The organism is Curtobacterium sp. ODYSSEY 48 V2, assembly GCF_023712625.1.
In the GTDB taxonomy this organism is placed as follows: Bacteria; Actinomycetota; Actinomycetes; order Actinomycetales; family Microbacteriaceae; genus Curtobacterium.
This window is the reverse complement of the sequence record NZ_JAMAXX010000009.1, coordinates 57,316-148,346: the sequence shown is the minus strand read 5'-3', so window position 1 is coordinate 148,346 and position 91,031 is coordinate 57,316. Positions and strand designations below refer to the sequence as shown.

Genomic DNA, 91,031 nt, shown 5'->3' with positions numbered 1-91,031 from the left:
TACTCACGTGTTACTCACCCGTTCGCCACTAATCACAGGAGCAAGCTCCTGATCATCGTTCGACTTGCATGTGTTAAGCACGCCGCCAGCGTTCGTCCTGAGCCAGGATCAAACTCTCCGTAAAAAATTACAGATCCGACACCCGAAAGCGCCGAACCGAGTTGATTCTGACTGTTGACTGTCTACTGACAATCTTCAATCCAAAAGGAATTGTCTCCGACGACCACAACCAAAGCTGCGATCGCACGGGGTCAAAATAATTGGCATTGACAATGTGCACGCTGTTGAGTTCTCAAGGACCAGACGCACCCCCCACTCAGCACCACCACAGTGGAACCTCATCAGAGGGGCTGGAAGTTCGTTGCCGGGGAAGAACCGTGGCGGACAAGATCCCCAGGTGAACCCGGTGACCGTCTCGGCCGTTCCGTTCTCCGCCTCAGCGGCAACGAGTGATTACTCTACGCACGGCCCGACCACACCACCAACACCACCCACATCCCGGGCGTGTCGCACGGTCGGCACCTCGTGGCCCCGGCACGGCGAACGGCCCGCTCCCCTGCGGGAACGGGCCGTTCGGGTGTCGCGAGCGCTCAGTGGCGAGCGATGACCGGGTTCTTCAGCGAGCCGATCCCCTCGATGAGGACCTCCACCACCTCGCCGTCGCGGATGGCCCCGACCCCGGCCGGGGTACCCGTGAGGATGACGTCGCCGGGCAGGAGGGTCCAGATCGACGACACGAACTCGACCAGGGACGGGATGTCGTGCACCATCTCGCTGGTCGACGCCGCCTGGCGCAGCTCGCCGTCCACGCGGGTCTCGAGTCGGATGTCCGACGGGTCGATCTCGGTCTCGATGACCGGACCGAGCGGACAGAAGGTGTCGAAGCCCTTGGCTCGCGTCCACTGTCCGTCGCGGGCCTGCAGGTCGCGCGCAGTCACGTCGTTCGCGATCGTGTACCCGAGCACGACGCTCGCGAAGTCCTCGCGCCGGACGTTCTTGGCGAGCGAGCCGATCACGATGGCGAGCTCGCCCTCGTGGTCGACACGGCCGACCTCGGCCGGCAGACGGATGGGGTCGTCCGGACCGATGACCGCGGTGTTCGGCTTGAGGAAGACCACGGGGTCGTCCCCCGAACGCTCGTCCATCTCCGACGCGTGCTCGGCGTAGTTCAGGCCGACGCCGATCACCTTCGACCGAGGGATCACCGGTGCGAGGAGCTTGGCGTCGGCGAGCGGCACCCGCTCCCCCGTCGTCTCGAACCCCTGGTACATCGGGTCCCCCGCAAGGACGACCAGGTCACGCTCGTCGAGGATGCCGTACCGCGGGTCTTCACCCGTGCTGCTGAACCGTGCGATCTTCACTGTTCGACCCTACCGATCCGCGGCTCAGGCCGGGTCCGTCAGGCGCGTCATCCACCCGTGGGGGTCGGGACGACGGCCGTACTGGATGTCGGTCAGCTCCTGGCGGAGCGACATCGTCAGCTCGCCGGCACCGACGGTGGGCGACCCGATCGTGAAGCCCTCGCCGCGGAGCTCTGCGATCGGCGTGACCACCGCGGCCGTCCCGCAGGCGAACGCCTCGGTGATCGAGCCGTCGGCCACCCCGTCCCGCCACTCGTCGAGCGTCACCCGACGACGCTCCACCCGGAGCCCGCGGTCCTCGGCGAGCTGCAGGATCGAGTCGCGGGTGATGCCCTCGAGGATCGACTCCGAGTCCGGCGTGACGAGCGTGCCGTCCGACCGCACGAGCACGACGTTCATGCCGCCGAGCTCCTCGAGGTACCGGCCCTCCTCGGAGTCGAGGAACATCACCTGCTGGCAGCCCTGCTCGTAGGCCTCCTGCTGCGGGAGCAGGGACGCGGCGTAGTTCCCGCCGGTCTTCGCAGCCCCGGTCCCGCCACGTGCGGCACGGGCGTACTTCGTCGACAGCCAGATGCTCACGGGCTTCGGTCCGGACGTGAAGTACGCCCCGGCCGGGCTGGCGATGCAGTGGTACGCGACCTCCTGCGCGGCACGGACCCCGAGGAAGGACTCGGTCGCGATCATGAACGGACGCAGGTACAGGCTGGTCTCCGGCGCCGACGGCACCCAGTCCACGTCGGCGCGGACGAGCTGCCGGACCGACTCGACGAAGACCTCGAGCGGCAGCTCCGGGAGCGCGAGCCGACGGGCCGAGCGCTGGAAGCGGCGCGCGTTCGCGTCCGGCCGGAAGGACCACACCGACCCGTCCGCGTGGCGGTAGGCCTTCATGCCCTCGAAGATCTCCTGCGCGTAGTGGAACACGCTGGCGCTGGGGTCGAGGGTCAGCGGTCCGTACGGGTGGATCGATGCGCTGTGCCAGCCGGCTTCGAGCGACCACGCGACGGTGGCCATGTGGTCGGTGAAGTACTTGCCGAAGCCCGGGTCGGCGAGGATCTCCTCGCGCTCGGCCGCGGCCCGACGCTCGGGCGACGGCGTGTTCGCGAACTCGAGGGCGAAGTCGCCGTCGGTCTCGGTGTCGGTGCTGCTCATCGGGGTGACTCCTGTCAGGCGGTGGTGGTGCGTGCTGCGACCGCGGCGGCGATGGCGTCGCCGACCTCGGCCGTGCTGCGCGGCGTGGTGCCCCGGCTCGCGAGGTCGGCCTCGACCGCCTGTGTCACGGCCGCCGCCAGGTCTGCACGACCGAGGTGGTCGAGCAGCAGGGCGACGGACAGGACGGCGGCGGTCGGGTCGGCGACCTGCTGGCCTGCGATGTCCGGCGCGGAACCGTGGACCGGCTCGAACATGCTGGGGAAGGTGCCGTCCGGGTTGATGTTCCCCGAGGCCGCCAGACCGATGCCGCCGCTGATCGCGCCGGCCAGGTCGGTGATGATGTCCCCGAACAGGTTGTCGGTGACGATGACGTCGAACCGCCCGGGCTCGCGGACCATGTGGATCGTCACCGCGTCGACGTGCTGGTAGTCGACGGTCACGTCCGGGTGCTCCTCGGCGACCGCCGCGACCGTCCGCTGCCAGAGGGAACCCGCGTGCACGAGCACGTTGCTCTTGTGCACGAGGGTCAGGTGCTTCCGCGGGCGGCGGGAGGCGAGGTCGAAGGCGTACCGGACGACGCGCTCGACACCGTGTGCCGTGTTGAGGGACACCTCGGTGGCGATCTCGTGCGGCGTGCCGACGCGGATCGCGCCGCCGTTGCCGACGTACGGGCCCTCGGTGCCCTCGCGCACGACGACGAAGTCGACCGCGCCCGGGTCGGCGAGCGGGCTCGCGACCGAGGAGTACACCGTCGTGGGGCGGAGGTTGACGTAGTGGTCGAACGCGAAGCGCAGCTTCAGCAGGAGTCCACGCTCGATGATCCCGCCCGCGAGTCGCGGGTCGCGCGGGTCACCGCCGACGGCGCCGAGCAGGATCGCGTCGTGCTCGGCGATGGCGGACATGTCGTCCTCGGTGAGGATGTCGCCCGTCTCGAGGTACCGGGCGGCACCGAGCGAGAAGGCGGTCTCCTGCACGTCGAGGTCGTCCGGCACCACCGCGTGCAGGACCTTCAGCGCTTCGTCCACCACCTCGGGCCCGATGCCGTCGCCGCGGACGACCGCCAGCTTGAGCGTCTGTGCCATGTCCCGGACCCCTACAGCGTGATGTCGATCTCGCGGAGCGAGGTCGCGTCGATGGTGGAGCGCACGTGCTCGAGGATCTCCGCGGGCACCGGCGAGTCGACCGTCAGGACGCTCAGCGCCTGCCCGCCGGCGGCCTCGCGCGAGATCTGCATCGCGGCGATGTTGATGCCGGCGTCGCCGAACTCCTTGCCGTAGACCGCGACGATGCCGGGGCGGTCGGTGTAGACCATCACGACGTGGTGCGCGTCGAGGGCGACCTCGACGTCGTGGCCGTTGATCTCCACGAGCTTCTCGACCTGCTTGGCACCGGTCAGCGTGCCGGACACGCTGATCGCGGGCCCGTCGGACTGGGCACCGCGGATCGTGAGGACGTTGCGGTACTCCGGGCTGTCGGCGTCGGTGATGAGCCGGACGCTCACGCCGCGCTGCTCCGCGATGAGCGGGGCGTTGACGTACGAGACCTGGTCGCTGACGACGTCGGTGAAGACGCCCTTGAGGGCTGCGAGCTTCAGCACGCTGACGTCGTACTGCGCGAGCTCGCCGTGCACCTCGACGTCGATGCTCGTCACCGGCGAGGTGGCCAGGCCGGTGAAGACCTGACCGAGCTTCTCCATGAGCGGGATCCCCGGGCGGACGTACGGGTCGATGACGCCGCCGGCGACGTTGACCGCGTCCGGCACGAGTTCGCCGCCGAGCGCGAGGCGCACGGACTTCGCGACGGAGACGCCGGCCTTCTCCTGGGCCTCGTCCGTCGAGGCGCCGAGGTGCGGCGTGACGACGACGTTCGGCAGCGCGAGCAGCGGCGAGTCCTTCGGCGGCTCGGACACGAAGACGTCGAGGCCGGCACCGGCGATCTCCCCGGACGTGAGCGCCCGGTGCAGGGCGTCCTCGTCGATCAGGCCGCCGCGGGCGACGTTCACGACGAACGCGGTCGGCTTCATGAGCGCGAACTGCTCGTCCGAGATCATGCCCACCGTCTCCGGCGTCTTCGGCATGTGGATCGTGGTGAAGTCCGCACGACGGAGGAGGTCCTCGAGCGACACCAGCTCGACCCCGAGCTGCTGGGCCCTGGCCGTCGTGACGTAGGGGTCGTACGCGATGACCGAGACGCCGAACGCCTGCAGGCGCTGCGTGATGAGCGCGCCGATGCGGCCGAGGCCGATGATGCCGACGGTCTTCTCGTAGAGCTCGACGCCCGTGTACGACGAACGCTTCCACGCGCCGGCGGCGAGCGACGCGTGGGCCGCGGGGATGTGGCGCGCGAGCGACAGGATGTGGCCGACCGTGAGCTCGGCGGCCGAGATGATGTTCGACGTCGGCGCGTTGACGACCATCACGCCGGCGGTGGTCGCCGCCTTGATGTCGACGTTGTCCAGGCCGACGCCCGCGCGGGCGACCACCTTGAGCTGCGGCGCCGCGGCGATGGCCTCGGCGTCGATCTTCGTGGCGGACCGCACCAGCACGGCGTGCGCGTCGGCGAGGGAGGACAGGAGCGCGGCACGGTCGGTACCGTCCACGTTCCGGATCTCGAAGTCGGGCCCGAGGGCGTCGACGGTGGCGGGCGAGAGTTCTTCGGCGATCAGGACGACCGGCTTCGGCACAGCTGCAGTTCCTCACACGAGACGGGCGGTATCCCACCATCGTATCGACGCGGGGACCCGGTTACGACCGCACCGTCGGTCCCCGACGGAACCACGCGCCGGTCCGGAGGCGCGGAGCCAGCGGGCACCGTGCCTCCCGTCCGTGGGACGGTCGCGACGTGCGTCAGAAGTCGAGCAGGCGCGGCACGAACAGCTGGAGGTCGAGCCAGAGCGCGCCCGCCGCCGCGAACGCGACGACGAAGACTCCGACCGTCACCGACAGCCGAGCCCGGCGCGTCGTCCAGAGGGCGACCAGGAACGCGACGGGCGCGATCGCGATGTCGAGGACGAGCCAGCCCCAGGGGGTGCTGCGCTGCAGCGACGAACCACCGGAGGTCGTCTCGAGGAACGTGTTGAACGCGCGAACCGACTGCGAGACGGTGACGAGGTTCCCGACACTCTGGACGGTCATGTAGGCGAACAGCGCGCCGAAGACCACCCAGACGACGATGCGGCCGACGAGCGGGGACGAGGTCCGGCGGGCTGCCGGTGTCGTGGCGGTCACCCGAAGCTCCTGGTCATGAGGAACGGCCAGGGGAAGAGCACGGCGGCTCCGAGCAGCATCCACAGCAGCCGCGTGCGGGTCCGACGACCACGACCGGCCCAGAGCACCACGGTGAACCACAGCGCGGGCGCGACGATCGACAGGAAGCGGAGGACCTCGACGAAGACGGTCAGCAGCGTGTCGACGTTCGCGACGTACGCGGTCGAGGCGGTGAGCAGCCACGCCACCGTGTAGAGCAGGTAGAGCCCGCCGAAGACCCCGAAGCCGACCAGGGCGCCGGAGGTCTCCGGGCGCTCCGGGTCGCGTCCGCCGTGGCCCTTCACCGTGACCGGGTTGTGGGCCGCGTCGACGTGGGTCGCGTCGTCCGCGTCGCCCCAGCTGAGGGCGTCGTCGTCGTCGTGGTCGACCGAGCCGTCGGGCGGGGATGCTGCCGTGGTCATGGGGACGATTCTACGAGGGACCCGCGACGGCGGACACCACGAGGGACCGCTCAGACGTCGGCGGGCTGGGTCGCGAGGACCCCGGCGACGACGTCGCGCACCGCGGGGAACAGCGGGTGGCTCTCCACGAGCCCGGTCAGGATCTCGGTGAGTGCGTGCGCCGTCGCGCCGGAGCGGAGCAGGGCGTGCAGCTCGATCGACTCGGGGTCGTTCTCGTCGTCGAACGCCAGGGCGACCCGGACCGCTCCGAGCAGGTGCTCGACCGGGAGCCCGCGTTCGGCCAGCTGCGACGCCGGGCCGATGAAGCGCTCACGCCGTCCGAGCTTCCGCAGCGGGTTGCGCCCCACACGCGCCGTGGTGTCCGGCAGGAGCGGGTTCGCGATGCGGGTGAGGTTCGCAGCGACGTAGCGGGCGTGCTCGGCCGGGTCGAACCCGTGCTTGGCGACCAGCAGCGCGGTCGTCTCGGCGAGGACCCCGTCGACCTCGGCGCGGACCTCGCGGTCCTCGAGGGCCTCGCGGATGAGTCGGATCCCGCGGACGAAGCCGTGGTACGCCGCGGTCGCGTGGGCGGTGTTCACCGTGTAGAGCTTCCGCTCGACGAACGGCTGCAGGTCGTCGACCCAGGTGACCCCGTCGATCTGCGGCGGCTCGGCGTCGGACGGAGCGAAGGGGGTGCGCTCGATGACCCACTCGTAGAACGGCTCGAGCACGACGTCGAGACCACCGGACTGTCCGAGCACCCCGGACTGGTCCGGGACGATGCGGTCGATCGCGCAGTTCGCGAAGACCGCCGCGACGTGACGGTCCTCGAGGATCGGGGCGCGTCGGATGCTGGCGTGCAGCGAGTCCGTCGCGTTGAAGGCGTTCTCGCAGGCCACGACCGTGACGTCGCCGCGCTCGGGCGCCCGTGCCGCGAGGCCCTCGGCGATGACGGGGGCGACGAGCGGCAGCGTGCGTGCACCGACGGCGGTCGTGACGACGTCGGCCTCGGCGATCGCCTGGACGACGCGCTCACGGTCGGTCTTGCTGCTGAGTGCACGGAAGCCGTACACGAGGTGTTCGACGGGCTGCTCGCCGACCTCGTGGACCACGAAGCGGCCGGCGTCGTTGAGCGCGGAGACCACGCGGTCGTCCACGTCGACGAAGGTGAGCTCGTAACCGCTCGCGACCAGGAACTGACCCACGAACCCGCGCCCGATCTTGCCGGCGCCGATGTGGACCGCTCGCTTCGTCACCGCCATCCGATGATCCTCCCACGTCGGAGGACCCGGTCGTGACCACTCCTCGCGACGCCGCGGAGCGGCATCGGCAGCACTGCAGGACGGGTCACGGAAGCGGAGCGCCCGGGTACGGGGACGCCACGGGGGCGCCAGGTGCTGGCGCTGGAGCTGGAGGGGTACAGGTGCATGTCGTTCGGGTCACGTCGCGAGGCGGCGGTGCGAACGCACCGCCGCCTCGGGAGTCGGGTGGTCGACCGCAGACTACCGCGCGGCCGAGCCGTCCACGTAGTCGGCGTCGTTCGACTTCCACGCGAACAGCGCGCGGAGCTCGCGGCCGGTGGCCTCGATCGGGTGGCCCTCGCCCTTCGCGCGGAGCTCCTTGAACTCCGGCGCGCCGGCGTCCTGGTCCTCGATGAAGCGCTTGGCGAAGGTGCCGTCCTGGATGTCGGAGAGCACGGCCTTCATGTTCTCCTTGACCTCGGGCGAGATCACGCGGGGGCCGGAGACGTAGTCACCGAACTCGGCGGTGTCGGAGATCGACCAGCGCTGCTTGGTGAGGCCGCCCTCCCAGATGAGGTCGACGATGAGCTTGAGCTCGTGCAGGACCTCGAAGTAGGCGATCTGCGGCTGGTAGCCCGCCTCGACCAGGGTCTCGAAGCCGTACTGGATGAGCTGCGACGTGCCACCGCAGAGGACGGCCTGCTCACCGAACAGGTCGGTCTCGGTCTCCTCGGTGAAGGTCGTCTTGATGCCGCCGGAACGCAGGCCGCCGATGGCCTTGGCGTACGACCAGGCGAGGTCCCAGGCGCTGCCGGAGGCGTCGACCTCGACCGCGACGATCACGGGCACGCCGCGGCCCGCCTCGTACTCGCGACGGACGGTGTGCCCCGGGCCCTTCGGCGCGACGAGCGCGACGTCGACGCCCTCGGGGGCCTCGATGTAGCCGTAGCGGATGTTGAAGCCGTGGCCGAAGACGAGCGTCGCGCCGTCCTTCAGGTTCGGCTCGATGTCCTCGGCGTAGACGATGCGCTGCACCTGGTCCGGCGCGAGGATCACGACGACGTCGGCGTTCTTCGTCGCCTCGGCCGGGGTGAGGACCTCGAAGCCCGCCTCGGTCGCCTTGTCGCGGCTCTTCGAGCCCTCCTGGAGGCCGATGACGACCTCGACGCCGGAGTCACGGAGGTTGAGCGCGTGGGCGTGGCCCTGCGAGCCGTAGCCGATGACGGCGACCTTCTTGCCCTGGATGAGCGTCAGGTCGGCGTCGGCGTCGTACACGATGTCAGTCACGAGGGTGTGTCTCCTTGGTTCTGGTGGCTTGTGGTGTGCGGACGGGAGGCGCGTGGCGGGACCGCCCCGCGCCTCCCGCCCGGAAGCGGGGTGTGCTCAGCGCACGCGGTCGGTGATGCTCTTCGGCCCACGGCCCATGCCGAGCAGACCGGCGCGGGCGAGTTCCTTGACGCCGTAGGGCTCGAGGACGCGGAGGATCGCCTGGATCTTGCCCGGGTCGCCGGTCACCTCGACGATGAGCGAGTCGGTCGCCACGTCGACGACCTGCGCGCGGAAGAGGTTCACGGCCTCGAGCACGGCCGAGCGGGTCTGGTTGTCGACGCGGACCTTCACGAGCATGTGCTCGCGCTGCACCGACTGGGAGAAGTCGAGCTCGACGATCTTGATGACGTTGACGAGCTTGTTGAGCTGCTTCGTCACCTGCTCCAGCGGCAGGTCCTCGACGTCGACGACGACCGTGATCCGGGACAGGCCCTCGACCTCGGTGCCGCCCACGGCGAGCGACTCGATGTTGAAGCCGCGCCGGGCGAACAGCCCCGCGACGCGCGTCAGCAGACCCGGCTTGTCCTCGACGAGGAGGGAGAGGACGTGGCTCATGCGGTTTCTCCCGTCATGTCGGCGTCCTCGTCGTCCCAGGTCGGGGCGAGGGCCTGGGCGTACTCGATGGACGAGTTGCTGACCCCCTGCGGGACCATGGGCCAGACCATCGAGTCGCGGCTGACCACGAAGTCGATCACCACGGGGCGGTCGTTCGTCTCGAGGGCGAGCTGGATGGCGGCGTCGACCTCGTCCGCCTTCTCGACGCGGATGCCGAGGGCACCGTAGGCGTCGGCGAGCTTCACGAAGTCCGGGACGCGGCGAGTGCCGTGACCGGTCTGCAGGTCGGTGAAGGAGTGTCGGCCGTCGTAGAACAGCGTCTGCCACTGCCGCACCATGCCGAGCGAGGAGTTGTTGATGACCGCGACCTTGATCGGGATGTCGTTGATGACGCAGGTCGCGAGCTCCTGGTTCGTCATCTGGAAGCAACCGTCGCCGTCGATCGCCCAGACCACGCGGTCCGGCTGGGCGACCTTCGCGCCCATCGCCGCGGGGACCGAGTAGCCCATGGTGCCGGCGCCACCCGAGTTCAGCCAGGCGTTCGGCCGCTCGTACCGGATGAACTGCGCGGACCACATCTGGTGCTGCCCGACCCCGGAGGCGAACACGCCCTCGGGACCGGTGAGCTCACCGATGCGCTTGATGATCGCCTGCGGCGCGAGCAGCCCGTCGGTCGGCTCCGCGTACCCGAGCGGGAAGTCCTGCCGGAGCTGGTCGAGCTTCGCCCACCAGGCGCTCGTGTCCGCCCGGTCGGCGGAGACGTCGTCCCAGGCGTCGAGGAGGTCGACGAGGACCTCGCGGGCGTCGCCGACGATCGGCACGTCGGCGAAGCGGATCTTCGAGATCTCCGCGGGGTCGATGTCGACGTGCACGACCTTGGCGTGCGGCGCGAACTCGTCAGCCTTGCCCGTCACACGGTCGTCGAAGCGCGCACCGAGGGCGACGATGAGGTCGCTCTCCTGCAGGCCGAGCACCGCGGGCACCGTGCCGTGCATGCCCGGCATGCCGAGGTGCTGCTGGTGCGAGTCCGGGAAGGCGCCACGGGCCATGAGGGTCGTGACGACCGGCGCACCGGTGGCCTCGGCGAAGCGCAGGAGCTCGGCCGACGCACCGGAGCGGACGACGCCGCCGCCGACGTACAGCACCGGACGCTCGGCCTCGGCCAGCAGCTGGGCCGCGGCCGTGATCTGCTTGCCGTGCGCCTTCGTGACCGGACGGTAGCCGGGCAGGTCGATCTTCGGCGGCCAGACGTACGGCGCCGACTTCTGCTGGGCGTCCTTCGTGATGTCGACGAGCACCGGGCCCGGGCGACCCGTCGTGGCGATCTGGTGGGCCGCGGCCAGCGTCGCCGGCACGTCGGCCGGGTCGGTCACGAGGAACGAGTGCTTCGTGATCGGCATCGTGATGCCGACGATGTCGGCCTCCTGGAAGGCGTCGGTGCCCATCAGGGTCGAGAACACCTGCCCGGTGATCGCGATGAACGGCACCGAGTCCATGTAGGCGTCGGCGATCGCCGTGACGAGGTTCGTCGCACCGGGACCGGACGTCGCGATGGCGACACCGACCTTGCCGGACGAGGAGGCGTACCCCTCGGCGGCGTGGCCGGCACCCTGCTCGTGGCGCACGAGGACGTGGCGGATGGTCGTCGACGCCATGAGCTCGTCGTAGAACGGGATGATCGCGCCGCCGGGCAGGCCGAAGACGTCGGTGATCCCGAGGTGCTCGAGCGTCCGCAGGACGGCTCCCGAGCCGGTCAGGATCTCGGGCGACCGCCGCGTACCGGCGGCCGCGGACAGCGGAGTGGCTTCCGTGGGCATGAGGTGGTCCTTGCCTGGAGGGATGGCGGTTCGAACGTGTCGACGCTAGCCCGTGACCGCGCCCTTGGCGGCGGACTGGACGAGCTTCGCGAACTTCGCGAGGACTCCGCGGGTGTAGCGCGGGGGCAGCGGGGCCCAGCCTTCTCGGCGGGCCTCCAGCTCGGCGTCGTCGACCAGTAGGTCGAGCGAGCGAGCCGCGATGTCGACACGGATGCGGTCGCCATCGCGCACGAATGCCACTGGACCTGCGTCCACGGCTTCCGGTGCGATGTGGCCGATGCACAGGCCGGTTGTGCCGCCTGAGAATCGTCCGTCCGTCAACAGTAGTACATCCTTGCCCAGGCCCGCGCCCTTGATGGCAGCGGTGATGGCGAGCATCTCGCGCATGCCGGGGCCGCCCTTCGGGCCCTCGTAGCGGATGACCACCACGTCGCCCTTCTGGATCCGTCCCTCGGTCAGGGCGTCCATGGCGGCGCGCTCGCGGTCGAACACCCGCGCCGGGCCCTCGAACACGGCGGCGTCGAAGCCGGCGGTCTTCACGACGGCACCCTCGGGCGCGAACGAGCCCTTGAGGATCGTCAGGCCACCGGTGGTGTGGATCGGGTTGTCGAGCTTCCGGAAGACCTCGCCGTCGAGCTCCGGCGGGTCGATCTCGGCCAGGTTCTCGGCGAGGGTCTTGCCGGTGACGGTCATGACGTCGCCGTGCAGCAGACCGGCCTCGAGCAGCGCCTTCATGATCACCGGGATGCCGCCGTTGCGGTCGACGTCGACCATGACGTACTTGCCGAACGGCTTCATGTCCGCCAGGTGCGGCACCTTCGAGCCGATGCGGTTGAAGTCGTCGAGGCTCAGCTCGACCTCGGCCTCGTGCGCGATCGCGAGCAGGTGCAGCACGACGTTGGTCGAGCCTCCCAGCGCCATCGCGACGGCGATGGCGTTCTCGAACGCCTCCTTCGTCAGGATCTGGCGGGCGGTGAGCCCGAGGCGCAGCATGTTGACGACCGCCTCGCCGGAGCGATGGGCGTAGTAGTCACGGCGACGGTCGGCGCTCGGCGGGGCCGCGGACCCGGGCAGCGACATGCCGAGGGCCTCGGCCACGCTCGCCATCGTGTTCGCGGTGTACATCCCGCCGCAGGCGCCCTCGCCCGGGACGATCGCGCACTCGATCTCCTTGAGCTCGGCCTCGGTCATGGTGCCGGCCTTGCACGCACCGACGCCCTCGAAGGAGTCGATGATCGTGACCTCCTTGAAGGAGCCGTCGGCCTGCTTCACGTAGCCCGGCATGACCGAACCCGCGTAGAGGAAGACGCTCGCGAGGTCCAGACGCGCGGCGGCCATGAGCATGCCGGGGAGCGACTTGTCGCAGCCGGCGAGCAGCACGGTGCCGTCGAGGCGCTCGGCGTTGACGACCGTCTCGACGCTGTCGGCGATGACCTCGCGTGAGACGAGCGAGAAGTGCATGCCCTCGTGGCCCATCGAGATGCCGTCGGAGACGGAGATGGTGCCGAACTGCAGCGGGTACCCGCCGCCGGAGTGCACGCCCTCCTTCGCGCCCTGGGCGAGGCGGTCGAGCGAGAGGTTGCAGGGGGTGATCTCGTTCCAGGACGAGGCGATCCCGATCTGCGGCTTGTCCCAGTCGGCGTCGCCCATGCCGACGGCGCGGAGCATGCCACGCGAGGTGGTCGCTTCGATCCCGTCGGTGACGACCCGGCTGCGCGGCTTCACGTCGATGTCAGGCATGGAGGCAGTCTAGGACCAGTTGGGATACCACCCGGACACCGTTGCGCGGACGGGAGGCGCGGGGCCGGGTCGTCAGCGCGTCGCGCGCAGGCGTCCGAGCTGCTTCAGGACGTCGGTGAGCGCCGCAGGGTCGGCCACGCGGTGGGCGGCGAGCGTGTCGCCCTCCCCCACCTTCACGCCGACGTCGCCGTCGCGGAGCACCCGGAAGGCGTCCTCGTCGGTGACGTCGTCGCCGGCGAAGAACACCGCGTCGGCGCCGCGGAGCCCGCGCAGTCGATCGATCGCGTCGCCCTTCGTGACGTGCCGGACGGCGAACTCGACGATGTCCTTGCCGCCGCGCTCCAGCACGTCCGGGTCTGCTGCGTGCGCCGCCTCGTGCGCCGCCGCGTTCGCCGCGGCCGCGTCCTCGACGCTCGCCCGCCGGGTGTGCACGCCGTGGCCTGCCGGCTTGTGCTCGATCACGACGTCGGGGAACCGTGCACCGACCTCGTCGAGGGCAGCGCCGACCCGTTCGACCCGCGCGAGCTCGTCGTCGCTCAGCGCGGCCTCGTCGTGGCCGTCCACGCGCCACTCGACACCGTGCGACCCGACGAGCGCCATGCCGTCGGGTGCGTGCGACACCCGGGCGAGCCCCTCGAGCGGACGCCCGGAGACGAGCACGACCTCGGTGTCGCGGGCGCGCTGCAGGGTGAGCACCGCGGCCCAGGAGCCGGGGAGCGCCCCGACCCGTGCGGGGTCGTCGGCGAAGGGTGCGAGCGTGCCGTCGAAGTCGAGGGCGACGAGCAGTCGCGGCGCAGCCGCGAGCGTCTCGAGGGCCGCCGCCAGGACGGCCGGGTCGGTGGAGACCTCAGGCACCCCGTGCCTCCCGGGTGTCCTCGGCGGCACGCGCCTTCTGCGCGTCCTGGTCGAAGATCGACATCCCGTCGTCCTCCGCCTCGCGGTGCCGCTCGCCGCCGTCGTCGGACGGGTCGATCCGCGACCCGCGCGGGGCGTGCCGGTCGAGCGCCTCGAGGAACGAGCGGGACCACCGGGCCACGTCGTTGTCGCGGACGCGCTTGCGGAGCGCGCGCATGCGCGTGGAGCGCTCGCGGCGGGGCATCTCGATGGCGCGCTGGATCGAGTCCTTCAGCGCGCCGATGTCGTGCGGGTTGACGATGACGGCCTGCTTGAGCTCGTCGGCGGCACCCGCGAACTCGGACAGGATGAGCACGCCGTCGTTGTCGAACCGGGCGGCCACGTACTCCTTCGCGACCAGGTTCATGCCGTCGCGCAGGGCCGTGACGAGCATGATGTCGGCGGCCAGGTAGAGCGCCACCATCTCCTCGCGCGGGTACCCGTGGTGCAGGTACGCGATCGGCTGGTGGCCGATGACCCCGAGGTCGCCGTTGATGCGGCCGACGGTGAGCTCGATCTCGTCACGCAGCGTCGCGTAGGTGTCGACCCGCTCGCGGCTCGGGCTCGCGACCTGCACGAGGGTGGCGTCCTCGACCGCGATCCGGCCGTCCTCGACGAGCTCGCCGAACGCCTTGATCCGGTGCCGGATGCCCTTCGTGTAGTCGAGCCGGTCGACGCCGAGCAGCACGGTCTTCGGGTTGCCGAGGCTCTCGCGGATCTCCCGCGCGCGCTCCTGCACCTCGGGCCGGTGGGCGATCTCCTCGAAGCTCTCGGCATCGATGGAGATCGGGAAGTGCCGTGCCTCGACGTGCCGCACGGTGATGCCCTTGCGGCTCCGCGGGGCCGCCGGGTCGTCCACGGGGACGTCGATGGTCGACCCCTTGGTGGTGTAGCCCTTGATGTGCCGGACCGCGCGGAGGAAGTCGCTCGCGTCGTCCTGGCGCTGGAAGCCGATCACGTCGGCACCGAGCAGCCCGTCGAGGATCTGCGCGCGCCAGGGCAGCTGCGCGTAGATGCCGACCGGCGGGAACGGGATGTGGTTGAAGAAGCCGATCGTCAGGTCGGGGCGGCGCTCCCGCAGCAGCGCCGGCAGGAGCTGCAGCTGGTAGTCCTGCACCCACACGATGCCGTCCTGCTCGACGATCTCGGCGATCTGGTCGGCGAAGCGCTCGTTGACGCGTCGGTACGCGATCCACCAGTCGCGGTGGTAGCTCGGGTGCTCGATGACGTCGTGGTAGAGCGGCCACAGCGTGTCGTTGCTGAACCCCTCGTAGTACTCCTCGACGTCGGCGGCGCTGAGCGGCACCGGCACGATGTGGATGCCCTCGTTGTCGAACGGTGCGACCTCGACGTCCGGCTGGCCGACCCACCCGACCCAGGCGCCGTCGTTGGCGCGCATGACCGGTTCGAGCGCCGTCACCAGCCCGCCGGGCGAGTGCCGCCACCCCTCGTTGCCGTCCTCGTCGACGACGCGGTCCACCGGGAGGCGGTTCGAGGCGACGACGAAGGCGTAGCGGTCCGGGTCGGTGTCTGCTGCCATGGGGTGCTGGTGTCTCCGTTCCCTCCGGCCGGTGCGCCGGGATCGAGGCCGACGGTACCAGCGGAGGGGCGGCCGGCTCTCGGTGCGCCGTCACTAGGCTCGTCGCCATGGTCATGACACGGGCGTGGCGGGACGGCACCGCGGTGGAGCGGGACTTCCCCGTCGAACGGGTGTCGGACCTGCTGGAGCGCGACGACGGCACCTTCGTGTGGGTGGACCACGTCGACCCGGACCCCGGTGACCTGGACCAGCTCGAGGACGAGCTCGGGGTGCACGCGCTCGCGGTCGAGGACGCCCTCGAGCACGGGCAGCGGCCGAAGCTCGACCGCTACCGGGACAGCCTGTTCCTGGTCGTCTACGACGTCGACGGCCTCGACGCCGAGGGCGAGCTCGTCACGCACGAGGTGAAGGCCTTCGTCACGCACCGGGCGCTCGTGACCATCCACGGCCCCGACGTCGACCTCGGCGCCGTCGAACGGCGGCTGGAGGCGAACGCCGACCTGGCCGACCGCGGGGTGCCCTGGCTCGTCTGGGGACTCCTCGACGCCGTCGTCGACCACGCCACGAAGGCCGTCGAGGACATCGAGGCACGCATCGACGACCTCGAGGACGACCTGTTCGAGCACGGGGACCCGCGCGAGCAGCAGGTCCAGCGCCGGTCCTTCCGGCTGCGGAAGGCGCTCGGCGTGCTCCGGCGGCAGGTCGTGCCCACGCGCGACAGCGTCGGGTCCCTGCTGCACGGCGACGCCGAGACGATCGCCGACGGCATCCGCCCGTACCTCCGTGACGTCGAGGACCACCTCGTGACGATCGCGGACTCGGTCGAGCAGCTCCGCGACGCGGTGTCGAGCGTCCTCGACACGAACCTGAACCTGGCGTCGAACCGGCAGAACACCGTGATGAAGAAGGTGACGAGCTGGGCGGCGATCATCGCGATCCCGACCGCCATCACCGGGTTCTTCGGGCAGAACGTGACGTTCCCCGGGGAGGGGCACTGGAGCGGGTTGGCCGCGTCGGTGTCGCTGATCGTCGCGACGTCGCTCGTGCTCTACCGCGTGTTCAAGAGCAAGGACTGGCTGTAGCCGGCCGCCTCAGAGCTGCAGCGCGAGCACACCGGCGACGACGGTGAGCGGCGCGACAACGCACCCCAGCGCCATGTAGCGTCCCCACGACAGGTGCACGCCCTCGGCCGACAGCCGTGCGTGCCACAGCAGCGTCGCGAGCGAGGCCCACGGCGTGATGAGGCACCCCGCGTTCACGCCGACCAGGAGCGCCGCGTAGCGCAGCGCCTCGTGTCCGGCGGCCGGCTCGAGCACCAGGTACGCGGGCAGGTTGTCGATGGCGTTCGCCGCGACCCCGCCGGCACCGCCGAGCAGCAGGAGCGACCCGGTGTCGGTGCCGCCGGACAGCGCCTGCACGATCGGGTCGGTGAGCCCCGTGGCGTGCAGGGTCTCGACGACGACGAACAGCCCGGCCGCGAAGACGAGCGTCGCCCAGGGGACGCGGGACGGCCGGAGCTCGGACGGTGCGCGGAACGCGGCGACGACGACGAGCAGCGCCGCCGCGACGAGCGCCGCGACCCAGACCGTCACGCCGGCGGTCAGCGCGACCACGAGCAGGACGAGCACCACCGAGGCCGCCCAGAAGAACAGCGGGTCGCGCGGCCGTCGCACGTCGACCGGCGTGTACCGGCCGAAGAGCTTCCCGCGGAACACCACGAGGAGCACCGCGCACGGCACGACGACCCCGGCGAGCGCCGCCCACACCATGAGGCCGGCGAACGGGATCGGGCCGTCGAGGCCGATCCCGTCGACGGCGAGCAGGTTCGTCAGGTTCGACACCGGCAGCAGGAGCGACGCCGTGTTGGCGAGCCACACGGTCGTGAGCGCGAAGGGCATCGGCGGCAGCCCGACGCGACGCGCGAGCGTGATGACGATCGGGGTGAGGAGCACCGCCGTGGTGTCGATGCTCAGGAAGACCGTGCAGACCACCGCGAGCACGACGACGGCCGCCCAGAGGCCGATCGTGCGCCCTCCGCCGACCCGGGCCGCCAGGTCGGCGAGCCGGTCGAAGACACCGGCGTCGGCCGCGAGCTCCGACACGATCGTCAGCCCGAGCACGAACGCGAGCACCGGGACGACCCGGTCGGCCAGCGCGCCGAGGTCCGAGAGGGGCAGCAGCCCGAGTGCGACGCAGACGGCGCCCACGACGAGCAGCACTCCCCCGATGACGGCCTGGCGCACGGTGTCTCCTCGCTCTGCGGACCGGCAGGGCGACCGGCGGCGCTCCAATGTAGCGGCCGGTAGCGTGGCGGGGACGACCAGGAGGAGGAACCCGTGCGGAAGTTCATGTTCAGCGGTGCGGTGTGGAGTTCGATCATCAGCGGCTACAGCGTCGTGCAGACCACCCGGCAGGGGCCGCGCGACTGGCGCCTGGCCCTCACGTGGATCGCGTGGCTCGCGACGACGATCGTCGCGCTCGGCACGGTCGTCGAGGACGACCGAGCCGTCAAGGCGCGCCAGCGCTAGGACGCACGTCGTGGTCACGACGGTGACCGGACGACGGACGGGAGGCGCGGTACCCACCGGTACCGCGCCTCCCGTCCGTCGTCCCGTGGCGTCGCGACCTGCGGGCGCCCGTGCGGTCAGCGCAGGCTGTCAGCGCGTGCGGTCAGCGCTCGGGCGGGACCTCGTCCGGGCGGATGTCGGACGTCTGGATCGGACCGGTGAACAGCGCGGTGCGCTCGTCGCCCTCACGGAAGAGCGCAGCGTCCTGCTCCTCGGTGCGGGCGCGGCGCTCGCCGACGCGCTCGGTTCCCTGCGTGACCTGCACCCGCTGACGGGGCAGGGCGTCGGGGTGCTCGCGCTGCACCCACTCGACCATCTCCTCGCGGACGTAGCAGCGCAGGTCGAACAGGCCGCCGGCGTCCGGAGCGGACACCAGGATGCGGACCCGCACGAGCCCGCTCACCGCGTCGGTGACCTGGAGCACCTTGGTCCGACCGTCCCAGATCGTCGAGGTCGACAGGATGCGGTCGAGCTCCCCGCGCATCTCGGTCGGACTGATCCGCCAGTCGAGGTCGAACTCGACCGCGCCCAGCAGCTCGCTGCCGGTGCGGGTCCAGTTCTCGAACGGCGTGGACGTGAAGTAGGTCGACGGGAGCACGAACCGGCGGTCGTCCCACAGGTGCACGACGACGTAGGTCAGGGTGATCTCCTCGATGCGCCCCCACTGCTGCTCGACCACGACGACGTCGTCGACGCGGATCGACCCGGAGAACGCGAGCTGCATGCCGGCGAACACGTTGCCGAGGGTGGACTGCGCCGCGAGACCCGCGACGACGGAGATGAGTCCGGCCGAGGCCAGGACGCTCGCGCCCGCGGCCTCGACCCCGGGGAAGGTCAGCAGGATCGCGCCGACCGCGATGATGACGAGCACGGCGACCGTGAGTCGGCGGATGATGAGGACCTGGGTGCGGATGCGCCGTGCCACCCGGTTGTCGGGGACGTCGACGCGGTAGCGGTGCAGGCCGAGGTCCTCGAGGAAGATGGCGATCTGGCACGCCAGCCAGCAGCCGACGGCGATGGTGGCGATGAGGAAGGCGTGCGAGACCTCGTCGCGCCACGGGTAGGTGTCCTCGTCGTGCGGGATGCTCGTCGTGAAGGCCGTCCAGAGCAGCGCGATGAGCAGGATCGACCGCGCGGGGTGCTTGGTGCGCCGGGACAGGACCGCGGCCCAGCGTTCCCGGCGGGCGATGGTCCGGAGCACGAGGTGCAGGACGAGCGCTGCGGCGGCCGTCACGAGCAGGGCGATCCCGATCGCGACGAGGAGTCGGAGGAGGGTGTCCATCCGTCCATGCTGTCGGACCGGCGTCGGTGGGCGTTCAGCGTCGGCACACCTGTGGTGTCGTTCAGGGTGGGCTCCCGTTCCACCCCGGGCCGTCCACGCATGTAGGTTGGCGCGCATGACAGCGCAGAACGACACGGGTGTTGCGAAGCCCGCGAACGACTTCTCGCACGAGCAGGAGGGCTACCAGCACGGTCTGAAGCCCCGGCAACTGCAGATGATCGCGATCGGCGGGGCCATCGGCACCGGGCTCTTCCTCGGCGCGGGTGGACGCCTGAACACCGCCGGCCCCGCGCTGGCGGTGACCTACCTGATCGCCGGCGTCTTCGCGTTCTTCATCCTGCGCGCGCTCGGCGAGCTCGTCCTGCACCGCCCGTCCTCCGGGTCGTTCATCTCCTACGCCCGCGAGTTCTACGGCGAGAAGTTCGCCTACGCAGCCGGGTGGATGTACTTCCTGAACTGGGCGATGACCTCGATCGTGGACACGACCGCCGTCGCGCTGTACCTCCACTACTGGAGTGCGTTCACCGCGGCACCGCAGTGGCTCCTCGCGCTCATCGCCCTCGTCGTCGTGCTCGCCGCCAACATGGTCGCCGTCAAGGTGTTCGGCGAGCTCGAGTTCTGGTTCGCGCTCATCAAGGTCGCCGCGCTCGTCGCGTTCCTCGTGATCGCCCTCGTCTGGCTGATCTTCGCCTTCCCGGTGGAGACCGGCGGCGAGGCGGTCCGCACGGGCTTCTCGATCTGGGCCGACAACGGCGGACTCATCCCGAACGGCGTGCTGCCGGCGGTGCTCGTCGTCCAGGGCGTCGTGTTCGCCTACGCCGCCATCGAGCTCGTCGGCACCGCGTCCGGTGAGACACAGGACACCGAGAAGGTCATCCCCCGCGCCATCAACTCCGTCGTCTTCCGCATCGCGGTCTTCTACGTCGGGTCGGTCGTCCTGCTCTCCCTCCTCCTGCCGTACACGTCGTACAAGGACGGGCAGAGCCCCTTCGTGACGTTCTTCTCGTCGCTCGGCAACCCGCAGGTCGGCGTCGTCGCCGGGTCGATCATGAACTTCGTGGTGCTCACCGCAGCGCTCTCGTCGCTGAACGCGGGGCTGTACTCCACCGGCCGCGCGCTGCACTCGATGGGCATGAACGGCTCCGCGCCGAAGTGGACCACGAAGATGTCGAAGGGCGGTGTGCCGTACGCCGGCATCCTGCTCACCGCGGCGTTCACCGTCGCGGGCGTCGCCCTCAACTACTTCGTGCCGGCGCAGGCGTTCGAGATCGCGCTGAACGTCGCGAGCCTCGGCATCATCACCGCGTGGGGCACGATCATCCTCTGCCAGATGAAGCTGCGGCAGTGGGCGAAGCAGGGGCTCGCGAAGGAGCCGTCGTTCAAGCTGCCCGGCGCCCCGGTCACCTCGTGGTTGACGCTCGCGTTCCTGGCGTCGGTGGTCGTGCTCATGGCGATCGACTACCCCGTCGGCACGTACACGATCGCCTCGCTCGTGGTCATCATCCCGCTGCTGATCGTCGGCTGGTTCCTGCAGCGCGACCGCATCCTCCGCATCGCCGCGCTCCGCGAGGGTGTGACCGGGCCGTTCCCGATCGGTGTCCGCGACCCCGCGAACCAGGTCCGCCGCGACGGACAGGACGGGTCGGGCAGCTCCCGCGGCTGATCGCGCCTCCCGGACAGGGTCCGGTGCGCGCCGGTACGATCGGCGCGTGCCGGACCCTTCTGTCTCCCCCACGCTCGACCTCCAGCTCACCTGGCGCGGCACCTTCGGGCGGATCCGGGTCTACGACGACACCGTCCGCGCGGAGACGAGCTTCGAGCGCGACGCACTGACGCAGGTGCCGACTGACCAGGTCACCGGGTGGCGCATCGAGCCGTGCGACTTCGACGCGGTGTGCGTGGAGTTCGTGTGCGAGGACGAGACGTTCCGCGTGCTGCTCGACACCGGCGACGAGCGGGTGGCGCGGCTCGGGCTCGAGCGGGCGCTCGGGGCGCCGCTGCCGCCGGCTTCCTGAGCCGTCCGGGTCGCTCGCCGCGCGCGAGACGCCGGCGTCGGCGCGAGACGCCGGCATCAGTGCGAGACGCCGGCATCAGCGCGAGACGCCTGCATCAGTTCGAGACGCCTGCGTTCGTGCGAGACACCGCAGGCGCCGCGAGACGCCGCCGGATACAGCGGCGTCTCGCCGGCACGGCGGCGTCTCGCCGGCACAGCGGCGGCTCGCCGGCACAGCGGCGGCTCGACGGCACAGCGGCGGCTCGACGGGACGGCGGCGGCTCACGAGCGCATGGTGACCACGGACGGACGGGAGGCGCGGTACCAGCCGGCACCGCGCCTCCCGTCCGTCAGGTGGCCACTCGGACCGCGTCAGACCAGCAGCAGGATTCCCGCGACCACGGCGGCGAGGGCGATCGCGAAGGCGATGAGCAGCAGCACCAGGTGCACCGTGTAGAACGTCGTCGGCTTGCCGGCCGCGTCGCGCGCCCGGCTGTCCTTCGCGACCCGCTGGAAGAAGCGCGGCCAGGTCACGAGGTTGAACACGGCGGCGAGGAACAGGACGATGGCGGCGAAGACGGTCACCCGACGAGTCTAGACAGCGACGCGACCCCGGCTCGTGACCGGAGCGTGAGCCCGGGGGTGCTCGGCCGCCCCCAACGCGGCCGAGACCTCCCCGGCGTGCCGACGACGAGGGACCCCGTCGTGTAGCACGTGCTACAGACCCTACACGGAAGCACGCCGCAACGTCGAGCGCTGCTCGGGAACGTGATCCGACCGATGCAGACGAGCAGGACTCAGACGGAGTCGCGAGCAGGCGCGAGCGCTTCGTCGAGCGCAGACTCCGCCTCGGCGAGCACGATGCGCTCGTCGGCGTCCAGCGGTCGGCGCGAGCGGCGGGCACCGTCGTTGATCTCCACGATGGTCCGGCTGAGCCGCGTCGCGGTGTCCTCGGTCGCCGGGTAGGCGTTGTCGGTACCGATGCGGGCGTGCAGCGGCTCGAGGGCGGCCAGGGCGGCGTCCAGGCGGCGCGCACGGCGTCGACGGGAGAGCTGGTGGCCGATGACCAGCAGCAGCATCCCCGAGGCCATGCAGAGCACCGCGCCGGGCGTCGTGACGTCGTACGGCGGGGTGAGCGCGCGGGTGACGTCGAGGCGACCGACCACGTGTGCGACGTCCATCACGGCGACGACGACCATCCGCACGACACCGAGGACCCCGCCGAGCACGATCACCCACAGCCCGACCAGGTCCGCCGCCGTCCGGGCCTCCCGCAGGCGCATGATGCAGATCACACCGGTGGCGCCGACCGCGGTGCCGAGGTAGGTCGTCTGCGCGATCGAGTAGACGGCCGCGGCGGGCTGGTGCCCCGCGACGAGCATGAACGTCGTCGTGGTCGGCGGCTGGTCGAGCGCGAGGAACGCCGCCACGACCACCACCACGACGACCACGAACGTGACGATGATGGCGGTCCGCAGCCACCGCCACGCTGCGCCGACGGCCTTCGCGACGCCCCAGAGGAGCGTGCTCGTCCCGGCGATCATCAGGCAGTCGCTGACGACCGTGACGACGTTGCGGCCACCGACGAGCGGGTCGAGCCAGCGGTACAGCGGATCGACGTTCGTGACGATCGTCGCGGTGAACAGCAGGAACGTCACCGCGAGCGTCCGGTCCTGCCCCCGCTGCAGTCGGAACAGCACCACCGTCCCGACGACGAGGACCACCGCCATCGTGACGGAGACGATCACCCGAAGACCCCGCGGAAGGCGCTCGGACGACCTCGGTTCGACCGGATGAGGGCGGCGAGGCGGTCGGCGAAGAGCTCGGCCTCGTGCTCGTAGGTGTTCGAGAACAGCCCGCGCGCGAGTGCTCGCTCCACCTTGTACTCGGGGACGTCCGGGATCACGTCGCGCACGTAGGCCGACTGTGCCGCGTGCTCCGAGTGCCGGTGCAGCACGTGCCCGAGCTCGTGACCGATGACGAACGACCGGAACGTCGCCGAGTTCGTCGGGGAGATCATCACGAGGTGCTGGTGCTCGAGCGTCGCCACGAACCCGCAGACCGGCTCGGCGCTGAGGAACGACTCCTCGCGCACGACGACCGGCTTGCCGACGTGGTCGGCGGCAGCGGCGACGGCCTGGTCGATGTCCGACCAACCCTCGGCTGCCCCGCGGGCCCAGAAGGCCTCGACCGAGGGGTCCGTCACGCCACACCCCCTCGTGCCGACTCCTCCTCGAGCACCTGGGCGATGCGCCGCAGGGCCTCGGGTGAGAGCTCCCCCGGGAACGTCCGCGCGGCGAAGCCGCTCACCCGTGCCGACCGCAGCGCACGGACGAGCGCGATCTGGGCGCCGATCCGTTCGGGCACGGCACTGTCCTCGAGCAGGAAGCGTTCGTCGACCTCGAAGAACCCGGCGAGCAGGCGCAGGAGGTCGGTGTCCCGGTTGCGTCGGCCGTCGCCGGAGAGCATGTACGTCCACTTGGCGCGGGAGAGCGAACCGCCCTGCGCCGCGACGTACTCCTCGATCGCCGCGAAGGGCACGGGAGCGCCGCGCTGCGACTCCTCGAAGTCGAGCAACAGGTTGAGTCGACGAGCGAGCTCGGCAGCGTCGAGCGCGCCGCCCCTGGGATCCACGGTCGTCATGTCGATCGGACTCCTCCCCAGTCGTCGGCTGTGCACGCCATGGTAGCGCGGGCCGCCGACGGCGCGCGGCTACCCTCGAGCACGTGCCCCGCCACTTCCCGTCGACCATCGCCGGCACCGTCGAGCACGAGATCGTCGTCACGAGGTCGCGGTTCGTCACCACGGTCGTCCCCGTCAGCGGGGTCGAGGACGCGGAGCGCGCCGTCGCCGAGGTCCGCCGCCGGTACTGGGACGCCCGGCACAACTGCTCCGCGATGGTCACGGGGGTGCTCGGCGACCAGGCACGGTCCTCCGACGACGGGGAGCCGTCCGGGACCGCCGGGGTCCCCATGCTCGAGGTCCTGCGTCGCCGCGACCTGACCGACGTGGTCGCCGTCGTGACCCGGTACTTCGGTGGGGTGAAGCTCGGTGCGGGCGGACTCGTCCGCGCGTACTCGACCTCGGTGTCCGAGACGCTGGACCGCGCCACGACGCTGCAGCGCGTCGAGCTGACCCGCGTCGACGTCACCGCGCCCCACGCGGACGCCGGCCGCATCGACAACGTGCTGCGGCAGTGGGTGCAGCAGCACGGAGCGACCTTCGACCCACCGACCTACGGCAGCACCGTCGGGTTCACGCTCTGGGTCCCCGAGGACGCGCTCGACGTCCTGGGTGCCGAGCTCGCGGCGGCGACGGGCGGTGCCCTCGCACCCCTCGTCGGCGGGACGCGCGTGGTCGACCTCCCGACCACCTGAGGCCGCCCCGGAGCGGACTCGAGAGCACGTCCGAGATCCTGGTCGCGGATCTGCGCCCCGACTGCAGTCCGCGCGTGTCGCCCTCCGGGGCCACCGACCGGACCGTCCCGGGGAACGAAGAAGGCCCGGTCGGAGTGATCCGACCGGGCCTTGCGGTGCGCCCCCTCGGACTTGAACCGAGAACCCACTGATTAAGAGTCAGTTGCTCTGCCAATTGAGCTAGAGGCGCATGGTGTTCAGTTGTCTGTCGCTCTCGCACTTCCGTGCTGCAACGGGAAACAACATTAGCATGACTTTCGCGTGCCCACGACCACTCGGGCGCCGCGACCGAACAGGAGCACCATGACCGACCGTCTCGCAGCCGGCGACACCGCCCCCGACTTCACCCTCCCGGACCAGGACGGCGCGCAGCACAGCCTCGCGGACCTGCGGGGTCGCAAGGTGATCGTGTACTTCTACCCGGCGGCGTCGACCCCCGGGTGCACGACCGAGGCCTGCGACTTCCGCGACAACATGTCGTCGCTCCAGGCAGCCGGCTACGAGGTCCTGGGCATCTCGAAGGACGAGCCCGCGAAGCTCAAGACCTTCCAGCACGAGCAGGCGCTGACCTTCCCGCTCCTCAGCGACCCGGACCTGGCGGTGCACCGGGCGTACGCCGCGTGGGGCGAGAAGAACAACTACGGGAAGATCGTCACCGGCACGATCCGGTCGACGATCGTCGTCGGCGAGGACGGCGTCGTGCAGCTGCCGCTCTACAACGTGAAGGCGACCGGGCACGTGGCGAGCCTGCGGAAGAAGCTCGGCCTGGTCTGAGACCCGGCGGCGTCACGGACGGGAGGCGCGCTGCCAGCTGGCAGCGCGCCTCCCGTGCGTCGGCACGTCCCGTTGAGCGGGGCGCGCTCTCGTCCGTCCCGGGGTCGCGGCTACTCGTCGTGAGCGTCGCGTGGGACGAGCCACCCCGTCACGGCACGCGAGAGCACCAGGGTGAGCCCGAGCAGCGCGGGGATCAGGAGGGCCCAGCCGACCCAGGCGACCCGGAACACGCCCTGGAACGCACCGATGGCCAGGGCGCCCTGCATCACCTGCCACACGAGGATGCCGGCGCGGACCCACGCCCGACGGTTGCGCAGCCCGACGACCAGCGAGACCAGCCACAGCGCGGCGACCGCGCAGAGCAGGGTGAGCGCGACGGCCGAGGCGATGCTCGACGACGGGGCGACGATCGACTCCACGAGCAGCACGACGGTCGTGACGACGAGCGCGAGGGCCTCGAGCCCCACCACGACGAGCAGGGTCGTGACGGCCGGCGGGCGGCCCGAGACGTGGTCCGGAGCGGTCGGGGTGGTGTCGGGCACAGCAAGCCTCCAGCATCGGGACCCTTGATTTGGTCATCCCAGTATGGAACGATATTCGAGGTCGTTTGGACGGCACGATGTGGTGTGCGTCTCCCGCGGTTCGACGCTTCTCCCCCGAGCGTCCAGCGGGCGTCAGACTCGCTCCCAGCGGAAGCCTCCCCCACAGGTTCCCCTCGTGCCCTGTGCATGCCAGCGTTCCGATCCCCGAGCCGCGGCCCCGGCCTGCCGTTCGAGCATCGACATCAAGGAGCACCACACATGGACTGGCGTGACCAGGCAGCCTGCCTCACCGCGGACCCCGAGCTCTTCTTCCCCGTTGGGAACACCGGACCGGCCGTCGACCAGATCGAGAAGGCGAAGTCGGTGTGCGCGCGGTGCACCGTGACCGAGATGTGCCTGCAGTACGCCCTCGAGAACAACCAGGACTCCGGTGTCTGGGGCGGCCTGAGCGAGGACGAGCGTCGTGCGCTGAAGCGCCGCGCTGCCCGCGCCCGCCGCGCCTCCTGACGCAGCGCTCCTGACACGACGACGCCCGTCGCTCCCCCGGGAGCGACGGGCGTCGTCGTGCGCGCGGGCGTCGCAGGCGTGCGGTGCCGCCCGCGATCGCCCGCAGGACGACCGCCGTCGCCCGCCGTTGCCGTGGGACGGCCGCACAACCGGAAGCACCTCGCACCACGGATACCCGCGGCGCGAGGTGCTTCCGGTTGTGCACGGGCAACGGACGCCACACGAACACGCCCGCGACGCGTCGGCCTAGGCGGCGCCGGCGGCCGTCAGCCAGCGGAACGGGATCGTGATCGTGACCTCGGTCCCGCTGCCGGTGAGCGTGTGCCAGTCGATCGTGCCGCCGAGCTCGCCCTGGATGAGCGTGCGGACGATCTGCGTGCCGAGACCCGAGCCGACCTTGCCCTCGGGCAGGCCCACACCGTTGTCACGGACCTCGATGTCGAGGTGGTCGTCGGCGCGGTTCGCGACGATCTCGACCTCGCCGTCGCGCCCGTCGAGCCCGTGCTCCACGGCGTTCGTGACGAGCTCGGTGAGCCCGAGCGCGAGAGGCGTCGCGGCTTCGGAGGGCAGCACGCCGAACTCGCCGGTCTTCTTCGGGCGGACGGTGGTGTTGTGCGACGCGGCGACCTCGGTCACGAGCTTGAGCACCGAGTCGAACACCTCGTCGAAGTCGACGTTCTGGCTGAGACCGGTCGACAGGGTGTCGTGCACGACGGCGATCGCGGCGACACGGCGCATCGCGTTCTGCAGTGACGTGCGGGCCTCGTCGGAGTGGGTCCGTCGGGCCTGGATCCGCAGCAGCGACGCGACCGTCTGCAGGTTGTTCTTCACCCGGTGGTGAATCTCGCGGATCGTCGCGTCCTTGGTGATGAGCTCACGCTCCTGGTGCCGCAGCTCGGTGACGTCGCGGCAGAGCACGATGGCGCCGATGCGCTCCCCGTGGTCACGCAGCGGGATCGACCGGAGTGACACCGTCACGCCCTTCGCCTCGACGTCGGCGCGCCACGGCGCACGACCGGTCACGACGAGCGGGAGGGACTCGTCCACGTCGAGCTTCGAGCCGATGAGCTCGGTGGTCACCTCGGCGAGGGACTTCCGCTCGAGCTCCCCCTCGAAGCCCATGCGGTTGAAGGCACTGAGGCCGTTCGGGCTCGCGAAGGTCACGGTGCCGTTCGTGTCGAGGCGGAGCAGACCGTCGCTCGCGCGGGGCGCACCGCGGCGCGGACCAGCCGGCGCCCCGAGGTCCGGGAAGTCACCGGTCGCGATCATGCCGAACAGGTCGTTCGCGCTCGCGGTGAAGTTCAGCTCCTGGCGGCTCGGCGTCCGCATCTCGTCCTGGTTCGAGTGCCGGGTGACCACGGCGATCGGACGGTCGGTCGTCTCGGTGCTGTTCGTGGTCAGCCGGCGGAGCACGGGGATCGCACGGACCCGGGTCGGCGTGTCCTCGTACCAGTCCGGCTCGGCCGAGTCGACGACCGTCGCACTCGCGAAGCACTGGGTGACCTGGTCGCGCCACTCCTCACGCATCTCCTGCCCGACGATGTCGCGGTAGAACAGGGTCGCCGCCGAGCTCGGACGCGCGTGCGCCACGGCCATGAACGAGCCGTCCACGGCCGTCGGCACCCACAGCACCATGTCCGCGAAGGAGAGGTCGGCGAGGAGCTGCCAGTCCCCCACGAGCAGGTGGAGCCACTCCACGTCCGCTTCCGAGGACCGGCCTTGCGCGAGGACGAGATCACTGAGGGTCGACACCCGGCAAGTCTAGGTGCGCCCGTCTGTGGAGAACGACGCCCGTCCACAAGCACGATGACGTCGGTATTTCACATGCGCCATTCGTCCGTACGCTCGGGACCGGAGGGGACATGGCGGCAGGAGAAGCGCGTCCGATCACGGCGGACGACCAGAGCGGACCGGTACCGCGGACGCTCGCCCCGGTGACCGGGACGACACCGAGGAGCGAGTCCGAGCACCGGGAGCTCGTGGCGGCGGGCACGGGTCACCCCGACGTCGCGGACGGCGCCGAGGCCGGGACGTCGTCCGGGACCACGACCACGACGGCGACACCGGACGTCGCCGACACGGCGCGGGCACTCGGGCTGTGCGTCGTCGAGGTCCTGACCGGTGGGCGCGAGGTCGACAGCATCGCGCGCTGGATCACCGAGGACGTGCAGCGGCACCTGCTGCAGCGTGCCGCCCTCGGCGCTCGAGCGCGGTCGATCGGGAGACGGTCCCGCGCCCGCCCGACCCTCCAGGTCGGGAGCGTCCGGGTCTGCGAGCCGGCGCCCGGCGTCGCTGAGGCAGCCGTGGTGGTGCACACGCGCAGCCACGCGCGTGCCGTCGCGCTCCGGCTCGAGCTGCGGCAGGGGCGTTGGCGAGCGACCGCGATCGGGGTGCTCTGATCCCGCACCGGGGACACGACGGACGGGAGGCGCGGTGCCGTCCGGCACCGCGCCTCCCGTCCGTCGTCGTGGGGCGTCAGCCCTTCTTGGCGGCCTGACGACGCTCCGCGCGGTTCCCCGCGGCGGCCTGACCGGAAGCGGTCGCCGCGTTGCCGAACGCCGACCCCTGCTCCGGGCCGGCGGCCTCTGCCTCGGCCTCGGCCTGCGCGCGCTGCGCGCGAGCGGTGGCGGCCTGCTCCAGGCGTCCGCGCTCGTCGCGCACCTCGACCTCGCCGTCGATCGACGGCGCCGAGTACTCGAGCCCGGTGGCCTCGGACTCCCCGAGCCCCTTCGCCTCGATGACCGCGTTGTCGCCGTCCGACTGCACCTGGACCTCGAGGTTGAACAGGTACCCGACCGACTCCTCGCGGATCTGGCCCATCATGCTCTGGAAGAGCGCGTAGCCCTCGCGCTGGTACTCGACCAGCGGGTCGCGCTGTGCCATCGCGCGGAGGCCGATGCCGTCCTTGAGGTAGTCCATCTCGTACAGGTGGTCACGCCAACGACGGTCGATCACCGAGAGGACGACGCGGCGCTCGAGCTCGCGCATGGCCTCGTCACCGAGGAGCTCCTCACGCTGCTGGTACGCGAGCTTGGCGTCGGACAGGATCTCGCGTGCCAGGAACTCGCGCGTCGCCTTGCCCTTCGAACCGGCCTCGGTGATGACCTCGTCGATGGAGATCGAGATCGGGTACAGCGTGCCGAGCTCGGTCCACATCGCGTCGAGGTCCCAGTCGTCCGGGGAGCCCTCGCCGGTGTGCGTGTCGATGACGTCGTCGATCACGGCCTTGAGGAACGACTGCGCACGGTCGTTGATGTCGTCACCCTCGAGGATGTGACGACGGTCGCTGTAGATCGCCTCGCGCTGGCGGTTCAGGACGTCGTCGTACTTCAGGACGTTCTTGCGGATCTCCGCGTTGCGGCCCTCGACCTGCGCCTGGGCGGACCGGATCGCCCGGCTGACCAGCTTGTTCTCGATCGCCATGTCGTCCGGCACGTTCGAGCGGCCCATCAGGCTCTCGGCCGCACCGGAGTTGAACAGGCGCATCAGGTCGTCGGTCAGCGACAGGTAGAAGCGGCTCTCGCCCGGGTCGCCCTGACGACCGGAACGCCCCCGGAGCTGGTTGTCGATGCGGCGCGACTCGTGGCGCTCCGTACCGAGGACGTACAGCCCGCCGGCGTCGCGGACCTTGTCGGCCTCTTCCTTGATCTCGGCCTTGACGCGGGCGAAGACGTCGTCCCAGGCGGCCTCGTACTCCTCCGGCGTCTCCGTCGGGGACAGGCCCTTGGCGTGCATCTCCTGCACGGCCAGGAACTCGGAGTTGCCGCCGAGCATGATGTCGGTACCGCGGCCGGCCATGTTCGTGGCGACCGTGACGGCTCCGAGTCGACCGGCCTGCGCGACGATCGCGGCCTCGCGGGCGTGGTTCTTCGCGTTGAGGACCTCGTGCTTGACGCCCTTCTTCGCGAGGAGCTTCGACAGGTACTCGGACTTCTCGACGCTCGTGGTGCCCACGAGGACCGGCTGGCCCTTCTCGTGGCGCTCGGCGATGTCGACGGCGACCTGCTCGAACTTCGCCTTCTCGTTCTTGTAGACGAGGTCGGTCTGGTCGATGCGCTGCATCGGCTTGTTCGTCGGGATGGGGACCACGCCGAGCTTGTAGGTCGACATGAACTCGGCCGCCTCGGTCTCGGCGGTACCGGTCATGCCGGAGAGCTTCTGGTACAGGCGGAAGTAGTTCTGCAGCGTGACGGTCGCGAGGGTCTGGTTCTCGGCCTTGACCTCGACGCCCTCCTTCGCCTCGATCGCCTGGTGGATGCCCTCGTTGTAGCGCCGGCCCATGAGGATGCGACCGGTGTGCTCGTCGACGATGAGCACCTCGCCGTTCATCACGACGTAGTCCTTGTCCTTCTTGAACAGGGCCACGGCCTTGATCGAGTTGTTCAGGAAGGAGATGAGCGGGGTGTTCGCCGACTCGTAGAGGTTGTCGATGCCGAGGTAGTCCTCGACCTTCTCGATGCCGGGCTCGAGCACGCCGACCGTGCGCTTCTTCTCGTCGACCTCGTAGTCCTCGCCCGGGATCAGGCGGGTGGCGATCGACGCGAACTCGGTGAACCAGCGGTTCGCCTCGCCCGAGGACGGCCCCGAGATGATGAGCGGCGTGCGGGCCTCGTCGATGAGGATCGAGTCGACCTCGTCCACGATCGCGAAGTAGTGGCCGCGCTGCACCATGTCGGAGGCCTGCCACGCCATGTTGTCGCGCAGGTAGTCGAAGCCGAACTCGTTGTTCGTGCCGTAGGTGATGTCGGCCGCGTACTGCTCGCGGCGCTCGGCCGGCGACTGGTTCGCGATGATGCAGCCGGTGGTCATGCCGAGCGCACGGAAGACGCGCCCCATGATCTCGGACTGGTACGACGCGAGGAAGTCGTTGACCGTGATGACGTGCACGCCGCGCGACGGGATCGCGTTGAGGTAGGCGGCGGTCGTCGCGACGAGGGTCTTGCCCTCACCGGTCTTCATCTCGGCGATGTTGCCGAGGTGCAGGGCCGCGCCGCCCATGAGCTGCACGTCGAAGTGCCGCATGCCGAGGGTGCGCTTGGCTGCCTCGCGCACGGCGGCGAACGCCTCCGGCAGGAGGTCGTCGAGGGACTCCCCGTTGGCGTACCGCTCGCGGAGCTCCTTCGTCTCGTCCTGGAGCTCCTCGTCGGTGAGGCTCGCGAAGTCGTCCTCGAGGTCGTTGATGGCCGAGGCGTACGCCTTCAGCCGTCGGAGGGTCCGTCCTTCGCCGATGCGGAGGACCTTCTCCAGCACGTTTGCCACGTGAGCTCCTTACGGGGTCGTCGCGCGCGACCTGCGCGATCCGAACAGCCAGTCATGCTAGCAACCCGCCGGAGCGCTGCGCTGGGAGACGGGCGGTGCACCGAGGAGGGACGGCCGACGAGGGCAGCGGGTGCGCACGGTCCGACGAGGACCGCACGCACCCGCTGGACGGCGACGGTACGCTACGCGACGGCCGCTGACCCGGCGGCGTCCGCGTCGGCGGTGCTGCCGTCCGCGCTCCCGTCGTCGATGCCGATCACGCCGTAGTCCCAGCCCTTGCGGCGGTAGACGACGCTCGGACGCCGGGTCTCGGCGTCGACGAAGAGGTAGAAGTCGTGCCCGACCAGCTCCATGCGGTAGAGCGCGTCGTCGACGGTCATCGGGGCCTCGGTGAAGACCTTCTGCCGGATGACCACGGGCGAGTACGGCTCGACGTCCTCGTCGTGCGACTCCTCGACCACGGGGACGGCACCGGTCGCGACGGTCTCGATGAGCCGCCCGTCGGCCGGCGTGACATCCATGTGCTCGAACCCGGTGCCGGCGGCCTCGGCCACGGAGGTCGGGCGGTGGCGACCGCGGTGCACCTTGCGGCGGTCACGTGCCCGACGCAGGCGCTCGGTGATGCGGGCGAAGGCGAGGTCGAACGCCGCGTACTTGTCCGAGGCGGCGGACTCGGCCCGCACGAGGGGCCCGGGGCCGATCAGGGTGAGTTCGACGCGGTCCTCGCCCTGGGCGCCGCCGGCCTTCTCGTTGTGGCGGCTGAGGCGCACCTCGAAGGCGAGGGCGCGGTCGGCGAGCACGTCGATCTTCTCGGACTTCTGTTCCACGTAGGTGCGGAATCGATCGGTGACCCCGACGTTCCGGCCCGTGATCGTCACGTCCATGTGGCGGCTCCCATCCGTACTTCGGCGCGTCGCCTCCATCCGGCGATCCCGAACGCCTTGCCGCGAGGCTAGACCCCCGGCCCGAGCGGCGTCACCACCCGCCGGCGGGTCGCGCCGGACACCAACCGGACGCTCAGGCGTCGCCGGGCGGCTACCCGGCGTCCACCCGGCCGACCAGCCGCCGCACCCGCGGGGCCGGCGTACGACCCGTCCTGGTGCGGCCCGAGCGGTCACTCCTCGACCTCGGCGAGCGCGACGCACCGCACCACGCGACCCCCGGCCGCACGGACCGCGCGGACCGCCTCGGCCATGGTGACGCCGGTCGTGACCACGTCGTCGACCACCACGACGTCCCGACCCGCGACGTGCGCCGCACGGAGCGTGCCCACCGTCGCCTCGACCCGTTCGAGTGCCGTCCGCTCCTTCTGGCCGTGCGCGACGCGCTTCGTGGCCCGGGAGCCGGGACGGTCCGCGGGGACCCGCCCCCGGACTCGCCGGAGTGCCCGGCGCGGCGCGCGACGGGCCCGCCCACGCGCAGCACCCGCGCGGCGGAGCAGCAGGACGACCGGGTCGAACCCCCGTCGCCGCGCCCCGGCAGGCGACGGCGGCACGCGGACGAGCAGCGCTCCCGGGACGTCGGCCAGTGCCCGGTCGACGAGCGCGCCGAACCGTGGCGCGAGCACCGGCACGAGGTCCGTCCGGCCACGGAGCTTCAGCTCGAGGACGAGGGCCCGCACGGTGTCCCGGTAGGCGAAGGCCGCGTCGAGTCGGACACCCGCGACCAGCCGGCGTCGCTGCGGCTCGGCGTCGAGTACGTCACGGCAGGGCCGGCAGACCGCGCGGTCCGGCGCACCGCACCCGACGCAGGCCACGGGGAGCACGAGTCCGAGCACCGCGGCGACGGCGTCCGACCAGGCAGACGGTGCGGTGGCAGGGGCGGTGGGAGGGGCGCCGGCAGCGCGGGTGCGGCGGCGCGGGTCGGTCCGGGACACGGGTCGATCGTGGCGCCGGCACACCGCCGAGGTGGGCCGTCGCGGCGGACGGTGGACGGGCCTCCAGGCCGCGCCGCGTGTGCAGGAACGGCCGCGCCGCGTGTGCAGGGACGGTCGCGCCGCGCGTGCAGGAACGGCCGTGCCGCGCGTGCAGGGACGACCCTGCTACCCGCGCAGGGGCGGCCGCGCCGCAGGAGCGGCGCGTGCCGCGTCAGCGCTGGGTACCGAGGACGTCCGCGGTGACCCCCGTGGTGTCCCAGCGGCCGCCGGTGGACTGCAGGACCGTGCCGTCCGCCATGCGCAGCAGGACCGATCCGCCGCTGCCGCCCGCCACCGAGGACGCCGTCCCGTCCGGCTTCGGCAACGTCGTCGACTGGCCGCCGACCGTCGACCGGACGACCTCGGGGCCGGCCTCCGTCTGCCCGACCGACACGACGTCGCTGTCGTTCACCCAGGCCGCACCGACGGCGTCACCCGTGGTCGCCTGCACGCGCACCGGCGAGCCGAGGCCCGTTGGCGTGCGGTCGCTGCCGCGGACGATCGCCATCACGTACAGGGCGGGCCCGTCGCCCGTCTCGATGAGGGCGAGCGCACGTGTGGAGTCGCGGGAGACCTGGAACGAGACGAGCCGACCGCGTGGCAGCGTCGTGGCGACCTCGTGCGGGTCGCCACCCAGCCCGTACGCCGTCACCCGGCTCGTGTCGTCACCGCTGCCGACCCAGACGAAGCCGAGGTCGTCGAGCGTCGGCGGGACCAGTCCGTCGGTCGCGTCGATGCGGAGCGCGTCCCGACCGCGGACCACGACCACGCCGCTGGCGTTGCCCACCGCGGCGACCGTGCCGGACGTGGAGAGCGAGAACGACTCCGGGTCGAGGGAGGCGATCGTCGTGCTCGCGTCGCCGCCGAGGGCCGCGACCCGACCGTTGCCCGTCGCGTACCCGACCTCGTCGTCGCGGTCGACGAGCGGTCGCGGGTCGACGTCGGGGTTGAGACGCGCCGTCGCGTCCTGCTGCTCCGGCTCGGCGAAGGTCGCCCCCTCGATGGTGATCGAGACGGACGACACCGAGGCGACCGACGCGAGCGAGCGGGTCAGCTGCTCGCGCATGCGCGCCTTGTCCTCGCCGCTCGAACCGAGGGCGTCGCGCGACAGGTCGACGAGCGCGGAGCCGTTCTCGATCGTGACCGCGTTGAGCGAGAGCTGCGTCCCCTCCGGGAAGGCCGACACGACGGCGCCCTTGAGCCAGTCGGACGGCCCGGCCAGCAGCGCACTGGCGATGCGGGTGCTCGTGGACGACCGGGCGAGGAACCACCGTTCGTCGGGCACCAGGTAGCGGTACGTCGGGTCGAAGAAGTAGAGCGCGTGCTGCTGGAACTGCGACTCGAAGCTCACCGGCGTGAGGATGATCCCGTCCGGGGCGTAGGCAATCCGCCACTCCCCGTCCTCGCGGACGAACTGGAACGTCAGGGTCGACGTCGTCGGCCGGACCGCCTGGGTGTACTCGCCGTCGGCGTCGACGGTCGCACTGGCGGTCAGCGTGTAGGTGAGCTCGCGGTCGGCGACCCGCTCGATCGCGCCGCTGCCCTGCAGGACGGTGACGCCGCGGCGCGGGTTCCACTTCTCGGCGAACCCCGTGGCGAGGAACTCGCGGGCGGTGCCGTAGTCGTCCTGCGCGCCGGTGCCGGCGGCGACGAAGCCGCGCAGGATCGCGGTCTGGTCCATGCCGGCGACCGGTCGGTCCGGGCGGAGCTCGAAGCCGGAGATCGCCTCGTCCTTCACCGACTGCCCGGTACGCACGCCGCCACCCGTCGGGATCGCCGCGCACGCCGAGAGGGCGACCACGGAGAGCGCCGCGAGCGTCACCACCACCAGGGTCCGGAGTCGTGCGCGCATCAGTCCTCCCCCCGGACGGCGCGGGGGCCGTCGTAGGTCTCGTCGAGTTCGGGCAGCGGGATGGCGGAGGTCGCGGTGCCGAGCGACTCGCCACGCGGCAGGGTCAGCACGAACGTCGAGCCCTCGCCGGGGCGCGACCACACGTCGATCCGACCGCCGTGCAGGTTCGCGTCCCCGAGGGAGATCGCGAGACCGAGGCCGGTGCCGCCGATGGTGCGCTTGCGGCTCGGGTCGGCGCGCCAGAAGCGGTCGAACACCCGCGCTGCGTCCTCCGGTGGCATCCCGACGCCCTGGTCACGGACCGCGATCGCCACGGACCGGGAGTCGCTGTCGACGACGACCTGGACGGGCTTCGCGTCACCGTGCTCGACCGCGTTGCCGACCAGGTTCCGCAGGATCCGCCGGATGCGCTTCGCGTCGAGCTGCATCGTGGTGTGGCCGCCGGGGGTGACGAGCTGCAGGTCGACGCCGGCACGGTCGGCGAGCGGGCGGAACTCCTCGACGATGTCGGCGGCGAGCGCGGCGGGCACGACGGGTTCGGTGTCGAGCTGCACCGCCTGGGCGTCGTAGCGGGAGATCTCGAGCAGGTCGGCCAGCAGCAGCTCGAAGCGCTCGACCTGTGCGTGCAGGAGCTCGGCGGACCGGCTCACCGACGGCTCGAAGGCGTGCCGCGAGTCGTAGAGCATGTCGCCCGCGAGCCGGATCGTGGTCAACGGCGTGCGGAGCTCGTGGGAGACGTCGGACACGAAGCGCTGCTGCACGCGGGAGAGCTCGGCGAGCTGGGTGATCTGCCGGCTGACCGCGTCGGCCATGTCGTTGAAGCTGCGCGCGAGGATCGCGATGTCGTCGTGACCCCGGACCGGGATGCGCTCGTCGAGCCGGCCGGCGGCGATCTTGCGACTCGTCTCGGCGGCACCGCGGATCGGCACGACGACGAGCCGCACCACGAGCGAGGTGACGAGCGCGATGAGGACGATGAGTGCGACGCCGCCGACCGACAGCGTCTGTGACACGAAGTCGAGGGTCTGCTGCGCGTCGGACAGGTCGTACACGATGTAGAGCTCGTACTGTCCGGCGCTCGGGACCTGCAGGACGGACCCGACGGCCAGGCCCGGCTCGCGGCGGCCGCCGTCGTCGAGCTGCACGGGCTGCAGGCTCAGTCGCCCGGTGTCCTTCCCGACCTCGCGGCGCAGGGCGTCGGTGATCACGGCGTCCGGGAAGCCCTGGCTCGCGAGGTTCTGCAGCGTCTGGGGCGTCGACTGGCCGGGCGTCCGCTCGATGGCGATGCTCGTGCCGCCCGGGCTCGTCGTGTTCGAGAGGATCGCCTGCTGCGCCTCGCTCTGCAGGGTCTCCAGCTCGGTCTGGTTGTTGTCCTCGGCCGCGGTCGCCGCGTCGAAGATGCCCTGCGCGACGATCGTCGCCCGGGCCGACTCGGACTCGATCTGGTCGCGGCGCTGCGCGTAGACGTTGTTCGAGATGCTGATCATGACCGCGGTACCGATGACGGCGACCGCGAGGCCGGTCGTCGCGACGGTGATCGCGACGCTGCGCACCATGAGCGACCGGCGCCACAGCCAGGCGACCGCGTACCACCCGCGACGGAGCCAGCGGCGGAGCCGACGCCGCACACGGGCGGCGCGACCGGGGAACCCGCGGCCGGCCCGCGGTGCGCCCCCGCCCGCCGCGGTACCGGACGACGCCGACGGCACGGTGCTCAGGCTCCTCCGGCCCGGTAGCCGACACCGCGGACGGTGGTGACGATCTTCGGGTTGTCCGGGTCGTGCTCGATCTTCGCGCGGAGCCGCTGCACGTGGACGTTCACGAGCCGGGTGTCCGCCTTGTAGTGGTAGCCCCAGACCTGGTCGAGGAGCATCTCGCGGGTGAAGACCTGGTTCGGCTTCTCGGCGAGCGCGCGGAGCAGGTCGAACTCGAGCGGGGTGAGCGCGATCACCGTGTCGCCGCGACGGACCTCGTGCGCGGCGACGTCGACGGTCAGGTCGCCCGCGTGCAGCACCGACGCGTCCCCCGCCGTCGGCCGCAGCCGCGTCTTGATGCGCGCGACGAGCTCCTTCGGGTTGAACGGCTTGACGACGTAGTCGTCGGCACCGTTCTCGAGGCCGGCGACGACGTCGGCGGTGTCGCCCTTCGCCGTCAGCATGATGATCGGGGTGCCGCTGTCCGCGCGGATCCGCTTGCAGACCTCGATGCCGTCGATCCCCGGCAGCATGACGTCGAGCAGCACGAGGTCGGGCTTCGTGCTGTGGAACGTCTCGACGGCGTCGTTGCCGTCGGCGCTGAACTCCGGGTCGTACCCCTCGGAACGGAGGACGATGCCGATCATCTCGGCGAGGGCCTGGTCGTCGTCGACGACGAGGATGCGCGGTGTCATGTGCATGGACTCCGTGGGACGGGCGGCGGTGCCGAGAGCCGGCACCCACAGTCACGATAGCCGAGCACCCGTCGCACCGGGATCTTGCGACAGTATGGGTGCACGGTCGCGCGTTCCGCTGCGCGACACGAGCACGACGAGGGGGCGGCGATGGCCGACTGGCAGGTTCCGGGATCCGGTGGGGGCGAGGACCGGACGGGAGGCCCGTCCCACCCCGCAGGGCAGCCGTCGTCCGCCGGGTGGTCGGGGCAGCAGCCGTGGCCGGCCCAGCAGGGCTGGCAGCAGCACGCCGGCCCCGGGCGTCCCGGTCCCGGTCCGCAGCGACCGCCGGCGCAGCGCCCGGTCGTCCCGCTCCGTCCGCTCGGCCTGGGCGACGTGCTCGCGGGGGCGTTCACGGTGTTCCGGCGGAACCCGCGCGTCCTGCTCCTCTGGAGCCTGCTGCTCAGCGGTGTGCTCGGGCTCCTCGCGACGCTGGCGAGCACCTTCGGGCAGCAGTCGCTGCAGGCGCGCATGTCGTCGGCGGTCGAGGCCGGCGGGAGCGGCGCGGGGGACGTCGTCGCCGGGTCCGTGACCCTCTTCCTCGTGCTCTCGGTCGGGCTGCCCTTCCTGGCCTACCTGGGCCGGGCCTTCCTCGTCGCGCCGGTCGCGGCGGACACCGGGCAGCGCGTGCTCGGGCGCCGCGCGAGCTTCCGCGGCCTCTGGGCGCTCCTCGCCGGTCGGCGGTGGCCGGTCCTCGCGTGGATCCTGCTGCAGCTCGCCGCGGGCCTGGTCCTCGGCGCGGTGTTCGGCGGACTCGTGGTCGGCATCGCGGCCGGTCTGGTCGCGGGTCGCTCCGGCATCGGCGGCTTCATCGGCGCGTTCTTCCTGCTCGCCCTCGGCGCACTCGTCGTGGTCGCCTGGCTGGCGACGAGGTTCGCGTTCACCGTCCCCACGATCGCCCTCGAGGGCCGGGGCGTCTTCTCGGCAGCGGCGCAGTCGTGGCGACTCACCCGCGGGGCGTTCTGGCGCACCTTCGGCATCGTCCTGCTCGTCCAGGTCACATTCGGGATCGCGGGGTCGATCGCGTCGATCCCGCTCACGTTCGGCACGGTCCTGGCCATCGGCGCCTTCGACCCGCTCGGTCAGACGGGCGCGGCCGCCGGTGTGGGCGTCGGGGCCGTCGTGGCGATCGTGCTCGGTGCGCTGCTGTCCATCGCCGTGCAGTGCGTCACCGACGTGCTCAGCGCCTCGGTCCTGACCTTCCTCGCCCTCGACCGCCGCATCCGCACCGAGGCGCTCGACCAGCGGATCGCCGCGCACCTGGACACCGGGGAGCCGTCGGACCCGTTCGCACCGGCGCCCGCCGTCGCCCGCCCGCCGTGGCCCGGTCAGCAGGGGCCCGGACAGCAGGGCCCCGGACAGCCCTGGCCGGGTCAGCCGTCGACGCAGCAGTGGCCCGGCCCGCAGCAGCCCACGCAGCAGTGGCCCGGCCCACAGCAGCCGTCGCAGCAGTGGCCGGGGCAACCGTGGCCGGGCGGCTCGTGACGCTCGGTCCGGACGAGGCACGTCGACTGCTCGAACGCGAGCTCGAGCGAGCCGACTACGACGGTGCGCGCGCGACCTGGTGGGACCGGGCCTCGCGCCACGTGCTCGAGTGGCTCGGGTCCTTCCGCCCGGGCGGCGGGCTGGACTCCCCCGTCCTCGGGCAGTCCGTGCTCTGGATCGCGGTCGTCGTGCTCGTGGCGGTCGTCGTGCTCGTGGTCGTCGCCCGCGGTCTCCCCCGTCGCCGGGCCCGCACCGCGCGGTCCGACGACGGGAGCGTCTTCGACGCCGACGACGTCCGGTCCGCCCGCGAGCTCGGCGACGCCGCCCGCTCCGCCCTGCGCGCGGGCGACTGGTCCGCCGCGGTCCTCGACGGGTACCGCGCCGTCGCGCGCGGACTCGCCGAACGCGACCTCGTGCGCGAGGTCCCCGGCGCCACGGCGCGGGCCGTCGCCGGCCGCGCGGCACCGTGGTTCCCCGACCACGCGGACCGGATCGACCGGGCAGCGCGCGCCTTCGACGACGTCCGGTACCTCGGCACCGAGGCCGACGAGGCCACGGCACGCTCGGTCATCGACACCGAGGCGACGGTCCGCGGTGCCCGACCCGCGGTCGCACCGGCGGTGTCGACGTGAGCGCCGCCGCGACCGCGATCCGCGTCGTCCGCGCCCCGGGCAGGCTCGGTCGTGTCGCCTTCTGGGTCGTCATCGTGCTCGTCGGTCTGCTGCTCGCCGGGCTCACCGCGGCCGTGCAGTCCTCCACCGACCCGTCCCGCGAGCCGCTCGACCCGGCCTCGACGACGGCGAGCGGTGCCCGGGCGCTCGTCCGGGTGCTCGAGCAGCAGGGCACCCGGGTCGACGTGGTCGACCGCGTGGACGGCCTCGACGGCGACGCACTCCGCGGTGCGACGATCCTGGTCGACGACTCCGCCGGCGCCCTCGACGCCGGGGTCGCCCGCCGACTCGGTCGCTCGGCCGAGCACGTCGTCCTGGTCACCACGGACCAGGCTGCACTCGACGCCCTGGGCCTCGACGTGGTCGCCGCCGGCCCCGTGCTCGGGGACGACACCGTCGCGACCACCGGGTGCGCCGTCCCGGCCGTCGCCGCCGCCGAGCGCATCACCACGAGCGGCCAGGGCTATCGCCCGCCGTCGGACGGCCCCGTCCCGTCCGGCACCGACCTCTGCGCCACGACCGGCAGCGGGGACGACCGCGTCGCCGGCATCGTCCGGACCGCCACGCCCGGCGGCGACGTCACCCTGGTCGGCACGACGGGGGCGCTGCGGAACGACACGATCACGACCGCGGGCAACGCCGCCTTCGCACTCGACCTGCTCGGTTCCGGTGACCGGCTCGTCTGGTACACGCCGACCCGGACGTCGGCCGACGCCGCGCCGACGATCGGCTCGCTCGCACCGTCGTGGGTGCCCGGCGCCCTGCTGCTGCTCGGCCTCGTCGCGGTCGCGGCCGGTGTCTGGCGCGGTCGCCGGCTCGGGCCGCTCGTCGTGGAACGGATGCCCGTGGTCGTCCGCGCCTCCGAGACCACCGAGGGGCGCGCACGCCTCTACGCCAGGACCCGGGACCGCACGCACGCGCTGGACACCCTGCGGCTCGCAGCGCTCCGACGGGTCGGGCACCGCCTCGGGCTCCCCCGCGGTGCGCACGTCGACGAGGTCGTCCGTGCCGCGGCCCGCGCGACCGGTCGTCCCGACCCCGCCGTCGGCGCCGTCCTGGTGGGCGGCCCGACGACCGACGACCGTGCGCTCCGCGACGGCGCAGCGGCCCTCGACGAGCTCGAGCGTGCCGTCCGCGCGGCGACCGGCGCCCCCGTCCCGCAGACCTCCATCCCCCGAACGCCCCACCGCAACCGACGAGGAGCACGACCGTGACCGATCCGTCACCCGCCCAGGAACCGAACGGCACGACCCGGACCGACGCTGCGTCCACCACCAGGACGCGGCCCGCCACGGAACCGGACGCCACGGCACGCCCGACCGGCGGCACCGACGCGCTCCGGGACGCCTTCGGCCGGCTCCGCGCCGAGGTGGGCAAGGCCGTCGTCGGCCAGGAGGGCGCCGTGTCCGGGATGATCGTCGGCATCCTCGCGCAGGGCCACGTCCTGCTCGAGGGCGTCCCCGGCGTCGCGAAGACGCTGCTGGTGCGCAGCCTCGCAGCGGCCATGTCGCTCGACACGAAGCGCATCCAGTTCACCCCGGACCTGATGCCCGGCGACGTCACGGGCTCGCTCGTGTTCGACGCGTCGACCGGCACCTTCCCGTTCCGCGAGGGCCCGGTCTTCACGAACGTGCTGCTCGCCGACGAGGTGAACCGCACGCCGCCGAAGACGCAGTCCGCACTGCTCGAGGCGATGGAGGAACGCCAGGTCAGCGTGGACGGCGCCGCGCGGCCGCTGCCCGACCCGTTCTTCGTCGCCGCGACGATGAACCCCATCGAGTTCGAGGGGACCTACACGCTGCCGGAGGCGCAGCTCGACCGCTTCCTGATGAAGCTCACGCTCGACGTGCCGCCCCGGGACGTCGAGTGGCAGGTGCTCCGTCGGCACGCGGACGGCTTCGTCCCGCGGGACGTCCGGTCGGCCGGGGTCCGGCCGGTCCTCGGCGTCGACGAGGTCCTCGCGGCGCAGCGGGCCGTCCGTGCGGTGGGGGCGCGCGACGACGTCCTGGCGTACGTGGTCGACCTCGCCCGCGCCACCCGGCAGGCGCCGTCCGTCCGCATCGGCGTGAGCCCCCGCGGTGCGACGGCGCTCCTCGCCGCCGCGAAGGCGTGGGCGTGGCTCACCGGCTACGACGCGATCACGCCGGACCACGTGCAGGCGATGCTCCTGCCGGTCTGGCGGCACCGGCTGCGCGTGGCCGCGGACGCCGAGCTCGAGGGCGTCGGGGCGGACGGGGTGCTGCAGCAGGTCGTCGAGCAGGTCCGGGTGCCCTTCTAGTGGCCGTCTCCGGTCGCTTCGTCGCGCTCCTGGCGGTCGCGATCGTCCCCACGGTGCTGCTCGGCAGTGCCTGGGGCGGCGTGGCGTGGGCGGCCGTCGTGGTGCTCGCCGCCGGGCTCGACGTCCTGCTCGCCGCCGATCCGGGCTCGGTCCGCGTCGAGCGACGGATGCCGCAGCTGGTCCGACGCGGCAGCACCGCCGACGGCACGCTCGTCCTGGCGAACGACGGACGTCGGCCGCTGCGCGCGGTCGTCCGGGACATGTGGGAGCCCTCCGCCGGCCACGCGCCGCACCGGATCCGCTCGACGGTGCCCGCCGGGGAACGCCGGACCGCCCGGGTGCGCTTCACGCCCTTCCGTCGCGGCCGTCGCACCAGCGCCGGGGTCGCCGTCCGGTCCTTCGGCCCGCTCGGCCTCGCCGCCCGGCAGGCCGTCCTGGACGCGCCCGGTTCGCTGGTGGTCACGCCGCCCTTCCGATCGCGTCGGCACCTGCCCTCCCGGCTCGCCCGGCTCCGCGAACTCGACGGTGAGACCACCCTGCAACTGCGGGGTCACGGGACGGAGTTCGACTCCCTGCGCGACTACGTGCGCGGCGACGACGTGCGGTCGATCGACTGGCGCGCGACCGCCCGGCGGCAGGACCTGGTCGTCCGGACGTGGCGACCGGAGCGTGACCGCCGCGTCGTCATCGTCGTCGATGCCGGTCGTGCCGGCGCCGGACGCGTCGACGACGAGCCGCGGCTCGACACGTTCATCGAGTCCGCGCTGCTGCTCGGCGCGCTCGCGACGGCTGCCGGCGACCGGGTCGAGCTGGTCGTGCTCGACGACACCGTCCGCGACCGGGTCCACGGTGCGACGCGGACCGACGTGGTGCGACGCTTCGGCGAACGGCTCGCACTCGCCGAGCCGGGCCTCGCGGCGACGGCCTGGTCGGCGGTCCCGGCAGCCGTCGACGCCGTGACGACCTCACGGTCGTTCGTCGTGCTCCTGTCGAGCCTGGACTCCGTCGGCGCCTCGGCCGACCTGCTCGCGGTGCTCCCCCGGCTCACGCGACGGCACGCCGTCGTCGTCACGAGCATCGCGGACCCGGCCGTCGAGCGGATGGCGAGCGGGGTCGCCGAAGCCGGTCACGGGACACCGGAGCAGCGGGACGGACGGATGTCGCGCCTCCTGGCCGGGTCCGGTGCCGAGCGCGACGTCTACCGACGAGCGGCCGCGGAACGGACCCTGCTCGACGCGGACGGCGTCGGGGACGTCGCACGCCGGGCCGGCGCCGAGGTCGTGCGCGGTGGGCCCGGGGCCGTGCCACCGGCCGTCGCCGACGCGTACATCCGCGCGAAGGCGGCCGGCCGGCTCTGAGCTGCGGCCGGCGGGCGGCGGGCGCACGACCGACGGTTCAGCCCACGGCTCAGCCCGCGGTGAGCGCCGTCGCGCCACGCTCGAACTCCTCGACGTCACCGCGCTCACCCGCGCGGAACGCACGGCCGCCGAGCACCCACTGGTACCAGAGCACCGCGGCCAGTGCGACCGTGCCGATGCCGATCTTCACCGGCCACGGCCAGTCCTGGCGGGTCACCACGCCCTCGACCAGCCCGGAGAGGAGCAGGGTGAGCGCGAGACCGACCGCGACCGTGAGGAGGGCTCGACCGTCCTCCGCCAGGGCCTGCGCCCGCGTGCGCGCACCGGGGGCGATCCACGACCAGCAGATCATCAGGCCGGCGGCACCGGCGAGGAAGACCGAGTACAGCTCGAGCTGACCGTGCGGAGCGATCCAGAGGAAGAAGTCGCCGAGCCGCCCCTGCGAGTGCATGATCGCCGCGGAGACGCCGAGGGTCACCGCGTTCTGCACGATCGACACCGGGACGTAGAGCCCCGTGATGCCGAAGGCCACCATGCGTGCCGCGATGAAGGCGTTGTTCGACCACACCTGCGCGGTGAACGCCCCCAGGCCGTGGTCGGAGTAGTACGCCTGGAAGTCCTCCGTCGCGTACTGCCGCAGGGCCTCCGGCGTGCCGAACGTCGTCACCGCTCCCGGGGTCGACGCGATCCACACGGCCACGATCGCCGTGATCGCGATGGTCGCCGCCGCGACCCAGACCGTGACCCAGCGGATGCGGTACAGCGCCGCCGGGAGGTGCCGCGCGAAGAACGTCGTGACGGCGGTCAGGGGGTCGACCGGCGTGCCCGTGAAGCGCAGTCGTGCGCGGAACACGGTGCGGGACAGGCGGTCCCCCACCGCGGAGCCGGGCGCGACGCCGCGGACCCGCGCGAGGTCGGTCGCGACCTCCTGGTAGCCGCTGACCAGCCGGTCCGCGTCCGCGCCGGACCCGTGTCGGGCGCGGGCGAGCCGGTCGACCTCGTCCCAGCGGTCGCCGTGCACCGCGCTGTAGGCCTCCAGGTCCACGTGCCTCCCCCGATCGCACACACCGGGCCCCCGAGGGGACCCGCTCACGACAGAATGATCCCATGGGGAAGACGCGCGTGCCACGCGACCTGTCCGACGCCCGCTTCGGCGGGACGCTCGACGAGGCCGCCGACGAGCTCGTCGTCGGCGAGGCCGTCGCGCTCGACGTGCAGCCGGCCGGCATCGTGCTGCGACTCGCGGCGGCGCTGCTCGACGGGGTCTGCCTCGTGGCGCTGCTCGCCATGCTGCTGTTCGGGCTCGCGAGGGTGTGGCCGCCCGGCGCCGACACCGTGTGGCTGTTCCCCCTCGGCATCGGGGCCGCGGTGACGGTGCTCGTGCTCGTCCCGGCCGGGGTCGAGACCGTCACGCGGGGCAAGAGCGTCGGACGGTACGCCGCCGGGACCCGGGTGGTGCGGGTCGACGGAGGCGCGATCGGGTTCCGGCACGCCTTCACCCGCGCACTGGTCGGGCTGCTCGAGCTCTGGTCCACCCTGGGCTCCGTCGCGTTCGTCGTGGCGCTGTTCGGCTCGCGCCCCAGACGCCTCGGCGACCTGCTCGCCGGCACCTTCGTGCAGCACGAACGCGGCGCACGTCGGCGCGACGTGGAGGTCCTGCTGCCGGTCGAACTCGTGCCGTGGGCAGCGGTGGCGGACGTGTCGGCGCTGCCGCAGCGGCTCGAGGACCGCCTCGGGGCCTTCTTCCGGTCGGCGGCCGACCTGCGGCCGGAAGCGCGCGAGACCGCCGCGCGGATGCTCGCGGCGGCGGTCTCGGAGCACGCCTCCCCGGTGCCGGACGTCCACCCCGAGGTGTTCCTCGCGGGCGTCGTCGCCGTGCGGCGGGAGCGCGACGTGCGGGCGCTGCGGGCGCGGGCAGCACTGCTCGACGGTGCGGCGGCCGTCGCCGGGGCGCGGCCGCCGGGCTTCCCGCGCTGAGGCGCTGGCGCCGCCCCGCGCGGCGACGGGAGCCGCGCAGCAGCGCGGCGCCGGCGCGGTCAGTACCGGTAGTGGTCCGGCTTGTAGGGGCCCTCGACGGGCACACCGATGTAGGCGGCCTGCTCCGGCCGGAGCTCGGTGAGCCGGACCCCGAGGGCGTCCAGGTGCAGGCGCGCGACCTTCTCGTCCAGGTGCTTCGGCAGCACGGAGACCCCCGTCGGGTACTCCTCGCGCCTCGTGTGCAGTTCGATCTGCGCCAGGACCTGGTTCGTGAACGAGTTGCTCATCACGAACGAGGGGTGCCCCGTCGCGTTGCCGAGGTTCATCAGCCGTCCCTCGCTCAGCACCAGGACCGAGCGGCCGTTCGGCAGCCGCCACTCGTGCACCTGCGGCTTGATCTCGACCTTCTCGACCCCCGGCAGCGCCTCGAGCCCCGCCATGTCGATCTCGTTGTCGAAGTGTCCGACGTTCGCGACGACCGCCAGGTGCTTCAGCGCGAGCACCTCGTCGACCCCGACGACGCCGAGGTTGCCGGTGCAGGTCACCACGATGTCGACCTCGCCGGCGACGTCCGCCAGCCGGGCGACCTGGTAGCCGTCCATCGCCGCCTGCAGTGCGCAGATCGGGTCGACCTCGGACACGACGACCCGGGCGCCCTGGCCGCGGAGCGCCTCGGCGGCGCCCTTGCCGACGTCTCCGTAGCCCACGACGAAGGCGACCTTGCCGCCGATGAGCACGTCGGTGGCTCGGTTGAGCCCGTCGGGCAGCGAGTGCCGGATGCCGTACTTGTTGTCGAACTTGGACTTCGTCACCGAGTCGTTGACGTTGATCGCCGGGAAGCGCAGCTCGCCCTTCCGAGCGAGCTCGTACAACCGGTGCACGCCCGTGGTGGTCTCCTCGGTGACGCCCTGCACCTCGGCCGCGATGCGGGTCCAGCGGTCGGTGGAGCGCTCGAGCGACGCGGCGACGGTCGCGAGCACGATCCGCCACTCGGCGCTCGCGTCGGCCCCCGGCTCCGGAGCACGTCCGGCGGCCTCGGCGTCCGCACCGGTGTGCAGGAGCATCGTCGCGTCCCCGCCGTCGTCGAGGATGAGGTTCGGCCCCGTCCACGACTCCCCCGCGGCAGCGGCCTCGACGCTCCAGTCGAAGATGCGGTCGGTGCACCACCAGTACTCGTCGAGCGTCTCGCCCTTCCACGCGAACACCGGGACGCCCGCGGGTGACGCCGGGGTCCCCGTCGGCCCCACAGCGACCGCCGCGGCGGCCTCGTCCTGCGTGGAGAAGATGTTGCAGCTCGCCCAACGGACCTGCGCGCCGAGGGCCACGAGGGTCTCGATGAGGACCGCGGTCTGCACGGTCATGTGCAGGGACCCGGCGATCCGCGCACCGGCGAGCGGCTGCGACGGCCCGAACTCCTGACGCAGGGCCATCAGGCCCGGCATCTCGTTCTCGGCCAGGCGGATCTGGTGGCGACCCGCCTCGGCGAGGGCGAGGTCGGCGACGCGGAACGGGGCGGCGGTGCGGGTCTCGGTCGACATGGCGTCAGTCTGGCACGCCGGGAGGCGCGGACCGTCAGACGACGTCACGGACGTCGGGCGGGCCTCCAGGCCGCACCGGGAGACGCTGGACGGACCGGCTCACCTCCGGTGGGCGGGCCACCGGAACCGACGCACGCGGCGGCCGTCGGTCGGCGGCGTGGGCCATCGGGACCGCGGTGCGCGGCCTCAGTCGGCGGGCGCTGCGTCCCGCCGGATCGGTTCGCGCCGCACGACGTCCCAGCCGCGGGGCACGCGCAGGCGGGCCGCGTGGCGGGCGCAGAGGTCGTACCCGTGCGGCTCGACACGGGTGGAGAGGGGCCCGACGACGACCATGGAGTCGCCGTAGTCGTACGTCAGGGTCGCCGAGGCGCTCGCGCCACAGGCGACCTTGCTGCAGATCCGTACGTCCATACCGGCACCGACCCTACCGGGCGGACCACCGCGACGGCCTGCCGAGGGCCGTCGCCGGGGTCGGCCACGCCCTCGCCGCGTACGATGGCGGGATGCGTCGGAAGCACCCCACCGTCACCCCCGTCGACCGCGCCCGTGGTCGGTCACGGCACGGACGCGGTGGCCGGTCGAGTGTCACCGGACCGGAGCTCGCGCCTGTCATCACGCGCGCCGAGACGTTCGACCGCATCGTCGGCGACACCGCCCACTACCTGGTGGGGCTCTGGCCGGACGAGCTCGCCGGGGTGGTGTTCCAGGTGGCCGACATGCCGACCGACCAGACGCTGCCGGACCGCCTCCCCCGCTGGCGGGTCGACCGCGGCGACCGGCGCGTGACGCTGTTCCGGATCCCCGTCGAGCGGGTCACCCGGAGTCCGGAGAAGGACGACACGGACCGCCGCGTGATCATCGAGACCGCGGTGTTCCGTGCGGTCGGCGAGCTCATCGACAAGGACCCGTGGGACCTGGCGCCCGACCGGTACCGCCACTGGTGACCGACAGGGAACAGCACCCACGGCCGGACCCGGCACCCGAACGGTACCGCCACCGGTGACCGACACGGAACAGCACCCACGGCCGGACCCGGCACCCGAACGGTACCGCCACCGGTGACCGACACGGACCAGCACCCACGGCCGGACCCGGCACCCGACCGGTACCGCCACCGGTGACCGACACGGACCAGCACCCACGGCCGGACCCGGCACCCGACCGGTACCGCCACCGGTGACCGACACGGACGACGCGCCGGACGGGCACCGCCACCGCTGACCGACGGGCCCCGGCGTCAGGGGTAGACGCGCACCGGGGTCGAGACCTCCGTCGCCGGCCGAACCGGGAAGCCGGCGATGCCGTCGTCCGCGTCGTAGCTGACGCCCGCGACGAGCCCCTCGGCGCCGGTGAGCTCGAGCTGCGTCGACACGGGGACCTGCACGGTGGCCGTGCTGCCCGAGGCGACGTCCACCTCCTGCTCACGGTCCCCCGAGGTGATCGTCACCGTCGCGTCCGACCGCGTCGGGTTGACGAGGTTCATCCGCGACCCGCCGCCGGGCGCGACCGCGGTCACGACACGGTCGCCGAGGGGCTCCGCGGACGCGAACCAGCCGAGGTCGGTCCGACCGTCGTCGGTCGGCTTCGTGGTGCGGGCCCCCGCGACGAGCGGCTCCGTCGACGTCACCGTGAGCGAGTACCGCCCGTCCGGGAAGTCGTCGAGGGCGACGTCGGTGACGACCCCGGGCTCAGCGGTCGCGTTCACCGTCGAACCGCCGCCGTCCGCCGTCGTGATGCCGACGGTCACGCGTGCAGCGCGGTCGCCGGGGACGAACAGGCGGAGCACCGGGGTGGCGTCCTCGGTGTCGTCCCCGCGCTGCGCCTCCTCGGCGCCGCTCAGCACGACCGCGGGGATCACCTGCGTCCGCGCCGGTGCGGCGCCGCCGGAGACGACGTCGTAGCCGCCCGGGGTCAGCGTCCGCACGATGCTCTCCTGCATGTGCGCGACGATCTGCCCGCCGGACGAGGTCACGTGCACGACCGTCGACCCCTGGTCGGCGACGAAACCGGACAGCGGCACGACCTTCTGCGTGTTCGGTGCGACCACGATGCCGGTGGTCCCGGGCGCCTGCACGGTACCGGAGGCGTCGAACACGTCGAGGTCCACGGTGGCGTTGACGTCCGTCGGGTTCGACAGCGTGATGAGGCTGGTCCGGCCGGTCTCGGTGGAGCCGCCGACCAGCCAGGTCGACTGGCCGGGGTCGTCGCAGGACGCCGCGCCGAAGCCGACGAGGTCCCCCGACGACACGCTCTGCGAGGTGCTGCCGGCGACCTGCGGCGTGCTGTCACCGGCGGGCGCGGTGAGGAGCTGGGGGTCGCTGCCGCCGGTGGTCGACGAGCCGAGGGTCGACCGGTCGACGGTGCTGCCGGTGGTGCCGGTCGCGACCTCCGACGACCCGACGGTGCTGGCCGTCGTCGCGTCGTTCCCGGACTCGTCCGAGAGCCGCAGCGCGCTGCCGGCGCACACACGCTCGGCGTCGGCGGGCACCGGTGTGACGAGTCGACCGGCCGGGCGGAGCGCGGTGCTCTCGGTGCCGATCGCGTGCGCGGCCGTCACGGCGCCGGCGGCGACGACCACGGCGACCGCGGTCGCGGTGCCGCGGACGACCCACCGTCGGACGGACCGGTGCTCGGTGCTCATTCGTCGCGCTCCTCGTCGAAGGTGGTGGCTGGTTCCTCGGCCTCGATGACGTTCGAGGTGGCACGGCGGCGACGCGGTGCGGTCGGGACGGCGAGCAGGGCCGCTGCGCCGAAGACCACGCCGAGCACGATCAGGTACAGCACGTGCGTCGCCTGGGTCGCGGCCGAACCGGTGGACACCCGGTCGACGTCGCCCTCGTAGTGGAAGAGCCGGCCGGAGGTGGTCTCGCCGATGCTCGTGAACCGGGCGTCCTGGCCGATCGCTCCGGCCGCACGGTCGTGCACCTGCTGCGCCGCGTCGGCGTCCGGTGCGTCGTCGAGCAGCACGAACGAGATGCCGAGCTCGCGGAGCGCGGGTTCGGGGTCGTACCCGCTGCGGCTGGCGAGGTTCCCGGCGAGTGTGGCCAGCTGCGCGCCCGACCTGCTGAGGCGGAGCGCGGTGGAGTCGAGCGTCGTCTGGTCGTCGAGCGTCGAGCCCTGGCCGCGTTCGAGCGACACCGCGAGGGAGCCGTCGGTCTGCGGGTCGACCACGAGCGTGCCGACGTCCGGGTTGGCCTGGGCCTCGGCGTTCACGTAGGCGCTCAGGACCCGTCCGGTGGTCGGCTGCAGGAGCGTGTCACCGAGGGTGGACGCGGCGAAGGCGGGGGTGACCGCGACCCCGGCGAACACCGCCGCGACGAGTGCGGTGACCGGAGCGGTCCGCGGCAGCACGTCGATGCCGATCGACGCCGCGAGCACGATGCCGAGCGCCGTCACGGACAGGGCGCTGCCGGGCCAGACGATCGTCGTGGTCGAACCGACCCCGGTGACGGTGAGGTGGGTCGCACCGAAGGCCGTCGCGTAGCCGAGGAGCGCCAGGACGAGCGCTGCACCGGCGACGGCCCAGCGGTGTCCGAGGAGCGCCCCGACCGCGAGCATGACGACCGGCAGCGCGAGGACGGCCATCGCGACGGGCAGGACCGACGCCGCGAGCCCGAGGGGCGTCGTCGCGGGGAGCCACCCGCTCCAGTCCGGCAGCGGCTGCCCGACCGCGAGCTGGAGCGCCGAGGGGGCGCGCGTGGCGGAGGGGACGCCCGGGTCCGCGAACACGGCGAGCGGGTTGCCGCGGGCGACCTGCGCCAGGACGAGCGGCAGGAAGAGCACGGCGGCGGGGACCGGGATGAAGACCCGACGGTGCGCACGCCGCCAGCCGACGACGAGGGACACGACCCACCCGACCAGCAGGACCGGCAGCAGCGACGGCGCCGAGGCCGCGACGACCGCGAAGAGCAGCGACGCGCCGGACGCCCATGCCCACGAGCGGTGCGCCTCGAGCACCGCCAGCAGCAGCCACGGGAGCAGCACGTGCGCGATGACGGCCCCGAGGTGTCCGGTCGTGACGGCGCCGACGAGCGTCGGGGTGATCGTGTACAGCGCGGCACCGACGACGGGCACCCAGGTGCGGGTGGTGACCTTGCGGACCACGAACCAGGCGCCGAGCGCGGCGAGCGGGAACGAGAGCAGGAGCACGACCACGACCGAGGTCGACGGCGACCAGGCGGTGATCGAGCCGAGCACGGCGAGCACGGCGGCGAACGGGTCGCTCGGGCCGGTGGAGCCGGTCCCGACCGAGTGCCAGCCGTAGCCGACGTTCTGCCACAGCCGCCCGACCGAGGTGCTGAGCGGCAGGAGTCCGCCGCCCGTGACCGCGGGGGTGCCGAGCAGCGGGTACAGCGTCACCACGCTGAGCGCGGCCGCCGCGAGCACGACCCAAACGCCGCCGTCGCTGAGGAACGATGCCCGCGCGATCGGGGCGTCCTCGACCCGGGCGAGTTCGACGTCGCGCGAGGTGGTCCGTCGCTCGTGCACCCGGCGCCAGCTTACACGGAGGGGCTCGATGGCAGCCCACCCGACCCGACGGGTCCGCGCGGCGTTCGCCCGCGCCCGTCGGACGCCGCCACCGAAGGCCACGGCGAGGGCGGCGGCGAGTTCGCCGGAGACCGCGGCGGGGTGCTTCGCGACGAGGTGGCCGACGGCCCGGACGAGCGCGGTCGGCACGAGCAGCAGCCAGTGCAACCAGAGCAGCCCGGCGGGGGCGTACGTCAGTCGGCGGTGCAGTTGCGCCTGGCGGTGCAGGCGCACGCGCCGCCCCTCGGAGACGCGCTTGCGGCCGAACTCCTCGATCGGTCCGGCACTCGTCACGCGGGCCTCGGGCACCACGGCGACGCGGTGTCCGGCGAGGCGCGCACGGATGCAGAGGTCGAGCGCGGCGTCGACGTCCGGCAGCGCCGGGTCGAAGCCGCGGAGTTCGCGCCAGACCGAGCGGCGCACGAGCATGCCGGCGGCGGACACGCCCATCACGTCGGTGTGCCGGTCGTGCTGGCCCTGGTCGAGCTCGTCCTGCACGAGGGCCAGCGATCGGCCGGCGCGCGTCGTGCTCTCCCCGAACGCACGGATCCGTGCGGGGTCGTCCGTGTCGACGAGCTTCGGCCCGGCGACCACGACGGACGGCGCGATCTCGACCGCGGAGAGCATCTCGGCGAGTGCGGTCGGTGCCGGAGCGTTGTCGTGTCCGAGCAGCCACAGCCACTCGTCGGGCGCTGCGTCGGTCCCGACGTCGCCGTCCGCGGTCGGCGCTTCGCGCTCCCCCGCCGCGACGGCCTCGCCGAAGGGGCGACCGGCGGGCAGGCGCACGAGCCCGGCGGACCCGCCCAGGGCGAGCTCGGCCGTCGACCCGTCGGTGGAACCGACGTCGACGACGACCAGGTTGTCGGGGTGCCGGGTCTGGGCGACGAGGGCGTCCAGGGTCCGGTCGAGGTGCTCGCCGCCGTTCGCGGTCACGAGGACCGCGGTGACGCGGGGCTGGGCGGACCGGGGCTGCGCGGGACTGGGCTGCATGACGCGCGTCACTCTACGGTCTGGAGGCGCGGGACCGGTCTGCGGGAACGGCGCGCCGTCAACCTGTGCGCACCATCAACGGACGGTGGGTGGCGGAGGCGGGAGGCGCCTCCAGGCCGACCGACGCCCGTCGCGCTGCGCGCGGTGGGTGCGTCAGGCGCGGCGGCGGAGCTTCCGGCGCTCGCGTTCGGAGAGGCCGCCCCAGATGCCGAAGCGCTCGTCGTTCTCGAGCGCGTACTCGAGGCACTGCGACCGGACCTCGCACGACCCGCAGATCTTCTTCGCCTCGCGGGTGGAGCCGCCCTTCTCGGGGAAGAACGCCTCGGGGTCGGTCTGGGCGCAGAGCGAGTCGACCTGCCACGACAGCGGGTTCTCCTCGTCGCCCTCGGCACGGCGGACACCGGGGACACCGAGCGACACCGGGTCGACGTGCCAGTCCTCCGGCACGCCGGCGTGGAAGTCGGAACCGTTCACCCTGATCACCCCTGACATGTCGACGACGGCCTGCAACGACCGAAGCCGCTGCCTGTAATTACAGCGGTGTGATTCCGTTCCGTCAAGTCGCGGATCATAGAAGGTGCTGACCGCTGCGGCGTGTCATGTCCCCCGTACGGGCGTGTCGCAGGCCGTCTGTCCGGCGATCGGGGGACACACTGCGCACTCCGACCGCCGTGCCCGGACCTCAGCCGACGCGGCGACGGGCCTCCCAGGCGCTGGACACCATCTCGTCGAGCGAGTGCCGCATCGCCCAGTCGAGGTCGCGCGCGGCGGCCTCGCCGGTCGCGACGATCCGGGCGGGGTCACCCGGACGCCGGGGCGCGACCTCGGGCTCGAACGCGATCCCGGTGCCCGACGCCATGGCGTCCATGATCTGCCGGACGCTCACGCCGTCCCCGCTGCCGAGGTTGTAGGCGCGCTCGAGCTGCTCGCCCGCCTCGAGCTTCTGCGCCGCGACGGCGTGCGAGTGCGCGAGGTCGGCGACGTGGATGTAGTCGCGGACGCAGGTGCCGTCCGGGGTGTCGTAGTCGTCGCCGTTGATGCGCGGCACCCGGCCGGCGAGCAGCGCCTCGAACACGAGCGGGAACAGGTTGTGGGGGCTGGCGTCGTACAGGTCCGGCTCCCCCGACCCGACGACGTTGAAGTAGCGGAGCGAGGTGGTGGCGAACCCGGCGGCGACCTCCATGTCCCGGAGCAGCCACTCGCCGATGAGCTTGGACTCGCCGTACGGCGACTCCGGTGCCTTCGGGGTGTCCTCGACGACGACGTCGACGTCGGGTGTGCCGTAGACCGCGGCGCTCGACGAGAACACGGCCTTGGTGACGCCGTTCTCCGCCATCGCCCGGAGCAGGGTCGCGGTACCGGTGACGTTCTGCTCGTAGGTGTGCAGCGGCCGCTCGACCGAGACGCCGGCGTACTTGAAGCCGGCGACGTGCACGACGCCGGTCACCGCGTGCGCACGGAGGGTGCTGGCCAGCAGGTCGCCGTCGAGGATCGTCCCCTCGACGAACGGCACGTCCTCCGGCACGAAGGCACGGAACCCGCTCGACAGGTCGTCGAACGCGACGGTGTCGATCCCTGCGGCGCGCAGCGCGCGGACGACGTGGGACCCGATGTACCCGGCACCGCCGGTGACCAGCCAACTCATGCTCGTCACGCTAGCGGACGGCACCGTCCCCTCGGGCCGCAGGCCGCTGCGTGTTCACGCACCGGTCGCGATGAAGACCGTGGACGTCAGACCGGTCGCGGCGTCGGCCTCGACCGTCACGTCGCCCTCGTCCGGCGTGACGTAGCAGGACTCCCCCTGGCGGAGCAGGGTCGCGGACCGCGCGCCGACGAGGGTCACGGCGCCCGTGGTGCAGACCGCGATGCTCGGGCCGGAGAGCGGTGCCACACCGCCGGTGCCGAGGCCGACCGGACGACCGTCGCCGGTGACGCGGACCAGCGCGAACCCGACCCCGTCCGGAGCGAACCGGTCGACGCCCTGGTCGAGGCGTTCCGGGGTCAGCACCGGTGCCGGGTACGCGGTGAAGTCGAGCACCCGCAGGAGTTCCGGGACGTCGACGTGCTTCGCCGTCAGGCCACCACGGAGCACGTTGTCCGACGGCGCCATGAGCTCGATGCCGAGCCCGTCGAGGTAGGCGTGCACGTTGCCCGCGGGCAGGTACATCGCCTCGCCGGTCCGGAGCGTGACGCGGTGCATGAGCATCGACACGACCACGCCGGGATCGCCCGGGTACGCGGCGGCCAGGTCGACCACCGTCTGCACGTTCGGGGTGCGGTCGTCCTCCGGCAGGGCGGTGGCGAGGTCGGACGCCGCCTGCACCACGGCGAGCGCCGACGCATCGGCGGTCTCGAGCCAGCGCACGGTGTCCTCGAGCCCCTGCGCGAGGTGCGCGAGCAGCGGTCCGAGCCGTCCGCTCCCGCCGTCGAGCGACTCGACCTCGGCCACGGAGTCACCGACCGGGCGGAAGCCGCTGAGCGCCTCGAACCGGTCACTGAGGGCGACGACGAGCTCGGGCTTGGGGAACGGGTCCTTGTAGTTGCGCGCCGGGTCGTCCAGCGGGATCCCCGCCGCCTCCTCGCGCGCGAAGCCCTCGCGGGCCTGCTCGGGCGTGGGGTGCGCCTGGAGCGACAGGGGTGCCGCCGCCGCGAGGAGCTTCAGCAGGAACGGCAGGCCGCTGCGGTCCGGGCCGAGCGCGGCCTCGGGCTCGGCGTCGATCCAGTCGGGCAGGGTGTCGGCACCGCCCACCATCGCCGGGTTCACGACGACGCTGGGGCTCCCCGCGTGCGCGCCGAGCCAGAGCTCCGCCTGCGGTGCACCGGTGACGGTGCGGCCGAGGAGTTCGGGGATCGCGCTGGTGGAACCCCAGGCGTAGTCGCGTGGCGTGTTGGTGATGCCGAGGAACATGCCGCGAGCGTACCGGGCGGGGACCGGCGTCCGCTCGGCGCCGCCCGTGGTGCCGGAGCCGACCGGGGCATCGACGATCCGCTCTCGCATAAACTCCCCGCGATGTCCGAGCCGCGCCGCCCCGAGTCGACCCGATGGGACGTGCAGGCCCTGCGCGCCTTCGCCGTGCTGGCCGTCGTGCTGTACCACCTGTGGCCGAACCGGCTGCCCGGCGGCTTCGTCGGGGTCGACGTCTTCTTCGTCGTCTCCGGCTTCCTCATCACCGGCCACCTCGTGCGCGAACAGGCCGCGACGGGGCGCATCCGCCTCGGCGCCTTCTGGGCGCGACGTGCCGGGCGGTTGCTGCCCGGCGCGTTCCTGACGCTCCTGGCCACGGGCGCCGCGGTGCTGCTGCTCGTCCCGAGCTCGCTGTGGGGGCAGTACGGGCGCGAGCTGATCGCGTCGACGGTGTACCTGCAGAACTGGCAGCTCGCCTCCGACGCGGTCGACTACCTGGCGAGCGACAACCGGCCGTCGCCGTTCCAGCACTTCTGGTCGCTCTCGGTCGAGGAGCAGTTCTACATCGCACTCCCGGTGCTCCTCGTGCTGCTCGGCGCCGTGCTCGCCCGCGCGCGGCGTCGGGACCCCGTCCTCACGGCACGCCTCCTGCTCGGCACGGTCGCGGTCCTCTCCCTCGCGTGGTCGATAGTGCAGACGCAGACCGCGCCCGGCATCGCCTACTTCTCGACCGCCACGCGCGCGTGGGAGTTCGCGCTCGGCGGGTTGGTCGCGACGGTCCCGCTCGCCGTCGCCCGTTCGCGTCGGTCGCGTGCGGTCCGGACGGGAGGCACGTGGCTGGGCGTCGCGGGCCTGGTCGCGTCGGTCCTCGTGATCACGCCGACGACCCCCTACCCCGGCACCGCGGCGCTCCTGCCCGTCGTGTCGGCCGCGCTCGTGGTCGCCCTCGGTGCCCGCAGCGGCCTCGACGTCGTCGGCCGGACCCCGCCGGTCGCGTTCGTCGGCCGGACGTCGTACGCGGTCTACCTGTGGCACTGGCCCGCCGTCGTCCTGCTGCCGATCGTGCTCGGCCACCCGCTCGGCACCACGAGCAAGGTGGCGGTCCTGGTCGGGGCACTGGTCCTCGCCGCGGCGTCCACGCTGCTCGTCGAGGAGCCGCTGCGCGCTCGGGTCCGTTCCGCACGTGTCCGTCCGCGACGCGTCGCCGTGCTCGGCGTGGTCGCGTCGGTGGCGGTCGTCGCGCTCGGCGTCGGCACGCTGGCCGCGGTGCAGGTCCAGCAGGTGCAGGCGGCCGCGTTCGCCGAGCGCCTGACGCGCGGGGACGTCGACTGCTTCGGCGCGGCCGCGCGCATCGGCTCGGACGACCCGTGCGTCAACCCGCGCCTCGCCGACGTCCGGGTGCCCGCCCCGGCCGCCGCCCAGCACGACGACGCGAACTCGGGCGACTGCTGGTCGAACACGACGGCCGACTTCAACGTCTGCGCGCTGGGACCGAGGACCGGGTACCGGAAGCACCTGCTCGCCGTCGGTGACTCGCACAACAACGCCCTGATGACGGCCTACCGCGCGATCGCCGAGCGGGAACACTGGCGCATCGACGTCGCCGGGCACATCGGCTGCTACTTCACGACGGCCGTGCAGCAGGCCCCCACGCAGGGCTACACCGACAGCTGCCAGGGCTGGAAGCAGAACGCCGTGGACTGGGTCCGGCAGCACGACGAGGAGCTCGACGCCGTCGTGGTGACGCACGCGGCGACCAAGAGCCCGGTCATCGTCCCCGACGGCAGCAGCAACGACGCGACCGTGGTCGACGGTCTCGTCGGCGCGTGGCGGGCGGCGACGGACGCGGGCGTCCCGGTGATCGCGATCCGCGACAACCCGACCGCGCGCGACGACGTCATCGCGTGCCTCGCGCAGATGCAGGGCCCGACCACCGGGGCCTGCGACCTCCCGCGCGACCAGGCGCTGGCGGCCTTCGACGGCAGCGAGCAGGCCGTCGCGGCGGTCGGGGACCGTGCCCGGTACGTCGACATGACGGACTGGTACTGCGACCGGACCACGTGCCCCGCGGTGATCGGCGGGGTCGTGACGCACCGCGACCCGACGCACCTGACGGCGACGTTCGCGACGACGCTCGCCCCGGCACTCGGCGACCGGCTCAGCTCGGCGCTCGCGTCGCTCGAGCGCTGAACCGGGGGCGCTAGCCTGTCTCCCGTGACGAACACCTGGCCGATCGCCCGCGGAACCGTGTCCGAGCGTGAGGCGTTCGCCCTCGCCGTGACCGTCCTGCTGACGATGTTCGCCGGGGACGCGGTCCCGAACACGACGACGTGGTACGGCGCCGCGACGATCTGGGCGATCGAGGCCGCCTGGGGCATCAGCGTCGTGGTGCGTGCGCGACCGCCGCTGACCCGGACGCCCCGCGCGCTCTGGTTCTTCCTCGCCTGGTGCCTGGTGTCGGTCGCGTGGTCGCACTGGCGACCGGCGACGCTCGCGAGCATCGTGGCGCAGGTGGTCTGCGCGCTGGTCGCCTTCGCGATCGCGTCGACGCTCTCCTGGCGCCGGATCCTCGACGCCGCGAGCACCGCGTTCCGCTGGGTCGTCGGCCTCTCCCTGGTCTTCGAGGCCGTGGTGGCCGTCGTCGTGCGGCACCCCATCGCGCCGATCTGGACCGACTACGGCGACCGGGACATCCCGGACGCCTTCTACTTCTCGCGCGCCGAGCTGTTCACCGGCGGACGCATCCAGGGTCTGCCGGGCAACGCCAACCTGCTGGCGATGGTCGCCCTGCTCGCGGCGATCGCCGTCGCGGTGCAGCTCGTCGACGGCCGGATGCGCCGGGGCCGGGCGGTCGCGTGGCTGGTCGTGGCGGCCGCCACCCTGCTGCTCACCCGGTCCTCGACGGTGTTCCTGGCCGTGGTCGCGGTGGTCGTTGCCCTCCTGGTCGCCCTGTGGATCCGACGCGTCCCGAGCGGGCGCCGGGGACCGCGTGTGCTCGCGGTGGTCGCCGGCCTGGTCGTCCTGGTCGCCGCCGCCGTCGCCGCGCGCGCTCCGTTGCTGGCGCTGCTCGGCCGTTCGTCCGACCTGACGGGCCGGGGCACGATCTGGACCGCGGTCGTGGGTCTGGCGGAGCAGCACCCGGTGCTCGGCTGGGGGTGGATCGGCTACTGGTGGCCGGACATCCCGATGCTCGCCGAACTCGCGCCGCGGAACGGCGTCCAGTACCTCCAGGCGCACGATGCGGCGCTCGACGTGTGGATGCAGACCGGCCTGGTCGGTCTGGCGCTCTTCCTCGTGTACGTCCTGACCACCTTCGGCAGGTCGTGGTCGGGGGCCGTGCGGGAGTCCTACGGTCCCGGGCTCGTGCAGCGGCCGTTCGATCCGGTCTCGCTCTTCCCGCTGCTCGTCGTGGTCGCACTGCTCGTGCAGGCGCTCGCGGAGTCGCGCCTGCTCTACCAGGGGAACTGGGTGCTGTTCGCCCTCGTCGCGATCAAGACGCGGATCGTGCTCGTGAACGAGGAACCGCCGTCGACCGGGGACGGGCCGCGCACTCCCCTCGCGCAACGCGCCTTCCGCGCCACGTCGGGCTGAGGGGCGGCGTCACCGCCCGGTGCCACCGGTGCCGAGCACCAGCACACAGGGCACCCGTGCCTCCCACGGCAGCGCACCGATCATCACCGTCCCGGCAGGGTCCTGTCGGCACCGTGCCTCGGCGGCGACCACCTGCGGGTACCACTCCGGCCCCGTCGCGCGCTGCGCCGTACCGGGGAAGGCGGCGACCCAGGTGGCCACGAGGACCGCGACGACCGTCCACCCGAGGACGCGGCGGACCACCCGGACCGACCGGTGCCCACCGACGACGGTCGCGTCCGTGCCCGTGCCCGTGCCCGCGTCCGTGCCCGTGGCGTGCAGGGCGCCCGACCGCAGCACGTGTCCGACGAGCACCGACGCCGACACCACCAGCGCTGCGCTCAGCAGCATGCCGGCCGCGGCCGCGTAGCGCGAGGGTGTCGCGTCGAGCAGCGCGCCGGGGTCGGACCGGGACCACCGTCCGTTCGCCGAGGCGTTGGCCAGCAGTGCCGCCGACCACACCACGACCGACCCCACGGCGAGGGCAGACGCCAGCAGCACCGCACGACGGCGTCGCTCCCGCAGCCCGACGACGACCGCCGTGACGACGATCGCGACGAGCACCGCAGCGGGGACCCCGACCACCCACCAGCCCGAGGCCACGACCGCGCGGCCGACCGCTGCCAGGTCCGCTCGCCACAGGCCGCCGACGGTCTGCAGCAGGTACCCCGAGGCGACGTCGCGGACCGAGGGGTCGCCCCGCGGCGAGTCCCGGTCGGTGGTGAGGGCCGTCACGACCTGCGCGGCCCCAGCGCCGAGGGCCGCGACGGTGACGGGCAGCGCGCGGAGGACGCGCGCACGGCGGGAGGGCACCGCGGACGATGCGGGGGGCACCGCAGCGGACGCCGCGTCGGCGCGTCCGGCGGACGCTCCGGTCGCCCGGGCTCGGTCGCGTCCCGGCACCCAGGCGAGCAGGAGCAGCGGCAGGAAGAGCAGCGCCTGGACCTCGGTGGTGAGGACGAGCACGGCGACCAGGGCGAGCGTCACCGCCCCGGTCCGGGTCCGGGCACGCTGCGCGAACACCCACGGCGCGAGCAGGAGGGCGGTGGTGTGCAGGTTCGCAGCGTTGCCCAGCACCTCCCACGGTGCCGTGGGCAGCAGGACCGGCACCGCGGCCAGCACGACGCGGAGCACCGGCGACGGCACGGCGTCCGCGGCGAGGACGAAGACGCCGGCGCACGCAGCTCCGGTCAGGACGCAGCAGAGCGTCGTCACCGTGAGGGCGTACCAGGCGATCGGCAGCGCGAACCCGACGTCGACGACGAGTCGCGGGACGACGTGCAGGTACCCCGCGTACGGCTCGACGACGCTCGCGGCTGCTCCGAGGGCGAGGTGCTCGCGGAAGAAGAGCCCGGCGTCCTCGGCCCAGGCGGTCCCGCGCGCGACGGGTCCGAGTCGGACCCACGCCGCGAGCGCCGCCAGCAGCCCCACCCCGACGGCCGCGCCCGAGCGTCGGAGCCGGTCCCTCGTCGATGTCATCGGGGTCCGACGCTAGCGAGCGATCGACGATCCGCGATATCGACGCTCCGGTACGGCGCAGGTCCCGTGCGGCCGAGTACGTCAGACTGGACGGATGACGGACGGCAGGACGACGCGACGCATCCGCGCGCGCCGGTACCTGTCCGCCTGGATCGGATTCTCCGCCGGCGGTCGGTTCAGCCAGGCACTCGCGACGACCATCGTGCTCTTCGCGTTCGGCGAGCCGACCGTCCGCGTCCTGGTGGGTCCTGCCGGCACCTGGTCGGTGCTCGTGACCCTCGCCGTGCTCGCCGGGCTCAGCCTGCTCGGGCAGCGCTACCGGATCGAGTGGCACGGCGTCCTGCCGCTGTCACTGCTCGTCTTCGTCGGGTACTGCGCGCTGAGCGTGCTGTGGAGCGAGTACTCCTGGGTCGCCCTGCGCGGGCTCACCGCCACCGTCGGGTTCGTCGGACTCGGACTGTACCTCGCGCTCGGTCGCGACCTCGTCCAGGTCATCCGGGCGTGCGGCGACGCCTTCCGCATCCTGCTGGTCGTGTCGCTCGGGCTCGAGGTGCTGTCGGGGCTCGTGCTCGACCTGCCGATCCCGGCGTTGGGCATCCGCGGTGACATCGCCTTCGGCGGTCCGATCCAGGGCATCGGCGGGACGCGCAACTTCATGGGCTTCATCGCGGTGACCGCCCTGGTGACGTTCGTCGTGGAGTTCCTCACCCGCTCGGTGGCCCGGTGGCGTGCCGTCGCGTCCATGAGCGGCGCGGTCGTGACGCTCATGCTCGTGCAGTCGCCGATCACCGGGCTCGCGACGATCGCCCTCGCCGGGACCGCGCTCGCCCTCTGGACCCTGCGGCACGCACGGCCCTCGGTCCGGCCGCTGCTCGACGGCGTCCTCGCCACCCTGGTCGTGGCGGCGGGAGTGGTGCTCGTCGTGACCCGCGCACGGGTGCTCCCCCGCATCGGAGCTGCCGGTGGGACGACGACCCGGCTCGAGCTCTGGGATCAGATCCGCACGTTCATCGAGCAGAAGCCGATCCAGGGCTGGGGCTGGGTGGGGACCTGGCCGAGCGAGCCCGTCGTCCCGTTCGTCACGTTCATCGATCCGTCCGGCGCCCGGTTCACGTCCGGGTTGGACGCGGCCGTCGACGCCTGGCTGCAGGTCGGCCTCGCGGGCATGCTGCTGCTCCTCGGAGCGGGACTCCTCGCCTTCGCCCGGTCGTGGGTGACGGCGACGACCTTCCCCGGCGTGGCCTACGTCTGGCCCGCGGCGGTCCTCGTGCTCCTGGGCGTGACGAGCCTGGCCGAGAGCTACCTGCTGCACGGCGCGGGCCTGATGCTCTTCGTCACGGTGCTCGTGGTCGCCGCGCGCCGACGCTCGTGGCGCGTGCGGCTCCCCCGGCTCGAGGAACGCCCGCACCCCTGAGCGTGCGCGGCTGCCGACCGCGTTGCCGTCGCAGGCGACCGCGTTGCCCTCGCAGGCGAGCCCGCGGCTGGTGGCCGGTGGCCGGCGCTGGCCGTGGCCGTGGCCGTGGCCGAGGTCCCTAGCGTCGGGAACGCGGTCGGAACCGGCGCTGGAGCCCCCACTGCGTCGTCCGCACCATCGCCTCGACGATGATGTCCTTGCTCATCTTGGAGACACCGTGGATGCGGTCACGGAACCGGATCGGCACCTCGACGATCCGCCCGCCGAGGTCGTGGGTCCGGATGGTCATGTCGATCTGGAAGCAGTAGCCCTTCGAGTCGATCGACCCGAGGTCCATGCGCGCGATCGCGTCCGCCCGGTAGACGCGGAACCCGGCGGTGATGTCGTGCACGTCGATGCCGAGCATGATGCGCGCGTAGGTGTTGGCCCCACGGCTCAGGAACTCGCGGCGCTTGGGCCAGTCCACGACCGAGCCACCGCGCATCCAACGCGAACCGATGGCGAGCAGGACGTCGTCCGACGGGTCCGCGTCGGCGACCGCGGCGATGAGCGCCGGCAGGCGGTCGGCCGGGTGCGAGCCGTCGGCGTCCATCTCGACGAGCAGGTCGTAGCCGTGCTCGAGCCCCCAGCGGAACCCGGCGACGTAGGCCGTCCCGAGGCCGAGCTTGCCGGAGCGACGGAGCAGGTGGACCCGCTCGTCGGTCCGGGCCATCGCCTCGACGAGGTCGCCGGTGCCGTCCGGGCTGCCGTCGTCCACCACGAGGAGCCCTGCCGAGGGCACGGTCTCGAGGATCCGTGCCGCGATGTCCTTGATGTTCTCGGCCTCGTTGTAGGTCGGCACGATCACGAGGGGCTTGGCTTCGGTGTTGCGGGTCATGTCCTGCTCACGGTCGGGGTGGTCCGGCGCGGTCAGCGCTCGGCGTCCTGGTCGATGACGGCGCACGGCACCGTCACGGCCCACTGCGGGCCGGGGGCGATCTGCAGTGCTGCGTCGCGGTCCGGGTCGAGCTCGCACTCGGTCTCCGAGGTCTGGACCTGCTGGTCCCAGAACGGGCCGCCCTGCCGGCTCGACGCGTGCATCTCGAAGTTCGCGACGAAGGAGCTGACGACGGCCAGCACGAGGAGCGCACCAGCGGTCGTCGCGAGCCACGCGAGGGTACGCCGGGGCGCATCCTGCGGGTGCGGGTGCACGACGCCGGGCACGCGGACGCCACGGCTCAGCGCCACGTCCGCGATGACGGCGAACGCAGCGATGACGTACATCGATCCGGCCGCCGAGTACCGGAAGGTCCAGTTGCCCAGCCACTGCGCCGTGTCGAAGTGCGCGAAGGCGAGCATCGCGTTCGGGTTCAGCGCGACGGCACCGAACCAGACGGCGGCCGAGCCCCAGAGCATCGAACCGAGCGCCCAGCGCTGCGCGGATCCCCCGGCCCAGAACGCGAGCGCGGCGAGGAGCGCGGCGAACACGAGCGGGGCGACGACGATCCAGGTGCCGTGGTGCGCGATGACCTCACCGACACGCGACATGCTCCACGTCGCAGAGCCCGCGAAGGGCTGCACCGCGTACCCGAGCAGCATGTCCCCGACGGAGTTGTGCTCGACGTTCGGGGCTGCGCGCGGGTGGGCGAGGGTGGTCGCGACCTGCGCGAGACCGCCGACGAGCGTGCCGGCGATCACCGGCCAACGACGGCGGTTGCGGATGCCCAGGAAGAAGAGCGGGAAGAAGACGACGACCTGGATCTCGGTGAGCCCGGCGAGCAGCGTCGCCACGCCGAGGACGATGCCCCGCGTCCACGAGCGCACCGGGGCGAGCAGGGCGAAGGGCACGAGGTACATGAGGAACCAGTGCAGGTTCGCGGCGTTCGCCTGGATCTCGACCGGCCCGAGCGGCACGAGCACCGGGACGAGGGCGAGCAGGAGCCGGGCGACGACGGACCGGAGCACGCCCGCGGTCAGGACCCAGACCGCGGCACCGACCGCTGCCGTGACGGCGACGCAGAGCGCGGAGACGGTCACCGCGAACCGGTCGATCGGGGCGATCTCGCTGGCGATCGCGATCACGATCCGCGGGACGACGTGGAGGTAGCCCGCGTAGTCGTGGAACAGTGCTCCGGGGAAGCCGAGTCGGTACTGCTCCTGGAGGAAGACCTTGCCGTCCTCGGCCCACAGCGTGTTCCGGGCCTCGGGTGTCAGGCGCAGCCAGCCGAGGGCTGCGATGACCAGGAAGAGGACGACCGGCACCACCGCGGCACCCACGGACCGGCGGCGGGTGGCCGGCGCTGCTGGCGCATCGTTCGAGGTGCGTCCTCCGACTGAGCTGGTTCCGACCACCGGACGATCCTCTCACAGCGGTCGCGCCGCGCGGACACGGCGCGACGACCGATCGTCCGACGGGACGCAGGACGCCGCCGCCCGGGGTCGGGCGGCGGCGTCCTGCGGTCGACGTGCTGTGTCCGGGTGGGTCAGGGCACGGTCACGGTCCGGCAGCCGTACTCGGTGTTGCCCTGGCCCGCCGTGTCGAGGCCGTAGGCGCAGATCGTGTGCCGTCCGGCAGCGGCGGTCAACGTCACCGACCACCCGTGCGCCGCGCCCGCCTCCGGGTAGGCCCTGGCGACGTCCGGCCGGCTGTTCGAGGCCGTCGTGCGGACGCCCTTCGACCCGTCGTAGACGTCGACGGAGATCGTCGCGGCGGCGTCGTCGGGGTCGAACGCCCATCCGCCGACCCGGATGCCGCCCTTCACCGCGGTGACCTCGTCGAGGCTGCCGACGGGTGCCTGGCTGGTGACCGTGACCGTCCTGCACCCGAGGACCGGGTCCTTCTTGCCCGACTTCACGTGCAGCGCCCGGACGCACACCTCGTGGGTGCCCTTCGTCGCTGCGACGGTGGCCGAGAACCCGTGGGCGGAACCGTAGGAGGGGTACACCCGCTCCACGTCGGTCCGTGTGCGGTCCGCGACGAACTCCTGACGGTCACCGTCGACGTAGACGCGGACCTTGATCGAGTCCTTCGTGTCGCCGTCGAGCGCCCATCCCCCGACGGAGACCGACGACGCACCGACGGTGACGGAGTCGAGGGAGCCGATCGGGACGGACCCCGGCACGTTCACGGTCGTGCACGACCCCACCGTCGCGTTCGACCCCGCGCCGACGTTGAGTCCCGTCGCGCAGATGCGGTGGTTGCCGGCACCGACGGGCACCGTCGCGGCGAAGCCGTGCGCGGATCCGTACCCCGGGTACGCGCGACCGACGTCGGTCCGCTCCTTCGCGCCGGACAGCTGCTTCACGGTCTTGCCGTCGGCCTGGATCGTGACGCCGATGGACGACTTCGTCTCCGGGTCGATCGCCCACCCCGCCACGGAGACCCCGCCGGGCGCCGCCGACGCCCGGTCGAGCGAGCCGAACGGGGAACCGTCGGCGACGGTCACCGTCTTGCACCCGAGCGAGGCACGAGCCCGGGTGTCGGCGTTGACCGCCCAGACGCAGACCTGCTGCGAGCCCGGGGGCGCCGCGGTCGTGTGCTTGAACCCGTGGTTCGGCCCCTGCTTCGGGTACGCGGCACCGACGTCGTTGCGGACGCGGTTCGCGGTGGTCGACGTCTCGGTGCCGCCCACGGTGACGTCGACCCGGGTGCTCGCGCTGGTGTTCCGGTCGAGCGCCCAGCCCTCGACGGTCACCGAGTTGTAGCCGGCCGTGAGGACGTCGAAGCTGCCGAGCGCGGTGACCGGGGGCGCCGCGTTGCCGGTCGGGCTGCCGAACCAGTCGCTGTACATGCGCCAGAAGTTGCGGTTGCCGTAGGCCGAGCAGCCGTCGCCGGTGCCGTACAGGTTGTTCAGCGCGGCCGTGTTCGGGGTGTACGGCGTGTAGTAGTACAGCGCGGCCGTGGCCTTGTTCTGCACGTTCACGGGCTTGGTGCCGCAGGAGACCGGCACGTTGTACTGGATGTTGCGGGTGGCACCCGGGTTGAACCAGGTGAAGTAGTTGCTCGTCCCCGGCGGGTTGCTGTACCGCTTCCACTGCCAGGCGGACCAGTACATCTGGTTGCCGACACCGGCGTACGCGGGATCGCATCGGCCGCCGACGTTGTCGGGGCAGGCGTAGCCCATGGCCCGCTCGAGGACCGCGGCGGAGGGACCGCGGTTCGTGACCAGGCTCTGCTCCTTCTGCAGCGTGACGAGGAGCACCTTCGGGCTGATCCCGCACGCCGCGCTGACGCGGGTGACGATCTGCGCGGTGGAGAGGGACGAACCGCCGGTGACGGCCGAGCACATGGCGTCCCCACCGCGGCTGTTCATCGAGAACCGGCCGTTGCGCAGGCAGTTGCTGTTCGTGCAGGACGACACCTGGCTGTTCAGGAAGGCCTGCACCTGGTCGGCGGTCATCGCCGTGCCGTCGTAGAAGTTGGCGTCGGAGATGATGTTGCCGGCCTGGAACGACGACCCGCTGAGCGCCGAGGCGGGCTCCTGCGATGCGGTCGGACCGGAGACCTGCAGACCGACGAGCACGCTGGCGACCGCCAGCACGCTCGCAGCCATGGCGAGGAGCTTCTTCACGTCGGGGGCCTTCCTGAGGGGCGGACGACGGGTGCGAGCGAGCACGTGCTCCGGGAGCGGTCCGGAACGACCCTGTCCACGGTCCAGACCACACGTGTCACGAAACTGTACCTCCGTCACAGTGATCACACAGCCCCCGCGTCGGCCCCCGTCCGGGAGGCGCGCCACACCGCCGCCGGTCGCCCGCCGCTCCGGCGGGTGACCGGCTCCACCCCGGCCGGTCCCGTTCCTGGGACGACCCTCAGGTGCCGGTGTCGAGCAGCGACTCGACGGCACGACGTGCCGCAGCGCCCGTGCCGTCCGCGCGGCGGGCGCGACGGGCGTGCGCGACGAGACCCGGTGCCTCCCGGCCGAGTCGCGCCCACTGCGCCGGCGTGAGCTGCCCACCCGCGGGGCGGAGGAGGTCCCGGGCGGCGCGCGCGAGCGTCCGCAGCACGACCCGGCGCACCATCGGCGGCGAGCCGTTCCGCAGGACGACCGCCAGGCGGTTCCGCATGCTCTGGTACCGGACCAGGGGCGAGTCGCTGCCGGAGCTCGCCGCGTGCCGGTGCGTGACGACCGCGTCCGGAGCGTGGCGGACCTCGTACCCGGCGAGCCGGAGCCGCCACGACACGTCGAGGTCCTCGTAGTACATGAAGAGGGACTCGTCGAAGCCCCCGACGTCGGCGAGGGCGTCCCTGCGGAGGAACACCGCCCCGCCGGAGAAGCCGAAGAGCGGTGCGGTCTCCGGTGCGTCCTGCAGCGGCCGCAGCCAGTCACGGTCGCGGCCGTTGCCGGAGCGGTCGAGCACGACCCCCGTCCCGTTGACGAGCGTGCGGCCGTCGGCGTCGCGACGCCACCGTCGGCCGTCCACACCCACCAGGTCGTCCGGCCCCGGGGCGGCGCCGACGGGGACGGGGACGAACCCGCCCTCGAGCACGACCGTCGCGGCGACCGCGGCCACGCGGTCCCCACCGGCGGCCAGGGCCGCGAGACCGCGGGCGAGGAAGCCGTGGTCCGCGACGGCGTCGTTGTTGAGGAGCGCGACGACGGGCGCCGAGGCGGCCGCGATCCCCCGCGCGACCCCGCCGGCGAAGCCCGCGTTCGTCGGCTCGGCGACGAGGACGACCGCGGGCAGGTCGGCGCGGTAGTCGGCGACGGTGCGGTCGTCGGCCTCGTTGACGACGAGCACCACCTCGACCTCGGCGTCGACCCGCTGCGACCGCACGGAGTCGATCGCGCGCCGGGTGAGCTCGGGCTGGTGCCAGTCGACGATGACCACGGAGACGTCCACGTGTCCAGTCTCGCAGCCCGTGCGGCCCCGGTCCGCCGACGGTGCCCGGGTATAGTGGTGCCGCTTTCCGGGCACCGCCCGCGAGCCACCACTGCAAGCCGACGTACGGAGCCCTCCCATGTCCACCTTCGCGCCCCGCGTGTCCGTCGTCGTCATCAACTTCCGCGGGACGGACGACACGCTCGAGTGCATCGCGCGGCTCAGCGAGGTGGACTGGCCGGCCGACCGGCTCGAGATCGTCGTGGTCGAGAACGGCTCCGGCGACGACAGCGAGGCCCGCCTCCGCGCCGAGCTCGGCGACCGGGCGAACGTCCGCATCATCGTCTCCCCCGAGAACCTCGGCTTCACCGGCGGCAGCAACCTCGGCGCGCGCGAGGCGACCGGCGACGTGGTCGCGTTCCTCAACAACGACGCGAAGCCGCACCCGGCCTGGGTGAAGGAGGGCATCGCCGGCTTCGCCCCGAGCCCGCGCGTCGCCGCCGTGGCGAGCAAGGTCCTCGACTGGGAGGGCCGCACCATCGACTTCGTCGAGTCCGGCCTCAGCTGGTTCGGGATGGGCTACAAGGCGCACATCGCCGAGCTCGACGACGGCCGCTTCGACGAGCCGCGTGACCTGCTCTTCGGCACCGGGTCGGCGCTGTTCGTCCGTCGCGACGTCTTCCTCGAGGTCGGCGGCTTCGACGACGGCCTCTTCATGTTCTACGACGACGTGGACCTGGGATGGCGGCTCAACCTGCTCGGCTACCGGGTCCGGTTCGCGCCGCGGTCGGTCGTCTACCACAAGCACCACGGCTCGATGAAGTCGTTCGGCGACCACCGCGAGATGTACCTGCTCGAGCGGAACGCCCTGCACCTGCTCTACAAGAACCTGTCCGAGGAGAACCTCGGTGTGTTCCTGCCCGCGGCCCTGGCGCTGCTGGCGCGCCGTGCCGTCGCCAAGAGCGGTCGCGACTCGCAGGAGTTCGACATCCGCCGGTTCGTGGGCGCCCCGGACGAGTTCGACCCCCTGACGCCGATCTCGAAGGAGACCGTCGCCGGGTTCTTCGCACTCGACCAGTTCGTCGCCGACCTGCCGCGCCTGTCCGAGGAGCGTCGACGCATCCAGTCGCAGCGCGTGCGGAGCGACAAGGACGTGTTCCGGCTGTTCGGCGATGCGTTCAAGCCGCTGTTCGAGGACGGCTACTTCCTCGAGGGCTACCGCGCGATCCTCGAGTCCTTCGACGTCGAGGCACCGATGCACCGCACGAAGGTCCTCGTCATCACGGGCGACGCACTGGGCGAGAAGATGGCCGGTCCGGGGATGCGCGCGTGGAAGATCGCCGAGGCCCTCGCCCCGGACAACGACGTGCGCCTGGTCACCTGGAACGTCGCGAACCGCAAGTCCGACACCTTCGAGGTCGCCCGCGTCCCGCTCCAGCACGAGCGCTCCATGCGCGAGCACGAGGAGTGGGCGGACGTCATCTTCTTCCAGGGCTACGCCCTGCACCACTTCACCACCCTGCAGCAGTCGAACAAGATCATGGTCGTCGACCTGTACGACCCGATGCACCTCGAGCAGCTCGAGCAGGCCCGCGACAACGGCGACGTCGGGTGGCGCAACCAGGTCACGAGCACGACCGAGGTCATCAACGCGCAGCTCGAGCGCGGGGACTTCTTCCTCTGTGCCTCCGAGCGTCAGCGCCTGTTCTGGCTCGGCCAGCTCGCGGCGGTCGGCCGCGTCAACCCGGACAACTACCTGGCGGACGACAACCTGCAGAAGCTGATCGCCATCGCGCCGTTCGGCATGGACTCGAAGCCCCCGCAGCACGAGCGCAAGGCCATCCGTGGTGTCACCCCCGGCATCGGCGAGGACGACAAGGTCGTCATCTGGGGCGGCGGCATCTACAACTGGTTCGACACCCCGTCGCTCGTCCGCGCGATCGCGCAGGTCGCCGAACGCCACGACGACATCCGCCTGTTCTTCCTCGGTGTCGCGCACCCGAACCCGGACGTGCCCGAGATGGCCATCGTCTCGGAGACCCGCCGCATCAGCGACGAGCTCGGCCTGACGGGCAAGCACGTGTTCTTCAACGAGCAGTGGGTCGCGCTCGACGACCGGCAGAACTACCTGCTCGAGGCCGACGCCGGCGTGAGCACGCACTTCGCGCACATCGAGACGACCTTCTCGTTCCGCACCCGCATCCTCGACTACATGTGGGCGAACCTGCCGATCGTCACGACCGACGGCGACAGCTTCGGCGACCTCGTCGCAGCCGAGGGCATGGGCGTCGCGGTCACGGAGCGTGACGTGGACGCACTCGCAGCGGCCCTCGAGTCGATGCTGTACGACCCGGAGGCCGCCCAGGCCGCTCGGGACGCGGTCCGTCGCGTCCGCGACGACTTCACGTGGGAGCGCGCGCTCGCCCCGCTCGTCGAGTTCTGCAAGGACCCGCAGCCGGCGGCGGACCGCGCCCACGACGCCGCGGTGCCGGCCGGCTCCGTCACGGCCGGCAGCCGTCCGCGCGTCGCGCTGAGCCCGGCGCGTCAGCGGGAGATGGAGTTCCACGAGATCGCCAACAGCCGCCACGGCGTCGTCCGCGACGTCCGGCTGGCCACCTGGTACCTGCGGCAGAACGGCGTCTCCGGCCTGCGGGCGAAGGTCCAGGACCGCGTGCGGCTGATGCGCGAGAGCAAGAACGGGCGTTGACGTCCACACCGAGGGCGCGGACGGCTGCGAGGTACAGTTGTCCGTCGCCACAGTGCACGCCCACCCCCAGTGCACGAACACAGAGGAACGCATGAGCAACATCGTCACCGACCGGTTCGAACGCCTCCGGCACGAACGGATGGTCCCCGCGGGCCGCCCGGCGTCCGCCGTCGTGGGTTCGGTGCGCGAGGTCCTCGCGCACCGGCAGCTGCTCGACCTGCTGATCCGCCGTGACCTGAAGTCCCGCTACAAGGACAGCGTCCTCGGGTTCGCCTGGACCCTCATCCGGCCGCTGGTCCAGCTCGCGATCTACTACTTCGTGCTCGGTCAGATCCTCGGTGCGTCCCGGAACATCCCGGAGTTCGCGATCTACGTCTTCTCCGGTCTGACGCTGTACGGCCTGTTCAGCGAGATCGTGGCGTCCGGCACGGCGTCGATCGTCAGCAATGCGGGGCTGATCAAGAAGGTCTACCTGCCCCGCGAGATCTACCCGCTCGCCAGCGTCGGCTCGGCGCTGTTCAACTTCGGCGTGCAGATGATCGTCCTGCTCGTCGCCGCGGTGCTGCAGAGCGGGTTCGCCTGGTGGCGCCCGGACCTGCTGTTCTTCTTCCCCGCGACGCTCGTCATCCTGATCTGGGCCACCGCGCTGGCCCTGCTGCTCGCCGCGCTCAACGTGTACCTGCGTGACATGCAGTACCTGGTCGAGGTGCTCGTGCTCCTGCTCATGTGGGGCTCCCCCATCGTCTACAGCTGGCAGATGGTGGCGACGCGCGCTCCGGAGTGGCTGCTCACGCTGTACACGTCCAACCCGATCACGCTCGCCGTGCTCGGCATCCACCGGGCCTTCTGGTCCGCCGGTGCCGACTCGGAGTACCCGGAGCACCTGCTGCTCCGCCTCGGCATCGCCGCGCTCGTGGGACTCGTCGCACTCTTCGCGTGCCAGCGCGTGTTCGCAAAGCTGCAGGGCAACTTCGCCCAGGAGATCTGATCGATGAGCATCGACAACGACACGACCACCGACGCCGGTTCGCCCGCGTCGCCCTTCGCCGGCGCCCCCGACGTCGTCACGGTCCGGAACGTCTCGAAGAAGTTCACGATCCGTAAGGACAACTCGCTCAAGGAACGTGTCGTCACGCTCGGCCGCGCCGGTCGGCGGCACAGCGAGGACTTCTGGGCGCTCCGCGACGTCAGCCTCGACATCCCCGCGGGCACGACCATCGGGCTGCTCGGACCGAACGGGTCCGGCAAGTCGACCCTGCTCAAGACGATCGGCGGCATCCTCGAGCCGAGCTCCGGCACGGTCGAGCGCCGCGGTCGACTGGCCGCGCTCATCGAGCTCGGCGCCGGCTTCCACCCGGACCTGACCGGTCGCGAGAACGTGTACCTCAACGCCGCGATCCTCGGCCAGACGCAGGAGGAGACCGAGGCCCGCTTCGACGACATCCTGCAGTTCTCCGGCATCGGCGACTTCATCGACACCCAGGTGAAGTTCTACTCGTCGGGCATGTACGTCCGACTCGCCTTCGCCGTCGCGATCAACACCGACCCGGACGTCCTGCTCGTGGACGAGGTGCTGGCCGTCGGCGACGAGCAGTTCCAGAAGAAGTGCCTCGACAAGATCCGCGAGTTCCAGGAGCAGGGCCGCACGATCATCCTCGTGTCGCACTCCCTCGGGCAGGTCCAGGAGCTCTGCGACTCCGCGGTCGTCCTGCACCACGGCGAGGTCAAGTTCCAGGGGTCCGCCCGACTCGCGGTGAAGAACTTCCGCGAGATCCTCGAGGACCGCCGCGTGGCCGAGGTCGAGGCGAACCACCCGGAGGAGGAGGCCAACCCGGGCAAGGTCGAGCACGTCGAGCTCGAGATCCCCGGCCGTGAGCCGGGAGCCGAGCACCGGCACGGCGACGACCTGGTCGTCCGGGCGACCTTCTCGCACGCCACCGTGCTGCCGGAGTGGCGCGCCGGCATCAAGATCGAGACGCACCTCGGTCACCCCGCGTTCGGCGTCGACAGCCGGCAGCTGCAGACGCACCACGCCCCGCTGGACGGCACCGCGACGGTCGAGTGGCGTCTCGAGGACCTCCGGCTCGGGGGTGGGCAGTACTTCGTCCACGTGTTCCTCGCCAAGCCGAACGGCGAGCACATCGTGATCCAGCGCGAGGCGGCCCGCTTCGTCGTCACCGACGAGGACACGCAGTCCGGCATCGCCTGGACGAAGACCACCGAGCGCCAGGTCCGCTGACGTGCGGGCACTCCCCGTGCTCGTCGACGCGACCTCGGTCCCCCCGAACCGCGGCGGCGTCGCTCGCTACATCGCCGGTCTGCTGCAGGGCCTCGGCGACCTGGACGTCCGCGTCGACGTCGTCGCGAAGCCCACTGACCTCGCGTGGCTGCGCGGACTCGCACCGGCGCACCGGTACCACGCCGCCCCCGGTTGGACCGCGTCGCGGCCCCTTCGACTGCTGTGGGAGCAGGTCGGCCTGCCGGGGCTGCTCCGACGGAGCGGGGCGACCGTCCTGCACAGTCCGCACTACACGTTCCCGGTGACCCGCGCCTCCCGGACGGTCGTCACCCTGCACGACGCGACGTTCTTCTCGGACCCGGCCGCGCACTCGCGCCTGAAGGTGGCGTTCTTCCGCGGGTGGACCCGGGTGGCGCGCCGGTGGGCCCGCGCGACGGTGGCGCCGAGCGCCGCGACGGTCGCGGAGCTCGACCGTCTGGCGGGCCGGGCCCGCCGAGCCACGGTCGTCGCACACCTCGGCGTCGACGCGACCGTCTTCCGCGTGCCGTCGGCGACCGAGACCGCCGCCTTCCGCGACGCCCACGACCTCGACCCGGACACCGACTGGATCGCGTTCCTCGGGACCGTCGAACCCCGCAAGCAGGTGCCGGCGCTCCTCGCCGCGCACCGAGCCCTGCGCACCCGCGGCACCACCGTCCCACCGCTGCTCGTCGCAGGCGGACTCGGCTGGGACGAGCCTGCCCGTGCCGAGCTCACCACCGCCGGCGACGTGCCCGGCGCGCCCGTCCGGTACCTCGGGTACCTGCCGGTGGAGGAGCTCCACGTCCTGCTCGGAGCCGCGCGCGTCACGGCCTACCCGAGCACCGGCGAGGGCTTCGGGCTGCCGGTGCTCGAGGCGATGGCGTCCGGCGGCGACGTCCTGACGACCCGCCGGCTCGCGATCCCCGAGGTCGGTGGCGACGCGGTCACCTACACGGAACCGGACACCGACGCCATCCGCGACGCGCTCGCGGCGATGCTCGACGAGCCCGCCGACGCCCGCGCCGACCGCGTGCGTCGGGCCCGCGCGCGAGCCGCCGGGTTCACCTGGGCCGCCTGCGCCGAGCGCCACGTGGAGGTCTACGCGTGAGCGACAGGACGCCGCACGGTGGTGCGCCCGCCGGCAGGGCGGCGATCGTCACGGTGTCGTACGAGTCCGGCGACGTGCTGCCCGCGTTCCTGGCGTCCACCGCCGCAGCGAGCACCCGGGACGTCGAGGTCGTGGTCGCCGACAACGACTCGTCGACCGCCGACGCGCTCCGCCGCGTGACCGAGTCGGCCGGGGCGCGCTTCGTCGCGGTCGGCGCGAACCTCGGGTACGGGGCGGCCGTCAACCGTGCCGTGGCCTCGCTCGACCCCGACGTGCGGTGGGTCCTCGTGTCCAACCCCGACGTCGTGCTGGCCCCCGGAGCGCTCGACCGCCTGGTCGCCACCGCCGAGACGGACCGGGCGATCGGGGCCGTCGGTCCGCGCCTGCTCGAGCCCGACGGCGCGGTCTACCCGTCGGCGCGGCTCGTCCCCTCGCTCCGCACCGGGCTCGGTCACGCGGTCTTCGCGAACGTCTGGCAGGGCAACCCGTGGACGAAGCGCTACCGGCAGGACGGTGACCACACGGTGCGTCGCGACGCCGGCTGGCTGTCCGGCGCGTGCGTGCTGGTGCGCCGCGACGTGTTCGAACGCCTGGGCGGCTTCGACGAGGCCTACTTCATGTACTTCGAGGACGTCGACCTCGGCTGGCGCATCGGCCGCCTCGGACTGCGGAACGTGTACGAGCCGGAGGCGATCGCCACCCACGTCGGCGGCACCGCGACGCGCGGGTCCTCGGACCGGATGCGCCGTGCCCATCACGAGAGCGCCTACCGCTTCCTGGCCGGCAAGTACGCCGCGTGGTGGCTCTGGCCGTTGCGAGCGGTGCTCCGCCTGGCGCTGGCCGTGCGTGCGCGAGCCACGCGGACCCGCTGAACCCCGGTAACCTCTCAGGGAAGCACGCCCACCCGCCCTCCCCCGACCCGGATTGCAGCACATGATCCTCGCCGTCACCCTGATGGTCCGCGACGAAGCGGACGTCATCCCCGCCTGGCTCGACCACCACGTCGCCCAGGGCTTCGACGTCTTCGTCATCACCGACAACGGTTCGACGGACGGGACGACCGCCCTGCTCGAAGCGTTCGCCGAACGTGACGACGTCACCGTCGACCTGCGCCACGACCCCGTCCACCGCAAGCAGCAGGGCACCGTCGTGACCGGCATGGCCCGCGACGCCGCGGCGGTGCACGGGGCCGACTGGGTGGTGAACGCGGACGCCGACGAGTTCGTCCTGCCCGTCGACCGGTCGCTCACCGTCCGCCGGGTCCTCGAACGCCTCGACCCGGTCGTCGGCGCCTTCACCGTCCCCGTCGTGAACCTCGTCGGCGCACTCGCCGAGTCGGGTGCCGGAGTCGAACGCCTGCACTGGCGCGACGAGCGCTCCGTCGACGAGCTCACCGCCATCGGCCTGCTCGCCCCGCCCACCGCGAACGCCGTCCACGTCGGTGACCCGGACATCACGGTCGTGCAGGGCAACCACCAGGTCAGCGTGGCGAACGGCGCCCCGGTGCCCGAGGAGCTCGCACTCGAGGTCCTGCACCTGCCGTGGCGGTCCTGGGCGCAGTACGCCCACCGGGTCGAGGTCACCGGCCGCGCCTACGACGCCAACCCCGACCTGACGCCGAGCCCGCGCCACCACGGGATGCGCGACTGGCGCCGCCTGCAGGAGGGGGTCCTCCAGCCCGTCTTCGCCCTGCGCTTCGTCACCGAGGACGAGGCCGAGGCGGGTCCGTTCACGCGCGACGACGGCGTCGCCGACGTCCTGCGACGCGCGGGATCGGCCGCCCTCGGCGACGCCGAGCCGGTCGTCCCGACCGACCGCCTCGAGGAGCTCCGCGCACTCGGCCGCGCGGTCGTCGACCGTGACCACCGGATCGCCGACCTCGAGGACGAGGTCCGCCAGGCGACGGAGCTCGCGGACTCGCTGCGTCGGACGGTGCAGTTCGAACGCGATGCCCATCGTGCGACCGAGGCCGAACTGTCCGCGGTGCGCGCACGACGGGTCGTCCGGCTCGCCGACCGCGCCGGCGCCGTCGCACGGCGGATCCGCGCGCGCTGACGAGGACCGGCCGGGTGCGGCACCGTGCGCCAGCCGGGTGGGCCGCGCTGACCATCCCGTCCGCGCCGATCCCGTCGACCGCGTCAGCCGCATCGGCCCTGCGGGCCGGGGCACCCGCGCGGGCGCGCTGCCCGTCAGCCCTGCGCGCGGACGCGACGCACGGCGTCGAGCAGCGTCTCGGCCCGGTTCCGGAACGAGTGCTCGGCGCCGATCCGCTCCCCCCGCGCCACACGTTCCTCGAGCGTCGCCGACTCCCCCGCGCGGACGGTCTCGCGGAGCTGCTCGACCGAGGTGTACGTCCGCACCGCGCCGTGGAAGAGGTCGTCGACCCCCGGCACCGGATCGGTCACGACCAGCGCCCCCGAGGCAGCGGCGTCGAACAGCCGGTTCGACAGGAAGCCGTCCCGCGCCATGTCGTCCCAGTGGTCGTTGAGCACCACCCGGGCGGTCCGGTAGAGCGCCGGCAGCTCGTCGTTCGCCACGAACACGCCGCGGTGCACGCCCTCGGGCAGGAGCCCCTCCCAGCCCTCGCCCCACACCGCGAGGTCCACCCCGGCCTCGACCGCGTCGCGGACCACGGGCCGGAACACCCGTCGGGTCTTCCCGACGAACGCGGTGTCGAGCGCGCCGAACGCGGCGTCCGGAGCACCCGGGTGGAAGCGGGCAGGGTCGGTCGCCTGCAGCAGCGGCGCGACCGGCAGCCCCGTCTCCCCGGCGACCCGGGTGGCCCACACCGGCCCGGCGGCGAACCGCAGGTCGTAGCGTGCCAGCTCCGCCGGCGTCACGAGGTCCGGGTGCGAGATCACCCAGAGCACGTTCGTCGCCGAGGGGTGCACCGGGGTGTCGTCGAGTCCGCGCAGGGTCAGCGCGACGTCGTCGAGGTGCTCGGAGAAGGGCCGGACGTGCGACTCGCGGTGGTCGACGACGACCTCCTGCCCGAGACCCCGCAGCGCCCGCGCGAGGTCGCGCGCGAAGAACGTGTCCCCCCAGTCGTCCCCCCGTGCCCCCGGGTGCGCCGCGATCCGCAGCGACCAGCGCAGCCGTTCCCCGCGGTCGCGCAGGGACAGCCGCTCGGTGCCCCGCTCGGCCCGGACGACGGGTTCGCGGAGCGCCACGGGTGCACCGACCGGGTCCGCGGTACCCCGGGCCGGGAGGAATCCCAGGCACTCCAGTGCCGGCGCGGTGCACTCGTCGCGACGTCCTCGCCAGACCGCGAGCGCATCCGCCGCGTCCGCGTCGTAGCGCCGTTCGCGGACGGCCGGGTCGCCGTAGGCCCGCCCGAGCGGCACGAGGACGCAGTCGCCGTGCAGGTCGTCGGCGGTGTCGCGGGTCAGCCGGGCGACCGCGGTGCGGGTGTCGACGGTGCGGACGGGGTCCGCGAGCGCGGCGACGGGCGCGGCGAAGCAGGGCAGGTCCGCCGCGAAGACGGCCGTGCCGTCGAGTCGGTCGGCGTCCTCGGCGGGGTGGCCGCGCAGCAGCGACGCGACCGGGGCGGTCGGCTGGGGCAGGGACGCGCCGGCGCTCAGCACCACGTCGTCGGCCGACCGGACGACGGCCACGGCGACCCGCGCCTCCCGGCCGACCGTCGCGACGAGCCGGGCGTGGGCGCCCTCGGGGAGGGTGATCGCGGCGTCCTGGACCACGACCGTGGCGGACCGGAGCTGCGCGCGTGCCGCGGCGACCGCGCCGCCCCAGGTCGCCGCGACCGTGCGCTGCGCGACCACGTGGTCGGCCGCTGGCTCGACCGGCGCGTAGGTGCTCGTCGGGCCGGCGTGCACGTCGTACGCACTGACGACGACCGTGCGTGCGCCGGCGGCGACCGCGGCGGCGACCGACGGTCGGTGCGCTCCGTCCCGGAACGACCGCTCCTGCACGGTCACGACGACGTCGAACCCGTCCGGTGCGACCGTCGGCCGGTCCGTCACGAGGGACGTGTCGACCGGGAGGCGCGGCTCGGCCGCTCCGTCGACCCCACCACCGCGGGTGGTGGCGTCGGGACCCGTCCGCTCGGCTCCCGCAGCAGCGGGCCGCCCGAACAGCCGGCCGAGCCGGGACGCCATCAGCCCTGCAGCAGGGCGTTCAGGTAGACGCCGTAGCCGCCCTTGACGAGGGGTGCCGCGAGGTCGGCGAGCTGTGCGTCGTCGATCCACCCGTTGCGCCAGGCGATCTCCTCGATGCAGCCGATCTTGAAGCCCTGGCGGTCCTCGATGACCTTGACGTACTCGGACGCCTGCATCATCGACTCGAACGTGCCGGTGTCGAGCCAGGCGGTCCCGCGGTCGAGGACCTGCACGCCGAGCTTGCCCGCCTCGAGGTACCGCTCGTTGACGGTGGAGATCTCGAGCTCACCGCGTGCGCTGGGCTCGATGGTCTTCGCGATCTCGATGACCGAGTTGTCGTAGAAGTACAGCCCCGGGACGGCGTAGTTCGACTTCGGCTGCGCGGGCTTCTCCTCGATGGAGACCGCGGTGAACGCGTCGTCGAACTCGACGACGCCGTACGCCGTGGGGTCGGCCACGTGGTAGGCGAAGATGGTCGCTCCGTCGACGCCGGTGTTCTTCCGCAGGTTCGTGCCGAGGCCGGTGCCGTGGAAGATGTTGTCGCCGAGGACCAGCGCGACGCTGTCGTCGCCGATGAACTCCTCGCCGATGACGAACGCCTGCGCCAGGCCGTCCGGGCTCGGCTGCACGGCGTACTGGATGTCCATGCCGAGCGACGAACCGTCGCCGAGCAGGGCCTTGAACTGCTCGTTGTACTCCGGCGTCGTGATGACGAGGACCTCGCGGATGCCGGCCATCATGAGCGTCGACAGCGGGTAGTAGACCATCGGCTTGTCGTAGATCGGCATGAGCTGCTTGCTGATGCCCTTGGTGATGGGCCAGAGGCGCGTGCCGGAACCACCGGCGAGGATGATGCCCTTCATCGGACCGTCCTTACTTCTTCGTGCGGAGGGACTCGGTGTAGGCCACCGCTTCCTCGTAGGTCGGCAGCAGGCCCTGCTCGGCGGCCTGCTCGAGCGTCGGGGCCGAGGTGTCCTTCTCGGAGAGCACCGGCTCGCCGATCCCCTCGGGCAGCTCCAGGCCGACCGTCGGGTCGAGGATGCTGATGCCCTTCTCGCGCTGCGGGTCGTAGTGGGCGCTCACCAGGTAGTTCACCGTCGAGCGGTCCTCGAGCGCGACGATGGCGTGGCCGAGTCCCTCGGACAGGTAGACAGCCCTGCGGTCGACGTCGTCGATGCGGACCGCGTCCCACTGGCCGAACGTCGGCGACCCGACGCGGATGTCGACGATGTAGTCGATGAAGGCCCCGCGGACGGCGGTGACGTACTTGGCCTGGCTGGGGGCGACGAGGGCGTAGTGGATCCCGCGGGCGACACCGGCGGACGAGATCGACATGTTCACCTGGCGGAGGTCGAGCGGGTGACCGACCGTGTCCTCGAGGACGTCGGCACGGTACGCCTCGAGGAACGCTCCTCGTGCGTCGCCGTGCTGGACGGGCGTGAACTCCCACGCGCCGGGGATCTTCAGTTCGCGGATCTGCACCGGGGCAGCCTAGCAAGGAGCGCGTCAGGACAGCCCGAGGGCCAGGCGCCATGCCGTCTCGCCGGGTCGGTCGTCCCCGACGGTGCGCTCCGCCAGGACGTACCGGCGCGCCCGTCGGACACGGACGTCGGACTCGCGCAGGGCAGCACGGACCGCTCGCTGCCACGCCTCCGGCTGGTCACCGACGAGGAGACCACCGTGCTCGTCGGCACCCCGGTACGACGGCCGGTCCGACCCGACGAAGGGCAGGCCGAGCATCGTGTACTCGAGGAACTTGAGGTCGCTCTTCGCGTCGTTGAACCGGTCACCGGTCAACGGTGCGACCCCGGCGGACCACCGGTCGGCCTGCGCCCGGAGGAACGCGACGAAGGCCGGGTAGTGCTGCGCCCCCTCGGGGAGCGCGAGTCGGTCGTACCAGGTGTCGTCGTCGCCGGTGACCCCGACGACCTCCAGCCGGACCGGCCGGCCGTCGTCGTCGATCAGGTCGGCGAAGACCGGACGGAGCAGGTCGAGGTCGCCGCCGTGCGTCGCGCTGCCCATGTAGAGGACGCGTCGCGGGCTGCGGTCGTCCGGGTCGGCGGCGGCAGGGCCGCCGGGGTCCGCGTCCCACAGCCCGGGTTGGACGCCGTTCGGCACCACGACGGCGTCGACGCCCTGCGCCGCGAGCACGTCCCGGAGCGTCGGGGTGGACACCACCACCGCGTCGGCGCCCCGGACGAGCCGATCGACGGAGGCGAGCCGGTCGGGGTCGTACTCCGCCTGCGCGAGGCGTGTGCGCGCCTCCGGGGTGAAGAAGTCGTCGTCGACCTCGGCGACGATCCGCGTGCCCTCGCGGGCGGCCCTGGCGAACGCTGCGTCGAGCGCGGCGACCGGGAAGGCGTCCCGCTGCACCAGGATCGCGTCGAGGTGCGCGGTGTCCGAACCGTCCGCCCAGCGCACCGGGTCCACCTGCGCGACCCGTGCCCTCCCGGACGCGGCGAGCGCCGTCATCCGTCCCGTCACCCGGACGTGTGCCGACGCGGGGTGCACGCCACCGGCACCGTGCACGACGAAGCCGACCAGGGGCGGAGCCGAGGTCGACGGGGCCGTGCCCCGACGACCGAGGAGACGGGCGACGGTCGACCGGAGGGCTGCCATGGGGCCATCGTCGCACGACGACCGCTGGACCTGAGCATTCGTACGGGCACGTAGGATGGTCGCCGACTTCCCGCACGGGGAGGAGCGCCGACGACCTCAGGGACCCACTCGTGAAACTGTTCGTCCAGATCCCCTGCCTCAACGAGGAGCAGACCCTCGCCTCGGTCCTCGAGACGATCCCGACCTCGATCCCCGGCGTCGACGAGATCGAGGTCCTGGTCATCGACGACGGCTCGACCGACCGGACCGTCGAGGTGGCCCGGGCGCACGGGGTCCGGCACGTCGTCCGGCACACGCGGAACATGGGGCTGGCGCGGTCCTTCCGTGACGGCGTCGACTACGCCCTGCTCCACGGGGCCGACGTCGTCGTGAACACCGACGGGGACAACCAGTACCCGCAGGCGCAGATCGCCGACCTCGTGCAGCCGATCGTGCGCGGCGAGGCCGACATCGTGATCGGTGACCGCCAGACCCGGACGATCGAGCACTTCTCCGGGTTCAAGAAGGCGATGCAGACCTTCGGGTCGTGGGTCGCGAGCCGTGCCGCGGGGCTCGACCTGCCCGACGCGGCGAGCGGGTTCCGCGCCTACTCGAAGTACGCGCTCATCCGGCTCAACATCGTCACGCGCTTCAGCTACTGCATGGAGACCATCGTGCAGGCGGGCTACAAGCGGCTCGCCATCGCCAGCATCCCGATCACGACGAACGCCAAGACCCGCGAGTCACGACTGTTCAAGAACATCTGGCAGCACATGTTCCAGTCCGGGTCCGCGATCGCACGGGTCTACCTCATGTACCGGCCACTGGCGCTCTTCGCCTGGGTGAGCGCCGTCCTGGGCGCCGCGGGACTCATCCCCTTCGTCCGCTACCTCGTGCTGCTCTGGACGGACAGCGGCGGCAACCACCTGCAGTCGCTCATCCTCGGCATGGTCCTGATGATCAGTGCCCTGCTGTCGATCACGATCGGCGTCGTCGCAGACCTGACGAGGCTGAACCGCACGCTCGCCGAGGAGCAGCTCGACCTGCAGAAGCTCGCGCGGTACGGGGACTGACCCCGGACCGCCCCCGCTACACTCGACCCGACCGCCGTCGGCCCCGTGACCGGCACACATCGGCCTTGCAAAGGAAACCAAGCGTGAAGATCCTCGTCACCGGAGGGGCCGGCTTCATCGGCTCGAACTTCGTCCGTCGGACCCTGGAGGACGCGTACCCCGGGCTGGAGGGCTCGGAGGTCGTCGTGTACGACGCCCTGACGTACTCGGGGAACCTCGAGAACCTCGCTCCCGTCGCGGACTCGCCGCGCTACACGTTCGTGCAGGGAGACATCCGCGACGCCGCGAAGCTCGACGAGGTCGTCCCCTCGGTCGACGCGATCGTGCACTTCGCCGCCGAGTCGCACGTCGACCGCTCCGTCCGTGACTCCGGGATCTTCGTCGAGACCAACGTCGTCGGCACGCAGCGTCTGCTCGACGCAGCACTGCGCCACGGCACCGAGCGGTTCGTCCACGTCTCCACGGACGAGGTGTACGGCTCGATCAGCGAGGGCTCGTGGGACGAGGACCGTCCGCTCGAGCCGAACTCGCCGTACTCGGCGTCGAAGGCGGGCAGCGACCTGCTCGCCCGCAGCTACCACCGCACCCACGGGCTGAACCTCTCGATCACGCGGTGCTCGAACAACTACGGGCCGTACCACTTCCCCGAGAAGGTCATCCCGCTCTTCGTGACGAACCTCATCGACGGCAAGAGCGTCCCGCTGTACGGCGAGGGCAACAACGTCCGCGACTGGCTGCACGTCGACGACCACACCCGCGGCATCGCGATGGTCCTCGTCGGGGGACGCGGGGGCGAGATCTACAACATCGGCGGCGGCACCGAGCTGACGAACAAGGAGCTCACCCAGCTCCTCCTCGACGCGACCGGCAAGGACTGGTCGTCCGTCGAGCACGTGCAGGACCGCCTCGGTCACGACCTGCGCTACTCGGTCGACATCTCGAAGATCCAGGCCGAGCTCGGCTACGAGCCGCAGGTGCCCTTCGAGCAGGGACTCGCCGACGTCGTGCAGTGGTACCGGGACAACCGTGCGTGGTGGGAGCCCCTCAAGGAGCGCGCGGCCCTCGCATGACCCGCTACCTCGTCACCGGCGCCGCCGGCATGCTCGGTCAGGACCTGCAGCTGGCCCTGGCCGGGCGTGACGTGACCGCCCTGTCCCGCGCCGACCTCGACGTCACCGACCAGTCCGCCGTGTCCGCGGCGGTCGCGGGACACGACGTCGTGATCAACGCCGCCGCGTACACGAAGGTCGACGACGCCGAGTCCCACGAGGAGGCGGCCACCGCCGTCAACGCCCGGGGGGCGGAGACACTCGCCACCGCAGCCGCGGCGAGCGGTGCGCGGCTCGTCCAGGTGTCGACCGACTACGTCTTCGACGGTACCGGGACCGCGCCGTACGCCGAGGACGGTCCGACTCGTCCGCTCGGTGTCTACGGACGCACGAAGGCCGCCGGGGAGGACGCCGTCCGCGCGATCCTCCCGGACGCGTCGTACATCGTGCGGACCGCCTGGCTCTACGGCGCCCACGGCCCCAACTTCGCCAAGACCATGGTCCGGCTCGCGGGCTCCCACGACACGGTGAGCGTGGTGACCGACCAGGTGGGGCAGCCGACCTGGACCGGCGACCTCGCACGGCAGGTCGTGGCGCTGCTCGACGCCGACGCCCCCGCGGGCACGTACCACGGCACCAACGCCGGGCAGGCGTCCTGGTTCGACTTCACCCGCGCGATCTTCAGCGCTGTCGGGCTCGACCCGGAGCGGGTCCTCCCGACGGACAGCTCCGCCTTCGTCCGGCCCGCACCGCGCCCCGCGTACAGCGTCCTCGGACACGACGGCTGGGCGGCGGCCGGCATCCCCCCGATGCGGGACTGGCGTCAGGCGCTGGACGCGGCGGTCGCCGCCGGCGTCCTCGACCAGCCCTGAGCGCGGACGAGCGGTCCGCCGGGGCCGCGCGTCCGTGCCCGGGCGTCCGCTGATCGGTGCGGAACCGTCCGGCGGACCTCCCCGCTGCCCCTCGTTCCCGACGACGCGGCAGCGGGGGGGCGTCGCCGACGACGCGGCAGCGGGGCCGTCACCCGACCGTACTGGTGGTGCTCCCGCGACCCCGGTCGGCCCACCTGCGAGCCCGGTCGGCGCTCCCGCATCCGCGGCCGGCGGTCGTGTGCGGAGCTCCCGCATCCGCGGCCGGCGGTCGTGTGCCGCCGACCGGTGGACTCACTCGGTGACCGTGAAGGTCATGCTCGTGCGCACCTGCCGCCCGTTGTCCGCGACGAACTCGAGTGTGCGCGTGCCGATCGCGCGCTCGGTGGGGGTCCCGACGATCTGCTGTGTGTCGGCGTCCCAGCGCATGCCGGGCGGCAACGACCCCGAGAACGACGTGAAGACCGAGGGGAACGGGCTCTCGGCGCGGAGCTGCACGGATGCCCGTCGACCGACCTGGAGTCGCACCTCGGAGGGGACGGAGACGATCGGCTGACGCTTCACCTCGACGATCCGGCCGTAGGACAACGTGCCGTCGTACTGGGCGTCCGTCGACAGCCGACACTGCACCACGTTCTGCCCCGGGTAGTACAGGCCCTGGAAGTCCTGGCAGCTGTTCTCGGTGATCCCCGGCTGTGTACCCGCCTCGAGCGTGACCCGGACGGGCTCGTCGTCGTCGACCCACCGGGAGTACTGCGACGCCGCGAGGACCGTCCCCTCGACCACCATGCCGGAGATGCCGGCATCCGTGAAGTCCGTACCGTCCAGCGACGCCCCGGTGAGGTCGGCCTGTGTCAGGTCGGACTGCGACAGGTCGGTCCCCCGCAGGTCCGTCCCCGTGAGGTCGGCGCCGTAGAGGATCGTGCTGCTGAGGTCGGCACCGCGGAGGTCCGCTCCGTGCAGGTCTGCCAGCCGCAGGTCGAGCCCGGACAGGTCGGCACCGGCGAGGTCCTGCCCGGCGCACTCGGCGTGCGACGAGACCGACGCCCCGCGCACGATCGTGCACTCACGGATCGTGGTCGGTGCCGGGCCGGTCGAGACGTACTCGTACCCCACCGACACCAGCGCCAGGACGAGCACGGCGGTGCCGACGGACCACCGACGACGGCGGTACCAGGGGGTCGCAGCACCCGCGGCGCCGGTCCCGGCAACGCGCTCCGGGGTCGTCTGGTCGGCGGCCGTCCGGGCCGCGGTCGTCCGGTCGGCGGCCGTCCGGTCGGCGGCCGTCCGGTCGTCGGTCGTGTCGTCGCTCATCGGACCCCCGTCAGGAAGTGCGGCAGGACCCGTTGCGCGAGCGGCGTGTACCAGCCGGGGTCCTGCGCGTAGGCGGCGAAGGCGAACGGTCCGGCGTAGGTCGCCACGACGAGCACCGCGACGACGGCCACCGGGACGACGAGCGCACGGCGCCAGCCCTCGGGCAGCGTCCGCCAGAGGGCCAGGAGCGACACGATCGCGAACACCACGAGCAGCGGGTAGACCGGTAGGACGTACCGTCCGGCGAAGGCGTACTGGTTGTCGAGGCGCAGGAAGGTCCGCAGGTTGAAGAAGAACGTGGCGGCGACGTAGGTGGCTGCGACGACGGTCCCCCAGACGAAGGAACGCGTGCGGACGAGGATGCGCACGGCGAGGAGCGTCGCGACGAGGGCCACGATGAGGACGACCGCGCCCAGGACCTGCACCCAGGTCGTGATCTGCCACTCGGTGGTGCGGCCGCGGTAGAAGAACATGGTCTGGAAGTACGCACTCATCCAGTCACCGATGAACCCGAACAGGTCGAACGCTGCCGGCGGTGCGTCGTGCAGGATCGCGACGTCGTGCGCGCGCTCGGCGACGAAGTTGCGTCGGTAGATGTCGAACGCGAGGCACTCCTGGTGGGTGTGCACCCGGACGCACGACGGGTTGAACTGCCCGTAGCGCAGCAGGTTCCCGCCCGTCCGTTCGACCATCACCGCTGACACGCCCAGCACGGACACCGTCCAGAGCGTCGACGTCACCGGGTGCCCGCGGAACGCGGCCACGGTCCGGCGCACCGGGTGCGCGAAGGCCTGGAAGCCGTCGCGCTGGACCACGAGCACGAGCGCGACGACCAGCGCGACGCCGACGAACGGGACGAACGTGTACTTCACGACGATCGCCGCGAGGCCGAACGCGACGGCGCGCACGAGGTTCCCCCAGTGTCCCGACGACGAACGGATCATGCGGGCGCACCAGTACAGCATCAGGAAGTACAGGGTGTTGGCCGGGGTGTCGTAGGAGACCCCGGCGCTCTGCCACTCGTACCGCCCCGTCAGGGCGACGACGATGACGGCGAACACGGCGATCGACGTCGAGAAGCCCATGACCCGGAACAGGCGTCGGAGCACCACGAGACCGAGCGCCCCGAGGACCACGTTCACCGCTCGGAGCATGACCACGATCACCGTGTAGGGCGCCTCGAGGTTGACGAGCGGCTTCACCGGGAAGCTCATCAGGTAGTAGTAGACGTAGCTCGGGAACCGCTCGATCTCCCCCATCGTCAGCAGCTGCGGGGCGGCGTCCGTGATGATCGGACCGGCGGTCCAGCTGCGCCCTGCGTAGAAGAGGATGTTGGCGATGTGCCGACCTTCGTCCGGCGCGATCGTACCGGCGTACGGGACGTTCCCCATCCCGTCGACCACCGGCATGTGCACCGCCACCGAGAGGAACGCCCCGATCACCAGGAAGACCACGATCGTCGTGGGCATCGTCCATCGGTGCTCGAGCACCGCGACCAGTCGTCGAGGGTCACCGATCCGCCGGAGGGCGGCGTGCGTCACGGTTGTCAAGGCTCCCCTTCGTCGACGACCGGACAAGCCTAGCCCCCGGAGCCGCCCCCGCGGGCGTGCAGGACGACCCTGGTAGTGTCTGCCGCGCTGTCCGACCGCGATCCGAAGAAGGGCTCCATGACGACTCTGCGCGTGATCGTCGACCAGGTCGTCGCACCGGTGCCGGGCGGGATCGGCCGGTACGCCGAAGAGCTGACGCGCGGGCTCGTCGAGACGGCACCGGACGGGTGTGACGTCGAGGGGATCGTCTCCGCCACCGCCGCGTCCGAGCTCGACCGACTCCGTGCCCTGCTGCCGGGCGTCGACCTCTCCCGGACCGCACTGCCGCGTCGCGAGCTGTCCGTGGCGTGGCAGCTCGGCCTCGCGCGCACCGCCGCCCACGGCATGGTCCACGCCCCGAGTGTCCTGGCCCCGCTGGTCCGCCACGACCCGCTCCGCGACCCGGGCACCCAGACCGTCGTGACGGTCCACGACACGGTTCCCTGGACCCATCCGGAGACCCTGACCCCGCGCGGTGTCCACTTCCACAAGGCGATGGTGCGTCGCGCCTTCCGGTACGCGGACGCGGTCGTCGTGCCGACCCACGCCGTGGCCGAGGAGCTGAACGGGATCCACCGCTTCGGCGACCGGCTCCGCGTGATCGGCGGCGCGCCGAGCAGCAAGCTCCGCGTCCCCGTCGACGCCGACCTGCGGGCCGAGCGACTCGGCCTCCCCGAGCGGTACGTGCTGGCGGTCGGGACCCTCGAGCCGCGGAAGGGCCTGCAGCACCTCATCGCCGCGATGGCACACCCTGAGGCACCGTCGGACGTGCCACTGGTCGTCGCCGGGCCGGACGGCTGGGGCGACGTCGACGTCCACGAGACCGCCGAACGAGCCGGACTCCCTCCCGAGGCCGTCCGGGTGCTCGGGCGCATCGACGACGCCGACCTGGCGACGGTCTACGACCGGGCATCCGTCTTCGTGTTCCCGAGCCTCGCCGAGGGCTTCGGACTGCCGGTCATCGAGGCGATGAGTCTCGGGACCCCGGTCGTCCACTCCGACGACGCAGCGGTCCGCGAGGTCGCGGCGGACGCCGGCGTCACGGTCGCCCGGGAACCGCTCGACTCGTACCCGACCCGGCTCGCGCAGGCCGTGTTCCAGGTCGTCTCCGACGAGAACCTCGCGGCGCAGTTGGCCGTGGCCGGACTCGACCGGGCACGGATGTTCGACTGGCGCGACTCGGCCCTCGAGACCTGGCAGCTGCACGCCGACCTCTGATCCGGCTGCACGCCGACCTCTGATCCGAGGGTCCCCGACCCGGACGACCGGTCCGCGCACCCGACCTCGATGCGCTGCGGCGCCCGTGTCGCCGCGTCGGCTCCGCGTGTGACCTGCGAGGATCGATCGCATGTCCCGTCGACTCCCCGTCACCGCCGCCTCCGTCGTCCTCGCCGTCACCGCCGCCGTCGTGCTCGCAGGGTGCTCCGGTGGCGACGGGCCCGAGCGGACGGCCTCGGCGTCCCCGAGCCGCTCGGCCACTCCGGCACCGACCGGGAGCGCACCGACGACCGTTCCCCCGTCCTCCGGATCCTCACCGTCGGACGTCCCGTCCCCCGGCCCGTCCGGCGGCGTGGACGACGGCACCGGACCCGGTACGGGCAACGGCAGCGGCGTGGAGCAGCCGGACTCCGTCGACTTCGCCGCGGTCTCGGCCCAGGGCGTCGCCGCAGCCGGCGGAGGAACGGTCGTCTCGCTCGCCGGGTCAGGTGACGAGTGGACCGTCGTGGTCGCGGGCCCCGACGGCTCCCGGACCCAGTCGGTGGTCTCCGCGACCCTGGGCCGTGTGACCTCCGGCCCGTTCCCCCGCGACGTGGACGCGGCGACGGCAGCGGCCGACGCAGCCCGGTCCGCCGCAGCCGAGGTCGACGCAGCTGCGGCGGCGGCGTCGGCGACCGCCGCGGTGCCCGGCAGCACGCTCCGGTCCGTCGTCCTGGAGGGGTCCGACACGGCGCCCGTCTGGAACGCGGTCGTCACCGTCGGAGGCGCCGAACGCTCCGTCACGGTCGACGCGCGGACCGGGACCGCGGCCGCCTGAGTCGGGGCGGCCTCCCCGGCGCTCCCGCGGGCCGACGCGACGTCGACAGCGACGACGAGGCCGTCAGAGCTGGGCGCGGAGCGCCGCGGCCTTCCGTTCCACCATCTCCTCGAGCGCACCGGCGTGCTCGGCGAGCCGCTGCGCGACGTCGGCGTCCGAGCTCCCGAGGATCCGCGCAGCGAAGAGCCCGGCGTTGGCAGCGCCGTTGATCGCCATCGTCGCGACCGGGATGCCGGCCGGCATCTGCACGATGGACAGCAGGGAGTCCAGCCCGTCCAACCGCGCCAGCTGCACGGGGACGCCGATGACGGGCAGGGTGGTCATCGACGCCACCATGCCGGGCAGGTGTGCCGCGCCGCCGGCACCGGCGATCACCACACGCACCCCTCGCTCTGCCGCGCCCCGGGCGAACCGCGCCATCTTGTCCGGCGTCCGGTGTGCGGAGACGACGTCTGCCTCGAACGTGATCCCGAGTTCGGTGAGGACGTCGGCAGCAGCGCGCATCGTCGGCCAGTCCGAATCGGACCCCATGATGATCGAGACGAGCGGTGCAGGAGCGGTGGTGTCGGTCACGCGTCGAGCCTAGCCCGCGGGGCCTTCCGCCCGGGGTCGAGGGCACGGCCGAACGTGCACCCGCTGCGGTCCGTCCAGCGGGTCAGTCGTCGAAGTGCGCGGCTGCTGCGCGTGCGCGGTAGACCACGTCGTCGACGTCCTCGCCGGTCACCGTGACGTGACCGATCTTCCGTCCCGGTCGGGGCGCCTTGCCGTAGAAGTGGTACTTCGCCTCGGGGAACGCGTCCAACGCGGCGGGGTACCGGGCCGCCAGGTCCCCGTCGAGCGGACCGCCGAGCACGTTGACCATGACGGACACCGGGGCGAGGGCGCCGGTGGCACCGAGCGGCAGGTCGAGGACCGCGCGGAGGTGCTGTTCGAACTGGCTCGTCGTGGCGCCGTCGATGGTCCAGTGCCCCGTGTTGTGCGGGCGCATGGCCAGCTCGTTGATGAGGATCCGCTCATCGTCGGTCTGGAACAGCTCCACGGCCAGGACCCCGGTCACGTCGAGCTCCTCGGCGATGCGGACGGCGGTGCTCTCCGCTGCGTCCGCGAGCCGCCCGGCGGACCGCGGAGCGGGAGCGATGACCTCGGCGCACACGCCGTCGCGCTGCACCGTCTCGACGAGCGGCCACGCGACGACCTCCCCGGAGGGGCGTCGCGCCACGGACTGCGCGAGTTCACGCGTGAACGGCACGAGCTCCTCCACCAGCAGTGCCTCGTCGGTGCCCGTCTCGGCCAGCGCCGTGAACCAGTCGTCGGCCTCCCCCGCGTCCCGCACGACCCGGACGCCCTTGCCGTCGTAGCCACCACGCGCCGTCTTCACGACCGCACGTCCGCCGTGGGCGGCCAGGAACCGGGCCAGCTCGGTCTGGTCGCGGACCGCAGCCCAGTCGGGGACGGGCAACCCGAGCTCGGACAGCCGGGTGCGCATCGTGATCTTGTCCTGGGCGACACCGAGCGCAGCAGGTCCGGGGTGGACGGCCACCCCGGCGTCCACGAGGCGACGGAGCACCTCCTGCGGCACGTGCTCGTGGTCGAAGGTGACGACGTCGACGTCCCGCGCGAACGCCAGGACGGTGGCGGCGTCGTGGTAGTCGCCCTCCGCTGACGCCGCGATCGCAGCGGACATGCCCGGTCCCTCAGCGAGGACCCGGATGTCGAGGCCCAGCTCGATCGCCGCGGGCACCATCATGCGCGCAAGTTGTCCGCCACCGACGACCCCGACCCGCAACACCATGCTCAAACCCTCCACGACCCCAGGCTCACGCCAGGGTCCACTCGACTACAATCCTGCGAGGCCGATCGTCGATCCGCCCGGCGCCGGCGTTCCCACCGGCATCCGCAAGACTACGGAATCCTGGAGGCCACGTGCGGCGCCTCATCGCCCAGCTCGCCCGGTTCGGCATCGTCGGAGCCTTCGGGTTCCTCGTCGACTTCTCGGTGTTCAACCTGCTGCGGGCGACGGTCCTCTCCCCCGACGAGGTCCACTCCGGCCCGTTCTGGGCGAAGGTGGTCTCGACGGTGGTCGCGATCCTCGTCAACTGGGTCGGCAACCGGTACTGGACCTTCCGTCACCAGCGTCGTTCCGTCGCGGCGAAGGAAGGGCTCGAGTTCGTCGTCGTGTCCCTCGGCGGCATGGTCATCTCACTCGGCTGCCTCGCCGTGTCGCACTACGTGCTGCACTTCACGTCCGCCCTCGCGGACAACATCTCCGGCAACGTCATCGGCCTGGCACTCGGGACGGCGTTCCGGTTCTGGCTGTACAAGGTCTGGGTCTACCACCCGGACCGGGTCGAGCGCGAGAGCGCCGACCGTCGCGGAGCCGAGGCGCAGGACCGTGAGGACGCGCCGGTGGTCCCCGGTGCTCCCGAGGTGGGCCGTCCGTACCAGGGCTGACG

The 91,031-nt window shown here is 72.3% G+C and carries 78 protein-coding genes, 1 tRNA gene and 1 rRNA gene; 30 read left to right on the top strand and 50 right to left on the bottom strand.

The features are described 5' to 3' along the window. The 14 genes from M3666_RS14480 to otsA form a co-directional block, all read right to left on the bottom strand. Positions 1-124: ribosomal RNA gene (locus tag M3666_RS14480) — 16S ribosomal RNA — on the bottom strand; the annotation flags it as partial. A gap of 466 nt (positions 125-590) precedes the next feature. Beyond that, the gene (locus M3666_RS14475) at positions 591-1,361 is read right to left on the bottom strand and encodes a fumarylacetoacetate hydrolase family protein (protein ID WP_066654901.1); all 771 of its coding nucleotides are present in this window, start codon (positions 1,359-1,361) and stop codon (positions 591-593) included. 24 nt (positions 1,362-1,385) lie between these two features. Beyond that, on the bottom strand, positions 1,386-2,510 hold the full coding sequence (locus tag M3666_RS14470; RefSeq protein WP_251155581.1) for a branched-chain amino acid aminotransferase: 1,125 nt from the start codon (positions 2,508-2,510) through the stop codon (positions 1,386-1,388). A 14-nt stretch (positions 2,511-2,524) separates the two neighbouring features. Beyond that, a complete protein-coding gene (locus M3666_RS14465) occupies positions 2,525-3,592 on the bottom strand; it encodes a 3-isopropylmalate dehydrogenase (protein ID WP_251155580.1) in 1,068 nt (355 codons plus the stop codon). Between the two features lie 11 nt (positions 3,593-3,603). Beyond that, positions 3,604-5,193: a phosphoglycerate dehydrogenase gene (serA, locus tag M3666_RS14460; protein ID WP_251155579.1), complete on the bottom strand. Its 1,590-nt coding sequence runs from the start codon at positions 5,191-5,193 to the stop codon at positions 3,604-3,606. Positions 5,194-5,356: 163 nt separating this feature from the next. Next, complete coding sequence (locus tag M3666_RS14455) at positions 5,357-5,737, bottom strand: hypothetical protein (RefSeq protein ID WP_251155578.1); 381 nt, start codon at positions 5,735-5,737, stop codon at positions 5,357-5,359. Then, entirely contained in the window at positions 5,734-6,177 is a 444-nt protein-coding gene (locus M3666_RS14450; protein WP_251155577.1) for a hypothetical protein, read from the bottom strand. The genes M3666_RS14455 and M3666_RS14450 overlap by 4 nt, the downstream gene beginning before the upstream one ends. Before the next feature lie 50 nt (positions 6,178-6,227). After that, positions 6,228-7,418: a mannitol-1-phosphate 5-dehydrogenase gene (locus tag M3666_RS14445; protein ID WP_066654917.1), complete on the bottom strand. Its 1,191-nt coding sequence runs from the start codon at positions 7,416-7,418 to the stop codon at positions 6,228-6,230. 240 nt (positions 7,419-7,658) lie between these two features. Further along, a complete protein-coding gene (gene ilvC, locus M3666_RS14440; protein WP_066654919.1) occupies positions 7,659-8,684 on the bottom strand; it encodes a ketol-acid reductoisomerase in 1,026 nt (341 codons plus the stop codon). Positions 8,685-8,780: 96 nt separating this feature from the next. After that, positions 8,781-9,281, bottom strand: coding sequence for an acetolactate synthase small subunit (gene ilvN, locus M3666_RS14435; protein ID WP_066654921.1), 501 nt, complete (start codon positions 9,279-9,281; stop codon positions 8,781-8,783). Next, entirely contained in the window at positions 9,278-11,098 is a 1,821-nt protein-coding gene (locus tag M3666_RS14430; protein ID WP_209685235.1) for an acetolactate synthase large subunit, read from the bottom strand. Before M3666_RS14430 ends, ilvN begins: the two co-directional genes overlap by 4 nt. Before the next feature lie 45 nt (positions 11,099-11,143). Next, positions 11,144-12,838, bottom strand: coding sequence for a dihydroxy-acid dehydratase (gene ilvD / locus M3666_RS14425; RefSeq protein ID WP_066654925.1), 1,695 nt, complete (start codon positions 12,836-12,838; stop codon positions 11,144-11,146). A 72-nt stretch (positions 12,839-12,910) separates the two neighbouring features. Continuing rightward, entirely contained in the window at positions 12,911-13,693 is a 783-nt protein-coding gene (gene otsB / locus M3666_RS14420; RefSeq protein WP_066654927.1) for a trehalose-phosphatase, read from the bottom strand. After that, positions 13,686-15,272, bottom strand: coding sequence for an alpha,alpha-trehalose-phosphate synthase (UDP-forming) (otsA, locus tag M3666_RS14415; RefSeq protein WP_066654929.1), 1,587 nt, complete (start codon positions 15,270-15,272; stop codon positions 13,686-13,688). The genes otsB and otsA overlap by 8 nt, the downstream gene beginning before the upstream one ends. Before the next feature lie 107 nt (positions 15,273-15,379). On the opposite strand from otsA, the gene M3666_RS14410 reads away from it, so the two are divergent. After that, positions 15,380-16,354: a magnesium transporter CorA family protein gene (locus tag M3666_RS14410; RefSeq protein ID WP_066654931.1), complete on the top strand. Its 975-nt coding sequence runs from the start codon at positions 15,380-15,382 to the stop codon at positions 16,352-16,354. Between the two features lie 9 nt (positions 16,355-16,363). Here the strand turns inward: M3666_RS14410 and M3666_RS14405 are convergent, their stop codons facing one another. Next, positions 16,364-17,515, bottom strand: coding sequence for an SLC13 family permease (locus tag M3666_RS14405; RefSeq protein ID WP_066654936.1), 1,152 nt, complete (start codon positions 17,513-17,515; stop codon positions 16,364-16,366). Positions 17,516-17,608: 93 nt separating this feature from the next. Here M3666_RS14405 and M3666_RS14400 point away from each other — a divergent pair, with 93 nt between their 5' ends. After that, positions 17,609-17,800: a hypothetical protein gene (locus M3666_RS14400; protein ID WP_058728987.1), complete on the top strand. Its 192-nt coding sequence runs from the start codon at positions 17,609-17,611 to the stop codon at positions 17,798-17,800. 142 nt (positions 17,801-17,942) lie between these two features. Here the strand turns inward: M3666_RS14400 and M3666_RS14395 are convergent, their stop codons facing one another. Beyond that, positions 17,943-19,121 carry a mechanosensitive ion channel family protein gene (locus M3666_RS14395; protein ID WP_066654941.1) on the bottom strand — a complete coding sequence of 393 codons (1,179 nt, stop codon included), beginning with the start codon at positions 19,119-19,121 and terminating at the stop codon, positions 17,943-17,945. 115 nt (positions 19,122-19,236) lie between these two features. Between M3666_RS14395 and M3666_RS14390 the strand changes: the two genes are divergently transcribed. Further along, on the top strand, positions 19,237-20,784 hold the full coding sequence (locus M3666_RS14390) for an amino acid permease (protein ID WP_066654943.1): 1,548 nt from the start codon (positions 19,237-19,239) through the stop codon (positions 20,782-20,784). A gap of 46 nt (positions 20,785-20,830) precedes the next feature. Continuing rightward, positions 20,831-21,136 (top strand): hypothetical protein, encoded by a 306-nt coding sequence (locus M3666_RS14385; protein ID WP_251155576.1) that lies wholly within the window; start codon positions 20,831-20,833, stop codon positions 21,134-21,136. A gap of 350 nt (positions 21,137-21,486) precedes the next feature. Here M3666_RS14385 and M3666_RS14380 read toward each other — a convergent pair whose 3' ends face one another. The 4 genes from M3666_RS14380 to M3666_RS14365 all read right to left on the bottom strand — a co-directional run bounded on the left by M3666_RS14380 (position 21,487) and on the right by M3666_RS14365 (position 23,757). Next, positions 21,487-21,699: an SCO4848 family membrane protein gene (locus M3666_RS14380; RefSeq protein WP_066654946.1), complete on the bottom strand. Its 213-nt coding sequence runs from the start codon at positions 21,697-21,699 to the stop codon at positions 21,487-21,489. 212 nt (positions 21,700-21,911) lie between these two features. Further along, positions 21,912-22,862, bottom strand: a complete 951-nt coding sequence (locus tag M3666_RS14375; RefSeq protein WP_251155575.1) for a hypothetical protein — start codon at positions 22,860-22,862, stop codon at positions 21,912-21,914. Next, on the bottom strand, positions 22,859-23,320 hold the full coding sequence (locus M3666_RS14370) for an ImmA/IrrE family metallo-endopeptidase (RefSeq protein ID WP_066654952.1): 462 nt from the start codon (positions 23,318-23,320) through the stop codon (positions 22,859-22,861). The genes M3666_RS14375 and M3666_RS14370 overlap by 4 nt, the downstream gene beginning before the upstream one ends. Further along, entirely contained in the window at positions 23,317-23,757 is a 441-nt protein-coding gene (locus M3666_RS14365) for a hypothetical protein (protein ID WP_066654954.1), read from the bottom strand. Before M3666_RS14365 ends, M3666_RS14370 begins: the two co-directional genes overlap by 4 nt. Positions 23,758-23,840: 83 nt before the next feature. Between M3666_RS14365 and M3666_RS14360 the strand changes: the two genes are divergently transcribed. After that, positions 23,841-24,491, top strand: coding sequence for a YigZ family protein (locus M3666_RS14360; protein WP_066654956.1), 651 nt, complete (start codon positions 23,841-23,843; stop codon positions 24,489-24,491). A gap of 156 nt (positions 24,492-24,647) precedes the next feature. Here the strand turns inward: M3666_RS14360 and M3666_RS14355 are convergent. Next, positions 24,648-24,720 (bottom strand) — tRNA-Lys (locus M3666_RS14355). A gap of 113 nt (positions 24,721-24,833) precedes the next feature. Between M3666_RS14355 and bcp the strand changes: the two genes are divergently transcribed. Beyond that, complete coding sequence (gene bcp / locus M3666_RS14350; protein WP_251155574.1) at positions 24,834-25,304, top strand: thioredoxin-dependent thiol peroxidase; 471 nt, start codon at positions 24,834-24,836, stop codon at positions 25,302-25,304. 110 nt (positions 25,305-25,414) lie between these two features. Here the strand turns inward: bcp and M3666_RS14345 are convergent, their stop codons facing one another. After that, positions 25,415-25,846 (bottom strand): hypothetical protein, encoded by a 432-nt coding sequence (locus tag M3666_RS14345; RefSeq protein WP_251155573.1) that lies wholly within the window; start codon positions 25,844-25,846, stop codon positions 25,415-25,417. 258 nt (positions 25,847-26,104) lie between these two features. Here M3666_RS14345 and M3666_RS14340 point away from each other — a divergent pair, with 258 nt between their 5' ends. Continuing rightward, on the top strand, positions 26,105-26,353 hold the full coding sequence (locus M3666_RS14340; protein WP_022904217.1) for a WhiB family transcriptional regulator: 249 nt from the start codon (positions 26,105-26,107) through the stop codon (positions 26,351-26,353). Between the two features lie 246 nt (positions 26,354-26,599). On the opposite strand, the gene M3666_RS14335 is transcribed toward M3666_RS14340, so the two are convergent. Then, positions 26,600-28,105, bottom strand: coding sequence for a sensor histidine kinase (locus M3666_RS14335; protein ID WP_209685230.1), 1,506 nt, complete (start codon positions 28,103-28,105; stop codon positions 26,600-26,602). A 182-nt stretch (positions 28,106-28,287) separates the two neighbouring features. Between M3666_RS14335 and M3666_RS14330 the strand changes: the two genes are divergently transcribed. Beyond that, positions 28,288-28,752: an Rv3235 family protein gene (locus M3666_RS14330; protein WP_251155572.1), complete on the top strand. Its 465-nt coding sequence runs from the start codon at positions 28,288-28,290 to the stop codon at positions 28,750-28,752. Between the two features lie 76 nt (positions 28,753-28,828). Here the strand turns inward: M3666_RS14330 and secA are convergent, their stop codons facing one another. From secA to mtrA, 6 genes are all read right to left on the bottom strand, one after another. After that, entirely contained in the window at positions 28,829-31,612 is a 2,784-nt protein-coding gene (secA, locus tag M3666_RS14325) for a preprotein translocase subunit SecA (protein ID WP_066654965.1), read from the bottom strand. Positions 31,613-31,794: 182 nt separating this feature from the next. After that, positions 31,795-32,496, bottom strand: a complete 702-nt coding sequence (gene hpf / locus M3666_RS14320; protein ID WP_251155571.1) for a ribosome hibernation-promoting factor, HPF/YfiA family — start codon at positions 32,494-32,496, stop codon at positions 31,795-31,797. A 230-nt stretch (positions 32,497-32,726) separates the two neighbouring features. Continuing rightward, complete coding sequence (locus M3666_RS17175) at positions 32,727-33,488, bottom strand: phosphoribosyltransferase family protein (RefSeq protein WP_251155570.1); 762 nt, start codon at positions 33,486-33,488, stop codon at positions 32,727-32,729. A 211-nt stretch (positions 33,489-33,699) separates the two neighbouring features. After that, the gene (locus M3666_RS14310; protein WP_066654971.1) at positions 33,700-35,379 is read right to left on the bottom strand and encodes an LpqB family beta-propeller domain-containing protein; all 1,680 of its coding nucleotides are present in this window, start codon (positions 35,377-35,379) and stop codon (positions 33,700-33,702) included. Further along, positions 35,379-37,088, bottom strand: coding sequence for an MtrAB system histidine kinase MtrB (gene mtrB, locus M3666_RS14305; protein ID WP_235426343.1), 1,710 nt, complete (start codon positions 37,086-37,088; stop codon positions 35,379-35,381). The genes M3666_RS14310 and mtrB overlap by 1 nt, the downstream gene beginning before the upstream one ends. 5 nt (positions 37,089-37,093) lie before the next feature. Then, on the bottom strand, positions 37,094-37,768 hold the full coding sequence (mtrA, locus tag M3666_RS14300) for an MtrAB system response regulator MtrA (RefSeq protein WP_066658387.1): 675 nt from the start codon (positions 37,766-37,768) through the stop codon (positions 37,094-37,096). A 150-nt stretch (positions 37,769-37,918) separates the two neighbouring features. On the opposite strand from mtrA, the gene M3666_RS14295 reads away from it, so the two are divergent. From M3666_RS14295 to M3666_RS14275, 5 genes are read left to right on the top strand one after another with little or no spacing between them, the layout of a single operon-like run. Then, positions 37,919-39,292, top strand: a complete 1,374-nt coding sequence (locus M3666_RS14295) for a glycerophosphoryl diester phosphodiesterase membrane domain-containing protein (protein ID WP_251155569.1) — start codon at positions 37,919-37,921, stop codon at positions 39,290-39,292. Then, positions 39,289-39,924, top strand: coding sequence for a DUF4129 domain-containing protein (locus M3666_RS14290; RefSeq protein WP_144411323.1), 636 nt, complete (start codon positions 39,289-39,291; stop codon positions 39,922-39,924). The genes M3666_RS14295 and M3666_RS14290 overlap by 4 nt, the downstream gene beginning before the upstream one ends. Beyond that, positions 39,921-41,177, top strand: a complete 1,257-nt coding sequence (locus M3666_RS14285; protein WP_251155568.1) for a DUF4350 domain-containing protein — start codon at positions 39,921-39,923, stop codon at positions 41,175-41,177. The genes M3666_RS14290 and M3666_RS14285 overlap by 4 nt, the downstream gene beginning before the upstream one ends. Continuing rightward, positions 41,174-42,241, top strand: a complete 1,068-nt coding sequence (locus M3666_RS14280) for an AAA family ATPase (RefSeq protein WP_374109591.1) — start codon at positions 41,174-41,176, stop codon at positions 42,239-42,241. The genes M3666_RS14285 and M3666_RS14280 overlap by 4 nt, the downstream gene beginning before the upstream one ends. Beyond that, positions 42,241-43,599, top strand: a complete 1,359-nt coding sequence (locus M3666_RS14275) for a DUF58 domain-containing protein (RefSeq protein WP_251155567.1) — start codon at positions 42,241-42,243, stop codon at positions 43,597-43,599. Before M3666_RS14280 ends, M3666_RS14275 begins: the two co-directional genes overlap by 1 nt. A 49-nt stretch (positions 43,600-43,648) precedes the next feature. On the opposite strand, the gene M3666_RS14270 is transcribed toward M3666_RS14275, so the two are convergent. Beyond that, on the bottom strand, positions 43,649-44,644 hold the full coding sequence (locus tag M3666_RS14270) for a stage II sporulation protein M (protein ID WP_251155566.1): 996 nt from the start codon (positions 44,642-44,644) through the stop codon (positions 43,649-43,651). Positions 44,645-44,706: 62 nt separating this feature from the next. Here M3666_RS14270 and M3666_RS14265 point away from each other — a divergent pair, with 62 nt between their 5' ends. After that, positions 44,707-45,576 (top strand): RDD family protein, encoded by an 870-nt coding sequence (locus tag M3666_RS14265; RefSeq protein ID WP_251155565.1) that lies wholly within the window; start codon positions 44,707-44,709, stop codon positions 45,574-45,576. Between the two features lie 59 nt (positions 45,577-45,635). Here the strand turns inward: M3666_RS14265 and ahcY are convergent, their stop codons facing one another. Together ahcY and M3666_RS14255 are read right to left on the bottom strand one after the other, a co-directional pair. Further along, positions 45,636-47,114, bottom strand: a complete 1,479-nt coding sequence (gene ahcY, locus M3666_RS14260; protein ID WP_209685210.1) for an adenosylhomocysteinase — start codon at positions 47,112-47,114, stop codon at positions 45,636-45,638. A gap of 186 nt (positions 47,115-47,300) precedes the next feature. Further along, positions 47,301-47,525 carry a DUF3499 family protein gene (locus tag M3666_RS14255; RefSeq protein WP_066654995.1) on the bottom strand — a complete coding sequence of 75 codons (225 nt, stop codon included), beginning with the start codon at positions 47,523-47,525 and terminating at the stop codon, positions 47,301-47,303. 92 nt (positions 47,526-47,617) lie between these two features. On the opposite strand from M3666_RS14255, the gene M3666_RS14250 reads away from it, so the two are divergent. Next, a complete protein-coding gene (locus M3666_RS14250; protein WP_066654996.1) occupies positions 47,618-48,058 on the top strand; it encodes a metallopeptidase family protein in 441 nt (146 codons plus the stop codon). Positions 48,059-48,351: 293 nt separating this feature from the next. On the opposite strand, the gene M3666_RS14245 is transcribed toward M3666_RS14250, so the two are convergent. From M3666_RS14245 to manA, 5 genes are all read right to left on the bottom strand, one after another. Continuing rightward, entirely contained in the window at positions 48,352-49,755 is a 1,404-nt protein-coding gene (locus tag M3666_RS14245; RefSeq protein ID WP_066654999.1) for a DUF5719 family protein, read from the bottom strand. Continuing rightward, a complete protein-coding gene (locus M3666_RS14240) occupies positions 49,752-52,631 on the bottom strand; it encodes a glycosyltransferase family 2 protein (RefSeq protein WP_251155564.1) in 2,880 nt (959 codons plus the stop codon). The genes M3666_RS14245 and M3666_RS14240 overlap by 4 nt, the downstream gene beginning before the upstream one ends. A gap of 153 nt (positions 52,632-52,784) precedes the next feature. Then, positions 52,785-53,123 (bottom strand): WhiB family transcriptional regulator, encoded by a 339-nt coding sequence (locus tag M3666_RS14235; protein WP_081985311.1) that lies wholly within the window; start codon positions 53,121-53,123, stop codon positions 52,785-52,787. Between the two features lie 190 nt (positions 53,124-53,313). After that, positions 53,314-54,276, bottom strand: a complete 963-nt coding sequence (galE, locus tag M3666_RS14230; RefSeq protein WP_066658396.1) for a UDP-glucose 4-epimerase GalE — start codon at positions 54,274-54,276, stop codon at positions 53,314-53,316. Between the two features lie 54 nt (positions 54,277-54,330). Then, on the bottom strand, positions 54,331-55,539 hold the full coding sequence (gene manA / locus M3666_RS14225) for a mannose-6-phosphate isomerase, class I (protein ID WP_251155563.1): 1,209 nt from the start codon (positions 55,537-55,539) through the stop codon (positions 54,331-54,333). Between the two features lie 102 nt (positions 55,540-55,641). Here manA and M3666_RS14220 point away from each other — a divergent pair, with 102 nt between their 5' ends. Together M3666_RS14220 and M3666_RS17170 are read left to right on the top strand one after the other, a co-directional pair. Further along, positions 55,642-57,726 (top strand): acyltransferase family protein, encoded by a 2,085-nt coding sequence (locus M3666_RS14220; RefSeq protein ID WP_251155562.1) that lies wholly within the window; start codon positions 55,642-55,644, stop codon positions 57,724-57,726. 24 nt (positions 57,727-57,750) lie between these two features. Beyond that, complete coding sequence (locus M3666_RS17170) at positions 57,751-59,127, top strand: O-antigen ligase family protein (RefSeq protein WP_251155561.1); 1,377 nt, start codon at positions 57,751-57,753, stop codon at positions 59,125-59,127. Positions 59,128-59,136: 9 nt separating this feature from the next. On the opposite strand, the gene M3666_RS14210 is transcribed toward M3666_RS17170, so the two are convergent. Beyond that, positions 59,137-60,645 carry a hypothetical protein gene (locus M3666_RS14210; protein WP_251155560.1) on the bottom strand — a complete coding sequence of 503 codons (1,509 nt, stop codon included), beginning with the start codon at positions 60,643-60,645 and terminating at the stop codon, positions 59,137-59,139. Between the two features lie 94 nt (positions 60,646-60,739). Here M3666_RS14210 and M3666_RS14205 point away from each other — a divergent pair, with 94 nt between their 5' ends. Next, positions 60,740-62,059: an exopolysaccharide production protein gene (locus M3666_RS14205; protein WP_251155559.1), complete on the top strand. Its 1,320-nt coding sequence runs from the start codon at positions 60,740-60,742 to the stop codon at positions 62,057-62,059. 118 nt (positions 62,060-62,177) lie between these two features. Here M3666_RS14205 and M3666_RS14200 read toward each other — a convergent pair whose 3' ends face one another. The 4 genes from M3666_RS14200 to M3666_RS14185 all read right to left on the bottom strand — a co-directional run bounded on the left by M3666_RS14200 (position 62,178) and on the right by M3666_RS14185 (position 67,882). Continuing rightward, complete coding sequence (locus tag M3666_RS14200) at positions 62,178-62,936, bottom strand: polyprenol monophosphomannose synthase (protein WP_066655007.1); 759 nt, start codon at positions 62,934-62,936, stop codon at positions 62,178-62,180. A gap of 32 nt (positions 62,937-62,968) precedes the next feature. Further along, positions 62,969-64,303 (bottom strand): hypothetical protein, encoded by a 1,335-nt coding sequence (locus tag M3666_RS14195; protein WP_251155558.1) that lies wholly within the window; start codon positions 64,301-64,303, stop codon positions 62,969-62,971. 218 nt (positions 64,304-64,521) lie between these two features. After that, complete coding sequence (locus tag M3666_RS14190; RefSeq protein WP_251155557.1) at positions 64,522-66,609, bottom strand: hypothetical protein; 2,088 nt, start codon at positions 66,607-66,609, stop codon at positions 64,522-64,524. A 241-nt stretch (positions 66,610-66,850) separates the two neighbouring features. Then, positions 66,851-67,882: a glycosyltransferase family 2 protein gene (locus M3666_RS14185; RefSeq protein WP_209685193.1), complete on the bottom strand. Its 1,032-nt coding sequence runs from the start codon at positions 67,880-67,882 to the stop codon at positions 66,851-66,853. Between the two features lie 118 nt (positions 67,883-68,000). Between M3666_RS14185 and M3666_RS14180 the strand changes: the two genes are divergently transcribed. The 6 genes from M3666_RS14180 (at position 68,001) to M3666_RS14155 (ending at position 75,991) form a co-directional block, all read left to right on the top strand. Further along, positions 68,001-70,568, top strand: a complete 2,568-nt coding sequence (locus tag M3666_RS14180; protein WP_209685191.1) for a glycosyltransferase — start codon at positions 68,001-68,003, stop codon at positions 70,566-70,568. A 91-nt stretch (positions 70,569-70,659) separates the two neighbouring features. Then, positions 70,660-71,556 (top strand): ABC transporter permease, encoded by an 897-nt coding sequence (locus M3666_RS14175; RefSeq protein WP_209685190.1) that lies wholly within the window; start codon positions 70,660-70,662, stop codon positions 71,554-71,556. Between the two features lie 3 nt (positions 71,557-71,559). Beyond that, positions 71,560-72,807 carry an ABC transporter ATP-binding protein gene (locus M3666_RS14170; RefSeq protein ID WP_209685188.1) on the top strand — a complete coding sequence of 416 codons (1,248 nt, stop codon included), beginning with the start codon at positions 71,560-71,562 and terminating at the stop codon, positions 72,805-72,807. A 1-nt stretch (position 72,808) separates the two neighbouring features. After that, positions 72,809-73,936 (top strand): glycosyltransferase family 1 protein, encoded by a 1,128-nt coding sequence (locus tag M3666_RS14165; protein ID WP_209685187.1) that lies wholly within the window; start codon positions 72,809-72,811, stop codon positions 73,934-73,936. Then, positions 73,933-74,808, top strand: coding sequence for a glycosyltransferase family 2 protein (locus M3666_RS14160; protein WP_251155556.1), 876 nt, complete (start codon positions 73,933-73,935; stop codon positions 74,806-74,808). Before M3666_RS14165 ends, M3666_RS14160 begins: the two co-directional genes overlap by 4 nt. Before the next feature lie 61 nt (positions 74,809-74,869). Beyond that, entirely contained in the window at positions 74,870-75,991 is a 1,122-nt protein-coding gene (locus M3666_RS14155) for a glycosyltransferase family 2 protein (protein WP_251155555.1), read from the top strand. Between the two features lie 134 nt (positions 75,992-76,125). On the opposite strand, the gene M3666_RS14150 is transcribed toward M3666_RS14155, so the two are convergent. The 4 genes from M3666_RS14150 to M3666_RS14135 are packed head-to-tail and all read right to left on the bottom strand — an operon-like array spanning position 76,126 to position 80,670. Then, entirely contained in the window at positions 76,126-78,051 is a 1,926-nt protein-coding gene (locus tag M3666_RS14150; RefSeq protein ID WP_251155554.1) for a glycosyltransferase, read from the bottom strand. Further along, a complete protein-coding gene (rfbA, locus tag M3666_RS14145; RefSeq protein WP_066655026.1) occupies positions 78,051-78,914 on the bottom strand; it encodes a glucose-1-phosphate thymidylyltransferase RfbA in 864 nt (287 codons plus the stop codon). Before rfbA ends, M3666_RS14150 begins: the two co-directional genes overlap by 1 nt. A 10-nt stretch (positions 78,915-78,924) precedes the next feature. Then, positions 78,925-79,533 carry a dTDP-4-dehydrorhamnose 3,5-epimerase family protein gene (locus M3666_RS14140; RefSeq protein WP_066655027.1) on the bottom strand — a complete coding sequence of 203 codons (609 nt, stop codon included), beginning with the start codon at positions 79,531-79,533 and terminating at the stop codon, positions 78,925-78,927. A 24-nt stretch (positions 79,534-79,557) separates the two neighbouring features. Then, positions 79,558-80,670, bottom strand: coding sequence for a glycosyltransferase (locus M3666_RS14135; protein ID WP_251155553.1), 1,113 nt, complete (start codon positions 80,668-80,670; stop codon positions 79,558-79,560). Positions 80,671-80,780: 110 nt separating this feature from the next. Between M3666_RS14135 and M3666_RS14130 the strand changes: the two genes are divergently transcribed. From M3666_RS14130 to rfbD, 3 genes are all read left to right on the top strand, one after another. After that, positions 80,781-81,722, top strand: a complete 942-nt coding sequence (locus tag M3666_RS14130; RefSeq protein WP_209685179.1) for a glycosyltransferase family 2 protein — start codon at positions 80,781-80,783, stop codon at positions 81,720-81,722. 83 nt (positions 81,723-81,805) lie between these two features. Then, complete coding sequence (gene rfbB / locus M3666_RS14125; RefSeq protein ID WP_251155552.1) at positions 81,806-82,792, top strand: dTDP-glucose 4,6-dehydratase; 987 nt, start codon at positions 81,806-81,808, stop codon at positions 82,790-82,792. Then, complete coding sequence (gene rfbD, locus M3666_RS14120) at positions 82,789-83,643, top strand: dTDP-4-dehydrorhamnose reductase (RefSeq protein WP_251155551.1); 855 nt, start codon at positions 82,789-82,791, stop codon at positions 83,641-83,643. The genes rfbB and rfbD overlap by 4 nt, the downstream gene beginning before the upstream one ends. A 291-nt stretch (positions 83,644-83,934) precedes the next feature. On the opposite strand, the gene M3666_RS14115 is transcribed toward rfbD, so the two are convergent. Both M3666_RS14115 and M3666_RS14110 read right to left on the bottom strand, forming a co-directional pair. Further along, on the bottom strand, positions 83,935-84,954 hold the full coding sequence (locus tag M3666_RS14115) for a pentapeptide repeat-containing protein (RefSeq protein WP_251155550.1): 1,020 nt from the start codon (positions 84,952-84,954) through the stop codon (positions 83,935-83,937). After that, complete coding sequence (locus M3666_RS14110; protein WP_251155549.1) at positions 84,951-86,495, bottom strand: hypothetical protein; 1,545 nt, start codon at positions 86,493-86,495, stop codon at positions 84,951-84,953. The genes M3666_RS14115 and M3666_RS14110 overlap by 4 nt, the downstream gene beginning before the upstream one ends. Positions 86,496-86,621: 126 nt before the next feature. Here M3666_RS14110 and M3666_RS14105 point away from each other — a divergent pair, with 126 nt between their 5' ends. After that, on the top strand, positions 86,622-87,761 hold the full coding sequence (locus M3666_RS14105) for a glycosyltransferase family 1 protein (RefSeq protein ID WP_251155548.1): 1,140 nt from the start codon (positions 86,622-86,624) through the stop codon (positions 87,759-87,761). A gap of 130 nt (positions 87,762-87,891) precedes the next feature. After that, complete coding sequence (locus M3666_RS14100; RefSeq protein ID WP_251155547.1) at positions 87,892-88,578, top strand: hypothetical protein; 687 nt, start codon at positions 87,892-87,894, stop codon at positions 88,576-88,578. A gap of 63 nt (positions 88,579-88,641) precedes the next feature. Here the strand turns inward: M3666_RS14100 and purE are convergent, their stop codons facing one another. Continuing rightward, on the bottom strand, positions 88,642-89,109 hold the full coding sequence (purE, locus tag M3666_RS14095) for a 5-(carboxyamino)imidazole ribonucleotide mutase (protein WP_209685282.1): 468 nt from the start codon (positions 89,107-89,109) through the stop codon (positions 88,642-88,644). 124 nt (positions 89,110-89,233) lie between these two features. Next, the gene (locus M3666_RS14090; protein WP_251155545.1) at positions 89,234-90,370 is read right to left on the bottom strand and encodes a 5-(carboxyamino)imidazole ribonucleotide synthase; all 1,137 of its coding nucleotides are present in this window, start codon (positions 90,368-90,370) and stop codon (positions 89,234-89,236) included. 131 nt (positions 90,371-90,501) lie between these two features. On the opposite strand from M3666_RS14090, the gene M3666_RS14085 reads away from it, so the two are divergent. Then, the gene (locus M3666_RS14085; protein WP_209685165.1) at positions 90,502-91,029 is read left to right on the top strand and encodes a GtrA family protein; all 528 of its coding nucleotides are present in this window, start codon (positions 90,502-90,504) and stop codon (positions 91,027-91,029) included. Positions 91,030-91,031 lie beyond the last annotated feature (2 nt).

Excerpts from the sequence above, each read along its gene's own strand:
- M3666_RS14470 (WP_251155581.1), bottom strand. The coding sequence starts at position 2,510 with ATGAGCAGCACCGACACCGAGACCGACGGCGACTTCGCCCTCGAGTTC.
- M3666_RS14465 (WP_251155580.1), bottom strand. The coding sequence starts at position 3,592 with ATGGCACAGACGCTCAAGCTGGCGGTCGTCCGCGGCGACGGCATCGGG.
- M3666_RS14450 (WP_251155577.1), bottom strand. The coding sequence starts at position 6,177 with ATGACCACGGCAGCATCCCCGCCCGACGGCTCGGTCGACCACGACGAC.
- M3666_RS14445 (WP_066654917.1), bottom strand. The coding sequence starts at position 7,418 with ATGGCGGTGACGAAGCGAGCGGTCCACATCGGCGCCGGCAAGATCGGG.
- ilvN (WP_066654921.1), bottom strand. The coding sequence starts at position 9,281 with ATGAGCCACGTCCTCTCCCTCCTCGTCGAGGACAAGCCGGGTCTGCTG.
- M3666_RS14430 (WP_209685235.1), bottom strand. The coding sequence starts at position 11,098 with ATGCCCACGGAAGCCACTCCGCTGTCCGCGGCCGCCGGTACGCGGCGG.
- ilvD (WP_066654925.1), bottom strand. The coding sequence starts at position 12,838 with ATGCCTGACATCGACGTGAAGCCGCGCAGCCGGGTCGTCACCGACGGG.
- otsA (WP_066654929.1), bottom strand. The coding sequence starts at position 15,272 with ATGGCAGCAGACACCGACCCGGACCGCTACGCCTTCGTCGTCGCCTCG.
- M3666_RS14410 (WP_066654931.1), top strand. The coding sequence starts at position 15,380 with ATGGTCATGACACGGGCGTGGCGGGACGGCACCGCGGTGGAGCGGGAC.
- M3666_RS14395 (WP_066654941.1), bottom strand. The coding sequence starts at position 19,121 with ATGGACACCCTCCTCCGACTCCTCGTCGCGATCGGGATCGCCCTGCTC.
- M3666_RS14390 (WP_066654943.1), top strand. The coding sequence starts at position 19,237 with ATGACAGCGCAGAACGACACGGGTGTTGCGAAGCCCGCGAACGACTTC.
- M3666_RS14365 (WP_066654954.1), bottom strand. The coding sequence starts at position 23,757 with ATGACGACCGTGGATCCCAGGGGCGGCGCGCTCGACGCTGCCGAGCTC.
- bcp (WP_251155574.1), top strand. The coding sequence starts at position 24,834 with ATGACCGACCGTCTCGCAGCCGGCGACACCGCCCCCGACTTCACCCTC.
- M3666_RS14340 (WP_022904217.1), top strand. The coding sequence starts at position 26,105 with ATGGACTGGCGTGACCAGGCAGCCTGCCTCACCGCGGACCCCGAGCTC.
- hpf (WP_251155571.1), bottom strand. The coding sequence starts at position 32,496 with ATGGACGTGACGATCACGGGCCGGAACGTCGGGGTCACCGATCGATTC.
- M3666_RS14310 (WP_066654971.1), bottom strand. The coding sequence starts at position 35,379 with ATGCGCGCACGACTCCGGACCCTGGTGGTGGTGACGCTCGCGGCGCTC.
- mtrA (WP_066658387.1), bottom strand. The coding sequence starts at position 37,768 with ATGACACCGCGCATCCTCGTCGTCGACGACGACCAGGCCCTCGCCGAG.
- M3666_RS14295 (WP_251155569.1), top strand. The coding sequence starts at position 37,919 with ATGGCCGACTGGCAGGTTCCGGGATCCGGTGGGGGCGAGGACCGGACG.
- M3666_RS14265 (WP_251155565.1), top strand. The coding sequence starts at position 44,707 with ATGGGGAAGACGCGCGTGCCACGCGACCTGTCCGACGCCCGCTTCGGC.
- ahcY (WP_209685210.1), bottom strand. The coding sequence starts at position 47,114 with ATGTCGACCGAGACCCGCACCGCCGCCCCGTTCCGCGTCGCCGACCTC.
- M3666_RS14255 (WP_066654995.1), bottom strand. The coding sequence starts at position 47,525 with ATGGACGTACGGATCTGCAGCAAGGTCGCCTGTGGCGCGAGCGCCTCG.
- M3666_RS14250 (WP_066654996.1), top strand. The coding sequence starts at position 47,618 with ATGCGTCGGAAGCACCCCACCGTCACCCCCGTCGACCGCGCCCGTGGT.
- M3666_RS14245 (WP_066654999.1), bottom strand. The coding sequence starts at position 49,755 with ATGAGCACCGAGCACCGGTCCGTCCGACGGTGGGTCGTCCGCGGCACC.
- M3666_RS14240 (WP_251155564.1), bottom strand. The coding sequence starts at position 52,631 with ATGCAGCCCAGTCCCGCGCAGCCCCGGTCCGCCCAGCCCCGCGTCACC.
- M3666_RS14235 (WP_081985311.1), bottom strand. The coding sequence starts at position 53,123 with ATGTCAGGGGTGATCAGGGTGAACGGTTCCGACTTCCACGCCGGCGTG.
- galE (WP_066658396.1), bottom strand. The coding sequence starts at position 54,276 with ATGAGTTGGCTGGTCACCGGCGGTGCCGGGTACATCGGGTCCCACGTC.
- manA (WP_251155563.1), bottom strand. The coding sequence starts at position 55,539 with ATGTTCCTCGGCATCACCAACACGCCACGCGACTACGCCTGGGGTTCC.
- M3666_RS14220 (WP_251155562.1), top strand. The coding sequence starts at position 55,642 with ATGTCCGAGCCGCGCCGCCCCGAGTCGACCCGATGGGACGTGCAGGCC.
- M3666_RS14210 (WP_251155560.1), bottom strand. The coding sequence starts at position 60,645 with ATGACATCGACGAGGGACCGGCTCCGACGCTCGGGCGCGGCCGTCGGG.
- M3666_RS14205 (WP_251155559.1), top strand. The coding sequence starts at position 60,740 with ATGACGGACGGCAGGACGACGCGACGCATCCGCGCGCGCCGGTACCTG.
- M3666_RS14200 (WP_066655007.1), bottom strand. The coding sequence starts at position 62,936 with ATGACCCGCAACACCGAAGCCAAGCCCCTCGTGATCGTGCCGACCTAC.
- M3666_RS14180 (WP_209685191.1), top strand. The coding sequence starts at position 68,001 with ATGTCCACCTTCGCGCCCCGCGTGTCCGTCGTCGTCATCAACTTCCGC.
- M3666_RS14175 (WP_209685190.1), top strand. The coding sequence starts at position 70,660 with ATGAGCAACATCGTCACCGACCGGTTCGAACGCCTCCGGCACGAACGG.
- M3666_RS14170 (WP_209685188.1), top strand. The coding sequence starts at position 71,560 with ATGAGCATCGACAACGACACGACCACCGACGCCGGTTCGCCCGCGTCG.
- M3666_RS14155 (WP_251155555.1), top strand. The coding sequence starts at position 74,870 with ATGATCCTCGCCGTCACCCTGATGGTCCGCGACGAAGCGGACGTCATC.
- M3666_RS14150 (WP_251155554.1), bottom strand. The coding sequence starts at position 78,051 with ATGGCGTCCCGGCTCGGCCGGCTGTTCGGGCGGCCCGCTGCTGCGGGA.
- rfbA (WP_066655026.1), bottom strand. The coding sequence starts at position 78,914 with ATGAAGGGCATCATCCTCGCCGGTGGTTCCGGCACGCGCCTCTGGCCC.
- M3666_RS14135 (WP_251155553.1), bottom strand. The coding sequence starts at position 80,670 with ATGGCAGCCCTCCGGTCGACCGTCGCCCGTCTCCTCGGTCGTCGGGGC.
- rfbD (WP_251155551.1), top strand. The coding sequence starts at position 82,789 with ATGACCCGCTACCTCGTCACCGGCGCCGCCGGCATGCTCGGTCAGGAC.
- M3666_RS14115 (WP_251155550.1), bottom strand. The coding sequence starts at position 84,954 with ATGAGCGACGACACGACCGACGACCGGACGGCCGCCGACCGGACGGCC.
- M3666_RS14105 (WP_251155548.1), top strand. The coding sequence starts at position 86,622 with ATGACGACTCTGCGCGTGATCGTCGACCAGGTCGTCGCACCGGTGCCG.
- M3666_RS14100 (WP_251155547.1), top strand. The coding sequence starts at position 87,892 with ATGTCCCGTCGACTCCCCGTCACCGCCGCCTCCGTCGTCCTCGCCGTC.
- purE (WP_209685282.1), bottom strand. The coding sequence starts at position 89,109 with ATGGGGTCCGATTCGGACTGGCCGACGATGCGCGCTGCTGCCGACGTC.
- M3666_RS14090 (WP_251155545.1), bottom strand. The coding sequence starts at position 90,370 with ATGGTGTTGCGGGTCGGGGTCGTCGGTGGCGGACAACTTGCGCGCATG.